The following is a 115,343-nucleotide window of genomic DNA, read 5'->3' on the forward strand; positions in this document are numbered from 1 at the left end:
GAGGCGAGCAAGTGACAGACGACCGCGTGACAGACGCCCGAGTGACCGACCGCGCCGCCCTCGTGGAGCTCGACGACGTCAGCAAGTACTACGGCAACATCCGCGCCCTCGAAGGGGTCTCCCTCGAAGTGCACGCGGGCGAGATCAGCTGTGTGCTCGGCGACAACGGCGCCGGCAAGTCCACCCTCATCAAGATCATCGCGGGGCTGCACCAGCACGACGCGGGCGCGTTCTCCATCGAGGGCGAGCAGGTCAGGCTCGCCTCCCCGCGCGAGGCCCTGGACCGCGGCATCGCCACCGTCTACCAGGACCTCGCCGTCGTCCCGCTCATGCCGGTCTGGCGGAACTTCTTCCTCGGCTCCGAGCCGACCAGGGGCAGCGGCCCCTTCAAGCGGCTCGACGTCCGGCTGATGCGCGAGACCACCCGTCGGGAGCTGCTGCGCATGGGCATCGACCTGCGCGATGTCGACCAGCCCATCGGCACGCTCTCCGGCGGCGAGCGGCAGTGCGTGGCCATCGCCCGCGCCGTCCACTTCGGCGCCAAGGTGCTGGTCCTGGACGAGCCCACGGCGGCGCTCGGCGTCAAGCAGTCCGGCGTCGTCCTGAAGTATGTGGCCGCCGCACGTGATGCGGGCCTCGGCGTTGTACTGATCACCCACAACCCCCATCACGCCTATCTCGTCGGCGACCGCTTCGTGCTGCTGAAGCGCGGCGCCATGGTGGGCAGCCACAGCAAGCAGGAGATCAGCCTGGACGAGCTCACCCGCCAGATGGCCGGCGGCAGCGAGCTCGACGACCTGCGCCACGAACTGGAACGGGCACCTGTCCCCGGGCACATCGGGGGCAAGGACACCGAGGCCGAGGGCGCCGCCTAGAAGCCTGACCCGGTCCCGGTCCCGGTCCCGGGTCAGGGCCTGGGTCCGTCAGGTCCGAGGGGCGGCCGGGACCCGGGGCGGTGCCACGGTTCGGCGCCGCGCTCGTGCGTGCCCAGCCGGCGGGCCAGCCACGGTTCCTGCGCGAGGACGGCCCCTGCGGTGAGGCCGACGGCGATCGCGACGCAGATCACGATCAGCCAGGACAGCAGGGTGAAGACCGGCCCGACGGACCCGTACTCGGCCAGGCTCCGGTCCAGCGCCCGGGGCATGTAGTAGCGGCTGCCGATCGCCAGCGCGGTGGTGGCGCCGGCGGTGAGCACGGCTCCGGGCAGCAGCGGACGCCACCCGATGTGCCCGCCGAGCAGCAGATGCTGCGACCACCACCACAGCAGCGCCTGGGACACCAGGGTGACCGGGACCGCCAGCCACAACCCGACGCCGAAACCCTCCCGCAGCGGTCCCTGCGCGATAAGGGTGCTGAGCCACACCAGGATCCAGACCAGCCAGCGCCATGGGGCGATCCGTACGCCCGACCGGGGCATCAGCCAGGCCCGCTTGCACAGCCGCTGCATCGCCCGGCTGCACGCGGTGGCGGAGAGCAGGACCATCAGGGCACCGACCACGCCGGTGACCTTGCGGAGATTCTCGTCGGTGGACTTGTACACGTGCTCCAACTGGTCGGCGGAGGAGTCGGTGAGCCCGAACACCACCCGCACCGAGCTGATCAGCTGCTGCTGTACGCCCTCGGGGGCGAAGGCCCCGACGACGAAGAGCAGCGGCACGGCGGTCAGGAAGCACTGTGCGGCCAGCCGGGTCGCCGAGTCGAAGATGTTCACCGAGACCATACGGGCCGTCAGATGGGTGACGACGGGGAAGCGCGCCTCGGTGCGCGCGGCCATGGACCGTGCGGCGGCCGCCCAGGTGCCGAACCGTGCGCTCCACCAGGACGGCCGAAGGAAGGGAGCGCGGCGCGGCATGGTCATCGCGTAGCTCCTTCCCTGCGTTCAGGGTGGAGGAAGCGGGCGGCACCGGCACCCCGGGCGCGCGGTGCTCTGTTTGTGCCCCGCGGTGGCGAGGACCACGATGGAGGGGTGCCGCGGGCGCGGACGAATCCCTGCAGAAGGGGAGCCACATGGTCCTTGAGCTGCTGCTCATCGGCGTCGGCATCACTCTCGACCCGCTGCCCATCATGGCCTTCGTGCTGCTGCTGGCGTCGCAGAGGGGCGTGTGGAAGGGCCTGGTCTTCATCCTCGCGTGGCTGGCGTGCCTCGTCACGGTGATCGCCCTCGTGCTGCTCTTCACCGGCGGAACCCCACCGCCGCCGAGGTCACCGCCGTCCACGGGTGCTCTCGCCGCCAAGCTGGCCATCGGCATCGGCCTGGTCGCGTACGGGATGCACAGGCGCCGCCGCCGCGGCGCGGCGCACGAGCAGCCCTCGACGGCGGGCACGAAGACCGCGGGCACGACGGCCGCGGGCACGACGGCGGCTGGCCCGGCGGCGGCTGGCCCGGCGGCCGCGGGCTCCGCAGCCACGGACTCCTCGCCCGAGGCCGAGGTCTCCAAGATGGACCGGATGTCCCTCTGGTCCGCGGCGGGGCTTGCCGTCTTCCTTCAGCCGTGGGGCGTGGTCGCCGCGGGCGCCACCGTCGTCGTGAAGGCCGACCTGTCCCATTTCGCCACGTACCTGGCGCTGTTCGGGTTCTGCATTCTCGCCACCGCCAGTCTGCTGGCTGCCGAGCTGTACACGGTGCTCGCTCCGAAGGCGGCGGGGGAGCGCCTGAAGCGGCTGCGTGCCTGGCTGGAGGCGCACGAGGAACCGGCCATCATCATCGGCAGCCTGGTGCTCGGCCTGTGGCTGACCGGCAACAGCATCTACCAGCTCACGAGTTGACGGGGGCGCCCGCCCCTGCCCGCTCCGTCCCGGCACCCCGCCCCGCCCCGGCGCCCCTCCGCGCCGAAGGTGCGCGTCACCCCCGCGGGTGCTGCAATGGCATACGGGACGCCGCGTGCCCGAGGGCGCGCCGAGCCGTCGGCCGGCGAGCCGCCCGGACCGCTGATGCGCTCGCGAGGAGTGGTCATGAGCGATGACTTCGAAGACATGGGACCCGTCGACTACCTGGTCGTGGAGTTCCCCGGCAATCGGATGACGGGCGAGGGCTTTCCTCTTCTGGTCGACCTGGTCGACCGGGGAATCATCCGCATTCTCGATCTGATCTTCGTCCGCAAGGACACCGACGGCTCCGTCATGGCGCTGGAGCTGGCCGAGGTGGACGCCGACGGAACCCTCGACCTGACCGTGTTCGAGGGCGTGTCCTCCGGCCTGCTCGGCCAGGACGACATCGAAGAGGCCGGCGCGGCCGTGGAACCCGGCAGCTCCGCCGCGGTCCTCGTGTACGAGAACACCTGGGCCGCTCCGCTCGCCCGGGCCATGCGGCGCAGTGGCGCGCAACTGGTCGCCGGAGGACGGATCCCCGTACAGGCGCTGCTCGCCTCGCTGGACGAGGTCGAGGGGACGCCGGGCGGGACGCGTTCGGCCGCCTGATCAAGCCACCCACAGGGAGACGAACATGCCAGGTCTTCTCCGCCGTGTCACCCGTACCGCCGTCATCGCCGGAACCGCCACCGCCGTGTCCGGCCGTGTGTCGCGGCGGCAGTCGGGCCGATGGGCACAGCAGGACCAGCAACAGCAAGAACAGCAGCAGGCGCAGGCGCAGGCCTCGCCGGCCGCCGCGCCGAGCCCTCCGCAGGCCATGCCGCCGCCCATGCCGCCCGACGACGAGATGGGCAACAAGATCGACGAGCTCAAGAAGCTGGGTGAGCTGAAGGCTCAGGGAATCCTCACCGAGGAGGAGTTCGCGGCCGAGAAGCAGAAGATCCTCGGCTGAGGGCGCCTCCCCGATGACACAGCCGCAGCCGCGGGCCGGCCCGGAGCAGCCGGGGGCACCCGCGCCCGGCGGCGGCCGGACCCAGCCGGGGGAGGCGGACCTGCTGCGCGGGCTGCTGCACAGCCCCGCCTACCTCAGGTCGCTGGTGCACTCCGCCCTGATCGGCGTGCCCGTCTCGCTCGTGGCGTTCTGGTTCCTCGTCGCCCTGCACCAGCTGGAGCACCTCATGTGGGTGCATCTGCCGCAGGCGATGGGCCGCTCGATCCCGCCGTGGTGGTGGCCCCTGGTGCTGCTGCCGCTCGCCGGCGCGGTCGTCGCCTTTGTCGTGACCCGGCTGCCCGGCGCGGGCGGTCATGTCCCCGCGTACGGACTCCAGCCCGGCGGAGCCTCCGCCAGAGCGCTGCCCGGCGTGGTCATCGCTGCCGTGGCGAGCCTGCCGCTCGGCGCTGCGCTGGGCCCGGAAGCGCCCCTGATCGCCCTCGGCGGCGGTCTCGCCCTGCTGTTCAGGGACCTCGCGCGGGGGCCCGAGACCCCGCAGAGCACCGCCCTCATGGCCGCGGCCGGCGCCGCGGCCGCCATGTCGGTGATCCTCGGCAACCCGCTCGTCGGTGCCGTGCTGCTGATGGAGGTGGTCGGGGTGGGCGGGCCGCAGCTGTTCGCGGTCATGCTGCCGGCCCTGCTGTCCAGCGGCATCGGCTCCCTCGTGTTCACGGGCTTCGGCCGGTGGACCGGTCTGGAGACCGGCAGCCTCAGCCTGCCGCTGTCCGGGCCGTTCCCGCGGCTCGACGCCGGGGATGTGGGCTGGACCGTGGTCATCGCCGTCGTCATCGGCGTCCTGGTGCACCTGATCATGGCCGGGGGCCGGCGGGCGGCCGCCCTCGTGCGGGCGCGACCCGTCGCTGCGACAATGCTGTGCGCGACGGGCGCAGGCGTCTGCGCGACCCTCTACACCCTGCTCACCGGCCGTACGTCTGCGGACGTGGCCTCGTCCGGTCAGGCGGCGATGGCCCAGCTGGCGGCCGACCCGCGCTCCTGGGGCGTGGGCGCGCTCATCGCCGTAATCGCGTTCAAGAGCGTCGCGTACTCCCTGTGCCTGGCCGGCCTGCGGGGCGGGCCCATCTTCCCGGCGCTGTTCCTGGGCGCCGCGCTGGGCGTGCTGCTCTCCCCCCTGCCCGGGTTCGGCGTGATTCCCGGCTTGGCCGCGGGCATGGCGGCCTCGGCCGCCGCGGCCTTCCGGCTCCCGGTCAGCAGTGTGGTGCTCGTCGCGCTGCTGCTCGGCAGCATCGCCATGACACCCGTCGTGATGCTGGCGGCGGTGATCGCGTTCTGCACCACGCAGCTGCTGCCCGCGTTCCGTGACCAGCAGCCCGCGGAGGAGGGGGAGCTGCCCAGCGGCGCCGGGGCGCCCCGGGAGCGGGAGCCGTCGTGACCGCACCGATGACCCAGGACGCCTTCCGGGCCCTCTACGAGCAGCTGCGCAAGGGGGCAGGCCACGGACCCGACGACCGGCGCGGCACCCTCGGCCACCTCACACCCGCGCGGGTGGTGGCGGCGACCCGCGAGGTCGTGACCGGTCGTACGGTCTCGCTCTCCGCGCTCGTCGAGACCGAGGCGGGGCCGGACAACCCGGACCCCGCGGACCACCGGATGACCGGCCCCCACCAGCGGGACATCGGCGCGCCGGGACTGTACTTCGCCCGGGACCGCTTCGCCATGAACGTGCACGGAGACGCGGACAGCCACCTCGACGCCCTGTGCCACGTCCTGTACGACGGCGCGCTCTACAACGGCGTACCCGCGGGCAGTGTCACCGCCGACGGCGCCACCGCGCTCACCGTCGACCTCGTCCGGGACGGCATCGTGGGCCGCGGGGTGCTCCTGGACATCCCACGGCTGCGGGGAGTGCCCTGGCTGGAGCCGGGCGAGCACGTCACCGCGGACGACCTGGCCGCCGCCGAGGCCGCGCAGGGTGTACGGGTCGGTGCGGGCGACCTGCTCCTCGTCCGCGTGGGCCACCGGCGCCGCCGCCGGGAGGCCGGGGCGTGGAACGCGGCGGACGCGCGCGCAGGACTGCATCCGCAGGCGGTGGAGTTCCTCGCCGAACGGCGCGTCGCGGTCCTCGGCAGCGACGGCAACAACGACACCGCCCCGAGCGCGGTGGAAGGAGTCGCCTACCCCATCCATGTACTCACCATCCACGCCATGGGCATGCACTTGATGGACTATCTCCAGTTCGAGGAGCTGGCACCGGTCTGCGCGCAGGAGGGCCGATGGAGCTTTCTCTGCGTGGTCGCGCCGCTGCGTCTCCCGGCCGCCACGGGCTCGCCGGTCAACCCGATCGCCGTCCTGTGACATCTGCGGCATCCGTATTCCACCGATATGTTCGACTGACAGTGCCGCTTGCCGGCCAGAGCCGTGAGGACGGTGCCCCGCCATGACCGAATCCCCTCACTACGACGTCATCATCATCGGCACCGGCGCGGGCGGCGGAACCCTCGCCCACCGCCTCGCCCCGTCGGGCACGCGCGTACTCCTCCTCGAACGCGGCGACTACCTCCCCCGGGAGCGCGACAACTGGGACTCCACCGCCGTGTTCGTCAAGGGCAAGTACCGCGCCCCCGAGTTCTGGTTCGACAAGAACGGCAACAGCTTCCCGCCCGAGGTCAACTACTACGTCGGCGGCAACACCAAGTTCTACGGCGCCGCCCTCTTCCGGCTGCGCCCCGAGGACTTCGGCGAACTGCGCCACCACGGGGGCGTCTCGCCCGCCTGGCCGCTGCGCTACGAGGACCTGGAGCCGTACTACACCCAGGCCGAGCACCTCTACCTCGTCCACGGCCGGCACGGGGAGGACCCCTGGGAGGGCCCGGCGAGCGCGCCGTACGCGTACCCGCCCGTCCAGCACGAGCCGCGCATCCAGCAGTTGAGCGACGACCTGGAGAAACGGGGACTGCACCCCTTCCACCTGCCCATCGGGGTCAACCTGACCCAGGACGGCGGCGGCCGGGCGGTCCACTCCAGCGTCTGCATCCGCTGCAACCGGGTCGACGGCTTCCCCTGCCTGGTGCGCGGCAAGTCCGACGCCCAGGTGATCTGCGTCGAGCCCGCCCTGGAGCACCCCAACGTCGAGCTGATCACCAACGCCCATGTGGTCCGCCTGGAGACCGACGCCACAGGCCGCAGCGTCACCGGCGTCGTCACCCGGCTCGGCGACGGCACCGAGACCCGCTTCTCCGCCGACGTCGTCGTCGTCTCCTGCGGCGCCGTCAACTCCGCGGTCCTGCTGCTGGCATCGGCGAACGACCTGCATCCGGGCGGTCTTGCCAACAGCTCGGACGTGGTCGGCCGGCACTACATGCGGCACAACAACCTGGCTCTGATGGCGGTGTCCAAAGAGCCCAACGACACCCAGTTCCAGAAGACCCTCGCCCTCCACGACTGGTACCTGGGCGCCGACGACTGGGACTATCCGCTGGGCGGCATCCAGATGCTCGGCAAGTCCGACGCCGAGCAGATCCACGGCGAAGCCCCGCGCTGGGCCGGGGCCGTGACCCCGAACATGCCCTTCGAGGTGCTGGCCCACCACGCCGTCGACTTCTGGCTGTGCGGCGAGGACCTCCCCGACCCCGGCAACCGCGTCACCCTGGACCGGGACGGCGGCATCCACCTCGCCCTCGACGAGAAGAACAACATCGAAGGGCTCGACCGGTTGCGCCACAAGCTCCAGGGCATGCTGGGCCACCTCGGCATGCACGAGCACCATCTGCTGTCCCACAGCATCTACCTGCACAAGGGCATGCCCATCGGCGCGACCGCCCACCAGGCCGGCACCGTCCGCTTCGGCACCGACCCGGCCTCCTCCGCCCTGGACACCAACTGCAAGGCCCACGACCTGGACAACCTGTACGTCGTGGACACGAGCTTCTTCCCGAGCATCGGCGCGGTCAACCCGTCGCTGACGGCCATCGCCAACGCCCTGCGCGTCGGGGACCACCTCCTGGAGCGGCTGCGCGGCTGAGCCGACCGGGGGAACATTGCCCGCCCAACGGCCCAACGGCGCGTGCGCTGCCCCGGCCGCCGCCGTCCGGGGGTGGTTGCGTGTCGCGCGGGCCCGCGGTGACCTCGTCGCGGCCCGCGGGACCCGAGGCACGTACTCAGGAGGCGTCGTGAATTCCCAGGCCGATGCGGCACCGTACCCGATCCCGCCCCTGCTGAAGGGACAGAAAGCACTGGTCACCGGCGCCAACTCGGGGATCGGCAGGGCGACCGCGATCGCGCTGGGCCGAGCGGGCGCCGATGTGGTCGTGAACTACGTGGCGGGCTCCGAGGCCGCCGACGAGGTCGTCGAGGAGATCACCGCCGCCGGGGTGCGCGCCGCCGCCTACGAGGCCGATGTGTCCCAGGAGGACCAGGTCGTCGCCATGGTCGACCGGATGGTCCGGGAGTTCGGCACCATCGACATCATGGTCGCCAACGCCGGCCTCCAGCGGGACGCCCCCGTCACCGAGATGACGCTCGCCCAGTGGCAGAAGGTCATCGACGTCAACCTCACCGGCCAGTTCCTGTGCGCCCGCGAGGCGACCAAGGAGTTCCTGCGCCGCGGTGTCGTTCCCGAGGTGTCACGCTCCGCCGGGAAGATCATCTGCATGAGCTCGGTCCACCAGATCATCCCCTGGGCCGGCCACGTCAACTACGCCTCCTCCAAGGGCGGCGTGCAGATGATGATGGAGACCCTGGCCCAGGAGCTGGCGCCGAAGAAGATCCGCGTGAACGCGGTCGCGCCCGGAGCCATCAAGACCCCCATCAACACCAGTGCCTGGGACACCCCCCAGGCCGAGAAGGACCTGCTGACCCTGATCCCGTACGGCCGCGTCGGCGACCCCGAGGACATCGCCCGCGCCGCCGTCGCACTCACCTCGGACCTCATGGACTACGTGGTCGGAGTGACGCTGTACGTGGACGGAGGGATGACCCTCTTCCCCGGATTCGCCACCGGCGGCTGACGCCCGTCCGCACCGCAGGGCTCCCGACCACCGAAGGCACACATGCACAGTTCGGTCCAGCTGCTGGCGGACGCTCCGGCCCAGCTTCTCCCCGCCAGGGAACTCATGGCGTTCACCCTGGCCTCGCACATCATCCTGGTGCCGATGGGGGTGGCGCTGCCGCTGATCACCCTGATCATGCACTACCGGGGAATGCGCCGGGACGACCCCGTCGCCCTGCTGCTCGCACGGCGCTGGTCGGCCGTGATGGCCGTCCAGTTCGCGGTCGGGGTGGTGACCGGTACGGTCCTCTCCTTCGAGTTCGGGCTGCTCTGGCCCGGGCTGATGGGCAGATGGGGAGATGTCTTCGGGATCGGATTCGGCATCGAGGCATGGGCGTTCTTCCTCGAAGCCGTCCTCATCGCCATCTATCTGTACGGCTGGCGGCGGCTGAAGCCGCGGACGCACTTCCTGCTGGGACTCCCGCTGCCCGCGGTCGCGCTGCTCGGCGCGTTCGGCATCATCGCGGCCAACTCATGGATGAACACGCCGCAGGGCTTCACCCTCGACGCCGAGGGCAAACCGGTCGACGTCGATGTCTGGAAGGCCCTCTTCACCCCGATGTTCGGGCCGCAGTACTGGCACTTCGTCGTGGCGATGTTCGTGACCGCCGGATACGTCGTCGCGGGCGTCTACGCCGTGGGCTGGCTGCGCGGCCGCAGGGACCGCTACCACCGGCTCGGCTTCACCGTCCCCTTCACGCTCGCCGCCGTGTTCACCCCGGTGCAGTTCGTCCTCGGCGACTCCATCGCCCGCTCGGTCTTCCACAAGCAGCCCGTGAAGTTCGCCGCGATGGAGATCGTCTGGAAGACCGACACCCACGTCCCGGAGTACATCTTCGGCAGGCTCCACCCCGACGGGACCGTCTCCGGCGGCATCAGGATCCCCCAACTCGACTCCATGCTCGCCGGGTTCAAACCCAGCACCCAGGTCACCGGGCTCACCTCCGTCCCGGCCGCCGACCGGCCGAACGCCACCCAGGCCACCATCGCCCACTGGGCCTTCGACCTCATGGTCGTGATCGGCTCGCTCCTGCTGCTGCTCGCGCTCTGGTACGGCCTCGTCATGTGGCGGCGGCGCAAGGAGCCAGAACCGCGCCGGCTGCCCCAGTCCCGCTGGTTCTGGCGCAGCGCGGCCTGCGCCGGGGTCGCCTCGGTCGTCGCGGTCGAGTGCGGCTGGATCACGACCGAGGTGGGACGGCAGCCCTGGATCGTCTACCAGAACATGCGCGTCGCCGAGGCGGTGACCGCGACCCGGTCGACCACCCTGTGGATCATGTTCGGCCTGGTGATCGTCGTCTACGTCTTCATCTTCGGCTCCTTCCTCGCCCTGCTGCTCAGGATGCGGACCCGATGGCGGCTCGCCGACGCGGGACAGCTCGACGGCCTCGGCGCCGAAGGACCCGAGACCGACCTCCCGTACGGTCCCCGGCACGCCACGCGGACGGACGGTACGCCGGCCGCCCGCGGCTCGGGGGGCAGGCCGGGAGAGGGCGGGGAGTCATGACACTCGCCGGGCTCATCGCCGTCGTGCTGCTGCTCGCGGTGGCCGCCTACGCATGCGCCGGCGGCACGGACTACGGGGCCGGATTCTGGGACCTGGTCGCCGGCGGCGCGGAGCGCGGCAAGCGGCCGCGTTCGCTGATCGACCATGCGATGGCACCCGTGTGGGAGGTCAACAACGTCTGGCTGGTGTTCATCCTGGTCATCATGTGGACCGGCTTCCCCGTCCTGTTCCAGACCGTCTTCTCCGCCATGTGGCTGCCGCTGGCGCTCGCCGCCGTCGGAATGGTCCTGCGCGGCGCCGGGTTCGCGCTCCGCAAGCCCATGCGGCGGCTCTTCCCGCGGCGGCTGTACGGCGCGGTGTTCGCCATCGCCTCGCTGCTGGCCCCGTTCTTCCTCGGCGCGGCGGTCGGCGGCGTCGCCTCCGGCCGGGCCGCGCCGGGCACCGTGGCCTCGGCGGAGGCATGGGCCAACCCCACCTCCGTCTTCTTCGGGTTGCTCACCATCGCCGCGACGGCCTTCCTGGGCGCGGTCTTCCTCTCCTCGGACGCCGCCCGCTTCGACGCGCCCGATCTCGTCGGCTACTTCCGCCGCAGGGCCCTCGGCAGCCTCGCCGTCGTGGTGCTGCTCGGCCTCGCCGCCTTCCTCGTCGTCCGCGGCGACGCCCCGCACCTCTGGCACGGACTCACCCACGGCGTGGGGCTCGTCTTCGTCGTCGTCGCCGTGGTCTGCGCCGTCGCCACGGGCTGGCTGCTGCTGCGCGGCCCGGGCAAGTGGTCCCGTACCACCGCCACCGGACTGGTCGCCGCGGCCGTCCTCGCCTGGGGCTTCGCCCAGCGGCCGTACCTCATCCCGACGTCCCTGACCGTGGCGGAGGCCGCCGGCGACCCCACGACGCTGACGTGGCTGGCCTTCGTCACGCTCGTCGCGCTGATCCTGGTCGGCCCCGCCGTCTTCCTGCTCTACTGGCTGGACACCCACGGTGAGCTGGAGTCCCTCACCGAGGCCGATCTGCGGCGGACAGGGCCCGGGAACACGGCCGAGGGCGAGTGACGGGGACGGGCGTGCTCACCCCCGACCAGTTCCTCCTCGGCGTCGGCCTCACCGTGCTCCTCGCCGTCGGCTCCCAGATCCTGGCGCACCGGCTGCGCATCCCCGCGCTGATCCTGCTGCTCCCGGCCGGCTTCACCGCGGGCGCCCTGACCGATGTCGTCCACCCGGACAAGCTGGCGCCCGCGAACTTCTCCTCCATCGTCTCGCTGTGCGTGGCGGTGATCCTCTACGACGCCGGCCTCGGCCTCGAACTGCGCCATCTCCGGGAGGCCACCCGCTCCGTGGTCCTCCGGCTCCTGGTGCTGGGACTGCTGATCACCTGGGCGAGCGTCATGGGCCTCGGCCCCGCGCTCTTCGGGATCCCGCTCTCCGCGGCCGTGATGCTCGGCGCCATCCTCGTCGTCTCGGGACCCACGGTGGTGGGGCCGCTGCTGGAGCACGTACGGCCGTCGGAGCGGCTGCGGCGGATCCTGGTCTGGGAAGGCACGCTGATCGATCCGGTCGGGGCCATCCTCGGGGCGCTGGTCTTCCACTCGCTCGTGGCCGGCGAGTTCCAGGTCGGCCACGGCTTCCGGTTCGGTGAGTTCCTCCTCAGCGGGGCCGTCGGGCTGGCCGGCGGCGCGGTGGGGGCGGGGCTGCTCTGGCTCTGCCTGCACACGCTCCGGCTCGGCGAGACGCTCGGGACCCTCGCCCAACTGGCCACCGTGATCGTGGTGTCGGCGGGCTGTGACATCCTGCGTGAGGACACGGGGCTGATCGCCGCGGTCGTCGCCGGACTTGCGGTGGCCAACCTGCCCGGGCTCGACATGCCCGCCCGGCTGCCGTTCTTCGAGATCCTGGTGCAGCTCATCATCGGCCTGCTGTTCGTCTCCATCTCCGCCGGCGTCGCCCCCTCCTCCGTCAGTCCCGTGCTGCTGCCCTCGCTCCTCCTCATCGCGGTACTCGTCCTGGTGGTCCGGCCGCTCGTCGCGTGGCTGTCCACCGGCGGGTCCGGACTCTCCACCGGGGAACGGGCGTTCCTCGGGTGGATGGCACCGCGCGGGATCGTCGCCGCGTCCACGGCGTCGGCCTTCTCCGCCACCCTGGCCGAGAAGGGACTGGCCGGGGCGTCCAAGATCCTCCCGGTCACGTTCCTCGTCATCGTCGGCACGGTGGCCCTGTACGGGCTGACGGCCGCGCCCGTCGCCGGACGCCTGGGAGTCACCCGCCCGGCGCGCGCCCGACCGCTGGTGGTGGGCGGGGAGCCCTGGGCCGCCGACCTCGGCCGGTGCCTGCGGTCCGCCGGGGTCGACGTGGTCCTGTGGAGGGGCCCCGACGAGCAGTGGGAGCGGTTCGAAGGCGTCACCTCGGTGCTGCTGCTCACCGGCGACGACGACTTCGACGCCCTGGTCTCGGTCCTCCTGCGGGACCGGGTCGACGGCCCCGTCCAGCGGATCGCCCACGATCTGGCCGACCGCTGGGAGCGCGGCGAGCGCTTCCTGCTGAACGCGCCGGGCACACCGGTCCCGGCCGGGTACGACGTCCAGCTCGTCGTACGGGCCGACGGGCGGCTCGACGCCGTCATCCCGTCGCGCACCGTGGAGCGGGGCGCCGGGGACGCGGCCGTCCTGCTCGGCCCGGCGGCGGGGCGGTGACCGCTCAGAGGAAGGTCTCGGTGGCGGCCCGGGCCACCGTGGTCCGCTTTCCCCGGGCCCGGTTCAGCGCCGCGTCCAGGGTGAGGGCCGTGTCGATGAAGGCAAGATGGGTGAATGCCTGGGGGAAATTGCCGAGTTGACGCCCGGTCAGGTCGATCTCCTCGGAGTACAGGCCCAGATGGTTGGCGTACGTCAGCATCTTCTCCAGGACGAGCCGCGCGTCGTTCAGCCTGCCGGCCCGCGCGAGCGCGTCGACGTAGATGAACGTGCACAGCGAGAAGGTGCCCTCGGAGCCGTGCAGGCCGTCGGGTGACGCCTCGGGGTTGTAGCGGTAGACCAGGCTGTCGTTGACCAGCTCGCGGTCCATGGCCGCCAGGGTGGAGGCCCACATGGGATCGTCCGGGGTGATGAAGCCCACGGTGGACATCCGCAGCAGCGACGAGTCGAGCACCCGGCTGCCGTAGTGCTGGATGAACGACCCCTGTCCGGGGTCCCAGCCGCGCGACATGACCTGCTCGTAGATCTTGTCGCGCTCATTGCTCCAGCGCGCGAGCGTGCCGGGGCGGCCGCTCGCGGCGGCCAGCCGCAGCGCCCGGTCGAAGGCGACCCAGGACATCACGCGGCCGTAGGTGAAGTCCTGGCGCCCGCCCCTGGTCTCCCACAGCCCCTCCTCGGGCTGGTCCCAGTGGTCGCTGAGCCAGTCCAGGAGCGTGCGCAGCGAGTTCCAGCCGCCGTGGTCCAGCTGGATGCCGCGCTGGTGGGCGAAGAAGATGCTGTCCAGCGCCTCGCCGTAGATGTCGAGCTGGAGCTGGGTGGCGGCCCCGTTGCCGATGCGCACCGGGCGCGAACCGGCGTAGCCCTCCCAGTGGTCGAGAACCTCCTCGACCAGGTCGGACGAGCCGTCGACCCGGTACATGATGTTCAGCGGCCCTGCGTCGCCGTCGCAGCCCGCCTTCTCGTGGACCCGGTCGCGCAGCCAGCCGATGAACGCCGCCGCCTCCTCGGTGAAGCCGAGGCCCAGCAGGGCGTAGATGGAGAAGGAGGCGTCGCGGATCCAGGTGAACCGGTAGTCCCAGTTCCGTTCGCCGCCCAACTGTTCGGGCAGTCCGGCGGTCGGCGCGGCGACCAGGGCGCCGCTCGGCGCGTAGGTCATCAGCTTCAGCGTCACCGCCGAACGTTCGACCGCCTCGCGCCAGCGTCCGGAGTAGCGCGACTGGCCCAGCCAGTCGCGCCAGAACTGCACGGTCTCGTCGAAGAGCTGCATGAACTCGGCGTGGTGGACGTGGCGCGGAGGCCCGTCGGCGAACGTCTCCATGACCACCCCGCGCTCCTGGCCGGCCTGGAGGGTCAGCGTGAGGTGGACGTCGTTCTCGTTTCCGACGGTCTGCGGGACGAGGCGTACGTCCTCGGGCTCGCGGACCGCGTGGACCGTCAGTTCCAGGTCGTCCGTGGCGAACACCATCCCCTGCTCCGTGACGTGGACCTTGTGCGGGGTGCGTCCGTAGTTGAACCGCGGAACGATGTCCACCTGGAAGGTGAGGCTGCCGCGTACGCAGCGGAGCATACGGACGAGGCGGTGGCGGGGCGTGGCCGTCGTGCCCGTCACCGGCATGAAGTCGACGACCTCGCCGGCGCCCGCCTCGGTCATGAAGCGGGTGACGAGCACCGCGGTGTCCGGGAGGTACAACTGCTTGGTGGCGTAGGTCTTGTCCACCGGTGCGACCTTGAAGTAGCCGCCGTTCTCGCTGTCCAGGAGGGAGCCGAAGATGCTCGGGGAGTCGAAGCGCGGGGAGCAGTACCAGTCGATGGTTCCGTGGGTGGTGACCAGCGCCGCGGTCTGGAGGTCGCCGATCAGTCCGTGGTCCTCGATGAGTGGGTAGTCGCCCATGCCGAGCCCCTTTCACCCTGGGTCCGCGGGCAGATGCCCCCATCAGCTTAGACACTCGGTGCATTTCGGGCCTTTTGGGCTATATGGAGCTATGGGGAGCTTCCTGGACGACTCGTGGGCTGCGAGGAACGGCATTACGGTGGTGGCAGACATGCACACCAGGTGAGAACCCGGGGGCGCACACGATGGTGTCCTGGGCGACGCTCTTCCGGCTGCGGCAGTACACCAAGGCCAGCCTGTGGATCCTCCCGCTGTTCGGCCTCGTGCTCGGCACGCTCCTCGCGGACGTCGCCGTGTGGGCGGACCGGCAGCTGGACAGCAGCGTGCGGGTGCCGGCGGGCTGGCAGTACTCGGCAACGACCGCGAGCGGTGTCCTCAGCTCGATCGTCGGATCGATGGTCGCGCTCCTCGGCTTCGTCGTCACCATCGGCGTCCTCGTCGTCCAGCAGGCCACAGGGACGCTCTCACCGCGCTACATGCGCCTCTGGTACCGGGACCGCCTGCAGAAGGCCGTGCTCGCGACGTTCACCGGAACCTTCGCCTTCTCCTTCTCCCTGCTGCGCCGCATCGAGACGGACTTCGTGCCCGACCTCGGCGTCACCCTGGCAGGACTGGCCGTCGCCGTGAGCCTGCTGCTCCTGCTGATCTACCTCAACCGCTTCATCCACAACCTCCGGCCCGTGGCCATCGCCGCCCTGGTGTCCCGGGAGGGGCGGCGGCTGCTCGGCAGGGGAGCGGTGCTCGCCGAGGCGGAGGGCGGCGCGCGCCGGGTGGGGGAGCGGATCGCACAACCGGCAGACGGGCCGGTGACCGTGATCCGCACCGAGCAGGGCGGCGCGATCCAGGGCGTCCATGTGGCACGGCTGAGGGCCGCCGCCGAGCGGCACGACTGCCTGCTGGTGCTCACCCACCGCGTGGGCGACTCCCTGCCGCCCGGCGCCACGCTCATCGAGGTGTACGGCACGACGCCGCCCCGGGCCGGGAAGCTGACCGGGCTCGTCGCGCTCGGTGTCGAGCGCACGATCGAGCAGGATCCCGCCTTCGCCCTGCGCATCCTCGTCGACGTCGCGATCAGGGCGCTCTCACCGGCCGTGAACGATCCCACGACGGCCGTCCAGGTCCTCAACCACATCGAGGCCCTGCTGCACAGCGTCGGCAGGATGGAGCTCAGCCACCAGTACGTCCTCCGCGACCGCCGCGGACTGCCCCGCCTCGTGGTCCCCGGACGGTCCTGGGAGGACTACCTCCAGCTGGCCGTCGTGGAGATCCGCGAGTACGGCTCGACCTCCGTGCAGATCTGCCGGCGGCTGCGCGCCCTGCTGGAGGGACTCCTCGCCGTCGTGCCCGAGCGCCACCGGGCCCCGGTCCGCACGGAGCTGCGGCTGCTGGACGAGGCCGTGGAGCGCGCCTTCCCCGACCCGGCGCGGCGGGCGAGGGCCCTCACGCCCGACAGCCAGGGCATCGGCGGCGGGCAGGACGACGCCGTGGCGTGAGAGGGCGGGCGCTCACGGGCTCCGGGGTGCTCCGAGGGGGGGCGACGTGCGGTCCCCCGAGTCCCCCGGCGGCCCGGATGGCACAATCGGGCAGGGCGGACCCGCCCGTCCGCCCCGCAGTACCGGACCGCCATCCACCACGCGCAGGGACACCGTGAGCACGTACCGTGACTTCGCCCACCGGGGTGCCGCCCGGGCCACCGTCCTGCGGACCGTCGGCACCCGGGAGAGGCGCTCCCACCTCACCGCGCCCCGCGTCCCGACCGTCGGCATCGACATCGGCGGTACGAAGGTGATGGCCGGGGTCGTCGACGCCGACGGCATCATCCTGGAGAGGCTCCGCACCGAGACCCCCGACAAGTCCAAGAGCCCCAAGGTCGTCGAGGACACCATCGTCGAGCTGGTCCTCGACCTCTCCGACCGCCACGACGTCCACGCCGTCGGCATCGGCGCGGCAGGCTGGGTCGACGCCGACCGCTCCAAGGTGCTCTTCGCGCCGCACCTCGCCTGGCGCAACGAACCGCTGCGGGACTCCCTGCAGAAGCGGCTCGCCGTCCCCGTCATGGTCGACAACGACGCCAACACCGCCGCCTGGGCCGAGTGGCGCTTCGGCGCGGGCCGCGGCGAGGACCATCTCGTCATGATCACCCTCGGCACCGGCATCGGCGGGGCGATCCTGGAGGGCGGCCAGGTCAAGCGGGGCAAGTACGGCGTCGCCGGTGAGTTCGGCCATATGCAGGTCGTACCCGGCGGGCACCGCTGCCCCTGCGGCAACCGCGGCTGCTGGGAGCAGTACAGCTCCGGCAACGCCCTGGTCCGCGAGGCCCGCGAGCTGGCCGCGGCGGACTCCCCGGTCGCGTACAACATCATCGAGCGCGTCAAGGGCCACATCCCGGACATCACCGGACCGCTCATCACCGAGCTGGCCCGCGAGGGCGACGCCATGTGCGTCGAGCTCCTGGAGGACATCGGCCGGTGGCTCGGCGTCGGCATCGCCAACCTCGCCGCGGCACTCGACCCGTCCTGCTTCGTCATCGGCGGCGGCGTCAGCGCCGCCGACGATCTGCTGATCGGCCCCGCCAGGGACGCCTTCCGCCGCCACCTGACCGGGCGCGGCTACCGGCCCGAAGCCCGAATCGCCAAGGCCGAGCTCGGCCCCGAGGCAGGTATGGTCGGTGCGGCCGACCTCGCCAGGCTGGTCGCCCGCCGCTTCCGGCGCGCCAACCGGCGCCGCGTCGAGCGGTACGAGAGATACGAGCGGTACGCCCAGGCATTCCGCAATCCGGTCGCCACCGCAGGCAGCGGCCATGACAGCCACGACCACGACAGTCACGACGGCGGCGACGGCGACAATGGGAACACCGCCGGCTCCGCCCGTACCACCCCACAGGAACCCTCGTCATGACCCTGCCCCGACAGACCGCCCCCCGACCGGACGAGTCACTGCCCACCGTGCAGACCGTGCGGCCCGTACGGCTGCCCGAGGACCGGCGCCACATGATCCGGCGGCGCTGGGTGACCGCGATCGTCATCGTGCTGCTCATCGGCATCCCGGCCGGCTACCTGGTGATCTCCGCGGAGCAGAGCCGCCGCAGCGGCCGCGACAAGGAGCAGGAGTCCTCGGCCACCGGGCTGCGCGAGCACTGGCCGTCCAAGATGAAGCGCCGCGTCTTCGAGGTCCCCATCCCCGCGAAGTCGACCGAGGTCGCCTACTACGAGACCTCCAACTGGAAGTCCAGCCGGCTCTACGTCACCTTCCGCACCACCGCCGCCGGGCTTGACACCTTCCTCACCAAGGTCGGCACCAGCCGCTCCGAGCTCAGGACCGGCGCGGTGAGCATCGGGCACCGCGACGCCGCCACCGCAGGCTGGACGTTCGGGCCGGAATCCGCCTGGTCGGGCACCACGCACCAGGAGAAGGCCCCCCGGCCGACCCAGGACATCACCGCCGATCTGTCCGATCCGTCCTCGCCCAAGGTCTTCGTCGTCTCGACCGCGACCCCCTGACCGGGGACCCGGCGAGGTCCCGGGAACGGGTCGCTGGGACGGGCCGCCGGGACGAGTCGCCGGGACGAGTCGCCGGGACGGGCCGCCGCACGCCGGGGCCCAGGTGTGGAGAGCGCGGCGCCGGGGAACCCGTAACCGGTCGCGATCTCCAGGGGCCGGCCCTTCGCGGCCGCGCCCCCGAACCGGACGGAGGCTCACCCCCGATGGCACCACCCATCACCGCAGGGGCGGACGGATCACCGGAAAGCCTGGCCGCCGTGGCCTGGGCCGCCCGCGAGGCCGTGCTCCGCGGCCTCCCTCTCCGTATCGTGCACGCCTGGCTGTGGCAGCCGCTGGACGTGCCGATCGTCCAGGACAAGGAGACGCAGGCCCGGTCGGCCGAACGCCTGGTGCGCGAGGCGGGGGCGGCGGTGTCCGCCCGGTACCCCGACCTACCGGTCACCACCGAGGTGGTCCCGGACACGCCGGTCGCCGCCCTGCTGGGCGAGGCCGAGCGGTCCCGGATGCTGGTGCTCGGCTCGCGGGGGCACGGCGCAATCGTGGGGTTCCTGGTCGGCTCGTACGGCCAGCAGGTGATCGCCTCCGCCGGGTGCCCCGTCGTCTCGGTCCGGGCCCCCGCCGCAGATGCCGAGGCCCCAAAGGAACCCCAGCCGCGGGACGGCGATGAGATCGTCGTGGGCCAGCAGGGCTCGGCGGAGGACAGCGCCGCGGTGCTCGGCTTCGCCTTCGAGACCGCGGCCGCACACGGCGCGCCCGTGCGCGCGGTACGGGCATGGAGCCTGCCGCCCTTCTTCGCCTACAGTCCCGGAACGCTGCAACTGGTCGACGAGGCCGGGGGCCTGGAGCCGTACGAGAAGCAGGCGCTGGCCGAGGCACTCGCCCCGTGGCGGGAGCGCTTCCCCGACGTGGCGGTGACCGAGCACGTCGAGATCGGCAGCGCGGGGCAGGTGCTGCTGTCGGCGGTCTCCCGCGCCCAGTTGCTCGTGGTCGGCCGCCGGGCGCGCCGCTCCGCCATCGGCAAGCGCATCGGGTCTGTCGCCCATGCCTCGCTGCACCATGCGCCCTGCCCCGTGGTGGTCGTACCCCACACCTGAGCGAGGTGCTCGCGGCAGACCCGTACCGCCGTGAGCCCGCAGGCGGCAGACCCGTACCGCCGTGAGCCCGCAGGCGGCAGACCCGTACCGCCGTGACCGCAGGCGGCAGACCCGTACCGCCGTGAGCCCGCAGGCGGCAGACCCGTACCGCCGTGAGCCCGCAGCGGGACCACCGTCAGGACGGATGCCAGGCTCCGGAGGTGCTCCCAGGTCATGTCCTTCCACCACTTCGTCTCCCAGTCGTGGCTGTGGAAGCGGAAGAGAGAGAGCGTGTCGGCGGTGAACCGCGGTGGCGGTGCCGGGGCCAGGACGTCCAGGAACGCGCTGATCTCGTCCGCCAGGTCCGGGCGCAGGGCGAGCTCGTGCGAGGCCACGGACAGGTGGGCCCGGAACCGGTCCATCGAGAAGGGCCGGGTCAGGTGGTCCTCGTGCGGGAGGGACAGCGGCGCCGGCGCCTTGTGTACGGCGGCGACCAGGTCGGTCATCCCGGTGTTCGGCGTGCCGTCGGGGAGGTGGTGGATGTCGAAGACCAGGGCGCTGCCGAGCCGGACGATCCCGGAGTTGTACACCGTGAAGGAAGCCGCATCGGCGAGGAGCCGGTCCAGCACCTCGACCAGTTCGGCTTCGGTGACACCGCAGTGGATGTTCCCGGCGAGGGTGGCGTGGGGCGGAAAGGCGGCGCTGGAGACCAGCCCGAACTGCTGCTTCATCGTCAGGTGCAGCTGGGCCAGCATCGTGCAGGTGTGCGGGTCGGGGCGGAGGAAGACTCCATAGCGGTGGGGGCTGCGGGCGGTCACCGGCCCACCTGCTCCCGGTACTGCCGGATGTCGCGGTTGGCGGCGGCCTCGGCATCCTGGAGGGGCCGGTCGAGGGGGGCTGCGACACGGTGCACCGCATGCGGGAACGTTCCCATCGATGTGCAGGGAGACGGGCGTGACGCTCGGCGGGAAACCCCTTGCGGATGCGGCGGGACCGGCAGGGCGCAGCCCCTTCTGGCCTCGTGATGCAATGCCGCTCATGGCAACTCTCATTGATAAGGCGCAGGTGTTCCGTTCCCTGCATGTGCCGGGCACACCGGTGGTCCTGCCCAACGCATGGGACGTGGCGTCCGCGCGAGTGGTCGCGGACGCCGGCGCCCTCGCCGTTGCGACCACCAGCGCCGGGGTCGCCTGGTCGCTCGGTCGCGGTGACGGCGACCACCTCACCCGAGACCAGGCGCTCGGAGCGATCGCCCGGATCACGGCCGCCGTCGAGGCGCCGGTCACCGCCGACATCGAACGCGGCTACGCGTCCGACCCGGCCGGTGTGGCCGAGACCGTACGAGGTGTCCTCGCGGCCGGAGCGGTGGGCATCAACCTGGAGGACACTCTGCGTCCCGTCGCCGAGCAGGCCGAACGGCTCACAGCCGCCCGCAGGGCCGCGGACGACGCCGGTGTCCCGCTGTTCATCAACGCCCGTATCGACACGCACCGCCTGCCACCCGGTGACCGCACCGCCTGGCTCGACGAAACGCTCGCCCGTGCCCGCGCCTACGCGGCGGCCGGCGCGGACGGCATCTTCGTCCTCGGCACACCGGACGCCGAAACGGTCCGGACGCTCGTGTCCTCCCAACCCCTGCCGGTGAACGTCCTGGCAGGCCCCGGCTCCCTGCCCGTGTCCGAGCTGGCCGAGGCGGGCGCTGCCCGTATCAGCGCGGGTTCCTCCATCGCCGAGGCCGCGTACGGGTTGGTCCGGCGAGCGGCCTGCGAACTGCTGGAGAAGGGCACGACGACCACAGCGGAGGGCGGGTTCGACTACGCCACCCTCAACGCGCTGCTCCTCGCCGGACCGGAGCACTGAGCCGTGGTCAAGCACGCAGCCGCCGTCGGATCGCCCTCGGGGTGACCGTGCCGTGGTGCAGCGGGCCGGGCCGAGTGCGTCGGTCGCGGCCCGCTGCCGGCGGTCTGGCCAGGACCGTGGTGAGGCCAGGTCTGGCCAGGTCGCGGTGAGGTCAGGCCGGGCCAGGTCAGGGCCGCGGTGCGGCTAGGGCGGCGGCCAGGGCGGTGGTCAGGCCGGCGCGGCGGCGACCTTGCGGGCGGTCTTCACGATGTCGCCGGTCGGCCGTGTCGGGTACTCGGGGTGGTCGTGCAGCCAACCGTCCTCCTGCGGGAGGGAGCCGCCCACCTGCGCGCCGCGTGGGCCGCTCATCCCGAGGACCAGGCGTTGGTCGACCTCATCACCGAATGCACCACTCATGACGAGGAATTCTCGCGCCTGTGGGCCGAGCGAGAGGTCAAGGTCAACGGCCGCGGACGCAAGGCGATACGGCATCCTGACGTCGGCGCGATCGCCGTGCATTTCGAAGTACTCATGCCGCTTCAGGATACGGACCAGCGGTTGATGATCTGCCACGCCGCGGACGATGAGAGCCGGGCGGCACTGGACCGGCTGCGCACACGGTGATAAGGAACCGGACCCGTTCCCGAATGCGCTTCCGGTGCGACGCGAACGGACTGCTCCCGCGGGTCGGCTCAGCGGCGGACCAGCTCCCAGAGCGCGAGGCCCGCGAACAGACAGCCGACCGCGAGGCACGGAACGATCCTGCTCAAGCTTTTCCAGACGAGCCCCTGCCGGACCCCGCCGTCTCGCATGTCGATCCGCGCGGTCCCCGGGGTGCCGGGAAGGTAGATCACCGGGGCCGAAGCCTGCAGGCCCAGGCCCCGCCCTGTTTCCTGGTCCCGGAACTGGCGCATGTGGCCCTGGTCGTCGACGAATTCGACCACCGCGTGTCGGGTGGGGCCATTCCCTCCTGTGCCGGAACTCGACTTGTAGCGGGTCACCAGGCCCCTGGCGCGGATCCCGTGGTGCCGCAAGCGGTAGAGGAGCGCGGCCTCATGGACGCCGTACCCCGTGAGGGCCAGACCGAGCACCACGAACACCACGTAACCCATCGGCGCCTCTCCTTCGGAGTCCCTTCGTGCTCTGCGGGCATCTCATGCTCCTGACAGGGACGCTCCGCTGCACAGCGGCGGTTCCTTGTGCACATGCGGGGTGCGGCCATGAACCCCCGCGGAGGCCATGCCACCGGACGCGGTCAGGATTCGCGGGGCGAGAGGGATGAGCTCGCTCGGGGGCGTCCGCCACGACTCGGCCAACAGCGCGGGTTCCGAGCCGGGAACCAGCCAAATACCAAGCACAGCAGGTGAGTCATGCTCACCCCGCCCATCCTCGCCTGCGTATCGTCCTTGCATGGACCATCTGAGCTTGGACGATCCGCGTGCGATTGGGCCCTATCGACTTCTCGGGGTGCTGGGAGAAGGGGGTATGGGCCGGGTGTACCTCGCACGGTCCGCAGGGGGGCGGACCGTCGCCGTGAAGGTGGTGCGGGCCGAGTTCGCCAGGCAGGACGACTTCCAGCAGCGGTTCGCGCGGGAGGTCGACGCCGCGCGGCGCGTGAGCGGTCACTGGACCGCGCCGGTCCTGGACTTCGACACGAGCGCCGCGACGCCCTGGGTCGCCACCGGCTACGTACCGGGTCCCGACCTCCGGACCGTCGTCGCCGACGACTACGGCCCGCTGCCCGAGCATTCGCTGCGCAGCCTCGCGAACCGGCTCGCGCTCGCCCTGGAGGCCATCCACGACGCCGGTCTCGTGCACCGGGACCTGAAGCCGTCCAATGTCCTGGTCACCGTCGATGGTCCCCGCGTCATCGACTTCGGCATCGCCCGCGCCCTGCACGCCGTTTCCGGCAACGACTTCCGTACCCGCACCGGCGTTGTCGTCGGCTCGCCTGCCTTCATGTCGCCCGAGCAGGCGCGAGGGCTCGAAGTCGGCCCGCAGAGCGACGTGTTCAGCCTCGGTTCCGTCCTCGCCTACGCGGCGACCGGGCGGCTACCGTTCGGCAGCCACTCCATCGGGCTGCACGCGCAGTTGCTCCGCGTGATCGAGGAGGAGCCGGACTTGGAGGGCGTGCCGGAGGACCTGCTCGGGCTCGTACGCCAGTGCCTGGAGAAGGAGCCCGAGGGTCGTCCCACGCCTACGGAGCTTGTGGCCCGCACCGCCGCCGGGGAGGTGCGGCCATGGCTGCCGGGAGAGGTGCTCGAGCAGCTGGGAAGGCATGCGGCGTGGTTGCTGGATCTGGATCCGCAGGCACGTACGCCGGGTGTGCCTGTGGCTACGCAGCCGGACGTGCCGGTGGAGGCTCCGACCGATGCGCGGCCGGACACGCGGCCGGACACCCAGCCGAACACTCCGGTGGATGCGTACAAGGAGGTACAGCCCGACGTGTCGGTGGTTGCTTCGGTGGGCACCTCGACGTCCGACGGCCGCCCGCCACAGCCGAGTGCCCCGCCCGCGCAGTCACGGTTCAAACGGGCCCGATTCCTCGTCGCTGCCGTCGGGGTGCTGGTCCTCTCCGTCGGCGTGGCGATCGCGGCGAACTCCTGGGAAGGCAACGGCACGGACCCCGGTGGAAGCGGCGGTACGGACGGCAGCGGGGAGGCCACCCCGGAGGCGGTGGCCGTGCCTGAGACTTTCCTCGGGGCGTGGGAGGGCGTGCCGTTGAGCGACACGCGCGTACGTGTCGAGTTCAAGAAGGACGAGCAGCACCGCACGGTCGCCAGGTCCTTCTTCCTGACCGGCACCTCGCTCTGCGTCGTGAACAAGGAACCGAAGAATGCGTCCGAGGGCTCGGTTTCCCTGGGGGACGCCCGTAGCGAGAACGCCTTCGGCAGCGGCACGTGCACATTCCTGCCGTCGTACACCCTGAAGACCCGCAAGGACGGCAACCTCGACTTCGCCACCGACAACGGGCACTACAAGGCCGTCCTCTTCAAGGCCAGGACCGGCGAGGCGCCCGTGCCCGAGAAGTACTTGGGGCAGTGGGTGCCCAAGGGCAAGGAGAAGGACCCGACGGCCCAGGTCACCATCGAGCAGGCGAAGACCGGGGATATCTTCGTCAAGGGCTGGGACAACTCCGGTCAGAAACGCTGCACGTGGAAGGAGACCCTGGTGTTCGTGAACGACACCGGACTCATCTCCAGGCCGGTCTACCGACGCGGGTCGGCGGATCCCTGCGGCATGGCGCCCACCGGCGCCCGTGGGTACGCCCTCGCCCGCTCCGGCATCCTGTCCATGGGCCATGCGGCGCAGAAGCTGGAGTTCGTCCGCAGGGCCGGCGCGTAACGCATACGTACGGGGGCGTCGTAGGCGCACGACGTTTCCGCGCGTCAGAGCGCACCGAGGCGGAGGCCGCAGTCGGCACCATCGGCGGCGCGGTGACCGCCCTCGGTGGCCTGCTGAACCTCCGCGACGCCCGCCGGTGGCTTCTGGCAGCCGCCAGGGTCTGCCGTCACGACCCGCGCCCGGAAACGGTCCGGCAGAGCACTCGCCGCTGTCCGCGCGCCGACCGAGCACGGCTGCGCCCCCCTGAAGAGCCGGCGGGCCGAGCGACCTGTCGAGAGTGGGACGAGGCCCGCTAGATTCACCCCGGCGATGTGACATCTCGTGGCAGATGAGAGGGTCGGGCGGGTGAGCGAGACACCACCGAAAACGCTGCAATACCGCTGTGACGGGCCAGAGGACGCCCCGGTCCTGATCCTGGGTCCCTCACTGGGTACCACCTGGCACATGTGGGACCGCCAGGTTCCGGAGCTGTCGCAGCAGTGGCGCGTGCTCCGCTTCGACCTGCCGGGCCACGGCGGCGCCCCCGCCCACGCCGCCACCTCCGTGACCGAGCTCGCCGGCCGGCTCGTCGCGACCCTCGACGAGCTCGGCGTCCAGCGCTTCGGCTACGCGGGCTGCTCCATCGGCGGCGCGGTCGGCATGGACCTGGCGCTGAGGCTGCCGCACCGGGTGGCCTCGCTGGCGCTGATCGCCACCTCGCCGCGGTTCGGGACCGCCGACGAGTTCCGGCAGCGCGGGGTGATCGTGCGCACCAACGGCCTCGACCCCATGGCCCGTACCGCGCCCGAGAACTGGTTCACGCCCGGTTTCGCCGCCGCCCAGCCCGCGATCGTCGAGTGGGCGGTGCAGATGGTGCGCACCACCGACCCCGGCTGCTACATCGGTGCCTGCGAGGCGCTCGCCGCCTTCGACGTACGCGCCGAGCTGGGGCGGGTCGGCGTGCCGACCCTCGTCCTCGTCGGCGCCGACGACCAGCTCACCGGGCCCGCCGAGGCCCGCACCCTGGTCGCCGGCATACCCGACGCCCGGCTCGCCCTGGTCCCCGGCGCCTCGCACCTCGCGCCCGTGGAGCAGCCCGGTGCGGTGAGCGACCTGCTCGTACGCCACTTCTCCTCGGCCTGGCAGGACACGCTCGCCGCGATCCCGGCCCCGCCCGTCGCCCCCGCGATCTCCGCGCCCGTCACGCCCGTCGCCGAGCTCGGCCCGGCGCCTGAGCAGCCGAGGGCCGCCGGGGCGCTGCGCCCCGATCCGTACGAGGCCGGGATGCGGGTCCGCCGCGAGGTGCTGGGGGACGGGCACGTGGACCGGGCGACGGCCGCGGCCGACGGGTTCACGGCCGACTTCCAGGAGCTGATCACGCGGTACGCGTGGGGCGAGGTCTGGAATCGGGACGGCCTGGACCGCCGCATGCGCAGCGCGGTCACGCTCACGGCGCTGGTGGCCGGGGGCCACCTGGAGGAGCTGGCGTTCCACACGCGTGCGGCGCTGCGCAACGGGCTGACCCCGGCGGAGATCCGTGAGGTGCTGATGCAGACGGCGGTGTACTGCGGCGTCCCGGCCGCGAACTCCGCGTTCCGCGTCGCGCAGCAGGTCATCCGCGAGGAAACGACCCCGCGGGCCTAGGTTGTACTGCCCAGCCAGGTTGGTCGAGTTTGTGTGACGACACGGTCTGAATCTGTGAGATGGGGAAGGCCTCCGGTTGTGGAGTGGAGCTGTCGAGGAACCGCTCCGCCAACCAGGAGGCCTTCGTGTCTCACGCTAACGCTGCTTTGACTCCCCGTGCCCGTCTTCGGCTGGCGCGTCTGATTGTCGATGACGGCTGGCCGGTCGCCCGTGCGGCCGAACGCTACGACGTGTCCTGGCCGACCGCCAAGCGGTGGGCCGACCGTTACGCCGAGTCCGGGCCGGCGGCGATGGCTGACCGGTCCTCCCGGCCGCACCGCAGTCCTGCCCGAACACCGCAGCCGCTGGTCCGCAAGATCGTGCACCTGCGCTGGAAGCAACGTCTGGGCCCGGTCCAGATCGCCGGACGGCTGGGCATGCCCGCCTCCACCGTCCACGCAGTCCTGACCCGCTGCCGGATCAACCGCCTGTCCCACATCGACCGCGCCACCGGCGAGCCGGTCCGCCGCTACGAGCACGATCATCCCGGCGCAATGCTCCACATCGACGTCAAGAAGCTCGGGAACGTGCCCGACGGCGGCGGCTGGCGCTACGTCGGACGCGTCCAGGGCCGCAAGAACCGTGCCGCAACACCCGACAAGCCCCGCAACAAGTACCGAGGACCACTACTGGGAACCGCGTTCGTCCACACCGTCATCGACGACCATTCCCGCGTCGCCTACGCCGAGATCCGCGACGACGAGATGGCCGCCACCGCGGTCGACGTCCTGCGGCGCGCGGTAGCCTGGTTCGCCGCCCGAGGGGTGACCATCGAGCGGGTCCTCACCGACAACGGCTCGGCCTACCGCTCCCGGCACTGGACACAAGCCTGCACCGAGCTCGGCATCACACCGAAGAAGACCCGCCCCTACCGGCCACAGACCAACGGCAAGGTCGAACGCTTCCACCGCACCCTCGCCGACGGCTGGGCCCTCGGCCGCTTCTACCCCAGCGAATCAGCCCGCCGTAAAGCCCTGCCAGCCTGGCTCCATCACTACAATCACCACCGCCCCCACACCGCGACCGGCGGCAAACCACCCATCACCAGGTTGACCAACGTCCCCAGGCAATACACCTAGGGAGTGTTTTCACAGTGGCGTCGTCCGCCCGCAGGGCGGGCCCGGCGGCGTCTGGTGCGGGCGATCGCAAGGCGGAGGAGGGGGGAGTCCATGCGGTGGGGACACCTCCCGTGCCCGAAGGGCCACGCGGGTGGGGGCACCTCCCAGGCGCGAGCTCTGGGGGAGCGGGCCAGGCGTCGCCGGCAGACGGGACTGTGAAGACACGACCTAGGTGTATTGACCTGGAGCTCCGTCCCGGGCGCGGTCAAGGCCGTGCCGGGGGCCTTGGGGGCCTGCCCCCAGTTCGGGAAGGGGTGGGGTGGGGAAAAAGACCACCAATGAGGCCCGTGGTACCTGAGGGGCTGAGAGGGAGGTCGCTTCGGTGAAGCTCACAAAGAAGTCGCACGCGTGCGTCCGGCTGGAGAAGGACGGCCGCACCCTCGTCATCGATCCCGGCGCCTTCAGCGAGGAGGACGCCGCGGCCGGCGCCGACGCCGTGCTCGTCACGCACGAGCACCCCGACCACTTCAGCGAGCCACGGCTCCGGGTCGCGATGGATGCGAATCCGGCCGCCGAGATCTGGACGCTGCGCAGCGTCGCCGAGCAGCTCTCGGCCGCGTATCCCGGGCGCGTCCACCCCGTCGGCGAGGGTGACACGTTCACGGCCGCCGGCTTCGACGTGCAGGTGCACGGGCAGCTGCACGCCGTGATCCACCCGGATCTGCCGAGGATCACCAATGTCGGCTTCCTGGTGGACGGATCGGTCTTCCACCCCGGCGACGCGCTCACCGTGCCCGGCCGGCCGGTCGAGACGCTGATGCTTCCGGTGATGGCGCCGTGGAGCAAGGTCTCCGAGGTCATCGATTACGTGCGCGAGGTCGGGCCGCGCCGGGCGATCGACATCCACGACGCCCTGCTGACCGAGCTCGCGCGGCCCATCTACGACACGCACATCGGCAATCTGGGCGGCGCCGAGCACAGCAGGCTCTCCTCGGGTGAATCGACGGAGCTCTGACTGTCACACCCCGCGGTTAGGCTTGCGGCATGCGCATTGCCACGTTCAACGTCAATTCGATCACCGCCCGGCTGCCCCGGCTGCTCGCCTGGCTGGAGAGCAGCGGCACCGACGTGCTGTGCATCCAGGAGACCAAGTGCACCGCCGAGCAGTTCCCGGCCGACGCCCTGAAGGAGCTGGGCTACGAGTCCGCGGTCAACGCCGACGGCCGGTGGAACGGGGTGGCGGTGGTCTCCCGGGTCGGCCTGGAGGACGTCGTGAAGGGGCTGCCGGGCGCGCCGGCGTACGGCGGTGTGCAGGAGCCGCGGGCGCTCGGCGCCACCTGCGGCCCGGTCCGCGTCTGGTCGGTGTATGTGCCCAACGGGCGCGAGGTGGCCCACGAGCACTATGTGTACAAGCTGGCGTGGCTGGAGGCGCTCAAGGCCGCCGTCGCCGATGACGCCGAGGGCGACCGCCCGTTCGCGGTGCTCGGTGACTACAACATCGCGCCGACCGACGCCGATGTGTGGGATCGGTCCTTCTTCGAGGGTATGACCCATGTGACCGAGCCGGAGCGGGCAGCGCTTGAGGGGCTGCGCGGCACCGGCCTCGCCGACGTCGTGCCCCGCCCGCTCAAGTACGACCACCCGTTCACGTACTGGGACTACCGTCAGCTGTGCTTCCCCAAGAACCGGGGCATGCGCATCGACCTGGTGTACGGGAACGAGCCGTTCACCCGGGCCGTCAGGGACAGCTATGTCGACCGCGAGGAGCGCAAGGGCAAGGGTGCATCGGACCACGCCCCCGTCGTGGTCGACGTCGAGTTCTGACGCCGGGCCCGGGAGACCTCGGGGGGTACCGGCTCTGCGCGCCGTGTGGTGCGCCTGTCCATGGGAATGCGAGGCTGATCGGTATGAACATCCCTTTCTTGGACAACTGGCGCAGACGGCACAGTGCGGAGAGGGGTGGCCAGGCGCTGGCTCCCCCCGCCGGGGAGGACCCGGACGGCGTGGGCGAGCTGCTGGCCGAGTGCGAGCTGCTCAGGGTCCGGGCGGGGCAGCAGGGGCTCGATCTGGATGACACCCCGGAGTCGCTGGAGGCGCTCGACCAGCTGCCGCCGCGCTGGCGGGACGACCCCGAGGAGCTGCCCTGGCTGGGCAACGACGCGGGGCTCTATCTCGGCACCGTGATCGTCCGCACGGTCCGGGGTGCCTCCTGGCACGTCTGGCCGGGCGGCCACCCGGTGGTCCGGCTCGCCTCGGGGCGCGAGGTCAATGTGGTGGAGGCGGGGCTGGACTGGGCGGTGAACGGATCGCCCGAGCTCTCCCAGGTGTACGCGGAGGCGGCCGAAGCCTGAGATCGACGTGAGGCTTATACGGCTTTTACCCCGATGTCCCAATCGTGCGTGTTGGGGGAGAAGTGCCTTTGCGCCGCTGGGTAGTTTGCGTGATCTCGACACCCGCTGAGAAATGGGGCAGGGCAGCGTATGTCCGTCGTTCCTTTGATCGAGTTGTGTGACGTCAACCAGTGCTACGGGCAGGAGTCCCCCCACGCCCCCGGGGGCGTGGGGGGAGGGCCGGGGTAGTCCGGAGAGCCCGCCCCGGCCCAGTGGCAGCCGGAGATCACTCCTCGCGCAGCGGCACCGACACGTAGGACGGGTCGGCCGCGGGCGAGGAGAAGGTCAGCTGCGCGCCGGACGGGTTGTGCTCGATGTAGAGCGGGTCGACGGTGTCGACGACCAGGGCGAGCCGGTGGCCGGCCGGTACGTCGTAGGCGGTGGAGAACAGCTCCAGGTCCACGGTGAACGGCCTGCCCGGTGTCTGCCCGTGGAAGGTGTGCGGCGCGTTGCTCACCAGCTTGCCGAGGCCGAGCGGGCCCACGTCGTAGAGGTACGCGACGAGGGTGCCGCTCTCCTTGGTGCCGGTGACCGTGGTGTGCAGTTTCACCGTTCCCCGGATCCGCTGCGCCGCCGCGCCGCGCTCCGTCTGCCAGACGGCGGTGTACGACCGTGGCAGCAGCGGGATCGAGGCGACCGGGGGCAGTCCGAGGAACTGGTCAAGGGCGTTCGACAGCATCAGGATCCCGCCATTGGCCCCTGAGTCGACGTTCGCCCGGATCGTCCTGGTGCCGCCCAGGGCGACCTTGCGGGCGTCCGCGCCGACCGACTTCCAGTCGGGGTAGGTCTCGTAGCCGCCGGAGGAGCGGGACTTGACGCGGACGGGCTGCTCGCGGTCGACGCCGTTGGCGGTGCCCTTCAGATGGTGGTCGAACCAGCGGTGCGCGCTGGTCCAGGTGTCGTTGGGCAGTCCCAGCAGACCCGTCGCCTCGGCGGTGGCGTGGTCGCCGGGGCGGAACTCCAGCCGCTTGGGGCCGGTGAGCCGCTCGTAGAACTCGGCGTACTGGTTGGGCGGGAAGATGGTGTCGCCCCAGGCGTTGCCGAGCATGATCGCGGCGCCGTTGTCGTTGATCCGGTCGAGGTAGGTGGCGGGGGAGCGCTTGCGCCCCCAGGCGATCATCTCGTCCTCCTTGGCCAGGTTCGAGCCGAGGAAGTCCTTGAGGACCTGCTGGAGTTCGGGGCTCGGACGGCCCGTCAGGAAGCCCGCGCCGCCGAGGAGCGCGGCGGCCTGGAGGTGCTGTGTGCGGCCGCTGTATATGGAGGCGATCAGATCGCCCCAGCCGCTCAGCGCCGCGACGGCCCGGACGCGCTTGTCGTGGGCGGCGGCGAGCAGGCTGATCCCGGCGCCGTACGACACTCCGGCCATGCCGACCCGGGACGGGTCGGCCGGGGTGTGCGCGAGCGCCCAGTCGATGACCCGGGAGGCGTCGGCGATGTCCGGCGGGCCCGCCACCTCGATCTGTCCGCCGGACTGCCAGAAGCCGCGCGCGTTGTAACTGACCACCACATAGCCGGATTCGGCGAGCTCGACGGCCTGGGCGAGGTACTCGACCTGGGGTGTGGCCCAGCTGGTGGGCAGCACGATCACGGGGTACGTGCGCGAGCCGCCGGCACCGGCCGGGGTGACGACATTGGCCTTGAGCACGGTGCCGCCGTCGCCCCGGATGTCGACGAACCGTATACCGGCGGTGTCCCGGGTCCCGGCCGCCACCGCCGGAGCGGCCGGGACCAGCCCGAAGGCGGCCCCGGCCACGAGGGCGGCCGAGACGGTCGCGGTCGTCGAGGTGCGCAGGGCCTTGTGGGGGTGGACCATGGCTCACTCCTGACTCGTGCCAGTCCGAAAGTGACCCGACGGTAACCGGCCACCCCTACCTTGGGTAACTGGTCGGTAAGTTACGCCACCGTAACGATTGTTGGACCTGATGTCAGCGCAGCGCGCTCTTCGCCTGCCACTGCGACCAGTCCAGATTCCACGCCCCGTAGCCGTTGTTGAGCGCGACCGTGCCCTTGGAGTCGTCGCCGGTGATCTCGAACGGATCGCCCACCTGGACCGCTTCGTAGATCGCCGCCGCATCCGAGTCGCTCATCCCGATGCAGCCCGAGCTCTTGTTGGCGGAGCCCAGGAACGCGCTGTTCCACGGGGCGGCGTGGGCGTACATCCCCGACCAGGTCAGCCGCATCGAGTAGTCGACCATCTTGTCGTACGCGTCGCCGAGGCCGACCGTCTCGGAGCGCATGTTGATCGTGCCCTCCTTGGACATCAGCACGGCCGTGCCGCCCCACGACGCCTTCTCGCCGCCCGGCGTCCCCGCGGACATGGGCGCGTCCCTGACCAGTGCCCCGTCCCGGAACAGCTTCAGCCGGTGGTCGTCGAGGTCGACCTTCACCACCTGCTGCTTGCCGATGGTGAAGCTCATGGGGTAGTCGCGGACGAACCAGCCGCCGCCCTCGCCCGAATCGACGCCGCTCAGCTCGGCGTTGAGCGTGACCTTGGTGCCCGGCTTCCAGTACTCCTTCGGCCTCCAGTCCACCCGGGACCTGCCGGACCAGTCCTCCATCCAGCCCCAGGACCCCTCCGTGTTGTTCGAGGTGGTCACCTTCAGATGCTTCTCGACCTCCGCCCTGTTCTTCACCGGGTGGTCGAAGACGATCGACAGCGGCTGGGCGACGCCGACCGTGCGGTTGCCGCCGGGTGCCAGCGTCACCTTGTTGACCAGCTCCGGCGCCGCGGTGGTGAACTCCGCTGTGGCCGTCCCGCCCTGGTCGTCCTGGGCCCGCACCGAGTACGCCGTGCCGGGCGCGGCGCTCCGGGCGGAGGTCCAGCCGCGGCCGTCGGCGGAGACCGTGCCTGCCAGCCGGCCCCCCTTGGAGTCGGTGACCGTGACCTCCGTCAGCTTGCCCTCGGCGAGCGTGACCTTCACCGGCACGCCGGCCTTGGCCCGAGTGCCCTGCAGATTCACCGAGATGGCGGTCCGCGGCTTGCCGTCCGCGCCGCCCTTGGCGTCTGTTCCGGCGTCCGACGCGGCAGCGCCGGCGCAACCGGAGAGTGCGAGGACGAGGGCCACGGCACCGGCGGCCGAGCCGGTGCGGGCGGTCGAGCCGGTGGAACGGGCGGCCGTGCGGCCGGTGGAACGGGTGGCCGTACGCGGACCCATCGGGGCACGGCTGTGACTGCGGATGCGGCGGCTGCGGCTCAACTCAATACCTCCGTTGCGATCTCTTCCGTGGAGAGAGAGCGCGGTGGTGCGGACGGGGTTGCGTGGAAGGCTGGTGTTTCCGCCGCTCCTGATGTGACATGTCCGACAGTGCGCCCCTTCCGCACCCTGGCGGTTCCGTGAACCGCGGGCCACGGTGGTGGCGTACGCACCACACGTCCGCACGAGCCCGCGAACGGAAGACGGAGAAGACGTGACCCCATTCGTGCTCCCGCACACGCTCCTCGGCGAGGGACCGCACCATGTCGTCGCCGTACACGGCTGGTTCGCCGACCGCGACGCCTACGCGGCCGTGCGCCCCGACCTGGATCTGTCCTCGTTCACCTACGCCTTCGTGGATCTGCGCGGATACGGAGAGGCGATGGGCACACCCGGCGCCTACACCACGGGCGAGGGCGCCGCCGACGTGCTCGCGCTCGCCGAACGGCTCGGCTGGGACCGCTTCTCGCTCATCGGCCACTCCATGGGCGGCTCGGTCGTCCAGCGGGTGGCGGCGCAGGCGCCCCACCGCGTGCGCCGGCTGGTCGGTGTCTCCCCGGTGCCCGCCAGCGGACTGCCGATGCCGCCCGACCAGTGGGGGCTCTTCGCCGACGCCGCCGACCGCCCGGCCAACCGCCGCGCCATCATCGACATCACGACCGGCTCGGTGCGGCCCGCCGCCTGGCTCGACCGCATGGTGCGGCGGTCGCTGCGCCGCAGCGACCCCAAGGCCTTCCGGGCCTGGCTCGACTCCTGGGCCGTCGAGGACTTCCACGCCGACGTCGAGGGCTCCACCGTCCCCGCGCTCGCCGTCGTCGGCGCCCTCGACCCCGCGCTCGGCGCCCCGCTGACACGGGACACCTGGCTGCGCTGGTACGCACGCGGCGAGCTCACCGAACTGCCCGCCGCCGGGCACTACGCCATGGACGAGACCCCGCTGCAGCTCATCCGCACCGTCGAGGACTTCCTTCGGGCCGACGGATGACCACCGCCGTTCCGGACGTGTTCGACCCGCGGGTCTACGCCGGCGGGCTGCCGCACGAGGCCTTCCGCACCCTGCGCGAGCAACGGCCCGTCGCCTGGCAGGACGAGTACGAGGTGCTCGGCTGGCCCGCCGGACCCGGGTTCTGGGCGGTCACCCGCCACGCCGACGTCGTGCGGGTGCTCAAGGACGCGGAGTGCTTCTCGTCCTGGCTCGGCGCGACGCAGATCCGCGACCCCGACCCCGCGGACCTGCCGTTCGTCCGCCGCATGATGCTCAACCAGGACCCGCCCCACCACGGCCGGCTGCGGCGGCTGGTCAGCCGTGCCTTCACCCCCAAGCGGATCGACCGCTTCACCGCGGCGGCGCGGGACCGCGCCCGGGAACTGCTGACCGCCGCCCGCGAGTACGGACCCGTCGTCGACCTGGTCGCCACCGTCACCGACGACTACGCCCTGCTCAACCTCGCCGATCTGCTCGGCGTACCGGAGAGCGACCGGGGGCTGCTGCTCGGCTGGACCGAGCGCGTCATCGCCTACCAGGACCCGGACGAGCCACCGGTCCTCGGCGCCGACGGGCGACCGGTCAACCCGCGCTCACCCGCCATGCTGCGGGAGATGTTCGCCTATGCGCAGGAACTCGCCGCGTACAAACGGCGCAGGCCCGCCGACGACCTCATGACCGCGCTCGCCGCGCCCGGACTCTCCGACGCCGAACTGGAGATGTTCTTCTTCCTGCTCACCGTCGCCGGCAACGACACCGTCCGCAGCGCCGCGCCCGGCGGCCTCCTGGCGCTCGCCGAACACCCCGACGAGCAGCGGCGGCTGCGGGCGGGGGAGGCGGACGTCGGCACGGCCGTCGACGAACTGCTGCGCTGGCACCCGCCGGTGCTCTCGTTCCGCCGCACGGCGGTCCGCGACACGGCCATCGGCGGGCACCGGGTGCGCGCGGGCGACAAGGTCGTCGTCTTCCACGCCTCCGCCAACTACGACGAACGCGCCTTCGCCGACCCGTACCGGCTCGATCTGTCCCGCTCGCCGAACCCGCACGTCTCGTTCGGCGACGGCCCGCACGTCTGCCTCGGCGCGCACTTCGCGCGCCTCCAGCTCCGTGTGCTGCACGAGGAGGTGCGGGCGACGCTGCCGCCCCTCGCCGTGGCCGGGGCGCCGAAGCGGCTCGTGTCCAACTTCATCAACGGGATCAAGGCACTGCCGATCGGCCTCGACCGGCCGCGGCGGGGGTCCTAGGTCGTGTCTTCGAAGTCCCGTCTGCCCGGTGACGCCTGGCACGCTCCCCCAGAGCTCGCGCCTGGGAGGTGCCCCCCACCCCCGTAGCCCTTCGGGCACGGGAGGTGCCCCCACGCCGCGTTGTCGTCGGTCGCCCATGTCCCCCGTAGCCCATCGGGCACGGGAGGTGCCCCCACCGCATGGACTCCCTCCTCCGCCCTGCGATCGCACGCACCAGACACCGCCGGGCCCGCCCTCCGGGCGCACGACGCCACGGTGAAGACACTCCCTAGCTCGCCGCGCGGTGCGACTTCCGCGTGGCGGGCGCGGGCGCAGGCGTGGGGGCCGGGGTCTGCGCCGCGCGTGTGACGTCCGCGACGAGCTCGACGACATCCGGCCCGTACGCCTGGGTGTTGACCACTTTCAGCAGCAGGACGAAGGGGTTCGCGCCGTGCTTGCGGGCCAGCTTCACATGGTGGCGCGCAAGATAGCGGGTCGCGGCCTGATTGGTGATCGCCCGCTGCCCGCAGAAGAGGAAGACCGGTCTGCCGCCCTCGCCCGCCGTGAGCCGCGCGAGCAGCACGTACTCGGTGGTGCCCGCGTCCAGGCGGTAGCGCTCGGAGCCTATCTGGAAGGCGCCGCGGTCCGGGCCCGGCTCCACATCCGTGTTGATCTTCACGCCGGGCAGCAGCGACGACAGATGGGCGGCCATCCGGCGGTTCGAGTACGGCCCCCCGACGCAGAACTCCGTACGCTCGCCGAAGCCCTGCTGGGAGACGTCATGGTGAATGATCTGGGCGTGCGCCCCGCAGTCCTTGACGAGCGCGGAGAGTTCGAGCAGCGCGAACACGTCGAAACGGTGGACCGCTCCCTCGCTGCCCGCCTCGCGGTTGACGACGAGCAGGCACTCGGAATTCCGCGGCAGACCGAAGAAGGCCTGCTTGCGGCGGAGCGCCCGGCGCCAGAGGTAGTTGCGGGCGAACCAGCCGAGCGAGGCGCTGATACCGGCGGCCACGACACCGAGCACGATGTTGCGCAGGTCTTCATTCATGGGCGCGCATGGTAGCGGCACCGGTGGAACAATGTTCGATGCGGTCCTGACGGGAGGACCGAGGCGAAGTTACGCTGCGCGGACGTTCGTTGACCGGAGGTGCGCATGCGACGTAGTGCCGCTCGGATTGTCACGATTCCTGCCGTCGCGCTGGCGGTGCTGTCGGCGGGCGCCGCCGCCCCGCCGGGGGACCGGTCCCCGGCCGCGCCGGGCGGCTCGCCGGTGAAGACACCCGTGGCCGTCGGCTACGGAGGGGCGGTCGCGAGCGTCGACGCGGACGCGTCGGCGGCCGGTATCGAGGTCCTGCGCAGGGGCGGGAACGCCGTGGACGCGGCGGTGGCGACGGCCGCGGCGCTGGGCGTCACCGAGCCGTACTCGGCGGGCATCGGCGGGGGCGGCTTCTTCGTCCACTACGACGCGAAGTCCCGCCAGGTCCGCACCATCGACGGGCGGGAGACGGCCCCTCGCTCCGCGGACGCGTCCCTGTTCGTCGAGAACGGCAAGCCCGTACCCTTCGAGGAGGGCGTGACCAGCGGTCTCGGCGTCGGCACCCCGGGCACCCCGGCGACCTGGGACGCGGCGCTCGCGGCATGGGGGAGCCGCCCGCTGCGGGAGCTGCTGAAGCCGGCGGAACGCCTGGCGGAGGACGGCTTCACCGTGGACGCGACGTTCCGCTCCCAGACCCAGGCGAACGAGGCCCGCTTCCGGGACTTCCCCGCCACCTCCGAGCTGTTCCTGCCCGGCGGCGGGCTGCCGGTGGTCGGGTCGGTCTTCAAGAACCCCGACCTCGCACGCACGTACGAGGAGCTCGGGCGCAAGGGGACGGGGGCGCTGTACCGGGGTGCCATCGCCCGGGACATCGTGAACACCGTGCGCGAGCCCGGTGTCCGCGAGGGCGCGACACGGGTCGTGCGGCCCGGCGACCTGACGCTCCAGGACCTCGCGGCGTACGAGACGCAGCGCAGGCTGCCGACGAGGGTGTCGTACCGCGGGCTCGACGTGTACGGGATGGGCCCCTCGTCGTCGGGCGGCACGAGCGTGGGCGAAGCGCTGAACATCCTGGAGCGGACCGACCTCTCCGGCGTCTCCGAGGCGAAGTACCTGCACCGGTTCATCGAGGCGAGCCGCATCGCCTTCGCCGACCGCGGACGCTGGGTCGGCGACCCGGCCTTCGAGGACGTGCCGGTGCGGGAGCTGCTCTCGCAGCGGTACGCCGACTCGCGCGAGTGCCTCATCCGCGACGACGCCGTGCTGACCAGCCCGCTCGCACCGGGGGACCCGCGCAACCCCGCGGCCTGCGGCGGCGGGGGGACGGCGGCGCCGACGACGTACGAGGGCGAGAACACGACGCATCTGACGGTCGCCGACAAGTGGGGCAACGTCGTCGCGTACACGCTGACGATCGAGTCGACCGGCGGCAGCGGGATCACCGTGCCCGGACGGGGCTTCCTGCTCAACAACGAGCTGACCGACTTCTCCTTCGTCCCGGCGAACCCGGCCGTGCACGACCCGAACCTGCCGGGGCCGGGCAAGCGGCCACGCTCCTCGATCTCCCCGACCATCGTGCTGGACGACCACGGCCGGCCGGTGCTGGCGCTCGGCTCGCCGGGCGGCGCGACGATCATCACGACGGCGCTGCAGACGCTGACGGGTGTCGTGGACCGCGGTCTGCCCCTGGTCGACGCGATCGCGGCGCCGCGGGCGAGCCAGCGCAACCAGGCGACGACGGAGCTGGAGCCGGGGCTGTGGGACAGCCCGCTGCGGGCGGAGCTGGAGGCGCTGGGCCACGCGTTCCGGGCGAACCCGGAGATCGGGGCGGCGACCGGGGTGCAGCGGCTGCCGGACGGCCGCTGGCTGGCGGCGGCGGAGAAGGTCCGCAGGGGCGGCGGCGCGGCGATGGTGGTCCGCCCCGCGGGATGACCCACCGGGGCGGCGCGAGGGGACCGGCACTCTCGCGCCTCCCGTGTCCGCGCGGTCGATTCGGGGGCGCGCCGTCACCCTCACGCGCCGTCCCGCTGGCGTCCGTGCGCGCTCGGCGGCTTGCTGGAGGTGAGAAGAAAGCGAGCCGTCCATGGAGCCGAAGAGCGACCGGCTGAGGACCCCCCGCGCCGCCGGGCTGGCCGGAATCGTGTTCGCGGTGCTGCTGGGAGCCGCGATCGTGCTGGTCCGGCTGGGGCTGCCACCGGGCGGCGTCGACGCCGCCGACGGGAGCAACCCCCACCGCACGCGTGCCGTGCGGGTGGCGCTTGAGCTCGTGCCGTTCGCCGGGATCTTCTTCCTGTGGTTCATGGGGGCCCTGCGCGCCCGGGTCGGCGACGCGGAGGACAGGTTCGTCGCCACGGTCTTCATGGGCAGCGGACTCGTCTTCGTCGCCTCCCTCTTCGGCGCCGCCGCGGCGGCCGGCAGCGCCCTGAACCACCCGGAGACCGGGGAGTTCGGTCGCAATTTCGCGCTGACGCTCCTGACGACGTACGCGATGCGCATGGCAGCCGTCTTCATCTTCGCGAGCTCGACCATCGGGCACCGCCTCAGAGTCTTCCCGCGCTGGCTCGGCGTGCTCGGCTACCTCTCGGGGCTGGTCCTGCTCTTCGCGGGGCCGGCGTTCCCGTGGTCGGAACTGATCTTCCCGTTCTGGTCCCTGGTCGTCAGCGTGCACATCCTCAGGGTCGGCCTGCACGCCCGGCCCCGGGCGGCCACGGAGACCGGCGTCTCCGGCACGGCCTGAGTGCCGCGCGGTCACCCGGCCGGCCCGCTCCGGCGAGCCGTCCCCGGCCCGGCCGCGCATGCTGGACGAGGGGGATGACCGGGCCACGGGAAGGGCTGATCCTCGGTGAGGCTTGTCGTCGATCTCAACCGCTGCCAGGGGTACGCGCAGTGCGCGTTCCTGGCCCCCGACGTCTTCGCCATGCACGGCGACGAGTCGCTGCTGTACAACCCGGACGCCGACGAGGCACAGCGCGAGTACGTCGAGCGCGCCGTCGCCGCCTGCCCGGTCCAGGCCATCCTGGTGGACCAGGTGGAGACCCCGGCCGGAGCCGCAGCCGGAGCCGCAACATCCGCCCAGGAGGCACCCCGTGAGCGTTGACGGATTCCTCCAGCGGCTCAGGAGCGAGGGCCGGATCGTCGTCGTGGGTGCGTCACTGGCCGGCCTCAGGGCCGCCGAGACCCTGCGCGCCGAGGGCTTCACCGGCACCCTCACGCTCATCGGCGACGAACCGTACGAGCCGTACGACCGGCCCCCGCTGTCCAAGCAGGTGCTCCTCGGCAGGGCGAGCGCGGAGCACACCGCCCTGCCGAGGCGCCGTGCCATCGACGCGGAGTGGCGTCTCGGCGTGCCGGCCACCGGCCTCGACATGGCAGCCAAGCGGGTGCGGCTGGCCGACGGCGACGAGGTCCCGTACGACCGGCTGCTGATCGCGACCGGCGTGCGCGCCCGGCCGTGGCCGAACGAGGCGGAGGCCGGCCTCGACGGGGTCTTCGTGCTGCGCACCCGCGACGACGCGGTGGCGCTCCAGCGCCGGCTCGCGGAGGAGCCCCGCCGGGTCTTCGTCATCGGCGCCGGTTTCACCGGCTCGGAGATCGCCTCCGCCTGCCATGAGCGCGGACTGCCCGTCACCGTTGCCGAACGGGGCGACGCGCCCCTGGTCGGCGCGCTCGGCGGGGTCGTCGGCCGGGTCGCCGCGGAGCTCCAGCGCGAGCACGGCGTCGACCTGCGCACCGGTGTCATGGTCACCAGGCTGGAGGGGGACTCGGCCGGCCGGGTCCGCGCCGCCCATCTCTCCGACGGCAGCGAGGTCGAGGCCGATGTCGTCGTGGTGTCCCTCGGCGCGACCCGCAACACCGAATGGCTCGCCGGTTCCGGGCTCGGCGCGGGCCCCCGCGGCATCGCCTGCGACGCCGGCTGCCGGGCCTTCGACATCCGCGGCATCGTCACCGACGACATCTTCGTGGCCGGCGACGTGGCACGCTCCCCGCACCCGCTCTTCGGGTACCAGTTCCTGTCACTGGAGCACTGGGGCAACGCGGTCAGCCAGGCCGAGATCGCCGCGCACAACATGCTCAGCGACAGCGTCGACCGCCGCCCCCACATGTGGGTCCCGGCGTTCTGGTCCTCGCAGTTCGGGGTGAGCATCAAGTCCGTCGGCGTGCCGTCCATGGGTACGGAGATCCTCATCGCCCAAGGCGCCCTCGCCGAGCGCCGGTTCACCGGCGTGTACGGCTACCAGGGCCGCGTCATCGGCGCCGTCACCTTCGACCAGACCCGCTGGCTGGAGTTCTACCAGCACCTCATCGAGACGACCGCGCCGTTCCCGCCGCCGTTCCCCACCGTCGACCGGCGCTCCGACGGACAGCGCCCCCTCCCGGCCGACTTCCCGGACCCGTCGGTGCCCACGCACGGGCCCACCGTCACCCTCAGCGGGTACTCGCCGGCCGACCGGCGCATCACCTTCACCCCCGGCCGTCACTGACCCGCAAGGACTCGTAAGGACCCGCCATGACGCAAGCCTCGCTCCTGCGGCAGATCATCGACTACTCCAACCGCCCGAACCCGTATCCGCTGTACGCGGAGCTCCGCAATACGCCGGTGGTGCGCGAGCCGGACGGCGCCTATGTCGTCAGCACGTACTGGGAGATCGAGAGTCTGCTCCACGATCCGCGGGTCAGCTCCGACGCCCGCAACCTGTCCGTACCGCCCACCGACGACCTCTCGGAGCCGGAGGCGCAGTCGGCGCTGCCGCCGAGCTTCATCCGCCTCGACCCCCCGGAGCACGACCGGCTGCGCCGGATGGCGAACCGCTCCTTCGGGCCGCCGCACTCCCCGCGCCGCATCAACGACATGCGCGGCGAGCTCGCCGAGATCGTCACCGGACTGATCGACGGCATCGGGGACACGAGCCGGTTCGACCTCGTCGACCAGTTCTCGTACCCCTTTCCCGTGACCGTGATCTGCCGGCTGCTCGGCGTGCCGCGTGAGGACGAGCCGCGCTTCCGCACCTGGGTGGACACGCTGGTCACCGGTCTCGACCCGCGCAGGGGCGACGACGAGGCCGAACGGAACCGGGTCTCGAACGAGGCCAGGACGCAGCTGGGCATGTATCTGGCCGGACTGGTCGAGGAGCGCCGCAAGAAGCCCGGCGACGACATGCTGTCCCAGCTGACGACCGGCACCCACGGTGCGGACGGCTCCATGACGACGATCGAGGTCATCACCACCTCGGTCCTGCTGCTGATCGCCGGCCACGAGACGACGGTCAACCTGATCACCAACGGGATGCTCACCCTGCTGCGCCACCCGGAGGTGCTCCAGCGGCTGCGCGAGGATCCGGCCTACTCCGTGCCCATCGTCGAGGAACTGCTGCGCTACGAGCCCCCGGTGCAGCTGCTGCCGAACCGCACGGTCCTCACGGACGTCGACATCTGCGGTGTCACGATCCCCAAGGGCGCCTCGCTCTGGCTCGTCGTGGCCTCCGGCAACCGGGACCCGAAGCGCTTCAGCGACCCCGAGACCTTCGATCCGGACCGCGGGGACATCCAGCACCTCGGCTTCGGCAGCGGCATCCACAGCTGCTTCGGGGCGCCGCTCGCCCGGCTGGAGGCGCAGCTCGCACTGAGCGAGCTGGCCCGCAGGCTGGACAACCCCCGGCTGCTGGAGGATCCGCCGGAGTACCGGCAGAGCGCGGTGCTCCGAGGCCCCCGCCATCTGGCCCTGGCCTGCGACGGCATCCGCCCCTGACCACCCCGCGGCCCGTGAGCCGCCGTCCGGTGACGGCTCACGGACTGCCGCCGCTGCGGCTGCGGTTGTGCCTGCGGTCGTGACTGCACCCGCGGTCACCGCAGGGCCGCGGCCTCGTCGGCGGGAGGCGGCTACGGCGCGGTGAGGATCCGGGGCCCCTCGTCCGTGATCGCCACCGTGTGCTCGGCGTGGGCCGCGCGGGAACCGTCGGTCGTCCGCAGCGTCCACCCGTCGCGATCGGTCCAGTAGCCGTCGCCGCCGCCCCCGATCAGCATCGGCTCGATCGCGAGCACCATCCCGTGGCGCAGCGGCATGCCGCGGCCGGGGCGGCCCTCGTTGGGGACGCCCGGGTCCTCGTGCATCGTCCGGCCCACGCCGTGCCCGCCGAAGCCGGACAGGATGCCGTATCCGGCGGCCCGGCAGACCCGGCCGATCGCATGGGAGATGTCGCCGATGCGATTGCCGACGACCGCGGCGGCGATGCCCGCGTCCAGCGCCTCGTACGCCGTGTCGACGAGTCGGACGTCCGCCGGGCGGGGCCGGCCGACGGTGAAACTGATCGCCGAGTCGCCGACCCAGCCGTCCAGGACCGCGCCGCAGTCGATGCTCACGAGGTCGCCGTCGCGCAGCCGGTAGCCGTCCGGGACGCCGTGCACGATCGCGTCGTTGACGGACGCGCAGACGACGGCGGGGAACGGTGTGGGGGCCCAGTCCGGCCGGTAGTGCAGGAACGGCGAGCCGGCGCCCGCCTCGCGCAGCACGGCTCGCGCGCTCTCGTCCAGGTCCCGCAGTGTGACGCCCGTGGCGGCGCGGTCCCGTACGGCGGCGAGCGCCTCGGCGACGACCCGCCCGGCGGCCCGCATGGCGTCCAGTGACGCATCTGTCTTGATCTCCACCATGCCAATTACTATACCGGTCGGGGCGGTATTACCATGACGGCATGGTGCGCACCCCTCTCACCCCCGAAGAGCGTGAACGCGGCGAGCGGCTCGGCCGGTTGCTCCGCGAGGCGCGCGGCTCCCGCAGCATGGTGGAGGTCGCGGCCGCCGCCGGAGTCTCCGCCGAGACCCTGCGCAAGATCGAGACGGGCCGTGCGCCGACGCCCGCCTTCTTCACCGTCGCGGCACTGGCGGGGGCACTGGGCCTGTCCATGGACGAGCTCATGGCGCGCTGTGCCCTCGTGCCCGTGTGACACGAGGCCGTAGGGTCGCGCCATGGACCTCCAGGAGCTCGCCCGCGCCAAGTACGTCAGCCTCACCACCTTCCGCAAGGACGGCACGGGCGTCGCCACGCCCGTCTGGTTCGCCGTCGACGCCGGTGTGCTGTACGTCTGGACCCGCTCCGACTCGTGGAAGGTCAAACGGCTGCGCCGGGACGACCGCGTGACCCTCACCGCGTGCGATGTGCGCGGCCGGATCGCGCCGGGCGCGGAGCAGGCGGAGGGTACGGCGCGACTGCTGGACGGCGATCAGCTGAAGCGGGTCCGCGGTCTCCTCGCCCGCAAGTACACCTGGCAGTTCTGGCTCGTCGACCGGCCGGCCGCCCTGGTGCGCCTCGGCAAGCGCCCGCACACGGGTATCGCGGTGACGCCGCGGACACGTTGAGCGATCCGCACCGCCGCTGAAAACTGCGCGTAGCGGTCCCGTAACACGGCTGGGGTCGAATGCCTGCGAACCCGAGGCGGAAGAGGCGGGCCCACGATGGCGGTCTATCAACTCCCCGTGGAAGTGAGGGCGTTCGCTCAGTACCTGAGGGAGCTGACGGAGCGCCTCGACCGGGACGGCGGCTGGTACGGCGTCTTCCGGCAGCGAGACCCTGACGGGCTCCTCGCGTGCCTGAAGGGCGCGGAGGTCCCGCCCTGGGACGTGGTGGAGTCGCTGCTCGACGACCTCGCGGCGGCGGGCGGCGGCGAGGACGTGCACCGGCGCAGGACGGCGCAGGGCCGGGCCCTGCACGCGGCGGCCGCCGCCGCCCACGACCGCCGCCCCGGCGGCCGCGAGGCCCTCCGGCAGCGCCTGGAGCTGATGCGCCGCGCGCAGGCGCACGCGATGGAGCGCGGCGACACGCTGCTGCGGCAACTGGCCGCCGTGGCCGAGGACAGCCCGGAGTACCAGCGCCTCGCGAACGAACTGTCGTGGACCAACGACGACCACACCCGCGCGACCGCGCGGGTCGCCGAACTGGCCGCCCGTATCGCGGCGCTGCCCGCGGACACGTTGAGCGATCCGCACCCGCAGCCGGGTTGGGGCCGGCCACGGCCCGGCTCCGGGCAGCCGGCCGCCGCGGAGGCCGCCCCCGGGGAGGGGGCCGGGCTCCGGGCCGCCCCGGCCTCCGGCCTGCCGGGGGTGCCGGCTTCCGGGGTCTCCGCCGAGGCGCGGACGCCGGAGCCCGGCCCGGCCGGCGACCCCTACGTGCCGTCCCCGGCCGGGTTCCCCGACGCGTGGTTCCGTGACGGCGAAACCGGCGGGGGAAGCCCGGCCGAGGGGCAGGCGGAGGCCGGCGGGCCCGCACAGGCGCCCAGGCGGCGCGGTGGTGCCGGGAAGCGGCGGCCGCGCGGGGCGCGGTACGCCTGGCTGGACGTGGAGGACGACGACGGCGAGCAGGCAGGCGGCGGCGAGGCCGTCGCCGTGCCCGTACTGCCCGTGGCCGACGTACGGCCGCGCGGGGCGCGGTTCGGCGGGGGAGAACGCGAGCAGGACACCGGGACGGACACCGGGACGGCGGAACCGGCGGCCGCATCCGCCGCTTCCGCGGACGCGCACCGCGCCGCCACCGAGACCGTCGCCGCGCTCCTGCGGCTGCGCGCCGGCGGCCGCAGCGGCGAGGCGCACGCCCTGCTCTGCGAGGCCGCCGTGCGTCCGTCCGGCTGGCTGCCGGTGCTCGCGGCCGAGCTGAACCGCGCCGGACTCGGCGCCGACTGGGCGACCCTGCTCTGGGAGGCCGCGTCGCTGCCGCCCGAGCGGCTCGCCGAGGCCGCGGGCGCGCTCGCCGCGGCGGGCAGGCCGGAGGACTGCGGGCAACTGCTGCGCCAGGGCGTCGCCCGCCCGGCAGCCGAGATCGCCCACGCCGTGCTCGCCCTCACCGACGCCGGCGGGCGCAGCGAGGCCGACGCCCTCCTCGCCGCGTTCGTCCGGGCCCGTACCCCCGAGGACGCCGCCCAGCTCGCCGCCACCGATCCGCGCAGGCTCGTCCCGCACCTGCTCTCCGCGGCCCGTGCGGTCTCCGGTGACCGGGAGCGCGATCTCGCCCACGCGCTGCGTGTCGCAGGATTCGTAAGCGCCTGAAAACGTACGGTATACGCTGTTTGTCGACCGCTCGGGTGCGAAACATGATCGACACTGGTGGTTGACGACGATGGTCTTGCCCCAGTGTGTGACGGGGCTTACGTTCTCCTCCTACGCACCGTGTCTACGTGCGTAGAAGCTCTCTGACGTCCTGTCGAAGGAGCAGCTCATGACCAACGTCGTACGCGCCGCACTGGTCCAGGCGACCTGGACCGGCGACACCGAATCGATGATCGCCAAGCACGAGGAGCACGCCCGTGAGGCGGCCCGGCAGGGTGCCAAGGTCATCGGCTTCCAGGAGGTCTTCAACGCGCCGTACTTCTGCCAGGTGCAGGAGGCGGAGCACTACCGCTGGGCCGAGCCCGTCCCGGACGGCCCCACGGTGCTGCGCATGCGCGACCTCGCCCGGGAGACCGGCATGGTGATCGTCGTCCCCGTCTTCGAGATCGAGGGCTCCGGCTTCTACTACAACACCGCGGCGGTGATCGACGCCGACGGCACCTACCTCGGCAAGTACCGCAAGCACCACATCCCTCAGGTCAAGGGCTTCTGGGAGAAGTACTACTTCAAGCCGGGCAACGCCGGCTGGCCCGTCTTCGACACCGCCGTCGGCAGAGTCGGCGTGTACATCTGCTACGACCGCCACTTCCCCGAGGGCTGGCGCCAGCTCGGCCTCAACGGCGCCCAGTTGGTGTACAACCCGTCCGCGACCTCCCGCGGCCTGTCCGGCTACCTGTGGCAGCTGGAGCAGCCCGCGGCCGCCGTCGCCAACGAGTACTTCATCGCCGCGATCAACCGCGTCGGCCAGGAGGAGTACGGCGACAACGACTTCTACGGCACCAGCTACTTCGTCGACCCGCGCGGCCAGTTCGTCGGCGACGTGGCGAGCGACAAGGAGGAGGAACTGCTCGTCAGGGACCTCGACTTCGGACTGATCGAGCACGTGCGGCAGCAGTGGGCGTTCTACCGCGACCGCAGGCCCGACGCCTACGACGGGCTGGTGCGGCCGTGAACGACCTGTACGACCGGCACCGGGCCGTCATCCCCGACTGGGTCGCCCTCTACTACCGGCAGCCCATCGAACTCACCCACGGCGAGGGGCGGTACGTCTGGGACGCCTCCGGCAACCGCTACCTCGACTTCTTCGGCGGCATCCTCACCACCATGACCGCCCACGCGCTCCCCGAGGTCACCAAGGCGGTGAGCGAGCAGGCCGGACGGATCATCCACTCCTCCACGCTCTACCTCAACCGCCCCATGGTCGAGCTCGCCGAGCGCGTCGCCGCGCTCTCCGGCATCCCCGACGCCCGCGTCTTCTTCACCACCTCCGGCACCGAGGCGAACGACACCGCCCTGCTGCTGGCCACCGCGTACCGCGGTTCGAGCCAGATCCTCGCGATGCGCAACAGCTACCACGGCCGCTCCTTCTCGGCGGTCTCCGTCACCGGCAACCGCTCCTGGTCCCCGACCGGGCTCTCCCCCGTGCAGACGCTGTACGTGCACGGCGGCGTCCGCACCCGCGGGCCCTACGCCCACCTCTCCGACGCACAGTTCACCGAAGCCTGCGTCGCCGACCTGGAGGACCTGCTCGGCCACACCCACGACGTCGCCGCGCTGATCGCCGAACCGGTCCAGGGCGTCGGCGGCTTCACCTCCCCGCCCGACGGGCTGTACGCCGCGTTCCGCGAGGTGCTGGAGCGCCGCGGCATCCTGTGGATCTCCGACGAGGTGCAGACCGGCTGGGGCCGGACCGGCGACCACTTCTGGGGCTGGCAGGCGCACGCCGAGAACGGCCCGCCGGACATGCTCACCTTCGCCAAGGGCATCGGCAACGGCATGTCCATCGGCGGCGTCGTCGCCCGCGCCGAGATCATGAACTGCCTCGACGCCAACTCCATCTCCACCTTCGGCGGCTCACCCGTCACCATGGCGGCGGGCCTGGCGAACCTCACGTACACGCTGGAGCACGATCTCCAGGGCAACGCCCGCCGCGTCGGCGGACTCCTCATCGAGCGGCTGCGCGCCATCGGCGCCGCCGTCCCCGCCGTCCGCGAGGTCCGCGGCCGCGGGCTGATGATCGGCGTCGAACTGGTGCGGCCCGGCACGGACGAGGCGGACCCGGAGGCGGCAGCCGCCGTACTCGAAGCCGCCCGCGAAGGCGGCCTGCTCATCGGCAAGGGCGGCGCCCACAACACCAGCGTGCTGCGCGTCGCGCCCCCGCTGTCGCTGACCGTCGCCGAGGCCGAGGAAGGCGCCGCGATCCTCGAACGGGCCCTGCGCGGCATCTAGTTCCACAAGGGAGACCAGGAACCATGAGCAACCGCACCCTGATCCGCGGCGGACTGGTCATCACCGCCGCCGACGAGACCCATGCCGACGTCCTCGTCGAGGACGGCCGCATCGCCGCACTCGCCGCGCACGGCTCCACCGCCGCCGAGAGCTGGGCCGAGGCCGCCGACCGCACCCTCGACGCCACCGGGAAGTACGTCATCCCGGGCGGTGTGGACGCCCACACCCACATGGAGCTGCCCTTCGGCGGCACCTTCGCCTCCGACACCTTCGAGACCGGCACCCGGGCCGCCGCCTGGGGCGGCACCACCACCATCGTGGACTTCGCCGTCCAGTCGGTCGGGCAGAGCCTGCGCGAGGGACTCGACGCCTGGTACGCGAAGGCCGACGGCAACTGCGCCGTCGACTACGCCTTCCACATGATCATGGCCGACGTCAATGAGTCCTCGCTCAAGGAGATGGACCTCCTCGTCGAGGAGGGAGTCACCTCCTTCAAGCTCTTCATGGCCTACCCCGGCGTCTTCTACAGCGACGACGGACAGATCCTGCGCGCCATGCAGCGCGGCTCCGCCAACGGCGGGCTGATCATGATGCACGCCGAGAACGGCATCGCCATCGACGTCCTCGTCGAACAGGCCCTGGCCCGCGGCGAGACCGACCCGCGCTACCACGGCGAAGTACGCAAGGTGCTGCTGGAGGCGGAGGCCACCCACCGCGCCATCCAGCTCGCCCGGGTCGCGGGAGCACCCGTCTACGTCGTCCACGTCTCGGCCGAGGAGGCCGTCGCGGAGCTCGTCACCGCGCGCGACAAGGGGCTGAACGTCTTCGGCGAGACCTGCCCGCAGTACCTGTTCCTGTCCACCGACAACCTCGCCGAGCCGGACTTCGAAGGCGCCAAGTACGTGTGCAGCACACCGCTGCGACCCAGGGAGCACCAGGCGGCGCTCTGGCGCGGGCTGCGCACCAACGACCTCCAGGTGGTCTCCACCGACCACTGCCCCTTCTGCTTCTCCGGCCAGAAGGAGCTCGGCCGGGGCGACTTCTCCAAGATCCCCAACGGTCTGCCGGGCGTGGAGAACCGCATGGACCTGCTCCACCAGGCCGTGCTCGACGGGCACATCTCCCGGCGGCGGTGGATCGAGATCGCCTGCGCGAGCCCCGCCCGGATGTTCGGGCTCTACCCGAAGAAGGGCACCATCGCGCCCGGCGCCGACGCCGACATCGTCATCTACGACCCGGGCGCCTCACAGGTCCTGTCGGCCGAGACGCACCACATGAACGTCGACTACTCGGCGTACGAGGGCAAGCGGATCACCGGCCAGGTGGAGACCGTCCTCTCGCGCGGCGAGACCGTCATCGACCGGCGGGAGTTCACCGGCCGCGCCGGCCACGGCGTGTACACCCCGCGCTCCACGTGCCAGTACCTGAACTAGGAGGTCCCCGTGGACTTCGGACTCGTCCTCCAGACCGATCCACCCGCCTCGGAAGTCGTGGGCCTGATGCGGCGCGCCGAGCGCAACGGCTTCCGCTACGGCTGGACCTTCGACTCCGCGGTGCTGTGGCAGGAGCCGTTCGTCATCTACAGCCAGATCCTGGAGCACACGCGGAAGCTGCACGTCGGCCCGATGGTGACCAACCCCGGGACCAGGACCTGGGAGGTCACCGCGTCGACCTTCGCCACGCTCAACGACATGTACGGCAACCGGACGGTGTGCGGCATCGGCCGCGGCGACTCCGCCATGCGCGTCGCCGGCCGCAAGCCCAACACCCTGGCCAGGCTCGGTGAGGCGATCCCCGTCATCCGCGACCTCGCCGAGGGCCGCGAGGCCGTCGTCGACGGCCGGCCCGTGCGGATCCCCTGGGTGCGCGACGGCAAGCTGCCGGTGTGGATGGCGGCGTACGGGCCGAAGGCGCTGGAGCTCGCCGGGCAGAAGGCCGACGGCTTCATCCTCCAGCTCGCCGACCCCTACCTCACCGAGTGGATGGTGAAGGCCGTGCGCGAGGCGGCGGCGCAGGCGGGCCGCGACCCGGACGCGGTCACGATCTGCGTCGCGGCACCGGCGTACGTCGGCGACGACCTGGCCCACGCACGCGACCAGTGCCGCTGGTTCGGCGGCATGGTCGGCAACCATGTCGCGGACCTGGTCACCCGGTACGGCGAGCACTCCGACATGGTGCCGGAGGCCCTGACCGCGTACATCAAGGAGCGCCAGGGCTACGACTACAGCCACCACGGGCGCGCCGGGAACCCGTCGACGGACTTCGTGCCGGACGAGATCGTCGACCGCTTCTGCCTCCTCGGGCCCGTCTCCGCGCACATCGAGAAGCTGGAGGCGCTGCGGGGTCTCGGCGTGGACCAGTTCGCGGTGTACGCGATGCACGACGCGCGCGAGGCCGTGATCGACGCGTACGGGGAGCACGTCATCCCGGCCGTCGGCTGACCGGCGCGACGGCCGCGGGGTGCGCCGCGGCGCACCGGCGCCACCGCCGCAGGCCGCCCGCCGCGGCGCACCCACGCAACCCCCACCGAAAGGTCCGCGCCATGACCGACACCGCCGCCATACCGCCGACCCCCGCCGCCCAGCTCACCCATGCCGACGGCCGCGTCGAGCTCGCCCCGGGCACCCGCCCCGCCGACGGGCCCTTCGTCAACGACGACCTCCTGCCCGTCCCCATCGCCCGGCGCCGCTGGACGACGTACAACTTCACCGCGCTCTGGGTCGGCATGGCCCACAACATCCCGTCCTGGCTGCTGGCCTCCGGGCTCGTCGCGCTCGGCATGGACTGGAAGCAGGCCGTCTTCACGATCGCGCTGGCCAATGTGATCGTGCTGCTGCCGATGCTGCTCACGGGCCACGCCGGCCCCAAGTACGGCATCCCCTTCCCGGTCCTGGCCCGCGCCTCCTTCGGGCTGCGCGGGGCGAACCTGCCGGCGCTGATCAGGGCAGCGGTGGCCTGCGCCTGGTTCGGCATCCAGACCTGGATCGGCGGCCAGGGCATCTTCGTCCTGCTCGGCGCGATCTTCGGCGGCTGGGCGGAGACGGCCGAGATCGCCGGCCAGCCGTGGACCCTGTGGCTGTGCTTCGCCGTCTTCTGGGTGGTCGAACTGGCCATCATCTACCGGGGCATGGAGACCCTGCGCCGCTTCGAGAACTGGGCGGCGCCCTTCGTGATCGTCGGCGCGCTCGTGCTGCTGGTGTGGATCGCGGTGAAGGCGGGCGGCTTCGGCCCGCTGCTCGACCAGCCGTCGAAGCTCGGCTGGGGCGAGGACTTCTGGCCGGTCTTCTTCCCGTCCCTGATGGGAATGATCGCCTTCTGGTCCACCCTGTCGCTGAACATCCCGGACTTCACCCGCTTCGGCGCCGGCCAGCGCGCCCAGGTGTGGGGGCAGTCCCTGGGCCTGCCCACGACCATGACGCTGTTCGCGCTCCTTTCGGTGTTCGTCACCTCCGGATCGCAGGCCGTGTACGGGGCCCCGATCTGGGACCCGGTCCAGCTGGCCGCCAAGACCGACAACGTCTTCGGGCTCCTCTTCGCCCTGGTGACCGTCCTGATCGCGACGATCTCCGTGAACATCGCGGCGAACGTCGTCTCACCCGCGTACGACCTCGCGAACCTCGCCCCGCGCTTCATCAACTTCCGCACGGGAGCGCTGATCACGGGCGTCGTCGGCGTGCTCATCATGCCGTGGAAGCTGACCGAGACCCCCGAGCTCTACATCTTCACCTGGCTGGGCCTGGTCGGCGGCCTCCTCGGTACGGTCGCCGGCATCCTCATCGCCGACTACTGGATCATCCGCCGCACCCGCCTCGCGCTGGCGGAGCTCTACACACCGGGCTCCCGCTACTGGTACACGGCCGGCTGGAACTGGCGCGCGGTGGCCGCCTTCACCGTCGGCGGCGTCCTGGCGGTGGGCGGCTCCCACTCCGCCCCGGGCAAGGGCCCCTTCCCCGCGGACGGTCTGATCCCCTTCCTGAAACCGCTCGCGGACTACGGCTGGGCGGTGGGCCTGGCGGCGTCGCTGCTCCTGTACACGCTGCTGATGCTGCCGCGGCGGGGGAGGGAGCGCTGAACTCGTCCGGACCCGGCGGACAGGCTTCCGATGGCGTCACTCGCGCCGGGGCGCAGCCACAAGCCGGACGTACTTGCCCTCATCCGTCCTCACCCAGACCACTGGCCAAGGAGACCGAACTCCGCTCCGTGCAAGGGAGGCGGCAGACAGCGGGGCCATGAAGCGTTCGCTCCCGAAGGAAGGCGTCGACGGACGTCAGGATCTGTGTCCTTGGAGTCACCTCCCCGGCACGCGTGTAGTTGATGTCGGGGCCGGTGCTCCCCTGGCCGTCCACCCGCTTTTCGGGCGGCGGCCGAACGTGTCGGACTCGTTGCTGCGGATCCGGCGTGAGGGATTCGGCAAACGACTTGATGAGCTTCTACGAGACGCAGTGATGCAGAGTCTGTTGGACTCCCGGGTGAGGCCGACAACTCCCTGTGAGGCAGTCTGCTGATGTCTCTCCGTCAGCCTGGCGCCTTCTGCCGCGTCGGGGGCGTCGAGGGCCTGGCTCATCACTGCCTTCGCGGCGTCCATGTCCTTGGCGGGCACGCGACTCGCGCTGGCCCGGCGGCAACGCGCTTTCAAGTGCCGCCGCCCCTGCCGTTTCATCGCTCCGGGTCAGAGCACCGGCGGCCGTTCAGCACAGGCGTCGGGCCCCTGCGAGCCGAAGGCAGTCGTTGTACTCCCCAGGCCCCCAGGCGGGAGGAATTTGCCAGCTGGACGAGGAACGGAAGCATCTGCTGGCCGACCCACGCGTACGAGACGAAGCTGGACATGGACGTCACCCAGGTAAGCGAGCAGGAGCCGGCTCTCTCCGGCTTCGGCACAGCGCCCTGACGGGTCGCTCCTCTCACAGCGGACTTCTCCACGCTACGAGGGAAGGGGCAGATGGCTTCTCATGAGGAGGTCGCCTCCTACCCCGCCTCCTTCACAGCGGCGATGATCGCGGCGTGCGGTACATGGAGATATGGCTGGAAGAAGGCCGCGTCGGGCTCTGGCTCCTCGGACAGCCGGTGCGCTCGCCACTCCAGAGCCGTGAACCCGGCCTCGGCCAGGGCTCTCTCCAGCGTCGGAGCACTCCAGTAGCGAGCGGTGACATGCACGTCGTATTCGTTGAACCGCAGATTGAGGTCAAGTGCAGCGCCGTCCACCCGGGCGCCGTCCATCTGCAGCCGGAAGCCGTAGCGGGTGTAGTAATCCGGATCCGTGGGGAGTTCGGGGTTTGCGACCAAGGTGAGGAACCGGCCTCCGGGGCGCAAGGCGCGGGCAGCCGTGTCACACAGCCCGACAAGGTCGCTGTAGCGAGTGGCGTAGGGCAACACATAGGCCCCCAGGACCAGATCGAACGTCCCATTCACTTCCGATGGCAGCGATCCGGCCAGGTATTGGATGCCGAGCCCCTCCTGCTCCTCACGACGGACGGCGTAGTCGATCATCCCTGTGGAATCGTCAAGTCCGATGACCGATGCCGCGCCATGCTTCGCGAGCCAGCGGCTGTAGACACCACTGCCGCATCCGAAGTCAAGGATGCGCAGCCCATCAGGTGGACCGATCAGCGCACGGACGCTCGGAAACTCAAGGTGGCGTCGGATTGGAAGCTCGGACAAGTCCTCGAACAACTGGGCCAGATTGTCGTACTGACTGGGAGCCACGGAACACCTCCACTGTTCGGGTTGCGGAACCCAACTAAGGCTCCGAGCGGCCGATCATCTCGACCGGGTTCCAGTAATCCGTCACCCTCTGGATCGTGCCGTTCTCGTTGAACTTCAGAATGCTGACGCCGCGCACCTCGTACCTGCTGCCGATAACGGCACCCTCCAACGGCTCCGGCATCCTCTTGGCAACCGTCCCAGTGTTGACCCATTGCACAGCCGCATCCAAGCCTGAAACAATAATGGTCATGAATGCAATATGCGTGTCCGGGGTAACGGAAAACCATTCCCTGCATGCGTGTTCGACCACTTCGGATCCGCTGCAAGTCATCCCGCGTGCGACATCATCCAAATAGCAGTCTGCTGCCATGAAACTTGCATACGCCCTAGCGTCGTGCCGGTTGAACGACTCAACCCATTCCTGTGTGAGTGCCCTGAGATCGGGCCTGCTTGTTTGCTGAGCTGTCATCAGTTTCCCCTCTGTCGACGGCTTCTATTGCTGTTTGTCGATGGAAAGCTAGACAAGAACGCCTTCGCAGGTAACCGGAACGCCGTCAAGGGAAACGGTGCAGTTGCGCATGGGGAGATCAAGATGGTACGGCGTCCACCGGTTCTCGACGAGGTGCGGACCAGTGGAGATCAGGAAGTTTCCTGCTGCAGCTCGTGCGTCCATGCCGACTACCGATCCCTTGTCGTACATGCCTAGTGAAAGCCAGTCGGCACTGGTCATCAGGCCCCAACCGATATGGGAGATCATGCGTGCCGCATCGTCGCCGGCATGGTCGAAGAAGGTGCGCAACATAACCGCCTCCAAGCCCCCACCGATATCGGTAATCCGGCCTGCCTCGATGACAAGGGACACGGGGCTTGAAACGTATTCTTTGAGTGGAAAAATCACATCCCCTACATCGAAGACGAGCGTTCCTTGGACACCGGAGGTTCGCGGCCAGCACAACACCATGGTTGCCGGCCAGTGATCCCAGCGTCCGGGCTCGTCTGCGAATCCGCACTGGAACATCGGGTGGCTGTCCTCAAGGGAGACGCGAAGGTCTGTTCCCGCTTGCGAGACGACATGCATGCTCTTGGCCCTCCCAAGTCGTTCAGCGGCCTTCTGAGCCGTCTCCTTGTCCTGTGGTTTGGGAAGGCTCCTGGAAAGCACGTCGGGAGGTTCACACACGTATAGCATTCGTGTGCCAGCGTGGAGTATGTCGCCCAGGAAGGGAGTATGCGCCATTCCCTCCAATGTCAGATCCACGACGAAGTCCACCGCCTTCAGCAAGTCCTGAGCGGCTTGGTTGTGTTCCAACGAGAGCAGTCCGTAGCTTGTCCCGGTCCGCGCGCTGGGCAGCGGGGCGGGGGAGCCTCCGGGCAGGGTCAGAAGTGCCACATCCGCTCCGAGACCACGCGCCGCAGCGAAAGCCGCGGCGGCGTAGTCACCGCGGCTGGACGGCTCAGTGAGTACGACGAGGCTTTCCCTCTTGCGGACCGCACACAATTCCAGTTCAGCCGTAAACAAGGACGTCAGGTCTGCACCAGTGAGGTCAATCATGGGTACCTTCCCTATCGGCAACGAGGAGGGCTTTTCGTGTCACCACGCAACCGGCAGGACAGTAGGGCGAGTGAACAGAATGTCGTCGTCCCACGGTACTTCGTCCGCAGCAACAGCCAGGGTCAGGGTGGGGAAGCGGCCGAACAGTTCTTGCATAGCGATGTGAAGATAGAGCCGGGCCAGGCTCGCGCCGAGACAGTAGTGCGGGCCATGGCCGAAAGTCAGCCCATCATTCTCACGGGAGGCGTCGACCTTTTCCGGATGAGAGTAATAGGACGGATCCCAGCAGGCGGCCAGGAACGGCGTCACCACAGCATCACCCTTCCTGATCCGTACCCCATGCAATTCGACATCCTCTGTCGCTACACGAGGGTTGGACAGGTAACCATTATGGTGATAGCGCAAGAGTTCATCGACTACCGGCGGCCAGCCATCGGGATGTGCGATCATCCGATCCGCGTAACCTGGAAGTCGCAGCAATGTGGCGGTGAACGTCCCGGTTGGGGAGATCAGCGGGTCCACGCCCGTCACCATCAGGTAATCGACTGTGCCAATCAATTCTTCGTGGGACAGAACCCCGCGGTGGTAGGCGTGGATCAACGCGCCGATAGGCCCATCGGTGGAACTGGCGCCTTCCTTCGCGGCGATTACCTCTCGGGCCATGGCGCTGATTTGTTCCGTAGCGTCCGCTACTGATTCCTGCTCGCCAGTTTGATTCGTCTGCACCCGGAAGAACTCGTGGTACTTTTGCCGCAGCCGGGGCGAGATGCCGAGCATCTGACAGTTGAAGCGCAAGGCCAGAGGTTCAGCATAAGACGTCATCAAGTCGGTGGGATTGATCCCGTCTGTCATGGCCTGGAGTAGATCGCGTGCGTGATGACGGATCACATCTGCATATCCGGCCACAGAAGTGCGCGTATAAAAGGGTGCCAGGACCGACCGGATCCGGGTGTGATCGGGCGGATCGAGATTGAAAATCCCTCCCTTTACACTATTGAAATCTTCCCCTGAGATCCGGGGAGCATGCGGATAGGTGAGATTGCGGGTGAACCGCCTGTGATCGGCAGCGACCGCACGAATATCCTCTCGCCGCGTCAGCAGCCACATTACCGAACCTGACGGCATTCGCACGGGACACACTGGGTGCTGCGCCCGCAACTCGGCATAAAGCGGCGGTGGGGTTCCGTGTTCTCCTGGAGGGAAGGGCCACGTCAGTACATCTTCGGAAGCGGTCACGGGACTTTCTCCTCGATGCGGGGTGAAATGCTCACCTTTACGAAGCCATGCCGGTCTGCTGGCATAAGTTCTGGGATCTCACCGTTCAGCAATGCTTCCTGCAGGGGCCACGAGTGGGGATAGGCGAACACCGCGCTCGGGGCATCAACCACCCCGGCGGCATCCATGAGATATGGCAATTCCGCCAGCACGTAACAGCGATTCAGCGCAACTTGGCCCGGTGTGGGAGTCGTGTCGAGTACTTGCCGCAAGTGCTCGGAGGTCGTGCGATCACACCACTGCCGCACCCGTTCTGAGCTCTCGTAGGCTGCCGCAACCTGTTGACTGAGATCCCTGTAGCGAGGATGTCCAGCCTTTTTCGTCCACGTATGTGTCGCGGGTGCGAGTCCAGCCTGTTCCAACGCATTACGCGCCGGCGACCGAAGATTCTTCACGGCATGCTTGACTTTCCGGACGGCGGCCAATGGAGGGCTACCGGCGGCGATCGCCGCAAAACTGGCTTCGTAGCCGGGAAGGAGTACCTCAACACGGTCGAAGTGATCTGCACCCCAACGAATCAGCGTGCGGACTGTTCCGGGTGTGAAGAATGAGTTGAATGCCGAAAGTCCGAAAACTATGCACTTACCCTCGTTCATTACATCCTGGCAGTGGTCGCGAAACGTACTCGCCTGGATTTGCACCGGTGTGTCCTTTGCTTCGATTTGCGGTCGATCGGAAGCCAGCGAAGGTAGAGGTCAATGGCGATCGGTGAGCCTCTGTCACCTGTCCGAGGAGGATGAAGTTCCTCGGAGCGCCGCAGTGAACGCCAGGCCCTGGATGATCTCGTGGTGGGGTCTCTGGCGAATCTGAGCCATGCCCCTCTGCCCCCCCCTTGCGCGTTGAAGCGGGCGATCCAGCAGGCTGCGGTGATGTGCCAGTGCTACGGCCCTGGAGCCCGTCGGGCAGGTCGTCCATCGGCCAGTGAGGACCTGGTCGGCGCGGGCCCTTGTGCGCACGTACAGCGTCAGCGCAGTGCAGTGTCACCTCGCCGCACGTCGCGGGTCGTGTCCCGCACATCCTGCGCGTACGACTGAAGGGACTGCTCGCCACGGTGCCCCTGCGCCAGGACGTCCGCGATGTTGGCCCCGGCCGTGTCGTCCACTCGGTCCCGGATGGTCGGTCACGGTCCCTCGCCACTCATGACCTGAGTGTTCCTCGTTAACCGCTGTACCGATGTTCCCCAGGGCCGGTGGGGGGCGGCGGCGCCAGGTCCAAGGTCCTCTTCGGTGGCCGCCATTCGCTGTGCTTCTGGCTATCGCATTGACTGCGATGGCCGTGTTCCGCGACACATGCCTGGCCGAGGGAGCTCTTGCCGGCTCCTTCCTCCGTCGACGCAGTGCAGATCATGGGCATTTCGTTGAATTACAGGTAATTCAACGAGCTGTAATTTCTCCACAAAGCGCCAATATCTGATCAAAGAGTGACATCTTAGTGAAAGGCTGTCAAGATGGTTCTTCTCTTGTGGTGCGGGTAACTCGAACTGGGCGGCTGCATGTTGGCGACGAGAGAGTCGGATGGGTAGTGCCTCGTCAAGCCCGGACTGCTTGAGGTGTGCCTCGGCGTCGCCGACGCGCCCCTCGGTCGTGGCCGAGTGGAGGCAAGCGGTTGTCGCTCAGATGCCGAGCTGCGGCCATGGAGGGCCCGGAATGGGGCAGCGGGCTTGGAGGGCTAGGTGTATTGCCCTGTGACACCAGGCCGGAAGGCCCTCACCCATTTCAAGATCCCTCAGCCGAGACCTGCATCACCGTCCACAACCTCCGGGGACAGAACACCTAGGCCTTGGTCGGGTGAATTCTGTGCGGTGCAGGGCTTGTTGGGGTGGTTGATCGGTGGTCTGTCTGTAGTTACCCTCCAGTTCTGTTCGTTCGAACGAACGATAAGGAGCCGAGGGTGACCATGTCCACCGCTGATTTCACCGGACTCGCCGAACAGGCAAGGATGCTGAGGGAGGGCCAGGTCACCGCGCGGGAGCTCGTCGCCGCGTCCCTCAAGCGCATCGAGGCGAGCCAGCCCGTGCTCAACGCCTTCCGGCATGTGCGCACCGAGGACGCGCTCGCCGAGGCCGACGCGGCCGACCGGCGGCTCGCGGCGGGGGAGAGGCTGCCGCTGCTCGGCGTCCCGGTCGCAGTCAAGGACGACACCGATGTGGCCGGGCTCCCCACCCTCTTCGGCTGCCGCGGCGAGATCGCCCCCGCCACCGCCGACGGCGAGCCGGTACGGCGGCTGCGGGCCGCCGGGGCCGTCGTCGTCGGCAAGACCAACGCCTGCGAACTGGGCCAGTGGCCCTTCACCGAGGGCCCCGCCTTCGGCGCCACCCGCAACCCCTGGTCGCCCGCGCACACCCCGGGCGGCTCGTCCGGCGGCTCCGCGGCCGCCGTCGCCGCCGGACTCGTGGCCGGGGCCCTCGGTTCCGACGGCGCGGGCTCCATCCGCATCCCCTCGGCCTGGACCCATCTCGTCGGCATCAAGCCACAGCGCGGCCGGGTCTCGCTCCATCCGCACACCGACGCCTTCCAGGGCCTCGCCGTCAACGGCCCGCTCGCCCGCACCGTGGCCGACGCCGCCCTCCTCCTCGACGTCGTCCAGGGCCCGCACCCCGAGGACCGCCACCGGCCCGGCGCCGTCGACGCGTCCGCCGCAGCCCGCCGCGACCCCGGCCGGCTGCGCATCGCCCTCGCCTGGCGGCCCCCGCTGACGCTGACGGGCGCCGCACCCCATCCCGACGTCCGCCGCGCAGTGACGGCACTCGCCGAGACCCTCGCCCGGCTCGGCCACCACGTGGAGGAGGCCCGGCCCCGCTACGGCCTCATCGGCCTCGGCTTCGTCCCCCGCGGCACCGTCGGCGTCGCCGAGGCCGCCGCCCTGCACCCCGAACCCGCCCTGCTCGACCCGCGCACCCGCACCGCCCTGCGCAACGGCCGCTTCCTCGCCGGCCGGATCGTCCGCGCGGCCCGCGCCCGCGAAGCCCGCCAGCACCGCAGGATCGGCGCCGTCTTCGCCACGTACGACGTCGTCCTCACCCCGACCACCGCCGCGCCCCCGCCGGCCATCGGCACCTTCGACGGACTCGGTGCCTGGCGCACCAACGCGGCGATGGCCGCGGCCTGCCCCTACGCCTGGCCGTGGAACGTGCTCGGCTGGCCGGCGATGAACGTCCCCGCCGGGTTCACCGGCGACGGACTGCCCGTCGGCGCCCAGTTGCTCGGCCCCGCGGGCGGCGAGGAGCGGCTCGTCTCGCTCGCCGCGCAGCTGGAGGCCGACCGGCGCTGGCACGAGCGGTACCCTCCGGCCCCCTGATCAGGTGTGACGCGCCGGTGGAACAATGACCCGCATGTCCAGCGAGTCCGTCACGCCCGCCACGGCGCCGATACCCCCGACGCGGCAGCGCATCATCGGTGCCGTCCTGCGCATCATCGGCCAGGACGGCGTCGCCGCGGTCACCAACCGGCGGATCGCCAAGGAGGCGGAGGTCTCGCTCGGTTCGGTCACCTACCACTTCACCAGCCAGCACGAGCTGCTGCGCGAATCGCTGCTGCACTTCGTCCGCGAGGAGACCCTGCGCCTCACCGAACTCGCCGACGCCGGCGAGGCGCAGGGCGTCGACATCGACGGAGCCGCCTCGCTGGCCGCGCAGGTCGCGGACGGCACGGCCTTCGACAGCGCGCACATCGCCCCCTTCGAGCTCTACATCCAGGCCGGGCGGGACGAACGGCTGCGCCCCGCGGCCGCGGAGTGCTTCGCCGCGTACGACCGCCTGGCCGTGCAGATCCTCACGGCCCTCGGCGTGCCCGACGCCCAGCGCCTCGCGGCGACGACCGTCGCCCTGGTCACCGGCCTCCAGCTGCGGCGCCTGGCCACGGGCTCACCGGCGGAGGACCTCACGGACGCGCTGCTGCTGCTCGTACGCGGCTCCGGCTGACGGGGCGGGCCGGCCGGACCTGCTGAGCGGCCGGGCCGGCGAGCACGGAACCCGCCGCCTGTTCCTCGCATCCTCCCGGTCGGAAGCCGACCAGGGTGAGGGCAGGGGGCAGGGCATGAACGGGACGGCCACGGGCGAGGGATCGGCCACCACGAGGGCCGGTGGGCTCACCCGGCGCGGGCTGCTGGGCGCGGGCATGGGCGCGGCGGCCGCCGGCCTCCTCGCGGCCGGGGCGCCCGCGGCCATGGCGGGCCGGGCCCCCCGTGCCCCGCGCGCCGGTGACTGGGCGGCGCTCGCCCGCGGTCTCGACGGCACACTCGTCCGGCCGGGCGGCCGCGACTACGACACCGCGCGCACGCTCTTCAACCCCCGCTTCGACGGGCTCAGGCCGGCCGGGATCGCGTACTGCGCACGGACCGAAGACGTCTGCAGCTGCCTGGAGTTCGCCCGTCGGCACCGGGTCCCCGTCGCGGTACGCAGCGGCGGCCACTCGTACGCCGGCTGGTCGTCAGGGCCCGGACTCGTCGTCGACGTGCAGAAGATGGCGTCCGTCGCGCTCTCCGGGACGACGGCGACGATCGGCGCCGGGGCCAAACTGATCGACGTCTACGCCCGGTTGACGGCACACGGGCGGACCGTGCCCGCCGGGTCCTGCCCCACCGTGGGCATCTCCGGGCTGGCGCTCGGCGGCGGCATCGGTGTTGTCAGCCGCGCCTACGGCCTGACGAGCGACAGCGTCACCGGCGCCCGCATCGTCACGGCCGACGGCCGGATCCGGTTCGTGGACGCCCGGCACGAGCCCGACCTGTTCTGGGCGCTGCGGGGCGGCGGCAACGCCCAGTTCGGCGTCGTCACCGAGCTGCGGCTGCGCACCCACGCGGCGCCGCGGTGCACCACGTTCTTCCTGAGCTGGCCCTGGTCGCAGGCCGCGGCCGTCGTACGCGAGTGGCAGCGCTGGGCCCCCACCGCCCCCGACGAGATCTGGGCCAATCTGCATCTGTCCGCACCCGCCGGGGGACGGCCGGGCTCGGTCCGGGTCGGGGGCCTGTCCCTCGGCGCCCGCGGTGACCTGGAGAACCGTCTGGACCGCCTGGCCGACGCGATCGGCAGGCCCGCGCGGTCGGTGTCGGTGCGCACCCGCCCGTTCATGGACGCGATGAAGGTGATGGGCGGGGTCTCCGGCTTCACCGTCGCACAGGCCCATCAGCGCGGCAGCCTGCCCGGCCGCACCCCGCAGGGGCGCGTGGCGCGCGAATCGTACGCGGCTCGCTCCGACTTCTACACCCGGCGCATTCCCTCCGACGGTGTGCGGGCGCTGCTCGCCCGGGTGGAGCGGCTGGCGGCGCTCACCGGGGGCGGCGCCGGAAGCGTGGCCCTCGACGCCCTGGGCGGCGCGGTGGGGCGGGTACGGGCGGCGGACACGGCGTTCGTCCACCGCACCGCGCTGTTCCTGGCCCAGTACATCGTGTCCTGGCCGGAGAGCGCCTCCGCGACGACCGTGGCCGGGCACCAGGCATGGCTCGACGGCACCCACGCGGCGATGCGGCCCTGGGCGAGCGGTGCGGCGTACCAGAACTACACGGATCCCAAACTGCGGGACTGGCGCCGGGCGTACTACGGCGCGAACGCCGACCGGCTCGCGCACGTGAAGGCGGCGTACGACCCGGGGCGGTTCTTCCGCCACCCGCAGGCGTTCTGACGGCCGGCCTCCCCGGCCGACCCCGACCAACCCCCGTCGTCCTACGGCACCCGCGCGGTCCACTCGGGCGTCGCGAACTTCGTCCGCGCCAACTCCTGTGCCCGCGCCATCTCCTCGTCCGTCACCCCGCCCTCCGTCAGCCCGTACCGGCCGCGGAAGGAGTCGATCATCCGCTCGATGACCGCCTCGCGCGGCAGACCGGTCTGGCGGCGCAGCGGATCGACCCGCTTCTGCGCGCTCTTCGTGCCCTTGTCGGAGAGCTTCTCCCGGCCGATCCGCAGGACGTCGACCATCTTGGCGGCGTCGATGTCGTACGCCATCGTCACGTGGTGGAGGACCGCCCCGCCGTCCGCCACCCGCTTCTGCGCGGCGCCCGCGATCTTGCCCGCCTCGGTGGTGATGTCGTTGAGCGGCTGGTACCAGGCCCTGATGCCCATGTCGCCCAGCGCGCCGAGGACCCAGTCGTCGAGGTAGGCGTAACTGTCCGTGAAGGAGAGGCCGGAGACGAGCGAGCCGGGCACGGAAAGCGAGTACGTGATGGTGTTTCCCGGCTCGATGAACATCGCCCCGCCGCCGGAGATGCGCCGCACCACCGTGATGCCGTGGCGTTCGGCGGCGGCCGGGTCGACCTCGTTGCGCAGCGACTGGAAGCTCCCGATGACCACGGCGGGGGCACCCCACTCCCACACCCGCAGCGTGGGCGGCCGCCGCCCGGCCGCGACCTCGGCGGTCAGGACCTCGTCGAGCGCCATGTGCAGCGCGGGCGGCTGGGGACCGTCGTGGACGAGCTGCCAGTCGTGGTCGGTCCAGTCGGTGGCCTGCGCGAGCGCGCGGCGCACGGTGACGCCGATGCCCTCCGTGGTCAGCCCGTACATCTCGGTGCCGGGCGGCAGCGCCGCCTCGATGCGCTGTGCCAGCGCGGCGGTGTCGAGGTCGGCGGGCGCGCCCTCCAGGGCGCGGTCGATGGCCGGGAGGGCCTCGTCTGGCTCCAGGAAGAAGTCACCGGCCACCCGGACGTCCCTCAGACGGCCGTCCTCGACATCGAGGTCGACGATGACGAGCTTGCCGCCCGGGACCTTGTACTCACCGTGCACCGCTGCCTCCCACGTGCTCACCGCGGTAACGACAACGCCGCCCTTGACCTCGCCATTCCCGGGCGCCGCGCGGCGGGGTGCGGTTGGGTGTGCACTGCACCTTTTGCCGGGCGGGGTTACCCGATCTTCATCAAAAGCAGGCGGGCTTCCGCCTCCCGACCTCTTGTCGTGCGGACTGTATGCGAAATACGGTCTGCGGTATTCCTTGATCACCTCTGGCGGGAGGAAGTTCCCTCGTGCGCCGAACAGCCGTTGCCCCCGCGGCAGTTGCCCTGATGGCCCTCATGTCGGGCTGCACGTCCCTCCAGACCTCGGCCACCGAGGTCGGCGGAGTACGGATGACCGACGGGCGCCCCGTACGCGACGGTGGCACCCTCACCATCGCCCTCAACTCCGACCCCGACAAGCTCGATCCGACGCTCGCCCAGACCCTGGTCGGACGGACCGTCTTCTCGTCCCTGTGCGAGAAGCTGTACGACATCGACCAGCACGGCACCGTCGTGCCGCAGCTCGCCGCCGCCCTGCCCGTGACCTCCGCCGACGGCCGCACCGTCACCATCGCCGTACGCAAGGGCCTCACCTTCAGCGACGGCACCGCGCTCGACGCACCCGCCGTCGTCACCTCGCTCCTGCGCCACCGCGACCTGCCCGGCTCGGCGCGCGGCACCGAACTCGCCCCGCTGCGCACCGCCGAGGCGACCGGCCCGTACACGGTCGAGCTGACCCTGAAGCAGCCGTACGTACCCCTCACCGGAGTCCTCGCCGACCGCTCCGGCATGGTGATGTCCCCGGCCGCGCTGAAGAAGTACGGCAAGAACTTCACCAACCACCCTTCCTGCGTCGGCCCGTTCCGCTTCGTCGAACGCGTCGGCGGCGACCGGATCGTCCTCGCCAAGGACCCCCACTACTACGACGCCGACCGCGTCCACCTCGACCAGGTCGTCTACAAACCCATCCCCGACGGCAACGTCCGCCTCGCCAACCTGCGCTCCGGCGACATCCAGATCGGCGACCAGATGGGCCCCGTGGACGTCCGCAGCGCCCTCACCGAGCCCGAGCTCCAGCTCTTCACCTCGCCCTCGCTCGGCTACCAGGGCATCGGCCTCAACGTCGGCAACGTCAAGGGCCTCGGCGCCGAGCCCGGCCGCATCGACACCCCCCTCGCCCGTGACGTCCGCGTCCGCGAGGCGTTCGAGCTCTCCCTCGACCGCGAACTCATCAACAAGGTCGTCTACCAGGGCATGTACGAACCGGCCTGCGGCCCCGTCTCGCCCCAGTCCGCCATCGCCCCCGGCATACCGCCGGCCCGGTGCCCCGGCCGCGATGTCGAGCGGGCCCAGCGGCTGCTGCGCGAGGCCGGCGTGGCCATCCCCGTACGGATGGAGCTGAAGGTCTCCACCACCCCGGAGTCCAGCCGGTTCGGCCAGGTCGTCCAGGCCATGGCGAAGGAGGCCGGGTTCGAGGTGACCCTGCGGCCCACCGAGTACGCCACGCTCCTCGAGGAGACCGACGCCGGGAACTACTCCGCCTTCACCAGCGGCTGGTCGGGCCGGCTCGACCCCGACGGCAACATCGCCAGCTTCCTCAGGACCCGGGGAGCCATGAACGCCTACGGACTCTCCGACCCGGACATCGACCGGCTCGTCGAACGCGGCCGCACCGAGGCCGACCCCGCCGAACGCGCCCGTATCTACACCGAACTGACCCGCCGGGTGCGGGCCGAGCACACCCTCATCTACCTCTACCGGCAGAAGAACTACGTCGTCGCCACCACCTCCGTCGCGGGCGTCCGCGTCTACGGCGACGGCCTCGTCCGGATCAAGTCCGCGGGGTACACACGATGACCACCTATCTGCTCACCCGGCTGCGCCAGTCCCTCCTCACCCTCTTCCTCGTCAGCATCGTCGTCTTCGCCGGCATCCGGGCCCTGCCCGGCGACCCGGCGCTCGCCCTCGCAGGCGAGGAACGCAGCCCCGAGGCGCTCGCCGCGATCCGCGCGAGCTACGGCCTGGACGACAACGTCCTCATCCAGTACGGCCGGTTCATCGGCCACGCCGTCACCGGCGACCTCGGCACCTCGTCGCGCACCGGACTGCCCGTCGCCGACGCCATCACCGCAGCCCTGCCCGTGACCCTCGAACTGGCCGCGCTCTCCCTGCTGCTGGCCGTCGTCGTCGGCATCGGCGCCGGCGTCGTGGCCGCCGTACGACGCGGGCGGCCCGAGGAGTGGCTGGCCAACGCGATCGCCCTGTTCGGCCTCTCCGTGCCCACCTTCTGGCTCGGCATCGTGCTCGTCCTCACCTTCGCCATCGCCGTACCGGTCTTCGCCGCCTCCGGATACGTGCCCTTCGGCACCGACCCGCTCGACAACCTGCGCCGCATGGTGCTCCCGTCGATCGTCCTCGGATCGGGGCTCGCCGCCGTCGTGATGCGCCAGACCCGGGCCGCCATGCTCGACTCGCTCTCCGCCGACTACATCCGCACGGCCAGGTCCAAAGGGCTCTCACGACGGGCCGTCATCGGCCGGCACGCCCTGCGGAACTCCCTCGTCACCGTCGTCACCGTGCTCGGCCTGCAACTCGGGCACCTGATCTCCGGCGCCGTCGTCACCGAGCAGATCTTCGTCCTCCCCGGCTTCGGCAAGCTCACCATCGACGCCGTCTTCACCCGTGACTACGCGACGCTGCAGGGCGTGGTGCTCTGCACCTCCGCCGCGTACATCCTCATCAACCTGCTGGTCGACGTCTTGTATTCGGTGATCGACCCGCGCATCAGGCTCGGAGGTGCCCGGTGACCACGACCGTACTCAGCGCCCTGCGGCCGAGGCTCCGGGCCGCGGCGCACGGCGGCGGCAGACTGCGGGCACTGCGCCGCAACCGCCTCGCCCTCACCGGCGGAGTCATCGCGGCCGTCTTCGTCCTCGCCGCCCTCCTCGCACCGCTGATCGCGCCCTACGACCCGGCGCGGCCCGACTTCGGCAACGTCCTCGCCGAACCCAGCTGGTCGCACTGGCTCGGCACCGACGACCTCGGCCGCGACCAGCTCTCCCGCATCGTCCACGGCGCCCGCGCCTCGATGCAGGTCGGGCTGCTCGCCGTGGTGCTCGCCTTCCTCGTCGGCGTACCGCTCGGGCTGCTCGCCGGCTACTACGGCCGGATCGCCGACAGCACGGTCTCCCGGATCACCGACACCATGCTGGCCTTCCCGTTCCTGGTCCTGGCCGTCGGACTCGCCGCCGTGCTCGGTCCCTCACTCTCCAACGCGACCATCGCCATCGGCATCTCCCAGATCCCGGCCGTCATCCGCATCACCCGCGCCGAGACACTCCGGCTCAAGCACACCGACTACGTGGCCGCGGCTATCGCCAACGGCGGCGGCGACGCCACCGTGCTCGGCCGCCACATCCTGCCCAACGCCACCTCCGCGCTGATCGTCCAGGCGACCGTCGGCATCCCCGCCGCGATCATCGGCGAGGCGCTTCTGAGCTTCCTCGGCCTCGGGGTGCAGCCGCCCGATCCGTCGCTCGGCGTGATGCTCTCCGGCGCACAGCCGTTCCTCGCCCCCGCGCCCTGGCTGGCCGTCTTCCCCGGGCTCGCGATCGTCGCGGCGACGCTCGCCTTCAACCTGCTCGGCGACGGGCTCCGTGACGTCCTCGACCCCCGTGGAGCGACCCGATGACCTCATCCGTGACGCCCGTGCTGAGCGTGCGCGACCTGTCGGTGTCCTTCCGTACGGACAGCCGGACCGTCCACGCCGTCGACTCCGTCTCCTACGACCTCGCCGCGGGCGAAGTGCTCGCGGTGGTCGGCGAGTCGGGCTGCGGCAAGTCCGTCACCTCGATGGCGGTGATGGGACTGCTGCCGCCCACGGCCCGGGTCCAGGGCTCCATCCGGCTGGCCGGCCGCGAACTCGCCGGCGCCGACGACCGGACACTCGGCAGGGTCCGCGGCAAGGACATCGCGATGATCTTCCAGGAGCCGATGACATCGCTCAACCCCGTCCTCACCGTCGGCCGGCAGATCACCGAGGTGCTCCGGCGCCACCAGGGCCTCGGCCGCAGGGCGGCGGCCGAGCGGGCCGTGGAACTCCTCGGACTGGTCGGCATCCCCGCGCCCCGCCGCCGTGCCGCCGAGTACCCGCACCAGCTCAGCGGCGGTACGCGGCAGCGCGTGATGATCGCCGTCGCGGTCGCCTGCGATCCCTCGGTGCTCATCGCCGACGAGCCGACCACCGCACTCGACGTCACCGTCCAGGCGGGCATCCTGGAGGTCCTCCGGTCACTGCGCGAGCGCCTCGGCACCGCGATCGTCCTCATCACCCACGACCTCGGCGTCGTCGCCGACCTCGCCGACCGGGTGCTCGTCATGTACGCGGGCCGGACCGTCGAACAGGCCCCGGTGGACGAGCTGTTCGCCTCGCCCCGGCACCCGTACACGAGCGGTCTGCTCGGCGCCGTGCTCCGCCCCGGCGGCGAGGGCAAGCGGCGGCTCCCCGAGATCCCCGGTCTCGTCCCGAGCCTCGACGCCCAGCCCGACGCCTGCACCTTCGCCCCGCGCTGCGCCTACGCCGACGACGCCTGCACCGCCGCGCGGCCGGCCTTCGCGACGCTCGCCGCCGCCCACGAGACGGCCTGCCGGCACCCGCTCCCGACCACCTCGGAGGTCACGCCGTGACCAGCAAGCCACCCGTCCTCGAACTGCACGGCCTCACCCGCCACTTCGCCTCGGGCAAGGGCACCGTCCGGGCCGTCGACGACGTCAGCCTCACCGTCGGCCGCGGCGAAGTCGTCGGCCTCGTGGGCGAGTCGGGAAGCGGCAAGTCGACCGTCGGCCGCTGCGCCGTGCGCCTCGACGCGCCGACCGCCGGCACCGTCCGGATCAACGGCACCGACGTCACCCGGCTCTCCCGGCGCGCCCTGCGGCCCCTGCGCAAGGACTTCCACCTCGTCTTCCAGGACCCCTCGTCCTCCCTCGACCCGCGGATGACGGTCGGCGGCATCATCGCCGAACCGATACGGCTGCACCGGCTTGCCGCCCGCGGCGAGGCCGTACGCGCCCGGGTCGGCGAACTCCTCGCGCAGGTCGGACTGCGGCCCGAGTACGCCGACCGGCATCCGCACGAGCTCTCCGGCGGCCAGCGCCAGCGCATCTCGCTCGCCCGGGCCCTGGCCGTCGACCCGGACCTGCTGATCGCCGACGAGCCGACATCGGCGCTCGACGTCTCCGTCCAGGCGTCCGTGCTCAATCTCCTCGCCGACCTCCAGCGCGAGCGGGGTTTCGGCTGCCTGTTCATCACCCACGATCTCGCGGCCGTCGAGTTCCTCGCCGACCGGATCGCCGTGATGTATCTCGGCCAGGTCGTGGAACAGGCCCCGACCGCTGACCTGTTCGCCGCCCCCAAGCACCCGTACACCCAGGCGCTGCTCTCCGCCGCGCCCGTGCCCGACCCGGCCGCCCAGCGCTCCCGCGAGCGGATCGTCCTGAGCGGCGAGCTGCCCAGCCCGCTGGCGCCGCCGCCGGGCTGCCGCTTCCACACCCGCTGCCCGGTGGCCGTCGCTCGCTGCCGGACCGGGATCCCGGAGCTGCGTACGCTGCCGGGTACGGCCCGGCAGGTCGCCTGCCACCTGGTGGCCGACGACGGCACGGCACCCGACGCGGCCGCGGCTTCCGCCACAGCCCCGGCCCCAACTCCCTGAGCCCCGCTGCCGATCCCCCGCAGCCTCGCCCCCGTACACCGAATCCCGTACCTCGGATCCCGTACACCGAATCCCGCACACCCATGGAGCCACCGCACATGTTCACCACCCGGCCGACTCTTCAGGGCACCTTCGGCATGGTGTCCTCCACCCACTGGCTGGCCTCGCAGTCCGCGATGGCCGTGCTGGAGGACGGCGGGAACGCCTTCGACGCCGCCGTCGCCGCCGGCTTCGTCCTCCACGTCGTCGAGCCGCATCTCAACGGCCCCGCGGGCGAGGTCCCGATCATCCTCGCCCCCGCGGGCGGCGAGGTGCGGGTGCTATGCGGGCAGGGTCCCGCGCCCGCAGGGGCCACCATCGAGCACTACCGGGGCCTCGGCCTCGACCTGGTCCCCGGCACCGGTCCGCTCGCCGCCGCCGTGCCCGGCGCGTTCGACGCCTGGATGGTGCTCCTGCGGGACCACGGGACCAGGACGCTCGCCGAGGTGCTCACGTACGCCATCGGGTACGCCGAGGACGGCCACCCGCCGGTCGGGCGGGTGGGCGAGACCGTGGAGACCGTACGCGGACTCTTCGAGACCGAGTGGACCTCCTCCGCCGAGGTCTACCTGCCGGGCGGCAGGGCCCCGCGTCCCGGCGAACCGTTCCGCAACCCGGCCCTTGCCGCCACCTGGCGGCGCCTGGTCGCGGAAGCGGGGGAGGGGGAGCGGACCGAGCAGATCGAGCGGGCGCGGGCGGTCTGGCGCGAGGGCTTCATCGCCGAGGCGCTCGTACGGCAGTCCGCGCGGCCCACGATGGACACCAGCGGCACCCGCCACACCGGCACGCTCGCCGCGGCCGATCTGGCGGGCTGGTCGGCCGCGTACGAGGCTCCGGCGACGTACGACTGGCGGGGCTGGACGGTGTGCAAGGCGGGCGGCTGGAGCCAGGGTCCGGCGTTCCTCCAGCAGTTGGCGCTGCTGCCGCCGGAGCTGCCGGAGTACGGCTCCGCCGCATACGTCCATCTGCTCGTCGAGGGCTGCAAGCTCGCCATGGCCGACCGGGAGGCGTGGTACGGCGACGCCGCCGACGTGCCGGTCGACGCGCTCCTGTCGGAGCCGTACAACGCGCAGCGGCGGGCGCTGATCGGCGAGAAGGCGTCGTACGAGCTGCGGCCCGGGAGCCCCGCGGGACGGGCACCCGTGCTCAGCGCGCACGCCCTGCGTGTCGCGGCGGGGGAGCCGGGCTTCGACGCCATGGGCATCGCGGGTGCGGGCGCGGGCGAGCCGACCGTCGCCAAGGACGGCGGCACCCGGGGCGACACCTGCCACCTGGACATCGTCGACCGCTGGGGCAACATGATCGCGGCCACCCCCAGCGGCGGCTGGCTCCAGTCCAATCCGGTCGTGCCCGAACTGGGCTTTCCGCTCGGCACCCGCCTCCAGATGGCGTGGCTGGACCCGGGCCTGCCGAACTCCCTCACGCCCGGCCGCCGCCCACGGACCACCCTGACGCCGTCGCTCGCGCTGCGGGACGGAGTGCCGGTGATGGCCTTCGGCACACCCGGCGGCGACCAGCAGGACCAGTGGCAGGTGCACTTCTTCCTCGCCGTGGCGCTGCGGGGCACGGTGCGGGGCGGCCTGGACCTGCAAGGCGCCATCGACGCCCCGAACTGGCACAACGACAGCTTCCCCGGCTCCTTCTACCCGCGCGGGATGCGGCCGGGGTCCGTCACCGTGGAGTCCCGCACGGACCCGGAGGTCGTCGCGGAGCTACGGCGCCGTGGGCATGACGTCACGGTGGGCGACGCCTGGTCGGAGGGCAGGCTGTGCGCGGTCGCACGCGACCCGGAGACGGGCGTGCTCTCGGCCGCGGCGAACCCGCGGGGCATGCAGGGTTATGCGGTAGGCCGCTGACCGGACATCTGGCGTTCATGCGGAAGGTGCCGTGAATCGGTGTAGCGGCCACCGTTCATTCACCGGGAGTCGGCGGGAATGTCAGTCGTGCGTGCTTTCCTGGACGCATGACCGAAGAGTTTCTGTCCGGGACGACAGGGAATCCCTGGGAGTCCGGCACCCTTGCCCTGGTCGAGGAGGCGGTCCGCAAGGCGGCCGCCGCCGAGATCATGCCGCGTTTCCGGCAGCTCGCCGCACACGAGATCGTCGAGAAGAACGGCCCGCACGACCTGGTGACGGTCGCCGACCGCAGCGCCGAGGAGCACCTCACGGCGTCGCTGACGGCGCTGCTGCCGGGCTCGGTGGTGGTGGGCGAGGAGGCGGTCCACGCCGACCCGTCGGTGTACGGGGCGCTGCGCGGCGACGCGCCGGTGTGGATCGTCGACCCCGTCGACGGCACGCGCCAGTTCGTCCACGGCGACCCCGGTTTCTGCACGCTCGTCGCCCTCGCCCGCCACGGCGAGCTGCTCGCCTCGTGGACGTACGCCCCGGCGCTGGACGAGATGGCGATCGCGGTCCGCGGACACGGCGCGCGCCTGGACGGGGTGCCGGTGCGCGCGGGCTCGCCCGCCCCCGGAGCGGTGCTCGAAGTGGCCATGTCCCACCCGGACTTCACCAGCGACGGGGAGAAGCAGGCCCTTCGCCCCCTTCAGCACGCCGACCGCGTCCACGCCCGCCCGTGCGGCTCCGCCGGCCTGGAGTACCTCGACGTCGCCCGCGGCGCCCTGGACGCGGTCGCCTTCTCCTGGGAGAACGCCTGGGACCACGCGGCGGGCCTCCTCCTCGTCTCCGAGGCGGGCGGCACCGACCTGACCCTCACCGGCGAGCGCTTCCGCATCACGGGCGGCAGCGCGCTGCCCTTCACGGCAGCCCGGGACGCGGCGACGGCGGCGTACGTCCACGGCCTGCTGGCGGGAGCCTCCCGGTAGCCCGGTAGTCCAGCCCTAGCGTCCCCGGCGTTCGAGGACGGGTCCGGGGGCGGAGCCACGGGGGTCGGCCGGGGCGGCGAAGCCCCGGTCACACCAGCCGCCCCCGCACCTCCCGTACCAGTGCTCCCGCCGCGGCCACGGCGCTCGCGTCCAGTCCCCGCAGCGCCCCCGCCACCCGCGCCGCGAAGTCGGGCGGCGCGGCCGGGAGGGCCGCCGCTCCCGTCAGGGCGCCCTTCTCGTTCAGCAGCCACATCCGCTGGTGCGCATGGAGCGACTGGGCCAGGATCCCGAAGGCCCTCGACAGACACAGCGAAACGTGCAGCGGATCCCCGGCGCCCGCCCGCGCCCCCGCCGACTTCGCCGCGACCGCCACCGAGAACTCCGCCTCCCATGCCGCGTCGACCAGTGCCTTCCGCAGCGGCTCCGGGTACGTTCCCGTCTGCGTCCGCAGGGCCACCAGCTCACCCGCCGGATCGGCCAGGACACGGCACAGGGCCACCTCGCCCGCGTACGCGGGGGACCAGAAGCCCAGCGGGTGCCCCGCCTGGACGCCCACCTCGTAGCGGCCCTCGCGGCAGTCCGCCCACACGGACTCCACCCGGTCGAGATCGCGCAGGATCCAGTCGATCCGGACCCCGTCCACCGTGAGCCACGCACCGCCGTTCACCCAGGGACCCCAGCCGCCCGGACCGGCCACCTCCACCGCCGCGCCCGTCAGCTCCTCGGCCAGCGCGGCCAGGCCCGCCACGTCCACGCCGCCCCGGTAGTAGACGCCGAGATCCCAGTCGGAGTCGGTCCGGTGCGCCCCGCGCGCCCTGCTTCCGCCGAGGGCGACCGCACGCACCCCGCGCACGCCCGAGAGCCCCGCGGCCATCGCTTCGATCAGCTCGTGCGTCCGGTCGTGCGTCGGGTCGTACGTCCTGTGGCTCGTCCGATCGTTCGTCCGGTCGCTCATCTGGTCGTTCATCGCGCTGGACGCTACCGCCGACGGCGGTGTCGGCGCCGCGCAATATGCTGGGTTCCTTGGCCATCGGCAGACAAAGGAGTCGAAGGTGCCGTCGATGCTCGATGCCGTCGTCGTGGGGGCGGGACCCAACGGGCTCACCGCGGCTGCCGAGTTGGCCCGCCGCGGCTTCTCGGTGGCCGTGTTCGAGGCCCTGGACACCGTGGGCGGCGGCGCCAGGACCGAGGAGCTCACCCTCCCCGGCTTCCGCCACGACCCCTGCTCCGCCGTGCACCCGCTCGGCGCGGGCTCGCCGGCCTTCAACGCGATGCCGCTCGCACGGTACGGGCTGGAGTGGCTCCATGCCCCGCTCCCCATGGCCCACCCCTTCGACGACGGCACCGCCGCCGTGCTGGCGCGCTCGGTCGCGGAGACCGCCGCCTCCTTCGGGTCCCGGGACGCCGGCGCGTACCGCCGCCTGATGGCGCCCTACCACGGCAAGTGGGACACCCTGGCCCGCGACTTCATGTCCCTGCCGCTCACCGCACTGCCCCGCGACCCCCTCACCCTCGCCCGCTTCGGCCTCACCGGACTGCCGCCGTCCACGTGGCTGATGCGCCGCTTCCGGGACGACCGTGCCCGTGCGCTGTTCTCCGGCCTCGTCGCCCATGTGATCGCCCCGCTCCACGGCATCGGCACGGGCGCCGTCGGCCTCGTTTTCGCACTCGCCGCGCACGCCGTCGGCTGGCCGCTGCCGCGCGGCGGCTCGCAGTCCATCTCGGACGCCCTCGCCGCGTACGTACGGGACTGCGGCGGCACGATCCACACCGGCACCGAGATCAAGCGCCTCGACGACCTCCCGCCCGCCCGGGCCTATGTCTTCGACACCTCCCCGACCGCGCTCGCCCGTATCGCGGGCCTCGGCCGTGTGTACGACCACTATCGCTACGGCGCGAGCGTTTTCAAGATCGACTACGCCCTGGACGGCCCGGTCCCCTGGACGGCCGAGGCGCCCCGCCGCGCAGGCACCGTCCAGATCGGACCCAGCAGCCGCGAGATCGGCGCCGCGCTCGCCCAGGCCTCGGGCGGCCGCGCCCCCGGCACGCCGTTCCTGATCTCCGCCCAGCCCAGCCTCGTCGACCCCTCCCGGGCGCCCGAGGGCAAGCACGTCTTCTGGGTGTACGGCCACGTCCCGGCCCGCTGGGAGGGCGACCTCACCGACGCCATCGAGCGCCAGATCGAGCGCTTCGCCCCCGGCTTCCGCGACCACGTGCTCGCCCGTGCCACCGCGGGACCGCCCGCACTCGCCGCGCGCAACGCCAACTACGTGGGCGGCGACATCGCCTGCGGTGCGGCGAGCGGGCTCCAGCTGCTGCTCCGCCCGAAGCTCTCGCTCTTCCCGTACTCGACCCCGCACCCGGCGGTCTTCCTGTGCTCCTCCGCGACCCCGCCCGGACCGGGCGTGCACGGCATGTCGGGCCACAACGCCGCGAAGGCGGTCTGGCGCCACCTCCGCACGCGATGATGGCCGTATGACCACGCACCCCACCCTCACCCTCGTCCACGGAGACATCACCGAGCAGCACGTCGACGCCGTCGTCAACGCCGCGAACTCCTCACTCCTCGGTGGCGGGGGCGTCGACGGGGCGATCCACCGGCGCGGCGGCCCGGAGATCCTCGACGAGTGCCGGCAGCTGCGCGCCTCGCGGTACGGCAAGGGCCTGCCGACCGGCCAGGCCGTCGCGACGACCGCGGGCCGGCTGCCCGCCCGGTGGGTCATCCACACCGTCGGCCCCGTGTGGCAGGCGCACGGCAGCGACCCGGCGCTGCTCGCCTCCTGCTACCGCGAGTCGCTCCGGGTCGCCGACGAACTGGGTGCGCGGACCATCGCCTTCCCGGCCATCTCCACCGGCGCCTACGGCTGGCCGATGAAGGACGCGGCCCGCACCGCCGTGGAGACGGTGCGGGCCGCGGAGACGGCGGTGGAGGAGGTCCGCTTCGTCCTTTTCGACGAGCGGGCGTACGAGGCGTTCACCGAGCAGGTCCGCCGGTCGGGGGACCGTCGCGGAGGCCGCACCGCCTGAGTCCCGCCTGAGTCCTGCCTGACTCCCGCGCGCATCGGCGCGGCGAAGTTCACCGCCGGCGGAGCCGGCCCGCCGCCGCATGGCCGATGAAGAGGTACACCACCGCGGCGAGACCGTAGCCCGCCACGACCCGCGCCCAGCTCTCGTCGAAGGTGAACAGGTCGTACGACCAGCCGGCGAGCCAGCGGGCCGCATCCTGGACGAATGTCACCAGGCCGTTGGCCCGGTTCGCGTCGAGCAGGTACATCAGGATCCATAGGCCGATGATTCCGGCCATGACGTCGGCCACGACGGTGATGACTGTCGCAGCCTGGTTCGTCCCACTGCTACGTCGGAGAGGCATACTCGTCGGCTTGCCGCTTTCCGCCTGACGAAACGCGTGCGGAGCGGCCGGAGCCCGGGAACCGCGGGCCGTAGGCACCGTCAACCACCGTCCGCCCAAGTGTTTCTCATGGCACGTCAGCACTTCCTCGGTCCCTGACGCCGACCGTGCACCTTCCGTTTCGTCTCCTTGCCCGCCCCGTCGCAAGTGCCCCGTTCGCCCGTCTCCCCGCCGGTGCCGTGCGTCCTCTCCTCCGGCCGCGGTCCGCCCCGTCCCGGCCGGCGGCCGCCCAGGGCAGTTGTGGCGTCGTTTCTGCCTCGGACCGCTGCCTGTGTCCCGGCCGTTCACCTCGGCTCCTAGGCTCACGGGCCGATCGTGATCACCGGCACGGACTTCACGAGGAGACATCTGCATGAGCCCTCGACTGCGCGCGGCCCTGAGAGCCGCCTTCGTCGTGTTCGGCACCATCGCACTGACCGCCGCGGGCACACTCGCCCCGGCACACGCGGCCACCGCCGTCGCGGCCTCCACCATCGACGGCTGGGAGGAGACCGGCTCGTCCAATGTGAGCAGCCTGACCGGGGGACAGGGGGTGGCGACGCGGGAGGACGGCACCACCCTGTACCGCGGCGTCGGCTCGATCCCGTCCTCCGTGCGCGACCAGGGGTGGACGCACGTCGGCGACCCCGACATCGCCAACGGATATGTCTTCGACGCGTACGAGGACCAGGACGCGGCCACGGCGAAGATGTTCCGGGTCACGACGCCGCAGGGCGCCGGCTACAACTACGTCCACCAGCTGGAGCCGGGGGAGAAGTACAACAACGCCTTCGCCGCTGTCTCCCCCGACGCGCAGTGGCTGGTCTCCGGCGAGTGGGGCGACACCGACCGCCTCCTCGTCTTCCCGGCGCCCGTGCTCAACCCCTCCACCCCGGCCACCGGCGGGACCCTCGACCGGGCGGCGCAGATCACGCTCGACCACCGGATCCGGGACATCCAGGGCTGCGACTTCGTCACCGCCACCCGGCTGCTCTGCGCGTCCGACGACCACAGCACCGACCTGTGGCCCGACCGACTCCCGCTCCAGCAGATCGACCTGGCACGGCCCCTGGACGGTGCCGAGGTCACCGGGCACGTCACCAGCCTCGGCCCGCTGCCCCAGCGCAGCTTCTGCTCGGGCACCTTCGAGACCGAGGGAATCGACTACCACCCCGCGAGCCGGACCCTGCGCGCCCAGGTCATCCAGCCCGGCATCTGCATCCTCTCCACCACCGTCCACCGCTACCAGCCGGCCGCGCAGGCTCTGCGCACGGCGGCCGAGCCGAGCAAGGCCGCGGCCGCCCGCACCCCCGTGGTCTTCGTGCACGGCTACAACGCCGGCCCCGGCGTCTGGGGTCAGCTCAAGGACGACTTCAAGGCCGCCGGCTACACCGACGCGGAGCTCTTCGCCTGGCCTTACGACACCAGCCAGTCGGTCAACGAGGTGCTCGCCGGGCAGTTCGCGAGTTACGTGGACGGCGTCCGCCGGCAGACGGGTGCCGCGCAGGTCGACGTCGTCACGCACTCCTTCGGCAGCCTGACGGGTCGCTGGTACGTGAAGTTCGGCGGTGGCCAGGACACCGTACGCAGCCTGGTGTCGCTCGGCGGCCCCAACCACGGCACCACCACGGCGTGGCTGTGCGCCGCGTGGGACCAGGCATGCCGGGACATGACCCCCGGTTCGTACGTCCAGAAGCAGCTGGCCTCGGGCGACGAGACGCCGGGCGCGGTCCGGTACGCCACGTTCTGGTCCAACTGCGATGCGGAGATCAACCCCGACGACAGCGTGCCGCTGAACGGGGCGACCAACGTCGCCGCGGGCTGCCTCGACCACAACGACCTGCTCGTCGACGACGGGGTCTCCGCCGGGGTGCGGGGCTTCCTCGCCGGCTGACGGTCCGAGCCGGGCCCGCGCCGCCCCGCAGTGGGGTGGCGCGGGCCCGGCCCACCCTGCGCGACACTCATGTCGTTTTTTCGCCAGCGCTAGCTCCCGGGGTACTCGATGCTGGATCCATGCACACCGACATCGAGCGCTGCGTACGGGCCGTCCGGTCGAAGGACGCCCGCTTCGACGGCTGGTTCTTCACCGCGGTCCTGACCACCCGGATCTACTGCCGGCCCAGCTGCCCCGTCGTGCCGCCCAAGGCCGAGAACATGACGTTCTACCCCAGCGCGGCAGCCTGCCAGCAGGCCGGCTTCCGCGCCTGCAAGCGGTGCAGGCCCGACACCAGCCCCGGCTCCCCCGAGTGGAACGCCCGCGCCGACGCCGTCGCCCGCGCCATGCGGCTCATCCAGGACGGCGTCGTCGACCGCGAAGGCGTCCCCGGCCTCGCGTCCCGGCTCGGCTACTCCACCCGGCAGATCGAACGCCAGCTGCTCGCCGAGGTCGGCGCGGGGCCGCTCGCCCTGGCCCGCGCGCAGCGCGCCCAGACCGCCCGGCTGCTCGTCGAGACCACGGCCCTGCCCATGGCCGAGGTCGCCTTCGCCGCCGGCTTCTCCTCGATCCGCACCTTCAACGACACGGTCCGCGAGGTCTTCGCGCTCTCCCCGAGCGAGCTGCGCACCCGCGCCGCGTCCGCCCCCCGGGGAGGCCGGCCTCCCACGATCCCCGGCGTGCTCGCGCTGCGCCTGCCGTACCGCGCCCCGCTCAACCCCGACAACCTCTTCGGGCACCTCGTCGCGACCGCCGTACCCGGCGTGGAGGAATGGCGCGACGGCGCGTACCGCCGCACGCTCGCGCTGGCGCACGGTCACGGCATCGTGTCGCTGGCCCCCCGCCCCGACCACGTGGCCTGCCGGCTCTCGCTCGCCGACCCGCGCGACCTCACCCTCGCCATCAGCCTCTGCCGCCGGATGCTCGACCTCGACGCCGACCCTGTCGCCGTCGACGACCAGCTGCGCGCCGACCCGCTGCTCGCGCCGCTCGTCGACAAGGCGCCGGGCAGGCGCGTGCCGAGAACGGCGGACGCGGCGGAGTTCGCGGTACGGGCCGTACTCGGCCAGCAGATCTCCACCGCCGCCGCCCGCACCCACGCGGCCCGGCTGGTCACCGCCCACGGCATCCCGGTCGACGACCCCGAGGGCGGCCTCACCCACCTCTTCCCCGCCCCGCAGGCACTGGCCGGACTCGACCCGGACAGCCTCGCCTTCCCGAAGGCCCGCCGCACGACCCTCACCACGCTCATCGCCGCGCTCGCCGACGGCACGCTGCGCCTCGGGGCCGACAGCGACTGGGACGAGGCCCGCGCCCGCCTCGGCGAGCTGCCCGGCCTCGGCCCCTGGACCGTCGAGTCCATCGCGATGCGCGCGCTCGGCGACCCGGACGCGTTCCTCCCGACCGACCTCGGCGTCCGCCGTGCCGCCGCCGGCCTCGGCCTGCCGTCGACCCCCGCCGCGCTCACCGCGCGCGCGGCGGCCTGGCGCCCCTGGCGCGCTTACGCCGTCCAGTACCTGTGGGCGACGGGCGACCATCCCATCAACCACCTGCCCGTCTGAGGAGTTCACATGACCAGGACCCACACCGTCCTCGACAGCCCGTACGGGCCGCTCACCCTCGTCGCCACGGACTCCGTGCTGAGCGGCCTCTATATGACCCAGCAGCGCCACCGCCCCGCCGAGGAGACCTTCGGAACGCCCGACCCGCGCCCGTTCGGCGAAGCGATCAGCCAGCTCGACGCCTACTTCGCGGGCGAGCTGAAGGACTTCGACGTACCGCTGCGCCTTGAGGGGACGCCGTTCCAGCGGAGCGTCTGGGAGCAGCTGTGCCTGATCCCGTACGGCGAGACCCGGACGTACGGCGACCTCGCCGAGGCGCTCGGCAAGCGGGGCGCGTCACGGGCTGTGGGGCTCGCGAACGGGAAGAACCCGGTCGGGATCATCGTCCCGTGCCACCGGGTGATCGGCTCGACGGGCAGCCTCACGGGGTACGGGGGCGGTCTCGACCGGAAGCAGCGGCTGCTGGCCTTCGAGAGCGGCGCCGCCACCCCGGACGCGCTCTTCTAGGGAGTGTCTTCACAGTGGCGTCGTCCGCCCGGAGGGCGGGCCTGGAGGCGTCTGGTGCGTGCGATCGCAAGGCGGAGGAGGGAGTCCATGCGGTGGGGGCACCTCCCGTGCCCGAAGGGCCACGGGGGACATAGGCGACCGACGACAACGCGGCGAGCGTGGGTGCCAGGCGTCGCCGGGCAGACGGGACTTTGAAGACACGATCTAGCCCCTTCGGGGCCGTGCGGAGCCCCGGCCCGGAGAGGCGGGGAGCCGGGGAGGAGGCGGCGAGGTCACCCCTCGGCGAGTTCCCGCAGCAGCGTCGGCAGGGCCGTGCCGATCGGTTCGCGGATGATCTGCGCGGCACGGTCGTCGTACGGCGTGGGCTCGGCGTTCACGATGACGAGCCGGGCCCCGTTGTCGGCGGCGAGGCCCGCCAGGGAGGCCGCGGGCTGGACCTGGAGGCTGGAGCCGACCGCGATGAAGACCTCGCACGCCTTCGCGATCCCCATCGCCTCACCCAGCACAACCGGATCGAGCCGCTGCCCGAACATCACCGTCGCCGACTTGAGGATGCCACCACACACGCGGCACGGCGGATCCTCCTCGCCCCCGGTGAGGCGGGCGAGCTCCTCCTGCATGGGGGAGCGCGCGTGGCAGCGCGTGCACTCCGCCTGGCGCGCAGTGCCGTGGAGTTCGAGGACCTTGCGGGCGGGCATGCCGGCCAGCTGGTGCAGACCGTCGACGTTCTGCGTGATCACCCGCACCGCGACACCGTTGCGCGCCCGCTCCAGCTCGGCCACCGCCCGGTGCGCGACGTTCGGCTCGGCCCGCAGGGCCGGGCCGTCCCTGCGCATCCGCCACGACCGCCGCCGGATCTCCGGGTCGGCCATGTAGTGGTCGTAGGTGACGAGCTTCTCGGCCTCGGGTTCCCGCCGCCACAGGCCGTTCGGACCGCGGTAGTCGGGAATGCCGGAGTCCGTGGAGATCCCGGCGCCGCTGAGGATCGCGACGAGAGTCATGCCGCGAGCGTACGCAGCGGCGGTCCGCGACGGCGAACGGATCAGCCGGCCGGCCGCCCGTCCACCAGCTCGGCGGGGCCCGTGCCCGCCGCGAGCGCGTCCAGGGCGGCCAGGACGCGATGGCCGAGGGCGCCGAGGAGATAGGTGGGGAGCTCCTCGCGGGCCACGAGCTTCCAGGAGACCAACTCCTCCTCCTGCAGCCGGATCGCCCGGAACCGCTCACCGTCCAGCACGCCGCCGTCGTACACGTAGGCCACGACCGGCGGCCGGCCGGCGCCCCGCACCCAGGGCCTGTCGTTCGGATCTTGCCGGCCTCGCGGGGTCTGGCACGCGCATCTGCTGCGTTGTCATCGGTCGTCGACTTCCCCGTAGCCCTCCGGGCACGGGAGGTGCCCCCCACCGCGTCGATTTCCTCCTCCGCCTTGCATCTGCACGCACCGCTGTGACATCAGCCGCTCCGCGGCGGGCCGCTCGCTGATCCAGCCTGATCCGAACGACAGGCCCGGGTCCACCGCGAGCAGCCGGCCGGGGGCGACGTCCAGGCCGATCTCCTCCAGCTCCTCCAGCGTCTCGCGGCGGGCGGCCTCGCGCGGCGTCTCACCGGCGTCGGACTCGATCGTTCCGCCCGGGAGGGTCCAGCCCTCGCGGTAGTTGGGCTCGACGAGCAGGACGCGCCCCTCGGCGTCCCCGGAAGAGCGTGGCGGCGCCGGCAGCAGCCACGCCGCAGCCTCTAGGGGGCGCCGCCCGGGGCGGCGGCCGCCGCCAACCGTGCGGTGCGGTCGGCCAGTTCCCCGATCCTCGCCCCGTCGAAGCCGAACACGGCGCTGCGCACCCGGTCCTCCAGTGGCTGTGTCCACTGGGGCGGGATGCCGGAGGCCCCGCACAGCACCCCGGCGACCGAGCCCGCCGTCGCGCCGTTGGAGTCCGTGTCGAGGCCGCCGCGGACGGTCAGGGCGATGGTCGTGGTGAAGTCCCCGCCGCCGTACAGGAGTCCGGCCGTGATGACCGCCGCGTTGGGGACGGTGTGGATCCAGCCGAGCCGGCCCGTCTCCTCCTCCATCGCCGTGAGCGTGGCGGCCCAGGGCAGGCCGCTGTCGTACAGGGCCGTCGTACGGCGGACCGTGCGGGCGAGCCGGCTGCTCGCCGGGACGGTGTCGAGGGCCGTGTCGAGGGCCTCGCGCGTGTCGGCGGCGGTGAACGCGGCGGCGGTCGTCGCGGCCGCCCACATCGCCCCGTAGACGCCGTTGCCGGTGTGGGAGAGGACCGCGTCCCGGCGGGCGAGGGACGCGGCGCGGCGCGGGTCGCCGGGGCAGGTCCAGCCGAAGACGTCCGCGCGGATGAGGGCCCCGATCCATTCCTGGTACGGGTTGTCGTAGGTGGCCGTCAGCGGCGGCTTCAGACCGGCGGTCAGGTTGCGGTAGGCGACCCGCTCCGCGGTGAACGTCTGGAGGTACGGGAGCCGGAGCAGCCACAACTCGCCCACCTGCTCCGTGGTGAAGCCGAAGCCATGCGTCTCCAGCAGATGCAGCGCGAGGATCGAGTAGTCGATGTCGTCGTCGCGGCAGCTGCCGTGGATCCGGCCGCGGACGCACTGGCGCCACTCCGGGCGCAGCTCGAACTCGGCGGTCCGCGCAGCGTCCGGGTGCGGCTCTGGCAGGTAGTCGGTGAGCGGAAGCGCGCCGGTGAGGCGCAGATAGCGGTCGATGCGCTCGCGCGTCCAGTAGTCGCCGCGCTCGACGGGTTTGCCGAGCATGTTTCCCGCGATCCTGCCCAGCCAGCCGCCGAGGATCTGGTCGGCGGTCCGCGGGGTCTTCGTGGGCTCCGTTGGCTCTGTCGGCTCCGTGGGCATGCCTGAGGGCGTCATGGTCCGCGTGTACCCCGTCCGGGCCCGGCATCGGCCCCCGGCCCGGCACCGGACGCGGGCCCCTGTCCGGCCTTCGTGGTCATCGCCTCGCCCACCATCGCCCCCACCGCGTCCCGTACGCCGTGCACCGCGTGATGGCGGGCCGGGCCGGCCCCCGGGTCCTCGCGGAGCTCCCTCACCAGCGCCCAGCACAACCCGAGCATCACCACCGCGAAAGGCAGCGCGACCAGGATCGTCGCCGTCTGCAGCGAGCTCAGCCCGCCCGCGACGAGCAGCACCGCGGCGACCGCCGCCATCAGCACGCCCCAGGCCACCACCAGCCACGTCGGCGGATCCAGTGAGCCCCCGCTGGTCAGCGAGCCCATCACCAGCGAGGCGGAGTCCGCGCTGGTCACGAAGTACGTCATCACCAGCACCATCGCGATGAACGAGGTGACCGTGCCGATCGGCAGCGCGTCCAGCATCCCGAAGAGCGAGGCCTCCGCCCCGGTCTTCACGGTGGCGGCCAGATCGGCCCGGCCCGTCTGGTCGAGCCGGATCGCGGTGCCGCCCATCACGCAGAACCAGACGACCGTGGCGCCGCTCGGCACCAGCAGCACCCCGATCAGGAACTCCCGGACGGTGCGGCCGTGCGAGATCCGGGCGATGAACGTGCCGACGAACGGCGCCCAGGACAGCCACCACGCCCAGTAGAAGATCGTCCAGGTGCCCAGCCACGCGCGGTCCGTGAACGCGCCCGTACGCGTCGCCATGGGCAGCAGCTCCTGCAGATAGCCGCCGACCGAGGCCGGGACCGTGTCCAGGATGAAGACCGTCGGTCCGAGGAGGAAGACGAACGCCGCGAGGAAGGCCGCCAGCACGATGTTGAGCGTACTCAGCCATTTCACGCCCCGGTGCAGACCGGAGAAGGCCGAGGCGACGAAGGCGGCACCGAGCGCCACGATGATCACCAGCTGGGTGGACCGGGACGCCTCGACGCCGGTCGTGATGTCCAGGCCCTCGGCGACCTGGAGCGCGCCGAGGCCGAGGCTTGTCGCCGTACCGAAGACCGTGGCGAGCACCGCGAGCAGATCGATCACCCTGCCCTGCCAGGACGCCGCCCGGCGGGCGCCGATCAGCGGGACGAACGCCGAGCTGAGCCGGTTGCCGCGGGCCTTGCGGAAGCCGGCGTACGCGAGCGCCAGGCCAGCGATGCCGTAGATCGCCCAGGGCGTGAGCGTCCAGTGGAAGAACGAGTACTCCATCGCGAGCTGGGCCGCCGCGCCCGACCGGGGCGGGACGCCGCTCGCCGGAGGCGGGGAGGCGTAGTGCTGGAGCGGCTCCCCGACACCGTAGAACATCAGGCCGATCCCCATGCCGGCGCTGAACATCATCGCGATCCACGCGAGGTTCGAGAACTCGGGCTCCGAGTCGTCGGTGCCGAGCCGGATCCGTCCGAAGCGGCTGAAGGCGATCACCACGCACAGGACGAGGAAGACATCGGCGGCGATCACGAACAGCCAGGCGAAGTTGGACAGGACCCAGGCCAGTGAGGCGGAGGAGACGCCGGCGAACGAGCCCCCGGCGAGTGCGGCCCACGCCACCACCCCGGCCACCGCGGCCATCCCGATGCCGATGACCACACGGTCGGGCGACGGAGCGGGATGCGGCAGCTCGTCGACCGGTCCCGTACGTTCCGTACTCATGTGGCCCCACTATGGTGGGACATACCGCCATAACAGGGGGTGGCACGCCGTCCGAGGGTGCGGATAGGGTCGGGGCGGCGCGACTGCCTGTTCGAAAGCAAGGGATAGCAAGGTGGCGGACGGAGCAGTTACTGCCGCGCGAGTGCTCGTGGCGGCGGACAAGTTCAAGGGCTCGCTCACGGCCGTGCAGGTGGCCGAGCGGGTGACGGCCGGGCTGCGGCGGGTCGTTCCGGGACTTCCCGTGGAGACCCTGCCCGTCGCGGACGGCGGCGACGGCACGGTCGCGGCGGCGGTGGCGGCGGGGTTCGAGCGCCGCGAGGCGCTGGTGACCGGACCGCTCGGCGAGCCGCTGACCGCGGCGTACGCGCTGAAGGACACCACGGCCGTGGTGGAGATGGCCGAGGCATCCGGACTCCAGCACCTGCCCGACGGCGTTTTCGCGCCACTCACGGCCACGACGTACGGCTCAGGGGAGCTGCTGCGCGCCGCGCTCGACGCGGGGGCGCGCACGATCGTGTTCGGGGTGGGGGGCAGCGCCACGACCGACGGCGGGGCGGGGATGCTGGCCGCGCTGGGCGCTCGCTTCCTGGACGCGGACGGCAAGCCCGTCGGGCCCGGCGGCGGCGCGCTCGTCGATGTCGCGACCACGGACCTGTCGGGGCTGGACGCCCGCTTCAAGGACGTCGATCTGATCCTCGCCAGCGACGTGGACAACCCGCTGACCGGGCCGAAGGGCGCCCCGGCCGTCTTCGGCCCGCAGAAGGGAGCGTCGCCGCAGGACGTGACCGCGCTCGACACCGCGCTCGCCCACTACGCGTCGCTCCTCGGGCCCGAGCAGGCCGCGCTGCCCGGCGCGGGCGCGGCGGGCGGCATCGGCTACGGCGCGCTGGTCGCGCTGGGCGCGAGGTTCCGTCCCGGGATCGAGGTCATGCTCGACATCCTCGGCTTCGCCCCCGCACTCGCCCGAGCGACCCTGGTCGTCACCGGTGAGGGCTCCCTCGACGAGCAGACCCTCCACGGCAAGGCCCCGGCCGGCGTCGCCGCGGCCGCCCGCGCGCAGGGTGTCGAGGTCGTCGCCGTCTGCGGCCGCCTGGCGCTGCCCCCGGAGGCCCTCGGTGCGGCGGGTATCAGCCGCGCCTACGCGCTGCTGGAGCTGGAGCCGGACCCCGCGGTCTGCATGGCGCAGGCGGGGCCGCTGCTGGAGCGGGCCGCGGAGTCGATCGCCCGGGACTTCCTGGTCTGACAGCGGTGCCCGGGAATCACTCCCGGGCCGGGGCCGGGGCCGGGCCGGGCCTCGGTCGGTCCGGCCCCCCCCCGGCTTCCCCGCTCCCCGGCTTCCCCGCTCCCCCGCTCCCCGGCTCCCCGGAGCCCCCGGTTCTCGCCACCGGGGGCTCCTGTGGCGTGTGTGCCACGTGCCCTCCATGTGGCCTTCCGAGCCGCCGCGCTCCGGTCAACTTCCTTCTACGAATGGCCGAAAGCATGCCCTTCGATCGGTGTACCGGTCCAAGCGCCTGTACCGCCTCCCCGGTGCTCCCTAGCATGTGCGTCCTACCCGACTGGATTCCCCGTTGACGTGAATGAGGACTGGATGCAGAGCGAGTCGTGGAGCCCGGACGCCATCGACACCAAGATCCCCAGCGTGGCGCGCATGTACGACTTCTTCCTGGGGGGCGACGACAACTACCAGTCCGACCGTGACGCCTGCGAGCAGTTGTTGCAGCAGGTGCCCAGCACCAAGGTGCTGGCGATCAACAACCGCCGCTTCCTGCAGCGTGTGGTGGGGACGCTGGCCGTCGACTACGGAATCCGCCAGTTCATCGACCACGGGTCCGGTCTGCCGACACAGGACAACGTCCACCAGGTCGCCCAGGCCGTGGACCCGGCCTCGCGTGTGGTGTACGTCGACAACGACCCCATCGTGCTGGCCCACGGCCGGGCGCTGCTGGAGGAGAACGACCGCACCGCGGTCATCCAGGCCGATATGCGGGACACCGAAGGCATCTTCACCCATGAGGAGACGACGCGGCTGATCGACTTCAGCCGGCCGGTCGCCGCGCTGTTCGTCTCCGTCATGCACTGCATTCCGGACGAGGACGACCCGGCCGGTCTCGTGCGCCGCGTCGCCGAACGCCTGGCGCCGGGCAGCTTCCTGGTGGTCTGCCAGCTCGTCAGCGACCGGGCCGAGATCCGCAAGTTCGTCACGGACTTCATGGCGGAGGCCACGGGCGGCCACTGGGGCCGGGTCCGTGAGGAGCACGAGGTCACCGAGTACTTCAACGGCCTGGAGATCCTGGAGCCGGGACTGGTGGAGGTGTCCACCTGGCGGCCGGACAACGACCTCGCCCCGGTCCAGCAGACCGACGAGTGGATCGAGTGGGGCGGTGTCGCCCGTCTCGGGTGACCGGCCCGCAGCATGACGCGCCGCGGCCCCGGGCGGGAGACGCCCGGGGCCGCGGCCTTGTCTGTGTCCGGTCCTTGTTCCCGGTCCGTTCCGGCTTCCGGCTTCCGGCTTCCGGCTTCCGGTTCCGCGCTCCGCTGCGTGCTCAGAGGTGGGCCAGACGCTCCTGCACCAGCGCCAGGGACTGCCTGGGGGTGAGGGCACAGGCGCCGAGCCGGTCGAGCATGTCGCGGTACTGCTCGACGACCTGAGGCTTCTGGCTGAAGGTGCTGTCCGTCAGATGCTCGATGTAGACGGCGTCCTTGAGGTCGCCCAGCGCGAAGCGCAGATACGTCACCCCGGTGCCGACGCCGACCGAGGCCGTCACGTCCAGGGGAGCGATCTGCAGCGTGATCCGGGGCTGCTGCATCATCGCGGCGAGATGTTCCAACTGCCCGCGCATCACCTGCGGACCGCCGACCGTGCGCAGCAGCACGGACTCGTCGATCAGCGCCCACAGCCGCGGACCGTCCTTCTGGTCGAGCTGGCGCTGGCGCTCCTGCCGGAGGTCGACGCGGCGCTGCACATCGTGGCTGTAGAGCCGTGCGGGCCCGGACTGGATCACCGCGCGAGCGTAGGCGGAGGTCTGCAACAGGCCGGGCACATAGAACGGTTCGTACGTACGGATCGTCGCCGCCGCGCCCTCCAGGGCGACCAGCGGGGCGAAGAAGTCCGACAGGACGTCGCTGAAGCTGCGCCACCAGTCGCTCCTGCGGGACTGCTCCACGAGCCGCACGAACTCCGTGACGCGCTCGTCGCCCTCCACCCCGTACAGATCCAGCAGGGCGAGGGCGTCGGCGGGCTTGCAGCCGTGCCGGCCCAGTTCGATCCGGCTCGTCTTGGAGCGGGAGAAGCCGAGCCGCACGTCGACGGCGGAGGGGTCGAGCCCGGCGGCCACGCGAAGCTCGCGCAACTTGCCGCCAAGGATCACCTTCAGGGCGGTCGGGTTGGTCTCGACCGCTCCCAAGGGCCCGGTGAACAACGACGGGCTCGGTTCGACTGCAGCCATCGCGCGCTCCTGCGGACTATTGAGAAGACGACGACACTATCCCGTACTTCCCTGGATGAGCCATGGGGAACTGGTCGGTGAACTGATGACTTTCAGCCAATCACGGTGTCGAAATCGCCGCCGCGGGCACCCGCGACGAACGCCTCCACCTCGTCGCGGGTGTAGACGAGCGCCGGCCCCTGCGGGTCACGGGAGTTGCGCACGGCCACCTGACCGTCCGGAAGCGCTGCCAACTCCACGCAGTTGCCCGTGGCGTTGCTGTGGCTGCTCTTGATCCATGTGACCGAGCTCAGCGCGTCCGCCCGCATGCCGTTGGGGAACTCCATGCCCACCAACCCCTCTGTGTTCGCACGTTCGTTCGTTCCGGATCTGGTCACTGCAATCTCAGATGCAATTGCATTTCCGGTGCCGGCTCGACAATACTCGTTTCCCACCGGCTGTCGCAGCGTCGAACACCCCAGCCCGCAGGGGGACATGAGCAGTGACGATTCACCTGTCAACGATTTCGAGCACGCAGGCCGGGCACGGCAGCCGGCCTGCGTCCGCGCAAGTCGGCCCGAAACCGTCGCCCGAGACCCCACGTGAGACGTGGCAGGGGCATGCCCTGGGCGACGGGCTTCCCGCTCTCGGCGGCTTCGCCGCCTGCGGCCTCGACGGCACTCCGCGGAACGCCTGCCAGGCGCGGCGGTTCGTCACGCTCACCCTGAACGGCTGGGAGCTGGAGCCGCTCGTCCCCGACATGGCGCTGATCGTCAGCGAGCTCGTCACCAACGCGGTGCGGCACGGGCTCACGACCGAGGCCCCGGAAGCCGCCACGGAGTACCCCCTGTGGCTGGGTCTCGTCCGGCAGCCCGACCACATCGTCTGCTCCGTCGCCGACCCGAGCCCCGAGCCGCCGCGCCCGCGCAACGCCGACGACACGGCCTTCGACGGCCGCGGCCTCGCCCTGATCGGCGCCCTCAGCGACACCTGGTCCTGGTCGCCGATGGAGCCCCGCGGCAAGACGGTCTGGGCCAGCCTCGCCCTCCCCTCCCCGGCCCTCCTCACGCCCCGGGACTGAGCCTGAGCCGGGCCCGGCCGCCAAGCGCCCCGGCCCTCGGGCCCGGCAGTCCCCGGCCCTGGGAGCGGCCGTCCCCGGCCCTGCCGGGGGCGTGGATGCGGGCGGGCAGCGGGCCCGGGCGGCACGGGGCCCGGGCGGCGGCTTCGGACCCCGCACGACAGGCGCGTACGACGAAGGGCCCGGGTGCCGAAGCACCCGGGCCCTTCGAGGCCGTGAGGAACCGCCGTGACGCTACGGAAGCTGGGCCGAAGCCCGCGCCTCGCGCCGGTTGTCGCGGAAGGTGTTCACCCGCCGCGCCGTCGCGAACAGCGGGATCGTCGCCGCCAGCACGATCTGCAGCGCGCAGCCGGTCTGGAGCAGCATCTGGCCGCCCGGCGCGTCGAACGCCCACGCCGCGAGCAGACCCATCGCCGCCACGATCCAGCTGAGCATCGCCACCGCGAGGACGCCCCGCGGCTTCGGGTACTCGACCCGGCTCACCATCAGCCAGGCCGCGCCGATGATCGCCATCAGCGTCGGGATGAACGGCAGCTCCAGCAGGATGATCGAGACGACCGTCAGCGCGCCGAACGGGCTCGGCATGCCCTGGAACATGCCGTCCTTCAGCGTCACGCACGAGAATCTGGCCAGTCGCAGCACGACCGCGAGCAGCACGACGATCGCGGCCACCGCCGAGACCTTCTGATGGGCGTCGTCGGCGACCATTCCGTACACGAGGACGAAGTACGCCGGGGCGAGCCCGAAGCTGATCAGGTCGGACAGGTTGTCCAGCTCCGCGCCCATCGGCGAGCTGCGCAGCTTGCGCGCCACGAGCCCGTCGAAGAGGTCGAAGACGGCCGCGCAGAGCATGAGGATCACGGCGGTCGCGGCGGAGTGCCGCGCCATGCCGCTCTCGGGGCTGCCGACGAGATGGGGGATGAGGATTCCGGTGGTGGTGAAGTACACCGCCATGAATCCGCACGTGGCGTTACCGAGCGTGAGGGTGTCCGCTATTGAGAGCCGCAGGGAGAGGGGCATCTCCTCGGCGTCGTCGGCGGCCTCGGAGGCGGACGCGGACTCGGCGCCCTCGGCGTCCCGGACCCACCCGGCCTCCGTCTCGGGATCAATCACGGTCAATGCGAGTCACCCCCGCGGTCGTGGCCTGGCCCACCTCGACGGCGACCTCGACACCGGCCGGAAGGTAGATGTCGACGCGCGAACCGAAGCGGATCAGGCCGATGCGCTCACCCTGCTCGACCTTGGTGCCCTGGGGGATGTAGGGCACGATGCGCCGGGCGACGGCGCCCGCGATCTGGACCATCTCGATGTCGCCGAGCTCGGTGTCGAAGTGCCAGACGACCCGCTCGTTGTTCTCGCTCTCCTTGTTGAACGCCGGAACGAATCCACCGGGCACGTGCTCGACGGACGTCACCGTGCCGGCCAGCGGCGCGCGGTTGACGTGGACATTCAGAGGGCTCATGAAGATGGCGACGCGGGTGCGCCCGTCCTTCCACGGCATGATGCTCTGCACCACACCGTCGGCCGGGGAGATCACCCGGCCCTGGGCGATCTCGCGCTCGGGGTCGCGGAAGAACCACAGCATGCCCGCCGCGAGCGCGGTGGTGGGCACGGCGATGGCCGCGGCGCGCTTCGACCGGCGCGCACGCGCCAGGCTCAGGGCCGCGGTCGCGACGGTCGGCAGGAGCCACGGCGATGCTCCGCGCGCGAGGCGTACGCCGAGCAGGCTGTCGCGAGGTGCAGAGGTTTGGCTGTGGGGCATGGATGACCTTCGTAGCGGATGATGCCGCGCTGGCAACAGGGGGACGGCGGCTTTCCGGCGATGCTATCGGTTGCTGACCGCAACTGGGCAAGCCAGAGGCCGAGTCGGCCGGCCGGAAGCCCCCGGCGCAAGCAGCCCGGGTGTGATCTTCTTCGCGGCCGAACCGACCCAAAAGCGACGTTCACCCCTGGAATCGGTACTCCTCGAGGAGCCGACGACCAATGATCATTTTCTGGATCTCGGCGGTACCTTCGCCGATAAGCAGCATCGGAGCCTCGCGGTAGAGGCGCTCGATCTCGTACTCCTTGGAGAAGCCGTAACCGCCGTGGATGCGGAAGGCGTCCTCGACGACTTCCTTGCAGTATTCGGACGCGAGGTACTTCGCCATCCCTGCCTCCAGGTCGTTTCGCTCCCCGGAGTCCTTTTTGCGCGCTGCGTTGACCATCATCGCATGGGCCGCCTCGACCTTGGTAGCCATCTCGGCGAGCTTGAACTGAATGGCCTGGTGCTGCGCGATCGGCTTTCCGAAAGTATGACGCTGCTGGGCATAGGAGACACCCAGTTCGAAGGCACGTTGAGCGACGCCGCAGCCACGCGCCGCCACGTTCACGCGGCCGACCTCCACGCCGTCCATCATTTGGTAAAACCCTCGGCCGGTGGTGCCGCCGAGTACCCGATCGGCCGGAATGCGAAGTCCGTCCATGATGAGCTCGGTCGTGTCGACGCCCTTGTAGCCCATCTTGTCGATCTTCCCGGGAATGGTGAGGCCGGGGCGGACCTCTCCGAAACCGGGCTCCTTCTCGACCAGGAAGGTCGTCATCGACTTGTGCGGGGCCGTCCCCTCGGGGTGTCCTTCGTCACTTCTGACGAGTACGGCCACCAGGGTCGACGTGCCGCCGTTCGTCAGCCACATCTTCTGGCCGTTCAGGACGTACTCGTCGCCGTCCTTCACCGCCTTCGACGTGATCGCCGACACGTCCGAGCCGAGCCCCGGCTCGGACATCGAGAAGGCGCCGCGCACCTCGCCGGCCGCCATCCGGGGCAGGAAGTGATCCTTCTGCTCCTGGGTGCCGTGCTGCTTGAGCATGTACGCCACGATGAAGTGCGTGTTGATGATCCCCGAGACGGACATCCAGCCGCGGGCGATCTCCTCGACGCAGAGGGCGTACGTCAGCAGGGACTCGCCCAGGCCCCCGTACTCCTCGGGGATCATCAGGCCGAAGAGTCCGAGCTCCTTGAGGCCGTCCACGATCTGCTGCGGATACTCGTCGCGGTGCTCCAGCTCGGTCGCGACCGGGATGATCTCTTTGTCGACAAAGTCCCGGACGGTCTTCAGGATCTCCTGCTGGACATCGGTCAGACCGGCGGTCTGGGCGAGTCGGGCCATGGCTACTTCTCCGCCTTCTTCGGGGGCTCGATCAGCTCCGGGCGGCCCGGCTGCTCGCCGCCGCGCTCCTTGATGTACGTCTCGGTGGGGACCATCACCTTGCGGCGGAACACGCACACCAGCGTGCCGTCCTGCTTGTAGCCCTTGGTCTCGACGTGGACGATGCCGCGGTCGCTCTTCGACTTCGACGGCGTCTTGCCGAGGACGGTCGTCTCACCGTAGATCGTGTCGCCGTGGAAGGTCGGCGCGACATGGCGGAGCGACTCGATCTCCAGATTGGCGATCGCCTTTCCCGACACGTCCGGCACCGACATGCCGAGCAGCAGCGAATAGATGTAATTGCCCACGACGACGTTCTTCCCGAAGTCCGTCGTCCTCTCCGCATAGTTCGTGTCCATGTGGAGCGGGTGGTGGTTCATCGTCAGCAGACAGAACAGGTGGTCGTCGTACTCGGTGACCGTCTTTCCCGGCCAGTGCTTGTAGACCGCGCCGACCTCGAACTCTTCGAAGGTGCGTCCGAACTGCATGGTGCTCACGCCTCCGGGGCTTCGAACTTCGAGGTACGGGTCATACCGGCGGCGCGGCCCTTGCCCGAGATGACCAGCGCCATCTTGCGGCTGGCCTCGTCGATCATCTCGTCGCCGAGCATCGCGGAGCCCTTCTTGCCGCCCGCCTCGGACGTGCAGTACTCGTACGCGTCCAGGATCAGCTCGGCGTGGTCGAAGTCCTCCTGGGAGGGCGAGAAGATCTCGTTGGCCGCGGCGACCTGGTCCGGGTGGAGCACCCACTTGCCGTCGAAGCCGAGAGCGGCGGCGCGCCGGGCGACGGCGCGGTAGCCCTCCTGGTTGCGGATCTGGAGGTAGGGGCCGTCGATCGCCTGGAGGTTGTGCGTACGGGCCGCCATCAGGATGCGCATGAGGATGTAGTGGTACGCGTCCGCCGGGTAGCCGGGCGGCTGCTCGCCCACGACCAGCGACTTCATGTTGATGGAGGCCATGAAGTCGGCCGGGCCGAAGATGATCGTCTCCACGCGCGACGAGGCGGCGGCGATCGCGTCGACGTTCACCAGGCCCTTGGCGTTCTCGATCTGCGCCTCGATGCCGATCTTGCCGACCTCGAAGCCCATCGTCTTCTCGATCTGGGTGAGGAGGAGGTCGAGGGCGACGATCTGCTCGGCGTCCTGGACCTTCGGCAGCATGATGCAGTCGAGGTTCTGGCCGGCGCCCTCGACGACCGTCACGACGTCCCGGTACGTCCAGTGGGTGGTCCAGTCGTTGACCCGCACGACGCGCGTCTTGCCCGTCCAGTCGCCCTCGTTGAGGAACTTGACGATGGTGTGCCGCGCCTCGGGTTTGGCGAGCGGCGCGCAGGCGTCCTCCAGGTCCAGGAAGACCTGGTCGGCCGGCAGGCCCTGGGCCTTCTCCAGGAAACGCGGGTTGCTGCCCGGGACCGCCAGGCAGGAACGACGCGGGCGCAGCCGGTTGACGGGGCTTGTCATGCGGGGACCTCCAGGGGGTCGAGCTTGTTCGCTTTCCGGATCTCGTCGACGATACGTCCGATGATCTCGGTGATACCGAAGTCCTTCGGGGTGAAGACGGCGGCGACACCCGCGCGCTTCAGATCCTCGGCGTCACCGTTCGGGATGATCCCGCCCACGATCACCGGGATGTCGTATGCGCCCGCCTCACGCAGGCGTGTCAGCACGTCCGGCACCAGCTCGGCGTGCGAGCCGGACAGGATCGACAGGCCCACGCAGTGCACGTCCTCGGACAGCGCCGCGCTGACGATCTGCTCGGGCGTCAGCCGGATGCCCTGGTAGACCACCTCGAAGCCCGCGTCGCGCGCCCTTACGGCGATCTGCTCGGCGCCGTTGGAGTGCCCGTCAAGGCCGGGCTTGCCGACCAGCAGTCGCAGCCGGCCGGAAGCCAGCTCTTCGGCGGTGCGGGCCACCTTCTCGCGGACGAGCGCCAGCGGCGTGCCCTCCTCGGCGGTGACCGCGACCGGGGCCGACGAGACGCCCGTCGGGGCGCGGAACTCGCCGAAGACGTCCCGCAGCGCCCAGGCCCACTCGCCGGTGGTGACACCCGCACGGGCGCACTCGACGGTGGCTGCCATCAGGTTGCCCTCTCCCGCCGCCGTGGCCTTGAGCGCCGCGAGGGCCTCCTGGGCGCGGCCCTCGTCGCGGTTGTCGCGCCATTCGTGGAGCCCGGCCACGACCCGGGCCTCGTTCGCCGGGTCGACCGTCATGATCGCGGTGTCGAGGTCCGCGGTCAGCGGGTTGGGCTCGGTGGTCTCGAAGACGTTGACGCCGACGATCTTCTCCTCGCCGGCCTCGATCCGGGCCCGCCGCTCGGCGTGCGAGGACACCAGCTGCGACTTGAGGTAGCCGGACTCGACGGCCGCCATCGCGCCGCCCATCTGCTGGATCCGGTCGATCTCCGCGAGTGACTCGGCGACCAGGGCGTCCACCTTGGCCTCGATGACGTGCGAGCCCGCGAAGATGTCCTCGTACTCCAGCAGGTCGGACTCGTGCGCGAGGACCTGCTGGATGCGCAGCGACCACTGCTGGTCCCAGGGCCGGGGCAGGCCGAGCGCCTCGTTCCACGCCGGGAGCTGCACGGCGCGGGCGCGGGCGTCCTTCGAGAGCGTCACGGCCAGCATTTCCAGGACGATGCGCTGGACGTTGTTCTCCGGCTGCGCCTCGGTCAGACCGAGCGAGTTGACCTGGACTCCGTAGCGGAAGCGGCGCTGCTTCGGGTCCTCGATGCCGTAGCGCTCGCGTGTGATCCGGTCCCAGATGCGGCCGAAGGCGCGCATCTTGCACATCTCCTCGATGAAGCGGACGCCCGCGTTGACGAAGAAGGAGATACGGGCGACGACATCGCCGAACTTCTCCTGCGGCACCTGCCCGGAGTCGCGTACCGCGTCCAGGACGGCGATCGCGGTGGACATCGCGTAGGCGATCTCCTGGACCGGCGTGGCACCGGCCTCCTGCAGGTGGTAGCTGCAGATGTTGATGGGGTTCCACTTGGGGATGCGGGCGACCGTGTAGGTGATCATGTCGGTCGTCAGCCGCAGCGAGGGGCCCGGCGGGAAGACGTGCGTCCCGCGCGACAGGTACTCCTTGACGATGTCGTTCTGTGTCGTCCCCTGGAGCCTGGTGATGTCCGCTCCCTGCTCCTCGGCGACCACCTGGTAGAGCGCCAGCAGCCACATGGCGGTGGCGTTGATGGTCATCGAGGTGTTCATCTGCTCCAGGGGGATGTCCTGGAACAGCCGCCGCATGTCACCGAGGTGCGAGACCGGGACCCCGACCCGGCCGACCTCGCCGCGGGCGAGGACGTGGTCGGGGTCGTAGCCGGTCTGCGTCGGCAGGTCGAACGCGACCGACAGGCCGGTCTGGCCCTTGGCGAGGTTGCGCCGGTACAGCTCGTTGGACGCCTCCGCCGTGGAGTGGCCGGCGTAGGTGCGCATGAGCCACGGCCGGTCCTTCTCTTTCCGCGTGTTCGCCTCCGGGCGCGCGTACCCGGCGCTCTTCGGCTCACTCGCGGTCTGACGCTCGCTCATGTGGGACCTCAGATGTCGCGGAAGCGGTTGATGGCGTCGATGTGCTCGGCGCGCCGCTGCTCGTCGCGCACCCCCATGCCCTCCTGCGGGGCGAGGCAGAGCACGCCGACCTTGCCCTGGTGCAGATTGCGGTGCACGTCGTACGCGGCCTGGCCGGTCTCCTCCAGGGAGTAGACCTTCGACAGGGTGGGGTGGATCCTGCCCTTGGCGATGAGGCGGTTGGCCTCCCACGCCTCGCGGTAGTTGGCGAAGTGGGAGCCGATGATCCGCTTCAGCGACATCCACAGGTAGCGGTTGTCGTACTCGTGGTTGTAGCCGGAGGTCGAGGCGCAGGTGACGATGGTGCCGCCCTTGCGGGTGACGTAGACCGAGGCGCCGAAGGTCTCCCGTCCCGGGTGCTCGAAGACGATGTCGACGTCCTCGCCGTCGGTGAGTTCGCGGATGCGCTTGCCGAAGCGCTTCCACTCCTTGGGGTCCTGGTTGTGCTCGTCCTTCCAGAACTTGTAGTCCTCGGCGTTGCGGTCGATGATCGCCTCGGCGCCCATCGCCCGGCAGATGTCGGCCTTCTGCTCGCTGGAGACCACGCAGATCGGGTTGGCGCCGCCGGCGAGCGCGAACTGCGTGGCGTACGAGCCGAGTCCGCCGCTCGCGCCCCAGATCAGGACGTTGTCGCCCTGCTTCATCCCGGCGCCGTTGCGGGAGACCAGCTGGCGGTACGCGGTGGAGTTGACCAGGCCGGGCGCCGCCGCCTCCTCCCAGCTCAGGTGCTTCGGCTTGGGCATCAGCTGGTTCGACTTGACCAGGGCTATCTCGGCGAGGCCGCCGAAGTTGGTCTCGAAGCCCCAGATCCGCTGCTCGGGGTCGAGCATCGTGTCGTTGTGGCCGTCCGAGGACTCCAGTTCGACGGAGAGGCAGTGGGCGACGACCTCGTCGCCGGGGTGCCAGGCGTTGACGCCGGGGCCGGTGCGCAGGACGACGCCCGCGAGGTCGGAGCCGATGATGTGGTACGGCAGGTCGTGGCGCTTGGTGAGCTCGGAGAGCTTTCCGTAGCGCTCCAGGAACCCGAAGGTCGAGAGCGGCTCGAAGATCGAGGTCCAGACGGAGTTGTAGTTGACCGAGCTGGCCATGACCGCGACGAGCGCCTCGCCGGGGCCGAGCTCCGGGACCGGCACGTTGTCGAGGTGGAGCGACTTGCGGGGGTCCTTCTCCCGCGTGGTGAGACCGGCGAACATCTCGGTCTCGTCCTTGTGCACGGTCATCGCACGGTACGACTCGGGCAGCGGCAGTGCGGCGAAGTCCGCGGACGTGGAGTCCGGTGACTGAATCGCGTCCAGGATTTCCTTCACGGTGTTGCCTCCGGCGATTGGGGTTCCCCGGTCCGGCGGAGCCGAGCGAGGGGAGGCGTCCCGCCTCGCGGGCGGGACGCTGAGGGGAACGTCGGGGAAGTGCTGCGGTGGAGGTGCCGTCGGTTCGGCGGCGGAGGTGGTGCTGTGGCAGCGCTTTTGTGGGCGCGGGAGGTTGCCTGTGACGCAGGCGTCCGGGCGCGCGAGCCGGGAGGCTGGCGGGGACAGCCGGCGTACGAAGGTGCTCTGCACGCCGGCCGCCCGGACACCTTCAACGTATGGCACCCCGTGCCAGGCCGCAAGACACTGGGTGCCACAATTTCACTCAGATGCAATCTGGGTGTCACAGATGAGCGATGATCGATCGACGGCAGCCCGCAATGAAGCCCCGCCGGTGTGTGGGACACGGGATGCGGGGGGCGAGGGGATGCAGAGGGCGAAACCCTCACAAATGGGTTGAGGGAGCCCACAAGGAAACAGAGTCCGGGGCTCTTGCCCCGGACCGGAGCGTCAGCCCTTCCTGAGCGCCTGCTCGATGGTGCGCATCACTTCCGGGAGCGGTGCGTCCGTGCGGGCCACCGCCACCAGGACCTCGCCTGCGGGCCGCACCGTCGCGGCGGGGCGGCTCTGGTCCGGTGCGGTGCGGCGACCCGCGCCGATGCCCGTGCCGAAGGTGTCGCGGACGATCGCGAAGGCGTGGTCGAGCTGGGCCTCCACATCGCCCTGGCCGCCCGCCCGCAGCCAGCGGCGCAGCACGTGGTTGTGGGCGGTGACCACCGCCGACGCGGCCACCTCGGCGAGCAGCGGGTCGTCGTTGCCGTCGTGGTGGTCGCGCTCGTCGAAGTGGCCCAGCAGATAGCGGGTGAACAGACGCTCGTAGCGGGCCACCGAGGCGATCTCGCGCTCCCTCAGCGTGGGTACCTCGCGGGTGAGGCGGTAGCGCTCCACGGAGACCGCGGGCGAGGAGGCGTACATCTTCATGACCTCCTTGATGCCCCGGCAGACGGTGTCGAGCGGATGCTCATGCGCCGGTGCGGCGTTCAGCACCGCCTCGGCGCGTACGAGCGTGTCGTCGTGGTCCGGGAAGATCGCCTCTTCCTTCGAGCGGAAGTGGCGGAAGAACGTCCTGCGGGCGACCCCGGCCGCCGCGGCGATCTCGTCGACGGTCGTCGCCTCGTACCCCTTGGTCGCGAAGAGCTCCATCGCCGCCGCGGCCAGTTCCCGCCGCATCTTGAGCCGTTGGGCCGCTGCGCGGCTGCCCGCCGCGCTCTCGGGGGCGTCGGCTGCGGAGGCGGCGCGGGAGGTGGCACGGGGTGACCTGGCGGGCTGGGGCATGACCTGAACGTACTGCATCTGTGCAGGAGAGCGCGCCTGTGGGGCAGGGCTGCCCGACGATCCGAGCAGCCCTCCCCACGGCCCCTGCGGCTCAGCGGCGGGCATATTCCCGGAAGCCGCGCCCCGTCTTGCGGCCGAGGCAGCCCGCGGCCACCAGGTGTTCGAGCAGGGGCGCGGGGGCCAGGCCCGGGTCGCGGAACTCGCGGTGGAGCACCTTCTCGATGGCGAGCGAGACATCGAGCCCGACGACGTCGAGGAGTTCGAAGGGCCCCATCGGATAGCCGCCGCCCAGCTTCATCGCGGCGTCGATGTCGTCGAGCGAGGCGTAGTGCTCCTCCACCATCTTGATCGCGTTGTTGAGGTACGGGAACAGCAGCGCGTTGACGATGAAGCCGGCGCGGTCGCCGCAGTCCACCGGGTGCTTCCTGATCCTCGTGGTGACCCCGCGGACCGTCGCGTGGACGTCGTCCGAGGTCAGGACCGTGCGGACGACCTCGACCAGCTTCATCGCCGGGGCCGGGTTGAAGAAGTGCATCCCGATGACGTCCTGCGGCCGCGAGGTGGCGCGGGCGCAGGCGACGACCGGCAGCGAGGAGGTCGTGGTGGCGAGCACCGCGCCCGGCTTGCAGATCTTGTCGAGCGTGGCGAACAGCTGCTGCTTGACCTCCAGGTCCTCGGCGACCGCCTCCACCGCCAGATCGACGTCGGAGAGGCTGTCCAGCGTGCCGGCCGGGGTGATCCGGGCCAGCGCCTCCGCCATCGCCTCGGCGGTCAGCCGGCCTTTGTCGACAGAGCGCGAAAGCGACTTGGCGATACGGGACTTGGCCGTCTCGGCCTTCTCCTGGCTGCGGGCGGCGAGGACGACGTCGTAGCCGGCCTTCGCGAAGACCTCCGCGATACCGCTCGCCATCGTGCCGGACCCGGCGACGCCGACCGCGCTCACCGGACGTCCGCCGGTGCTCTGCGCGGCCTCCAGCGGCGTCAGCGCGTCGCGCACCACCGCGCCGCTGTCCGGCGCCTCGTACGTGTAGAAGCCGCGGCCCGACTTGCGGCCGGTCAGACCCGCCTCGCTGAGCTGCTTCAGGATCGGCGCGGGCGCGTGCAGCCGGTCCCGGGACTCGGCGTACATGGCGTCGAGGACGGTACGGGCCGTGTCGATGCCGATCAGGTCGAGCAGCGCCAGCGGGCCCATGGGCAGCCCGCAGCCGAGCTTCATCGCGGCGTCGATGTCCTCGCGGGACGCGTATTTCGCCTCGTACATCGCGGCGGCCTGGTTGAGGTAGCCGAAGAGCAGCCCGTCCGCGACGAAGCCGGGCCGGTCGCCGACCGCGACGGGCTCCTTGCCCAGGTCGCGGGCGAGCGCGGTGACGGCCTGCACCGCCTGCGGGGCGGTCAGCACGGACGAGACGACCTCGACCAGCTTCATCGCCGGGGCCGGGTTGAAGAAGTGCAGGCCGAGCACGCGCTCGGGGTGCGCCGAGTCGGCCGCGAGGCGGGTCACGGAGAGGGCGTTGGTGCCGGTCGCGAGGATCGCGTCCGGCCGGACGACGGCGTCGAGCTCGCGGATGACCTGCTGCTTCGTCTCGTACGACTCGGGCACGACCTCGATCACGAGGTCGGCGTCGGCGGCCGCCTGGAGATCCGAGAAGGTGCGGAAGCGGGCGAGAACGTTCCGGCGCTCCTCCTCGGTGATGCGCTCACGCTCGACGGCGCGCGCCGTGGCGGCTTCGAGGGTGGTGACGGCGTGCCGGGCGGCCGCCTCGCTGATGTCGATGCCGATGACCTCGCGGCCGGCGCGGGCGAGCACCTCGGCGATACCGGTGCCCATCGTGCCGAGGCCGACGACGGCGATGGTGGAGAGAGGGATGTCCATCACGGGACTCCAGGAATGAGTGACGACTGAGGGAGGGCGCACGTCGCAAGGGGCGCGGAGACGCGCGGCAGAGCGCGGGATTGCGCGTGATGCGGCGGAGGTACGTGTCGCGGTGAGGCGCGCGGCGGTGCGCGCCCTGGGGGCGACGGACTCTGTCCCGGAGTCGCGTCGTACAGAAGTGCCGAACCGACTGGCCGTCCCATGGCCATGCGGCATGGGCGCTGCCCCCGGGCGGCTGCGTCACCAGGCCGCCGAGAGCTGTGCGGGTGTGGCCCGCTCACATGAGGTTAACCGGTGAGTAATGAGCGCGCCAGCCCTGCGCGGATGTGATCTGCGCCGCGCACGGCTCCTCTACGCTGCTCGGCATGGACCTCGGCATGGACGCGGATCTGCTCGACCTCGCCCGGCGCACCGCAGCGGAGCTGACCGGTCCCGCCGACGAGGAACTGCACCGCCGGCTCACCGCCACCGCGGACCCCGACACACTGGCCGCCGTGCTCACCGAGTCCGAACGCCCCTTATGGGCACGGGAGATCGCCGCCTTCCGGCTCGGCTGCGCCGGGGACCGGCGCGCCTTCGAACCGCTCGTGCTGCTGCTCAACCACCGCGACCCCGAGCGCTGCGTCTCCGCCTCGTACGCCCTGAGGCGCCTCGGCGACCCGCGCACCCCGCGGGCCGCCGCCGCGCTCGCCACCAATGAGCTGCGCGTCGCCTACGCACTGCTTCCGGTGCGGCTCCTCACCGCCCTGCGCGCCCCCGAATCGGCTCCGGCGCTGATCACCACCCTGGAGCGGCGGCTGGCACCGGGCGATCCCCACTGGCGCCTCGCCCTCGCCTGCGTCGAGGGTCTCGGCTCGCTCGCCGACGACCGCGCCCGCCCGGTCCTGGAGGCGGCCCGGTCCCACCCCCGCCTGTCCGCCGCCGCATCCGCCGCCCTGAGCCGCCTCTCCCGCGTTCCGTGACCCCTCAGGGCCGTCCGTTCCGGTGGCCGAGCACCGTGTGCAGCGCCGCCCCGGCACGCTCCTGGTCCCTCAGGGCGGCGCGGGCCGCGGCCTTGAGGGGCTTCGGCTCGGGGGACGCCGCGCAGGCCGCGTCCGCCTCGCCGCCGCCCGCCGCCCGCGGGACCCTGCCGGTGGCCAGATAGTCCGTCAGATAGCGGTCCAGGCAGGCGTTCCCGGCGAGGGTGACCGCATGGTTCGCGCCGCCCTGCTCCACGACGAGACTGGAGCCGTGCAGCTTGTGGTGGACGGCGACGGCCCCCGCGTACGGGGTGGCCGCGTCGTCCGTCGCCTGGAGGACGAGGACCGGGGGCAGCGCGACGTTGGTGACGTCCACCGGGGCGAGCGGCGCCACCGGCCAGGTGGCGCAGGGGGCGTTGTACCAGGCGTTGTTCCACGTGGAGAAGGGCGCCTTGGCGTGCATCGTCCAGTTGTCCCTGCGCCAGACGCCCCAGTCGCGGGGCCACGCGGCGTCCCGGCACTGCACCGCGGTGTAGACGGAGTAGCTGTTGTCGCCTGCCGCGTCGACCGCACCGAAGTTCTCGTGCGCCTCCACCAGCGGGGCGCTGTCCTTGCGGTTGACGTACGCGGCGAACGCCTCGGCCAGATACGGCCAGAAGCCGTTGTAGTAGCCGCCCGGCATGAAGGTGTTCTCCAGCTCGCCGGGGCCGACCTTGCCGCCCGCCGGCTCCCGGCGCAGCGCCTCGCGCATCACGTACCAGGCGGCCTCGACCCGCGCCGGGTCGCTGCCCAGCCGGTACGTCGCGTCGTGCCGGGCCACCCATGCGGCGAACGCCTTGTGGCGGGCGTCGAACCCCAGGTCCTGGTCGAGGTTGTCGCCGTACCAGACGCCGCGCGGATCCACGACGGAATCGAGCACCGCGCGCCGCACCCGGTGCGGGAAGAGCTTGGCGTACACGGCCCCCAGATAGGTGCCGTACGAATATCCGAGGTAGCTGATCTGCTCCGCGCCGAGGGACTGCCGGATCAGGTCCATGTCCTTCGCCGTGCTCGGGGTGTTGATGTGGGGGAGCACATCGGCGTGCCTGGCCTTGCAGCCCCGGGTGAACGCCGAGGCCCGCGCCAGGTTCGCGGCCTCCTCCGCCCTGCCGTGCGGCACCGAGTCGGGGCGTACGGGCGCGAAATGGCCCGGCTTGCAGTTGAGCGCGGGCTTCGAGGCGCCCACACCGCGCGGGTCGAAGCCGACGATGTCGTACTGTGCGGCGACCTTCGCGGGCAGCGAGGCCGCCACGAACCCGGCGAGCTTCCGTCCGCTTGCGCCCGGACCGCCCGGGTTGACCAGCAGCGGACCCTGGAACGTCTTCGCGGTGTGCCGCACCCGGGACAGCGCGAGCGTGATCCGCCGGCCGCCGGGGTTCGCGTGGTCCAGCGGCACCGTCAGCTCGGAGCACTCCAGCCGCGGGTACTCCTCCGTGGCACAGCGGGTCCACTTCGGCGCGCCCGCCCCGGCTCCTGCGCCGGAGCCCGCCTCGGTCCCCGCGGTCGCCGTGGAGGGCGCGCCGGCGACCAGCCCGGTCACCGCCGCTCCGACGGCGAGCAGCGCTCCTGTGCGTCTGTACATGCATGGCCTCCCGTGATGGCGGGGCGCGGCCCGGGCGGCGCAGCCCCGGGGCAGCGTTCCCGGAATCCCCACCGGAGGGACACCTTTGATCCAGACTTGACCCGTTTGCTGACGGCGCAGTGCGCGCGGAGCACGGTGAAGCGGGTGCGGGGCAGTGGTCGCGGCTCAGAGCAGGGTGAGCTGGGTGGCGCCGGGCTCCGCGAGCACTGGCTCCGCGAGTACCGGGTCCGCGAGCACCTGCTCCTCGCGTGCCGGGATCCGCCGTGGGGTGCCGCGCTGCGCCGGGCCGATCCCGAACTCCGTGGCGAGCTCGTGCACATAGCGTGTGATGCGGCGCTGGTACCACTTCGGCGCGTACGCCCCCTCCGCGTACAACCGCTCGTACCGGCGCACCAGATGCGGATGCTCCCGGCCGAGCCAGGCCATGAACCATTCGCGCGCCCCGGGCCGCAGATGCAGTACGAGCGGTGTCACGGAGGTCGCCCCGGCCGCCGCGATGGCCCGTACGGTCGCTCGCAGCTGGTCCGGGTGGTCGCCGAGGAAGGGGATGACCGGCGCCATCAGCACCCCGCAGCCGATGCCGTGGTCCGTCAGGGTCCGTACGACGTCGAGGCGCCGCTCGGGCGACGGAGTGCCCGGCTCCACCGTGCGCCACAGCTCCCGGTCCGTGAAGCCGACCGAGACGGATATGCCGACGTCCGTGACCGCCGCCGCCTGCCGCAGCAGCTCCAGGTCGCGCAGGATCAGCGTGCCCTTGGTGAGGATCGAGAACGGGTTCGCGTGGTCGCGCAGCGCCCCGATGATCCCCGGCATCAGCCCGTAGCGGCCCTCGGCGCGCTGGTAGCAGTCGACGTTCGTGCCCATCGCGACGTGTGCGCCCTGCCAGCGGCGGGAGGCCAGCTGGCGGCGGAGCAGCTCGGGGGCGTTGATCTTGACGACGATCTGGGTGTCGAAGCCGATCCCGGTGTCGAGGTCCAGATAGCCGTGGGTCTTGCGGGCGAAGCAGTACACGCAGGCGTGGGTGCAGCCTCGGTAGGGGTTGACCGTCCATTCGAACGGCATCCGCGAGGCCCCTGGCACGCGGTTCAGGATCGAACGGGCACGGACCTCATGGAAGGTGATGCCCCGGAACTCCGGGGTGTCGAACGTCCGGGTGGTCACCGCGTCCGTGCCGAAGAGCGCGATGTCCCCGGGTACGGCCGGGCTCTCGGTGGCCGTGGCGTTCCTGCCGTTCTCGGCGAGATTGTCCCAGCGCATGGGCGCCTCCTCGGTAGCACTGAACCAGAGAATAGAACACTTGTTCCCTTGATCGCTGCAACTTCGAATTTGGGGCGGCCGTGCGGGAGGTGATTGGCTTGGGCCACCGCAGGAACCGAGTGCTGAAGGAGAAGCAATGGCGCAGGTCGAGTCCACGACGGAGCGGATCATCGCGGCGGACGCGGAGACCGTGTTCGACGCGCTGGCCGATTACAAGGACACCCGCGCGAAGCTTCTGCCCGGGCAGTTCAGCGAGTACCAGGTGCGCGAGGGCGGCGACGGCGAGGGCACCCTCGTCCACTGGAAGCTCCAGGCCACCAGCAAGCGCGTCCGTGACTGCCTCCTGGAGGTGACCGAGCCGACCGACGGGCAGCTCGTCGAGAAGGACCGCAACTCCTCCATGGTCACCACCTGGACCGTCACGCCCGCCGGGGAGGGCCGCTCCAAGGCCGTCGTCACCTCCGTCTGGAACGGCGCCGGCGGCATCGGCGGCTTCTTCGAGCGGACCTTCGCCCCCAAGGGCCTCGCCCGGATCTACGACGAGGTGCTCGCCGGGCTCGCCGCCGAGGTCGAGAAGTAGCCCCGGCGCACGATCCCCGGCGCGTCATCGGCGACGCGTAGACCCCGGCGCACACCCCGGCGCAACCTGGGACGCCCCGGCGCACTCCGGGGCGTCCCGGTGGTGCCCCCCGTGGATCGCTGCAAGGGTCACCGATTCGAGTGGTTTTCCCCACGGCTCTCCGGTGTGCCCCGGCCCGCCCGGAGCGCCGGAGAGCCGCGGGAAAGCTCCTGATGAGCGCCCGGAGTGCGCCCCCGTGAGCCGCCTCCGCCCGCCCGTCGCACACCGCTTCCCCAGTAACGTCCCGCTTGCTCCGTCTTGGCGCGCAATGCGAAGAATGACGCCGCGTAGCCGCGACGAAGGGGAGCAGTACGTGGGTGGGATCACGCTGGTGGAGGACGGACAGGCCGACGGGGCGGCGGCCGGAGTCCGGGACCACGGACCTGCCCCGGCGGCCGGAGCCGGCCGCCCGCCGTCGGGCGGCAAGGGCACGGGTACCGGCACCGGCATCGGCGCCGATGGCGCACCGGAGCTGAGCCCCCGTCAGGTGCGCCTCGTCTTCTTCGGACTGATGCTCGCGCTGCTGCTCGCCGCGCTGGAGCAGATGATCGTCGCCACCGCCCTGCCGAAGATCGTCGGCGAACTCCAGGGTCTGGACCGGATGTCCTGGGCGATCACCGCCTATCTCCTCACCGCCACCATCGGGCTGCCCGTCTACGGAAAGCTCGGCGATCTCTACGGCCGCAAGGGCGTCTTCCAGTTCGCCATCGTCGTCTTCGTCATCGGCTCCGCGCTCGCGGGCTGGTCCCGCACGATGGACCAGCTCATCGCCTTCCGCGCGATCCAGGGCATCGGCGCGGGCGGCCTCATGATCGGCGTACAGGCCATCATCGCGGACATCGTCCCGGCCAGGGAACGCGGCCGTTTCATGGGGCTCATCGGCGCCGCCTTCGGCCTCGCGTCGGTCGCCGGACCGCTGCTGGGCGGCTTCTTCACCGACCATGTCTCCTGGCGCTGGTGCTTCTACTTCAACGTGCCGTTCGGCCTCGTCACGCTCGCGGTCGTCGCGGCCGTCCTCAAACTTCCCAAGCCGGTCACCCGCGCCCGCTTCGACGTGCTCGGCGCGCTCCTGCTCACCGCTGCGTCCACCTGCCTGGTGCTGCTGACCAGCTGGGGCGGCACCGAGTACGCCTGGGGCTCACGCGTCATCCTCGGGCTCGCCGCCGGCGCCGCCGGAACGGCCCTGCTCTTCCTGGTCGTCGAGCACTACGCGCCCGAACCGGTCATCCCCCTGCGGCTCTTCCGCGACCCGGTCTTCACCATCACGGGCCTCGTCGGCGCCGTCGTCGGAGTCGCGCTCTTCGGCGCGGCCAGCTATCTGCCCACTTTCCTTCAGATGGTCGACGGAGCCAGCGCCACCGAGTCGGGCCTGCTGATGCTCCCCATGATGGGCGGCATCGTCGTGGCCTCCATCGTCTCGGGACAGCTCATCAGCCGCACCGGCCACTACAAGGTCTATCCGGTGCTCGGCAGCGCGGTCTCGGCCGCCGGCATGTGGCTGCTGTCCGGGCTGGAGACCGACACCTCCCGGTTCGAGTACTCGGTCTGGCAGGCGATCCTCGGTATCGGCATCGGCCTCGTCATGCCGGTCCTCATCCTCGCGGTGCAGAACTCCGTGCCGCCCACCGACCTCGGCACCGCCACCAGTGCCAACAACTACTTCCGGCAGATCGGCGGCAGCGTCGGCGCCGCCGTCTTCGGCACCCTCTTCGCCGACCGGCTCGCCGACGCCCTCGCCGACCGCCTCCCGGCCGCCTCCGGAGCCGCGTCCGGAGCCGCGTCGGGAGGCGCGTCCGGCAGCCTGCCCGAAGGTCTGCCCGATCCGGAATCCATCACCCCGCAGCTCGTCCACGCCCTGCCGCCCGCCCTGCGCGACGGCTACATCCAGGCGTACGCCGACGCGATGCCGCGGATCTTCCTCTACCTCGTGCCGGTGCTCGTCCTCGGCCTCGTCCTCGCCTTCTTCCTCAAGGAGAAACCGCTGGTGTCCATGAACGCCCCCGCCTCCGCCGAGCCCACGTCCGTACCGAACGCCCGCACCGCGACCCCGGCCTTCGGGTCGGGGTCGGGGTCCGGGGCCGGTCCCGCGCACGTCGCCGGTGTACCCGTCTGCGGCACCGTCCAGCACCCCGACGGCAGCCGTGTGCCGCGCGCCGCGCTCACCCTCATCGACGTCCACGGCCGGCAGGTCGGGCGGGGCGCCAGTGGCGAGGACGGCCGGTACGCGCTGAGCGTGCCCGGTTCCGGTTCGTACGTCCTCATCGCCGCCGCGGGCGGTCATCAGCCGCAGGCGGTCTCGGTGACCGTCGGCGAGCGGCCCGTCGATCTCGACGTCGTGCTCGGCGGTGCCGGACGGCTCGCCGGGAGCGTCACCACCGCCGACGGCAGCCCGGTGCGGGACGCCGCCGTGACCCTGACCGACGTACGCGGCGAAGTCGTCGCCGGCACGCGCAGCGGACGGGAGGGCGGGTACGTCATCGGCGAGCTGGTGGCGGGGGAGTACACCCTCGCCGCGAGCGCCCCCGCCTTCCGCCCCGCCGCGCTCCCCGTGAGCGTCCAGTCGTCCCGCGAGACCCGGCAGGACATCGAACTCGCGGGCGGCGCCGTGCTGCGCGGCACCGTACGGGCCGGGGGCGGACGGCCCGTCGAGGACGCGCGCGTGACCCTGCTCGACGCGGCGGGCAATGTCGTCGACACCCTCACCACCGGTCCCGACGGGACCTTCCGCTTCGTCGACTTGTCGTCGGGCGAGTACACGGTGATCGCCGCGGGTTACCCGCCGGTCGCCACGGTGTTGCAGGTCGCGGGCGGCGGACGCACGGAACGCGATCTCCAACTGGGCCACGAGGACTGATCCTTCACCGTCCGGGGGCGGTCGCGTGCGAGCCCGCGCCACCATGTGGGCCCTGGGGTGGACCCCGCTTCACACCGGTCCGAACGGGACTGCGCGGCTACGTACGCAGCCACGAAAGCCGAGGCCGAAGCAGGGTCCGTGCAGCCAGGCCGGCTGTCAGCGGCCCTTGGGGCACCGAAGTAGGCCCGCCACGCGCCCAGGCCCGCGTCAAGCCTCATCAGACGTGAGCCTTCTGAGAATGCGGCAGCGGTGCTGAGGCTGACAACCGGCTGAGCCCTGCTGAGGTCCCTCCTCCGCTGTGCCGTTCCGTCGCGGAGCATGGCAAAGAGGACTTCGGCTCGGCGTCTGGCGGCAGAGGAGGGCTTGGGTGCGGCGCTTGCCCTGGGTGATCTTCTTGTCGCAGTAGGTGTGGGATGCCGGGTCGGCCATGGCGGTGAACGCGGAGAGGGAGAAGGCTCGTTTGAGCTGCTTGTTTCCGTGCCGAGAGGGTTGTTCGCGACGGATTGAGGAGCCCGAGCTCCAGGTTGTCGGGGCAAGGCTTGCGTAGGCAGCGAGGTGTGCGGCGGGGGGAAGGCTGCTGCCGTCACCGACGTCCATGAGGATCCTCGCTCCGGTCCTGACTCCGATCCCTGGGATGGCTGTCGGACCTTGGAAAGAGGGTGCGACTCCAGCAGTTCCTCGATCCTGGCGGCGAGGAGCTTGCGCCGGCCGAGGGCGGCCGTCAGCGAGCCGGCGAGGCTCGGGACGATCAGTGCGGCCGCATCTGTGCCGGGGACGACGACGGTCTGTGCGTTGAGCGGTGAGGATGTTCTCGACCAGTCGCTCGGCCATTCCCCGGCGCCTTCGGCGTGTCGGCGCTGGAGCAGAACGTCGCCTCGTTCCGTCACGAGAAGCGCTGGAGCGGTGGGGAAATCATCGAGACGGGCCGGCGGTCCGAGCACTGCCTGCCCTGGACGGCGCCGTGTGAAGCACGCCATCCTCGCCGCCGCGCACGGTGATGGCGACGATTGAGATCAGTACGAGCGGTTCGCGGCCCCCTACGGCCGTCGGACTCGCAGACAACCGGCATCGCGGTCTCACAACCGGCCACCACATCCCTGATCGTGCCTGCACCGACTCACTTCCGACGCCCGGCCGAGCCATTGGATCCGGCCCGGCTCCCAGGTCGAGGCGTCGTTTACCTTCAATCCTGAGTACGAGTTCCGGCTGCCCCGGGCTGCCCACTACCGTCGACTGCGTCCGTGACGGCAGGCGGCCGGCCCCTGTCCCACTGCCTGACTGTTGCCGCCGGCCAGCGGCCGGACCGCGGCACGCATTGACCCGCGCTAGAAGTCCCTCGAGTTGGAGGATGCTTCTGGAGTGTGTGCCGGCCACGAAGACGTCCGACTCGGCTTCCAACCTTGGTCTTGTTTGCGTCATGCCAGGGGTGATCTCTTGTGGGGCCCTTGCTCGGTGAGATGGGAGGAATGGGGCTTGTTGACACATATCGATCGTCGTGTCACGCTTCGGCTCAATGGTGGCTTCTCACGTCGCACAAGCCGTGACAGTCGAGTCAGGATGCTCGGCGCCTCACCGAGAGCGGCCCGACAACAAGCGGCATTCTGAGCTCTTCTCATCACGGCGCTGGTGGTCGGCGACGAACTGGAGGGGTTCACCAGAGCGTCTCCCTGGCGAAATATTCAATCGCCCGGCGCAGGACCGCAGTGGCGGGTTCCGCCTCCACCGAGTTCGGGGCTTCGGCCCGCGGTGCCCGACCGTGCGGGAACCCAGGTGCTGGCCGTACGCCCCCTGTCCGGGTCCGCAGCACGCCCGCATTCGCTGTTTCCGTGCGACCGGCGATTGCTTCCATCGTCATTTCGCGCCCTTCTTCCATCGCGGATATCCCATCACTGTCGCCATCACCCTCGGTGCGACACCGCCCTTGACTCGGCACGGGCCGTCCCTAGCACAGGAACACAATTGCCGCGGCCTCCACAGCCAACTTGGATCACCGTGTCCTCCCATCTGCTTGGACCCGGGTAGGAAGCCACGGCGAGGCCTCCGGTTCCATCCGGATCCTCATGCATCCCGTGGAGAAGAATTCCATACATCCCCAACAGACCGCACCTACACCCCCTCCGGCCGCCGGCCGCTTCATCACCGATAACACCGAACACCTGGGCATGCCCGCTCATGGCGAATGTGATACTCGGCGTGGGAATGGCACAGCCCCACACATAGACAGAGGTTGGTGTGAAGAAGATGCCTGCTCAACACCTCCGACTCAAGCAGCCCGCTCACCACCCTTACAGCCCGAGAGCAGATCGAAAGACTCGTCAGCTCGACGCTCACGAGAAAGATCTACGACAACAGATATACGAAGCAATGCGGCGAAAAAATACAGCCTTTGAGTTGCCGTTGCCGACCATGAACAAGGAAACAGACGCATACATCGCAACTTCTGCCGACGAATCGACCGTGTTGACAGGCTGGCTCCGCGAGCACGGCCTTCCAAATGATCCCTCCCAGGTACGCCCTGGTGGGACGCTATGGATCATCGGACACGACTACGAGATCCGCGACGGCACCCTTGCGATCCGCCTGATCCGTCAACGGGGATTCAATCCACAAAACACGGCCCGCGTGGTGCTCATCGTCTGCAGCAGCGCGGCAGTAGGCATCTACGGAAAAGGCAGCACTGCGCAGAACATCGCCACCGGCCTCGGTGTTCCCGTCTACGGCTCCAGCATTCCGGTGTCGATGTTTTCCGACCATCCCATGATGGTCGATGACGAAGACGAATCCACCTCCTGGAGCCGGGCCGGGGCTATGTCCCGTGCACTGAGTCTCCACGGGACGTTTCATCTCTTCCCGCCGAACCCACCCCGCCTCCCCGTACTCGGCAACTGAATCCGACCCCCCGATCGTGAGAAGCCCAGAGCCACCCCGGCCCACTCGAAGGCCACGGGGATCGGACTCACAGCCACCGTCGGCCTCGTGACCGGCGCCATCGTTCTGGTCATGGCGGAAGTACGGCCGCCTCAGTGCCGACCTGAATGACTCTCCCTGCTCCGACTCCGGCCCAAGCTGCTCCCTTGCCACTGCTGCCCAGGTACGTCCGCAGAGTGCCCGGACTGCGTTGAGCACTGCCACGAGAGTCAAAAGCCCGAAGCGGACGGGGCGTGAGCGGTGGTCAGGTGCAGGTCGGGATCTGTGATGATGCTTGTGACCACTGATGTGCAGAATACGGCGGACTATCCCGCGGCGGGATAGCGCTGTGGCCGGCAGGAAAAAAATACCGCTGAGCTGACCACCTCATGGGGTTCGTGCTGGTAAATGCCGCGAGCCGAACCGGCGGTAGAGAAGGGGCGGTCACTGCGCCATCGGCTGTGAGGGACCTGCACCGAGCATGAGCCCATTGAGCACTGCCGGACCGGCCAGAGTGTCTGGCCGAACGGGCTGGCGGCCATGCCACTGGGTGGGCCAGGGCAGACGCACGAGCCCTATCGCGATTCCGGCACGAGCAACACTCCTGGCCAAGGATGTGGCCAGATGCATCGGCCGCCTTTACACCATCAGTTGGATGATGCATGCCCGGACGATCATGCAGTGCACAGAGTCGCGATCGCGTCTGGAACGTCAGCCCATCACAAACAGGCATCAACAGGTCCCTGACACCGCGGCCGCAGATCTCGGTGACTCTTCACGGCCAGTACTCGGCTCCCTTTCGCAAAACGTCCGCGTAGGCAGAGGTGGTCGAGTAGACCGGGACTGCCATGCGGACCCGTATGCCGAACGGTGTCGCCAGGCAGGGCTACGCCCACCGGTCCTACATCGGTACTCACAGCCCTGGACCACCTGCCATGGTGAGAGTCGGCCGTCATCCTCACCACCAGAGCCATGTACCTCACAGCGGAAATGACCGATGCTCTGCACTCAAGCGTGAAACCCAGTCCCTCGCTTCGCCGGCCGTCCGGCTTCCACAATGACTTGGCCTCCGACTCGAATGCAGCAGCAGCCATTCGATGTCACTCGAAGAGCCAAATGCAGCGTTTGCTGTACACACTTCGTCCAGGGCGGACTGCAGAGACGCGCGTAGTGACAGGACACCAGGGACCCGGACGGGGGTAAACCGCTCAACTGCGAAGACCCGAAACCGGCACGTCCAGACCGACGAGTAAAAGGCAAAGGTCCGTCCATGAAAGAGATATCGAAGAAACATTCGCCGAATTCGTCGCAGGCTCATGCGAGAGGCAGTGACGTACAGTCACAGCGGGCAGGTAATTCGGAAGATCAGTTCAATAGGGAGACGTTGGCGGCCGTATGGGCAGCGGAATGGGAACTCCGCGACGGGGAAGCAGCGCTGCCCTGGCGGAGTGCGGGGAGCGGGTTTCCTCCGCAGGGCCCGGAGTTTCCCGAGACGTACAGCAAAATGAATGTGCCGTTGGAACGCAACACAGAGGAGATGGAGGACGCCAGAATTCTGGCCGAGGAGGAAGCGGCTTGGCGCAACAGGGTGGACAGGGAGGATTCTGCGGTTTCGGGGGCTGGAGTCGGGACGAAGGTGACGCTGAATTTTGGTGTAGGGCCTGATGGAAAGCCAAGTTTGCTGGAAGTGGTGAACCTCGGAGGTGGGATATGTTGCACGGGGGTGGATGTACTGGACGTCCTGCGTGTGGCAGGGATCGATCCGGAGGGAGGGGGGTGGGGAATCCAGGAGTACGCCCGGAGTGAGAAGCAACGGACGGCGGCCCGGACGGACCAGCGGGCGAAGCAGAGTGCGGACCGCGGAAATTTTCCGAGTTATGTTGCGGGACTCTTGAAGCTGCTTACGACACAGCCTTTGGGTGAGAAGGGGTGGGGCGCATCATTCGACTCAGGTTCGGCCTTGGTCAGTTCGGTGGAGAAGCTTGTGCCTATTCCGCACGGGTGGACGCCGGGGAAGCAGTGGGAGCATAGTCGGGATAAGCAAACTAGACGTAATCTGCAGGTGCTGGAGAAGGTCGATCCGTCGTCACCGCACGGGGTGAGCGACAGTGGGTTGAGGATCATTATCGCCAATGCAGGCAGGAACGCATCGCGGGCTGACGTATTCCCTGGCGCTGCCGCGGAAGCCAAGAATGGTTCGGGCACTTGGGTCGTACTGTCGACGCCGGAGGGGGTGATTGAGGAACGAGAAAAGAAGCTTCAGCGCCCGGACGTCATGCTCGGCTATCAGTTGGCCATCGCTACGCACGTGCTCAGCGGCAGCTGGGCACCCGATAGGCACGAGCTGAAGATTGTGAACTCCTTGAAGGATATATTCTCTTTCGAGACGGATCAGGCTTCCCTCACCGAGTGGGCGGCTCTCGGCAACGATACGGCTGTGCGGGACTATCTCAAGATGGCAGGTCTTGATGCCGAGCGTCCCCTTCCTCATGTGCAGCGCGCGGTGATGAAGGCCGATCAGGTTGCAGAGAGCGTTCAGGGCGCAATCGCGGCGGGCGAGGATGAGGAGACGTGGAGGCCGGTCCTCGATTCTCTGTGGACACTGGGGGATGCCCGTGCAACGGCTGCCTCGATCACATTAGGCAAACTGGCGAAGGAAAGGGATCTTCCTGCTCTCAAGTCCCCTTCGGGAGGCGGAGCTAAGAATAGCCTGTGGACGCAGTACGAATTGAATGTTGATCCGCGCGAGATTACGAGCGCGATGGCGAACAACCCTCGTCAGACTGCGAGAGAATCTGTCGTTCATAATCTTCTCTCTTCGAAGAAGCCTTCTCCGATTTCACAGAAGAAATATCTCTGGGAAGGAATGGAGGCGGGATCAGCGCTTCTCGGTGCACTGAATAATTCGGGTGAAGTTGCCGATTCCATCCTTAAGGGCAGAGGTACTGGTGTAGCTGAGCGCGTCGCCGCTCGTCTAGCGGTGGAGGCTCTCACTGGAACCGTTAAGTTGGTTGTGAAGGGACTGACGGTAACTTACCGTATCGGCGGATATATAGGGAGTCGGATTGAGGCAGGGGAGAGGAATTTGGAGACCGCGCGGAAGAATATTCAGCACGGTCTCGCGCACCCCTTGGTGATAGTGGAGGGAGTCAGCGGTGCCGTTGCTGAGTCCATAAGGGAGGTCGTCGCTCCCGTGGCCAAAGAGGTCGCCAGCCAGTTCATACCAGGGTCGGAAAAGATTGTCGAAATCGTTGTGGACGTATCCCACAAAGCAGCAAGCGCCGCAGTTGCCGCACTTGATACTTCCGCTCTGCGGGCGGCGGCTGAAGCGAGCAATCTAAAGAAGGGGCTGGAAGTCCTGGACCAGTTGGAAGAGGTAGGGAGCCAGGTGAGCCGGTTCCGCAGCTACCATCGTGGAGCCAGGGGAACCTCCGAACCCGCTGCTCTCTATCGTGGTGGCAGCTTCGAGACCTGGGAAACAGGGAAGAAAAGACTTCCTCTCAGTAGATGGGAGGGTATCGAGGATTTTTCGGACGAGACCGAGAAATCCGAAGGTGCCGAAGAGGAGCGCGTGGCCACTCCCGCCAGAGACGAATTGGATGCTGTGCACAAGGAGAACTGGAGTCAATGCGTGGGCGACTGGATGTCGCTCAATAAGGAGAAACAGAATGCCGCCACTATTGTGATTGAATCGGTGAGGGCGATGGGCGGCACCGTATCGATGGAGGCGACGGGAGGGGAGGGGACTTTATTGCTCTATGATCCGGCGTTCAGCGAGCAGCGTGGGCGTGTGGCCCTGGCGGTCGGAGACATGTCCACGGCAGAATACGTCGCGATCCTGGTCCCGGGCATGGGCAGTTCGCTGAGAACCCTTCCCGAACTCGCCCGCCACGCACGTGATCTCCGCGATGAGTGTCTGCGGACCCGTCCCGGTGCCAGAGTCGCCATCGTGGCCTGGATGGGCTACAAGGCTCCCAGAAATTTCTGGCAGGGTGGCTGGAGGGTATTCACGGAGAAATCGGCCAAGGCAGGTGCTGAACTCCTCAGGGACGACGTGGATAAGTGGCGTCTGCAATGGCGGCAAAGCGCTGCCCGACGCAGCCAGAATCTGCCCGCCGAGCCGCGATTGACTATCTGTGGCATGAGCTATGGAAGTGTCGTAACAGGTCACGCTGCTGCGGGCGGAGCCGAGTCCGATAACCTTGTCCTTCTCGGTAGCCCCGGTACCGGTGCCGAGCATTCCAGGAACTTCAACACCAACAACATCTTCACTGCTGCTACCAGCTTGGATTTCGTCGGCCATTCCGGATGGTTCGGTAGAGATACGACGGACGTAGACTACGGTGATGCCACCGTCATGAAATCCGACTACAAGTGGAAATGGGGAAAGCATTTCAAAAACCTCGAAAAAGCACACACGACCTACTATGACCCTGGAACGGAATCCCTGGCCAACATTTCCCGCGTGGTAGTCGGAAAACCCGAGGAAGTGACAAAAGGTATCCCTAGGGCAACGGCCGAGATTCCTCTCGCCGATCCTCCCGAAAAATCCCTCGTGAAGACCAGGAGAAAGCGAGGTATAGCAGACCCCGTATTGACGGAGCTCTTTACTGGCAGAAAGATCACTATTAGTAGGGTCCCTCCCGAGTACACATCAGGAAAGTGGCGCCGTGATGACCGGCCTCCAGGGGAACTCGAAAACCTACAAGGTGCAGAAGATCTCCTTGACGTAATAGCCTCCGGACTGGGTGCCCCTGTGCCGAACCCGGTCAATAAGGAGGACAGGGGATTGACGGCGGATGAAGCAATCGCTCACCTAATGACCGAATCAGGCTACCCGGATTTCGATGACATAGGGGATTTCATCAAGAAAAAGGGGAGCGCGATTCGAGACCTGTTCAAGAACACTACGGACTTGAAGAGCCTCACGGCTGGTATGGCGAAAGCTCTAGAGGTAAAACCAACCACAGCAGCGTACTTGATAGCATATTACTTGGCTCATGCCCCCACCAGTCATTCGCAAATGCTGGAGAAGCATGGCGTGACAGCGGAATGGCTTCGGCATCGAGAAAATTTTGATAAATCATACAGCGACCTAGAGAAAGAAGGGCTACTTGAAGGGGTTAAGTTAAATAAATTCCAGGAACTACTCAAAGACGTTCCTGGAGTCCCGATGGCGGTACACCACGCAAGCATAGGCCTCGGATGGTTCAATAGACGGCTCCAAATGCAACAAACCGAGCTGAGCCTGAAGCTCCTGGGCTTGACGGGCTCGTCCGACAAGGAACGAACTGCTCGCATCATGCAGAAGTATGCGTTTGTTTCCACTGCGGTGAAAATGAATTATGCACTCAATTCGGCCTCCGAGGAATTCAAAACCATTTCGAAGATTGAGAGTGGAATCGAAAGAGAGGACACAAAAGATCGGGATGACTGGCAACAGGGCCACCTGGATAGAGTGAAGGATGACGGAACAAACCCCAGCAGATGGCTTGCCTATGGCGCCCTATCCGCTATCTATTGGGCGCACAATACTCTTGATAAGAGGTTCTCAGGTGCGGCATGGAGGCGCGATTTCTCACTTTCTCAAGAAGAAGGGGCTACGGTTGAGAACCTTGTCAGGGAAAGCTTCGCACATGAGGAAGCGGGCCAGTACATCACCCAAATGAAGAAGGCATTCCATCTTGAAAACCGGGACATTGCGAACGTCGTTCTCCCATTCGATGTCGCTCGACTTTACCAGGAGGAGGACAACGGCGAGTCGCTGCACACAAAGTGTAGATTGCTTTTTGATCGCATCAGGGCTGGAGTGCGAGCGAAACGGCAGCATGGTGCATCCGCTGTAAAGCCGGGCCGACTCAATATCTTTGCCGCAGGCCTCAAGGGGGAAGCCTTGGCGGACTACTACACTGAACTAGTATGGGCCAACGTGAATCAGGGCAGCGAAAAGACTGCTGATGGTCACCGGAGTTCAGAAACAGTCGATACTTCCACGGAATCTGGCCCCTCGGAGAAAGTGCCACCCGTGTCGGGTGTCGGCGAGAAGGCCGCACCAGCCGGACACCGGACGGTGGAAGTCGACATCACCAGGCTACGAAAGGGCCAATCGCACA

The 115,343-nt window shown here is 70.5% G+C and carries 96 protein-coding genes and 3 pseudogenes (3 of these 99 running past the window's edge); 62 read left to right on the plus strand and 37 right to left on the minus strand.

The genetic code is table 11. The features are described from left to right. Positions 1-15: the 3' portion of an ABC transporter permease gene (locus KK483_RS30350; RefSeq protein ID WP_262008410.1), read on the plus strand. 1,053 nt of this gene lie to the left of the window's left edge; 15 of the gene's 1,068 nt are visible here — the last part of the coding sequence; its start codon lies off the left edge, out of view; it ends in the stop codon at positions 13-15. Then, positions 1-875 carry the 3' portion of an ATP-binding cassette domain-containing protein gene (locus KK483_RS30355; RefSeq protein ID WP_262008411.1) on the plus strand. It extends 19 nt beyond the left edge of the window, so only the last 875 of its 894 coding nucleotides appear in the window; its start codon lies off the left edge, out of view; the stop codon is at positions 873-875. The genes KK483_RS30350 and KK483_RS30355 overlap by 34 nt, the downstream gene beginning before the upstream one ends. A gap of 32 nt (positions 876-907) precedes the next feature. On the opposite strand, the gene KK483_RS30360 is transcribed toward KK483_RS30355, so the two are convergent. Then, positions 908-1,858 (minus strand): YhjD/YihY/BrkB family envelope integrity protein, encoded by a 951-nt coding sequence (locus tag KK483_RS30360; protein ID WP_262008412.1) that lies wholly within the window; start codon positions 1,856-1,858, stop codon positions 908-910. Between the two features lie 149 nt (positions 1,859-2,007). Here KK483_RS30360 and KK483_RS30365 point away from each other — a divergent pair, with 149 nt between their 5' ends. The 10 genes from KK483_RS30365 (at position 2,008) to KK483_RS30410 (ending at position 12,991) form a co-directional block, all read left to right on the plus strand. After that, positions 2,008-2,766, plus strand: a complete 759-nt coding sequence (locus KK483_RS30365; protein WP_262008413.1) for a GAP family protein — start codon at positions 2,008-2,010, stop codon at positions 2,764-2,766. 186 nt (positions 2,767-2,952) lie between these two features. Continuing rightward, positions 2,953-3,417, plus strand: coding sequence for a DUF6325 family protein (locus tag KK483_RS30370; RefSeq protein WP_262008414.1), 465 nt, complete (start codon positions 2,953-2,955; stop codon positions 3,415-3,417). Positions 3,418-3,442: 25 nt separating this feature from the next. Next, on the plus strand, positions 3,443-3,760 hold the full coding sequence (locus KK483_RS30375) for an SHOCT domain-containing protein (protein ID WP_262008415.1): 318 nt from the start codon (positions 3,443-3,445) through the stop codon (positions 3,758-3,760). A 13-nt stretch (positions 3,761-3,773) separates the two neighbouring features. Beyond that, positions 3,774-5,189: a chloride channel protein gene (locus KK483_RS30380; protein WP_262008416.1), complete on the plus strand. Its 1,416-nt coding sequence runs from the start codon at positions 3,774-3,776 to the stop codon at positions 5,187-5,189. Between the two features lie 8 nt (positions 5,190-5,197). Further along, complete coding sequence (locus KK483_RS30385) at positions 5,198-6,112, plus strand: cyclase family protein (protein ID WP_262009746.1); 915 nt, start codon at positions 5,198-5,200, stop codon at positions 6,110-6,112. Between the two features lie 82 nt (positions 6,113-6,194). Next, on the plus strand, positions 6,195-7,778 hold the full coding sequence (locus tag KK483_RS30390) for a GMC oxidoreductase (RefSeq protein WP_262008417.1): 1,584 nt from the start codon (positions 6,195-6,197) through the stop codon (positions 7,776-7,778). Between the two features lie 190 nt (positions 7,779-7,968). Beyond that, complete coding sequence (locus KK483_RS30395; RefSeq protein WP_399016223.1) at positions 7,969-8,763, plus strand: SDR family oxidoreductase; 795 nt, start codon at positions 7,969-7,971, stop codon at positions 8,761-8,763. Between the two features lie 42 nt (positions 8,764-8,805). Further along, positions 8,806-10,308, plus strand: coding sequence for a cytochrome ubiquinol oxidase subunit I (locus tag KK483_RS30400; protein ID WP_262008419.1), 1,503 nt, complete (start codon positions 8,806-8,808; stop codon positions 10,306-10,308). Beyond that, entirely contained in the window at positions 10,305-11,357 is a 1,053-nt protein-coding gene (locus tag KK483_RS30405; protein WP_262008420.1) for a cytochrome d ubiquinol oxidase subunit II, read from the plus strand. Before KK483_RS30400 ends, KK483_RS30405 begins: the two co-directional genes overlap by 4 nt. An 11-nt stretch (positions 11,358-11,368) precedes the next feature. Further along, positions 11,369-12,991 (plus strand): cation:proton antiporter, encoded by a 1,623-nt coding sequence (locus tag KK483_RS30410; RefSeq protein ID WP_262008421.1) that lies wholly within the window; start codon positions 11,369-11,371, stop codon positions 12,989-12,991. Positions 12,992-12,995: 4 nt separating this feature from the next. Here the strand turns inward: KK483_RS30410 and KK483_RS30415 are convergent, their stop codons facing one another. Beyond that, the gene (locus KK483_RS30415; RefSeq protein ID WP_262008422.1) at positions 12,996-14,879 is read right to left on the minus strand and encodes a glycoside hydrolase family 15 protein; all 1,884 of its coding nucleotides are present in this window, start codon (positions 14,877-14,879) and stop codon (positions 12,996-12,998) included. Positions 14,880-15,064: 185 nt separating this feature from the next. On the opposite strand from KK483_RS30415, the gene KK483_RS30420 reads away from it, so the two are divergent. From KK483_RS30420 to KK483_RS30440, 5 genes are all read left to right on the plus strand, one after another. Next, positions 15,065-16,372, plus strand: a complete 1,308-nt coding sequence (locus KK483_RS30420; protein ID WP_262008423.1) for a DUF2254 domain-containing protein — start codon at positions 15,065-15,067, stop codon at positions 16,370-16,372. A 154-nt stretch (positions 16,373-16,526) separates the two neighbouring features. Continuing rightward, on the plus strand, positions 16,527-17,777 hold the full coding sequence (locus KK483_RS30425; RefSeq protein WP_262008424.1) for an ROK family glucokinase: 1,251 nt from the start codon (positions 16,527-16,529) through the stop codon (positions 17,775-17,777). Beyond that, positions 17,774-18,379: a hypothetical protein gene (locus KK483_RS30430; RefSeq protein ID WP_399015384.1), complete on the plus strand. Its 606-nt coding sequence runs from the start codon at positions 17,774-17,776 to the stop codon at positions 18,377-18,379. Before KK483_RS30425 ends, KK483_RS30430 begins: the two co-directional genes overlap by 4 nt. Positions 18,380-18,582: 203 nt before the next feature. Further along, entirely contained in the window at positions 18,583-19,473 is an 891-nt protein-coding gene (locus KK483_RS30435) for a universal stress protein (protein ID WP_262008425.1), read from the plus strand. Positions 19,474-20,490: 1,017 nt separating this feature from the next. Beyond that, on the plus strand, positions 20,491-21,312 hold the full coding sequence (locus KK483_RS30440) for an isocitrate lyase/phosphoenolpyruvate mutase family protein (RefSeq protein WP_262008426.1): 822 nt from the start codon (positions 20,491-20,493) through the stop codon (positions 21,310-21,312). A gap of 207 nt (positions 21,313-21,519) precedes the next feature. On the opposite strand, the gene KK483_RS30445 is transcribed toward KK483_RS30440, so the two are convergent. Then, complete coding sequence (locus tag KK483_RS30445) at positions 21,520-21,660, minus strand: hypothetical protein (protein WP_262008427.1); 141 nt, start codon at positions 21,658-21,660, stop codon at positions 21,520-21,522. Between KK483_RS30445 and KK483_RS30450 the strand changes: the two genes are divergently transcribed. Next, a complete protein-coding gene (locus tag KK483_RS30450; RefSeq protein ID WP_399016225.1) occupies positions 21,598-21,915 on the plus strand; it encodes a hypothetical protein in 318 nt (105 codons plus the stop codon). The genes KK483_RS30445 and KK483_RS30450 overlap by 63 nt on opposite strands. Before the next feature lie 68 nt (positions 21,916-21,983). On the opposite strand, the gene KK483_RS30455 is transcribed toward KK483_RS30450, so the two are convergent. Beyond that, positions 21,984-22,403, minus strand: coding sequence for a DUF3592 domain-containing protein (locus tag KK483_RS30455; protein ID WP_262008429.1), 420 nt, complete (start codon positions 22,401-22,403; stop codon positions 21,984-21,986). 298 nt (positions 22,404-22,701) lie between these two features. On the opposite strand from KK483_RS30455, the gene KK483_RS30460 reads away from it, so the two are divergent. Continuing rightward, positions 22,702-24,636 carry a serine/threonine-protein kinase gene (locus KK483_RS30460; protein WP_262008430.1) on the plus strand — a complete coding sequence of 645 codons (1,935 nt, stop codon included), beginning with the start codon at positions 22,702-22,704 and terminating at the stop codon, positions 24,634-24,636. Between the two features lie 44 nt (positions 24,637-24,680). Here the strand turns inward: KK483_RS30460 and KK483_RS30465 are convergent, their stop codons facing one another. Continuing rightward, entirely contained in the window at positions 24,681-24,806 is a 126-nt protein-coding gene (locus KK483_RS30465; RefSeq protein WP_262008431.1) for a hypothetical protein, read from the minus strand. Positions 24,807-24,981: 175 nt separating this feature from the next. Between KK483_RS30465 and pcaC the strand changes: the two genes are divergently transcribed. From pcaC to KK483_RS30490, 5 genes are all read left to right on the plus strand, one after another. Further along, on the plus strand, positions 24,982-26,259 hold the full coding sequence (pcaC, locus tag KK483_RS30470; protein ID WP_262008432.1) for a 4-carboxymuconolactone decarboxylase: 1,278 nt from the start codon (positions 24,982-24,984) through the stop codon (positions 26,257-26,259). Positions 26,260-26,384: 125 nt separating this feature from the next. Beyond that, on the plus strand, positions 26,385-27,377 hold the full coding sequence (locus tag KK483_RS30475) for an IS481 family transposase (protein ID WP_262008433.1): 993 nt from the start codon (positions 26,385-26,387) through the stop codon (positions 27,375-27,377). 361 nt (positions 27,378-27,738) lie between these two features. Beyond that, on the plus strand, positions 27,739-28,371 hold the full coding sequence (locus tag KK483_RS30480; protein WP_262008434.1) for an MBL fold metallo-hydrolase: 633 nt from the start codon (positions 27,739-27,741) through the stop codon (positions 28,369-28,371). A gap of 29 nt (positions 28,372-28,400) precedes the next feature. Further along, a complete protein-coding gene (locus tag KK483_RS30485) occupies positions 28,401-29,180 on the plus strand; it encodes an exodeoxyribonuclease III (protein ID WP_262008435.1) in 780 nt (259 codons plus the stop codon). 83 nt (positions 29,181-29,263) lie between these two features. Continuing rightward, a complete protein-coding gene (locus tag KK483_RS30490; protein WP_262008436.1) occupies positions 29,264-29,707 on the plus strand; it encodes a DUF6278 family protein in 444 nt (147 codons plus the stop codon). A 265-nt stretch (positions 29,708-29,972) separates the two neighbouring features. Here the strand turns inward: KK483_RS30490 and KK483_RS30495 are convergent, their stop codons facing one another. Together KK483_RS30495 and KK483_RS30500 are read right to left on the minus strand one after the other, a co-directional pair. After that, positions 29,973-31,559, minus strand: a complete 1,587-nt coding sequence (locus KK483_RS30495; protein WP_262008437.1) for a CocE/NonD family hydrolase — start codon at positions 31,557-31,559, stop codon at positions 29,973-29,975. Between the two features lie 112 nt (positions 31,560-31,671). Beyond that, positions 31,672-32,901: an Ig-like domain-containing protein gene (locus tag KK483_RS30500; protein ID WP_399016228.1), complete on the minus strand. Its 1,230-nt coding sequence runs from the start codon at positions 32,899-32,901 to the stop codon at positions 31,672-31,674. 253 nt (positions 32,902-33,154) lie between these two features. Between KK483_RS30500 and KK483_RS30505 the strand changes: the two genes are divergently transcribed. After that, complete coding sequence (locus tag KK483_RS30505) at positions 33,155-33,925, plus strand: alpha/beta fold hydrolase (protein WP_262008439.1); 771 nt, start codon at positions 33,155-33,157, stop codon at positions 33,923-33,925. Next, positions 33,922-35,169: a cytochrome P450 gene (locus KK483_RS30510; RefSeq protein WP_262008441.1), complete on the plus strand. Its 1,248-nt coding sequence runs from the start codon at positions 33,922-33,924 to the stop codon at positions 35,167-35,169. Before KK483_RS30505 ends, KK483_RS30510 begins: the two co-directional genes overlap by 4 nt. Before the next feature lie 268 nt (positions 35,170-35,437). Here the strand turns inward: KK483_RS30510 and KK483_RS30515 are convergent, their stop codons facing one another. Further along, a complete protein-coding gene (locus KK483_RS30515; RefSeq protein WP_262008442.1) occupies positions 35,438-36,199 on the minus strand; it encodes a hypothetical protein in 762 nt (253 codons plus the stop codon). Between the two features lie 105 nt (positions 36,200-36,304). On the opposite strand from KK483_RS30515, the gene ggt reads away from it, so the two are divergent. The 5 genes from ggt (at position 36,305) to KK483_RS30540 (ending at position 41,933) form a co-directional block, all read left to right on the plus strand. Then, positions 36,305-38,119 (plus strand): gamma-glutamyltransferase, encoded by a 1,815-nt coding sequence (ggt, locus tag KK483_RS30520; protein WP_262008443.1) that lies wholly within the window; start codon positions 36,305-36,307, stop codon positions 38,117-38,119. A 151-nt stretch (positions 38,120-38,270) separates the two neighbouring features. After that, on the plus strand, positions 38,271-38,924 hold the full coding sequence (locus KK483_RS30525) for a hypothetical protein (RefSeq protein WP_262008444.1): 654 nt from the start codon (positions 38,271-38,273) through the stop codon (positions 38,922-38,924). Between the two features lie 105 nt (positions 38,925-39,029). Beyond that, positions 39,030-39,284, plus strand: a complete 255-nt coding sequence (locus tag KK483_RS30530) for a ferredoxin (protein ID WP_262008445.1) — start codon at positions 39,030-39,032, stop codon at positions 39,282-39,284. Beyond that, positions 39,274-40,668: an NAD(P)/FAD-dependent oxidoreductase gene (locus KK483_RS30535; RefSeq protein WP_262008446.1), complete on the plus strand. Its 1,395-nt coding sequence runs from the start codon at positions 39,274-39,276 to the stop codon at positions 40,666-40,668. The genes KK483_RS30530 and KK483_RS30535 overlap by 11 nt, the downstream gene beginning before the upstream one ends. A gap of 26 nt (positions 40,669-40,694) precedes the next feature. Next, positions 40,695-41,933, plus strand: coding sequence for a cytochrome P450 (locus KK483_RS30540; protein WP_262008447.1), 1,239 nt, complete (start codon positions 40,695-40,697; stop codon positions 41,931-41,933). 131 nt (positions 41,934-42,064) lie between these two features. Here the strand turns inward: KK483_RS30540 and map are convergent, their stop codons facing one another. Further along, positions 42,065-42,832 (minus strand): type I methionyl aminopeptidase, encoded by a 768-nt coding sequence (map, locus tag KK483_RS30545; protein WP_262008448.1) that lies wholly within the window; start codon positions 42,830-42,832, stop codon positions 42,065-42,067. A 41-nt stretch (positions 42,833-42,873) separates the two neighbouring features. On the opposite strand from map, the gene KK483_RS30550 reads away from it, so the two are divergent. From KK483_RS30550 to KK483_RS30585, 8 genes are all read left to right on the plus strand, one after another. After that, positions 42,874-43,125 carry a helix-turn-helix domain-containing protein gene (locus KK483_RS30550; RefSeq protein ID WP_262008449.1) on the plus strand — a complete coding sequence of 84 codons (252 nt, stop codon included), beginning with the start codon at positions 42,874-42,876 and terminating at the stop codon, positions 43,123-43,125. A gap of 22 nt (positions 43,126-43,147) precedes the next feature. Beyond that, the gene (locus KK483_RS30555; RefSeq protein ID WP_262008450.1) at positions 43,148-43,537 is read left to right on the plus strand and encodes a PPOX class F420-dependent oxidoreductase; all 390 of its coding nucleotides are present in this window, start codon (positions 43,148-43,150) and stop codon (positions 43,535-43,537) included. A 96-nt stretch (positions 43,538-43,633) separates the two neighbouring features. Further along, a complete protein-coding gene (locus KK483_RS30560; protein ID WP_262008451.1) occupies positions 43,634-45,217 on the plus strand; it encodes a UL36 very large tegument protein in 1,584 nt (527 codons plus the stop codon). Positions 45,218-45,386: 169 nt separating this feature from the next. Next, positions 45,387-46,229: a nitrilase-related carbon-nitrogen hydrolase gene (locus KK483_RS30565; RefSeq protein WP_262008452.1), complete on the plus strand. Its 843-nt coding sequence runs from the start codon at positions 45,387-45,389 to the stop codon at positions 46,227-46,229. Beyond that, positions 46,226-47,506, plus strand: a complete 1,281-nt coding sequence (locus tag KK483_RS30570) for an aspartate aminotransferase family protein (RefSeq protein WP_262008453.1) — start codon at positions 46,226-46,228, stop codon at positions 47,504-47,506. The genes KK483_RS30565 and KK483_RS30570 overlap by 4 nt, the downstream gene beginning before the upstream one ends. Before the next feature lie 23 nt (positions 47,507-47,529). Beyond that, positions 47,530-48,939: a dihydropyrimidinase gene (gene hydA / locus KK483_RS30575; RefSeq protein ID WP_262008454.1), complete on the plus strand. Its 1,410-nt coding sequence runs from the start codon at positions 47,530-47,532 to the stop codon at positions 48,937-48,939. Positions 48,940-48,948: 9 nt separating this feature from the next. Beyond that, positions 48,949-49,947: a TIGR03842 family LLM class F420-dependent oxidoreductase gene (locus KK483_RS30580; RefSeq protein WP_262008455.1), complete on the plus strand. Its 999-nt coding sequence runs from the start codon at positions 48,949-48,951 to the stop codon at positions 49,945-49,947. Between the two features lie 101 nt (positions 49,948-50,048). Next, positions 50,049-51,578 carry an NCS1 family nucleobase:cation symporter-1 gene (locus tag KK483_RS30585; protein ID WP_262008456.1) on the plus strand — a complete coding sequence of 510 codons (1,530 nt, stop codon included), beginning with the start codon at positions 50,049-50,051 and terminating at the stop codon, positions 51,576-51,578. Between the two features lie 893 nt (positions 51,579-52,471). On the opposite strand, the gene KK483_RS30590 is transcribed toward KK483_RS30585, so the two are convergent. From KK483_RS30590 to KK483_RS30615, 6 genes are all read right to left on the minus strand, one after another. Continuing rightward, the gene (locus tag KK483_RS30590; RefSeq protein ID WP_262008457.1) at positions 52,472-53,209 is read right to left on the minus strand and encodes a class I SAM-dependent methyltransferase; all 738 of its coding nucleotides are present in this window, start codon (positions 53,207-53,209) and stop codon (positions 52,472-52,474) included. A 34-nt stretch (positions 53,210-53,243) separates the two neighbouring features. Next, positions 53,244-53,678, minus strand: a complete 435-nt coding sequence (locus KK483_RS30595; protein WP_262008458.1) for a nuclear transport factor 2 family protein — start codon at positions 53,676-53,678, stop codon at positions 53,244-53,246. 48 nt (positions 53,679-53,726) lie between these two features. Next, positions 53,727-54,758, minus strand: coding sequence for a hypothetical protein (locus KK483_RS30600; protein WP_262008459.1), 1,032 nt, complete (start codon positions 54,756-54,758; stop codon positions 53,727-53,729). A gap of 39 nt (positions 54,759-54,797) precedes the next feature. Continuing rightward, positions 54,798-55,994, minus strand: coding sequence for a cytochrome P450 (locus KK483_RS30605; protein ID WP_262008460.1), 1,197 nt, complete (start codon positions 55,992-55,994; stop codon positions 54,798-54,800). Beyond that, entirely contained in the window at positions 55,991-56,674 is a 684-nt protein-coding gene (locus KK483_RS30610) for a tRNA-dependent cyclodipeptide synthase (protein WP_262008461.1), read from the minus strand. The genes KK483_RS30605 and KK483_RS30610 overlap by 4 nt, the downstream gene beginning before the upstream one ends. 323 nt (positions 56,675-56,997) lie before the next feature. Further along, positions 56,998-57,135: a hypothetical protein gene (locus tag KK483_RS30615; protein WP_262008462.1), complete on the minus strand. Its 138-nt coding sequence runs from the start codon at positions 57,133-57,135 to the stop codon at positions 56,998-57,000. Positions 57,136-57,929: 794 nt separating this feature from the next. On the opposite strand from KK483_RS30615, the gene KK483_RS30620 reads away from it, so the two are divergent. The 3 genes from KK483_RS30620 to KK483_RS30630 all read left to right on the plus strand — a co-directional run bounded on the left by KK483_RS30620 (position 57,930) and on the right by KK483_RS30630 (position 61,651). Further along, the gene (locus tag KK483_RS30620) at positions 57,930-59,330 is read left to right on the plus strand and encodes an amidase (RefSeq protein WP_262008463.1); all 1,401 of its coding nucleotides are present in this window, start codon (positions 57,930-57,932) and stop codon (positions 59,328-59,330) included. Between the two features lie 25 nt (positions 59,331-59,355). Continuing rightward, positions 59,356-59,952 carry a TetR/AcrR family transcriptional regulator gene (locus KK483_RS30625; protein ID WP_262008464.1) on the plus strand — a complete coding sequence of 199 codons (597 nt, stop codon included), beginning with the start codon at positions 59,356-59,358 and terminating at the stop codon, positions 59,950-59,952. A gap of 115 nt (positions 59,953-60,067) precedes the next feature. Continuing rightward, complete coding sequence (locus tag KK483_RS30630; protein ID WP_262008465.1) at positions 60,068-61,651, plus strand: FAD-binding oxidoreductase; 1,584 nt, start codon at positions 60,068-60,070, stop codon at positions 61,649-61,651. Between the two features lie 41 nt (positions 61,652-61,692). Here the strand turns inward: KK483_RS30630 and KK483_RS30635 are convergent, their stop codons facing one another. Continuing rightward, the gene (locus KK483_RS30635; RefSeq protein WP_262009748.1) at positions 61,693-62,745 is read right to left on the minus strand and encodes a lipoyl protein ligase domain-containing protein; all 1,053 of its coding nucleotides are present in this window, start codon (positions 62,743-62,745) and stop codon (positions 61,693-61,695) included. A 275-nt stretch (positions 62,746-63,020) separates the two neighbouring features. Between KK483_RS30635 and KK483_RS30640 the strand changes: the two genes are divergently transcribed. From KK483_RS30640 to KK483_RS30670, 7 genes are all read left to right on the plus strand, one after another. Further along, positions 63,021-64,589, plus strand: coding sequence for an ABC transporter substrate-binding protein (locus KK483_RS30640; RefSeq protein ID WP_262008466.1), 1,569 nt, complete (start codon positions 63,021-63,023; stop codon positions 64,587-64,589). Further along, entirely contained in the window at positions 64,586-65,539 is a 954-nt protein-coding gene (locus KK483_RS30645; RefSeq protein WP_262008467.1) for an ABC transporter permease, read from the plus strand. The genes KK483_RS30640 and KK483_RS30645 overlap by 4 nt, the downstream gene beginning before the upstream one ends. Next, positions 65,536-66,423 carry an ABC transporter permease gene (locus tag KK483_RS30650; protein WP_399015409.1) on the plus strand — a complete coding sequence of 296 codons (888 nt, stop codon included), beginning with the start codon at positions 65,536-65,538 and terminating at the stop codon, positions 66,421-66,423. The genes KK483_RS30645 and KK483_RS30650 overlap by 4 nt, the downstream gene beginning before the upstream one ends. Then, complete coding sequence (locus KK483_RS30655) at positions 66,420-67,418, plus strand: ABC transporter ATP-binding protein (RefSeq protein WP_262008468.1); 999 nt, start codon at positions 66,420-66,422, stop codon at positions 67,416-67,418. Before KK483_RS30650 ends, KK483_RS30655 begins: the two co-directional genes overlap by 4 nt. Next, a complete protein-coding gene (locus KK483_RS30660; protein ID WP_262008469.1) occupies positions 67,415-68,440 on the plus strand; it encodes an ABC transporter ATP-binding protein in 1,026 nt (341 codons plus the stop codon). The genes KK483_RS30655 and KK483_RS30660 overlap by 4 nt, the downstream gene beginning before the upstream one ends. A gap of 98 nt (positions 68,441-68,538) precedes the next feature. Further along, positions 68,539-70,335 carry a gamma-glutamyltransferase family protein gene (locus KK483_RS30665; protein ID WP_262008470.1) on the plus strand — a complete coding sequence of 599 codons (1,797 nt, stop codon included), beginning with the start codon at positions 68,539-68,541 and terminating at the stop codon, positions 70,333-70,335. A gap of 107 nt (positions 70,336-70,442) precedes the next feature. After that, complete coding sequence (locus KK483_RS30670; RefSeq protein ID WP_262008471.1) at positions 70,443-71,303, plus strand: inositol monophosphatase; 861 nt, start codon at positions 70,443-70,445, stop codon at positions 71,301-71,303. An 88-nt stretch (positions 71,304-71,391) separates the two neighbouring features. Here the strand turns inward: KK483_RS30670 and KK483_RS30675 are convergent, their stop codons facing one another. Then, entirely contained in the window at positions 71,392-72,177 is a 786-nt protein-coding gene (locus KK483_RS30675) for a nucleotidyltransferase family protein (protein WP_262009750.1), read from the minus strand. A gap of 178 nt (positions 72,178-72,355) precedes the next feature. Between KK483_RS30675 and KK483_RS30680 the strand changes: the two genes are divergently transcribed. Both KK483_RS30680 and KK483_RS30685 read left to right on the plus strand, forming a co-directional pair. Continuing rightward, entirely contained in the window at positions 72,356-73,771 is a 1,416-nt protein-coding gene (locus KK483_RS30680) for an NAD(P)/FAD-dependent oxidoreductase (RefSeq protein ID WP_262008472.1), read from the plus strand. A gap of 7 nt (positions 73,772-73,778) precedes the next feature. Beyond that, entirely contained in the window at positions 73,779-74,330 is a 552-nt protein-coding gene (locus KK483_RS30685) for an O-acetyl-ADP-ribose deacetylase (RefSeq protein ID WP_262008473.1), read from the plus strand. A gap of 49 nt (positions 74,331-74,379) precedes the next feature. Here KK483_RS30685 and KK483_RS30690 read toward each other — a convergent pair whose 3' ends face one another. Further along, positions 74,380-74,673, minus strand: coding sequence for a hypothetical protein (locus KK483_RS30690; RefSeq protein WP_262008474.1), 294 nt, complete (start codon positions 74,671-74,673; stop codon positions 74,380-74,382). A 391-nt stretch (positions 74,674-75,064) separates the two neighbouring features. Between KK483_RS30690 and KK483_RS35560 the strand changes: the two genes are divergently transcribed. The 3 genes from KK483_RS35560 to KK483_RS30710 all read left to right on the plus strand — a co-directional run bounded on the left by KK483_RS35560 (position 75,065) and on the right by KK483_RS30710 (position 78,693). Next, positions 75,065-76,585, plus strand: a complete 1,521-nt coding sequence (locus tag KK483_RS35560; protein ID WP_399015415.1) for an esterase/lipase family protein — start codon at positions 75,065-75,067, stop codon at positions 76,583-76,585. Positions 76,586-76,704: 119 nt separating this feature from the next. Then, complete coding sequence (locus tag KK483_RS30705) at positions 76,705-78,186, plus strand: AlkA N-terminal domain-containing protein (RefSeq protein ID WP_262008475.1); 1,482 nt, start codon at positions 76,705-76,707, stop codon at positions 78,184-78,186. 9 nt (positions 78,187-78,195) lie between these two features. After that, positions 78,196-78,693, plus strand: coding sequence for a methylated-DNA--[protein]-cysteine S-methyltransferase (locus KK483_RS30710; RefSeq protein WP_262008476.1), 498 nt, complete (start codon positions 78,196-78,198; stop codon positions 78,691-78,693). Positions 78,694-78,965: 272 nt separating this feature from the next. Here the strand turns inward: KK483_RS30710 and KK483_RS30715 are convergent, their stop codons facing one another. The 5 genes and pseudogenes from KK483_RS30715 to KK483_RS30735 form a co-directional block, all read right to left on the minus strand. After that, complete coding sequence (locus KK483_RS30715) at positions 78,966-79,694, minus strand: Sir2 family NAD-dependent protein deacetylase (RefSeq protein ID WP_262008477.1); 729 nt, start codon at positions 79,692-79,694, stop codon at positions 78,966-78,968. 41 nt (positions 79,695-79,735) lie between these two features. After that, positions 79,736-79,981, minus strand: a pseudogene (locus tag KK483_RS30720) (NUDIX hydrolase); the annotation flags it as partial. A gap of 219 nt (positions 79,982-80,200) precedes the next feature. Beyond that, positions 80,201-80,414, minus strand: a pseudogene (locus KK483_RS30725) (NUDIX domain-containing protein); the annotation flags it as partial. Positions 80,415-80,424: 10 nt separating this feature from the next. Continuing rightward, positions 80,425-81,558 (minus strand): ADP-ribosylglycohydrolase family protein, encoded by a 1,134-nt coding sequence (locus KK483_RS30730; protein ID WP_399015419.1) that lies wholly within the window; start codon positions 81,556-81,558, stop codon positions 80,425-80,427. Next, positions 81,555-83,243, minus strand: coding sequence for a BCCT family transporter (locus KK483_RS30735; RefSeq protein ID WP_399015421.1), 1,689 nt, complete (start codon positions 83,241-83,243; stop codon positions 81,555-81,557). The genes KK483_RS30730 and KK483_RS30735 overlap by 4 nt, the downstream gene beginning before the upstream one ends. 112 nt (positions 83,244-83,355) lie before the next feature. Between KK483_RS30735 and KK483_RS30740 the strand changes: the two genes are divergently transcribed. Then, positions 83,356-84,486, plus strand: a complete 1,131-nt coding sequence (locus tag KK483_RS30740) for a glycerate kinase (protein WP_262008478.1) — start codon at positions 83,356-83,358, stop codon at positions 84,484-84,486. 345 nt (positions 84,487-84,831) lie between these two features. Next, positions 84,832-85,644: an SAM-dependent methyltransferase gene (locus KK483_RS30745; RefSeq protein ID WP_262008479.1), complete on the plus strand. Its 813-nt coding sequence runs from the start codon at positions 84,832-84,834 to the stop codon at positions 85,642-85,644. Between the two features lie 142 nt (positions 85,645-85,786). Here the strand turns inward: KK483_RS30745 and KK483_RS30750 are convergent, their stop codons facing one another. Beyond that, positions 85,787-86,689, minus strand: coding sequence for a helix-turn-helix transcriptional regulator (locus KK483_RS30750; RefSeq protein WP_262008480.1), 903 nt, complete (start codon positions 86,687-86,689; stop codon positions 85,787-85,789). Between the two features lie 92 nt (positions 86,690-86,781). Then, on the minus strand, positions 86,782-87,015 hold the full coding sequence (locus KK483_RS30755; protein WP_262008481.1) for a DUF397 domain-containing protein: 234 nt from the start codon (positions 87,013-87,015) through the stop codon (positions 86,782-86,784). Positions 87,016-87,170: 155 nt separating this feature from the next. Here KK483_RS30755 and KK483_RS30760 point away from each other — a divergent pair, with 155 nt between their 5' ends. Beyond that, positions 87,171-87,749 carry an ATP-binding protein gene (locus tag KK483_RS30760; RefSeq protein ID WP_262008482.1) on the plus strand — a complete coding sequence of 193 codons (579 nt, stop codon included), beginning with the start codon at positions 87,171-87,173 and terminating at the stop codon, positions 87,747-87,749. 231 nt (positions 87,750-87,980) lie between these two features. On the opposite strand, the gene pssA is transcribed toward KK483_RS30760, so the two are convergent. From pssA to KK483_RS30805, 9 genes are all read right to left on the minus strand, one after another. Continuing rightward, a complete protein-coding gene (pssA, locus tag KK483_RS30765; protein WP_399015425.1) occupies positions 87,981-88,865 on the minus strand; it encodes a CDP-diacylglycerol--serine O-phosphatidyltransferase in 885 nt (294 codons plus the stop codon). Continuing rightward, complete coding sequence (locus KK483_RS30770; protein ID WP_262008483.1) at positions 88,852-89,508, minus strand: phosphatidylserine decarboxylase; 657 nt, start codon at positions 89,506-89,508, stop codon at positions 88,852-88,854. The genes pssA and KK483_RS30770 overlap by 14 nt, the downstream gene beginning before the upstream one ends. A gap of 181 nt (positions 89,509-89,689) precedes the next feature. Beyond that, a complete protein-coding gene (locus KK483_RS30775; RefSeq protein ID WP_262008484.1) occupies positions 89,690-90,895 on the minus strand; it encodes an acyl-CoA dehydrogenase family protein in 1,206 nt (401 codons plus the stop codon). A gap of 2 nt (positions 90,896-90,897) precedes the next feature. After that, the gene (locus KK483_RS30780; protein WP_262009755.1) at positions 90,898-91,422 is read right to left on the minus strand and encodes a MaoC family dehydratase; all 525 of its coding nucleotides are present in this window, start codon (positions 91,420-91,422) and stop codon (positions 90,898-90,900) included. A gap of 5 nt (positions 91,423-91,427) precedes the next feature. Further along, a complete protein-coding gene (locus KK483_RS30785) occupies positions 91,428-92,393 on the minus strand; it encodes a CoA ester lyase (protein WP_262008485.1) in 966 nt (321 codons plus the stop codon). Beyond that, entirely contained in the window at positions 92,390-94,462 is a 2,073-nt protein-coding gene (locus KK483_RS30790; protein WP_262008486.1) for a protein meaA, read from the minus strand. Before KK483_RS30790 ends, KK483_RS30785 begins: the two co-directional genes overlap by 4 nt. An 8-nt stretch (positions 94,463-94,470) precedes the next feature. Next, the gene (gene ccrA / locus KK483_RS30795; RefSeq protein ID WP_262008487.1) at positions 94,471-95,808 is read right to left on the minus strand and encodes a crotonyl-CoA carboxylase/reductase; all 1,338 of its coding nucleotides are present in this window, start codon (positions 95,806-95,808) and stop codon (positions 94,471-94,473) included. 507 nt (positions 95,809-96,315) lie between these two features. Beyond that, a complete protein-coding gene (locus KK483_RS30800; RefSeq protein WP_262008488.1) occupies positions 96,316-97,158 on the minus strand; it encodes a TetR family transcriptional regulator in 843 nt (280 codons plus the stop codon). 73 nt (positions 97,159-97,231) lie between these two features. After that, positions 97,232-99,013, minus strand: a complete 1,782-nt coding sequence (locus KK483_RS30805) for a 3-hydroxyacyl-CoA dehydrogenase family protein (RefSeq protein ID WP_262008490.1) — start codon at positions 99,011-99,013, stop codon at positions 97,232-97,234. 377 nt (positions 99,014-99,390) lie between these two features. On the opposite strand from KK483_RS30805, the gene KK483_RS30810 reads away from it, so the two are divergent. Beyond that, positions 99,391-99,975, plus strand: coding sequence for a HEAT repeat domain-containing protein (locus KK483_RS30810; protein WP_262009756.1), 585 nt, complete (start codon positions 99,391-99,393; stop codon positions 99,973-99,975). A gap of 4 nt (positions 99,976-99,979) precedes the next feature. Here the strand turns inward: KK483_RS30810 and KK483_RS30815 are convergent, their stop codons facing one another. Both KK483_RS30815 and KK483_RS30820 read right to left on the minus strand, forming a co-directional pair. Continuing rightward, positions 99,980-101,593: an alpha/beta hydrolase gene (locus KK483_RS30815; protein ID WP_262008491.1), complete on the minus strand. Its 1,614-nt coding sequence runs from the start codon at positions 101,591-101,593 to the stop codon at positions 99,980-99,982. Between the two features lie 165 nt (positions 101,594-101,758). Further along, the gene (locus KK483_RS30820) at positions 101,759-102,850 is read right to left on the minus strand and encodes an Rv2578c family radical SAM protein (RefSeq protein ID WP_262008492.1); all 1,092 of its coding nucleotides are present in this window, start codon (positions 102,848-102,850) and stop codon (positions 101,759-101,761) included. 136 nt (positions 102,851-102,986) lie between these two features. Between KK483_RS30820 and KK483_RS30825 the strand changes: the two genes are divergently transcribed. Then, the gene (locus KK483_RS30825) at positions 102,987-103,430 is read left to right on the plus strand and encodes an SRPBCC family protein (protein ID WP_262008493.1); all 444 of its coding nucleotides are present in this window, start codon (positions 102,987-102,989) and stop codon (positions 103,428-103,430) included. Positions 103,431-103,782: 352 nt separating this feature from the next. After that, the gene (locus tag KK483_RS30830) at positions 103,783-106,323 is read left to right on the plus strand and encodes an MFS transporter (protein WP_262009757.1); all 2,541 of its coding nucleotides are present in this window, start codon (positions 103,783-103,785) and stop codon (positions 106,321-106,323) included. A gap of 302 nt (positions 106,324-106,625) precedes the next feature. Here the strand turns inward: KK483_RS30830 and KK483_RS30835 are convergent. Further along, positions 106,626-107,157, minus strand: a pseudogene (locus tag KK483_RS30835) (transposase); the annotation flags it as partial. Positions 107,158-108,555: 1,398 nt separating this feature from the next. On the opposite strand from KK483_RS30835, the gene KK483_RS30840 reads away from it, so the two are divergent. Together KK483_RS30840 and KK483_RS30845 are read left to right on the plus strand one after the other, a co-directional pair. After that, positions 108,556-109,212, plus strand: coding sequence for a hypothetical protein (locus tag KK483_RS30840; RefSeq protein ID WP_262008494.1), 657 nt, complete (start codon positions 108,556-108,558; stop codon positions 109,210-109,212). Between the two features lie 1,288 nt (positions 109,213-110,500). Then, on the plus strand, positions 110,501-115,343 hold the 5' portion of the coding sequence (locus KK483_RS30845; RefSeq protein WP_262008495.1) for an alpha/beta hydrolase family protein. The gene runs 293 nt beyond the window's last position; 4,843 of the gene's 5,136 nt are visible here — the first part of the coding sequence; the start codon lies at positions 110,501-110,503; its stop codon lies off the right edge, out of view.

The sequence above is a fragment of the Streptomyces sp. FIT100 genome, assembly GCF_024584805.1.
In the GTDB taxonomy this organism is placed as follows: Bacteria; Actinomycetota; Actinomycetes; order Streptomycetales; family Streptomycetaceae; genus Streptomyces.

Coding starts and splice junctions, on each gene's coding strand:
- KK483_RS30360 (WP_262008412.1), bottom strand. CDS start 1,858: ATGACCATGCCGCGCCGCGCTCCCTTCCTTCGGCCGTCCTGGTGGAGC.
- KK483_RS30365 (WP_262008413.1), top strand. CDS start 2,008: ATGGTCCTTGAGCTGCTGCTCATCGGCGTCGGCATCACTCTCGACCCG.
- KK483_RS30370 (WP_262008414.1), top strand. CDS start 2,953: ATGAGCGATGACTTCGAAGACATGGGACCCGTCGACTACCTGGTCGTG.
- KK483_RS30375 (WP_262008415.1), top strand. CDS start 3,443: ATGCCAGGTCTTCTCCGCCGTGTCACCCGTACCGCCGTCATCGCCGGA.
- KK483_RS30380 (WP_262008416.1), top strand. CDS start 3,774: ATGACACAGCCGCAGCCGCGGGCCGGCCCGGAGCAGCCGGGGGCACCC.
- KK483_RS30385 (WP_262009746.1), top strand. CDS start 5,198: ATGACCCAGGACGCCTTCCGGGCCCTCTACGAGCAGCTGCGCAAGGGG.
- KK483_RS30390 (WP_262008417.1), top strand. CDS start 6,195: ATGACCGAATCCCCTCACTACGACGTCATCATCATCGGCACCGGCGCG.
- KK483_RS30400 (WP_262008419.1), top strand. CDS start 8,806: ATGCACAGTTCGGTCCAGCTGCTGGCGGACGCTCCGGCCCAGCTTCTC.
- KK483_RS30405 (WP_262008420.1), top strand. CDS start 10,305: ATGACACTCGCCGGGCTCATCGCCGTCGTGCTGCTGCTCGCGGTGGCC.
- KK483_RS30415 (WP_262008422.1), bottom strand. CDS start 14,879: ATGGGCGACTACCCACTCATCGAGGACCACGGACTGATCGGCGACCTC.
- KK483_RS30420 (WP_262008423.1), top strand. CDS start 15,065: ATGGTGTCCTGGGCGACGCTCTTCCGGCTGCGGCAGTACACCAAGGCC.
- KK483_RS30430 (WP_399015384.1), top strand. CDS start 17,774: ATGACCCTGCCCCGACAGACCGCCCCCCGACCGGACGAGTCACTGCCC.
- KK483_RS30435 (WP_262008425.1), top strand. CDS start 18,583: ATGGCACCACCCATCACCGCAGGGGCGGACGGATCACCGGAAAGCCTG.
- KK483_RS30440 (WP_262008426.1), top strand. CDS start 20,491: ATGGCAACTCTCATTGATAAGGCGCAGGTGTTCCGTTCCCTGCATGTG.
- KK483_RS30445 (WP_262008427.1), bottom strand. CDS start 21,660: ATGAGCGGCCCACGCGGCGCGCAGGTGGGCGGCTCCCTCCCGCAGGAG.
- KK483_RS30455 (WP_262008429.1), bottom strand. CDS start 22,403: ATGGGTTACGTGGTGTTCGTGGTGCTCGGTCTGGCCCTCACGGGGTAC.
- KK483_RS30460 (WP_262008430.1), top strand. CDS start 22,702: ATGGACCATCTGAGCTTGGACGATCCGCGTGCGATTGGGCCCTATCGA.
- KK483_RS30485 (WP_262008435.1), top strand. CDS start 28,401: ATGCGCATTGCCACGTTCAACGTCAATTCGATCACCGCCCGGCTGCCC.
- KK483_RS30490 (WP_262008436.1), top strand. CDS start 29,264: ATGAACATCCCTTTCTTGGACAACTGGCGCAGACGGCACAGTGCGGAG.
- KK483_RS30495 (WP_262008437.1), bottom strand. CDS start 31,559: ATGGTCCACCCCCACAAGGCCCTGCGCACCTCGACGACCGCGACCGTC.
- KK483_RS30500 (WP_399016228.1), bottom strand. CDS start 32,901: ATGGGTCCGCGTACGGCCACCCGTTCCACCGGCCGCACGGCCGCCCGT.
- KK483_RS30510 (WP_262008441.1), top strand. CDS start 33,922: ATGACCACCGCCGTTCCGGACGTGTTCGACCCGCGGGTCTACGCCGGC.
- KK483_RS30515 (WP_262008442.1), bottom strand. CDS start 36,199: ATGAATGAAGACCTGCGCAACATCGTGCTCGGTGTCGTGGCCGCCGGT.
- ggt (WP_262008443.1), top strand. CDS start 36,305: ATGCGACGTAGTGCCGCTCGGATTGTCACGATTCCTGCCGTCGCGCTG.
- KK483_RS30525 (WP_262008444.1), top strand. CDS start 38,271: ATGGAGCCGAAGAGCGACCGGCTGAGGACCCCCCGCGCCGCCGGGCTG.
- KK483_RS30540 (WP_262008447.1), top strand. CDS start 40,695: ATGACGCAAGCCTCGCTCCTGCGGCAGATCATCGACTACTCCAACCGC.
- map (WP_262008448.1), bottom strand. CDS start 42,832: ATGGTGGAGATCAAGACAGATGCGTCACTGGACGCCATGCGGGCCGCC.
- KK483_RS30550 (WP_262008449.1), top strand. CDS start 42,874: ATGGTGCGCACCCCTCTCACCCCCGAAGAGCGTGAACGCGGCGAGCGG.
- KK483_RS30555 (WP_262008450.1), top strand. CDS start 43,148: ATGGACCTCCAGGAGCTCGCCCGCGCCAAGTACGTCAGCCTCACCACC.
- KK483_RS30560 (WP_262008451.1), top strand. CDS start 43,634: ATGGCGGTCTATCAACTCCCCGTGGAAGTGAGGGCGTTCGCTCAGTAC.
- KK483_RS30565 (WP_262008452.1), top strand. CDS start 45,387: ATGACCAACGTCGTACGCGCCGCACTGGTCCAGGCGACCTGGACCGGC.
- hydA (WP_262008454.1), top strand. CDS start 47,530: ATGAGCAACCGCACCCTGATCCGCGGCGGACTGGTCATCACCGCCGCC.
- KK483_RS30585 (WP_262008456.1), top strand. CDS start 50,049: ATGACCGACACCGCCGCCATACCGCCGACCCCCGCCGCCCAGCTCACC.
- KK483_RS30595 (WP_262008458.1), bottom strand. CDS start 53,678: ATGACAGCTCAGCAAACAAGCAGGCCCGATCTCAGGGCACTCACACAG.
- KK483_RS30600 (WP_262008459.1), bottom strand. CDS start 54,758: ATGATTGACCTCACTGGTGCAGACCTGACGTCCTTGTTTACGGCTGAA.
- KK483_RS30620 (WP_262008463.1), top strand. CDS start 57,930: ATGTCCACCGCTGATTTCACCGGACTCGCCGAACAGGCAAGGATGCTG.
- KK483_RS30625 (WP_262008464.1), top strand. CDS start 59,356: ATGACCCGCATGTCCAGCGAGTCCGTCACGCCCGCCACGGCGCCGATA.
- KK483_RS30630 (WP_262008465.1), top strand. CDS start 60,068: ATGAACGGGACGGCCACGGGCGAGGGATCGGCCACCACGAGGGCCGGT.
- KK483_RS30640 (WP_262008466.1), top strand. CDS start 63,021: ATGGCCCTCATGTCGGGCTGCACGTCCCTCCAGACCTCGGCCACCGAG.
- KK483_RS30645 (WP_262008467.1), top strand. CDS start 64,586: ATGACCACCTATCTGCTCACCCGGCTGCGCCAGTCCCTCCTCACCCTC.
- KK483_RS30655 (WP_262008468.1), top strand. CDS start 66,420: ATGACCTCATCCGTGACGCCCGTGCTGAGCGTGCGCGACCTGTCGGTG.
- KK483_RS30665 (WP_262008470.1), top strand. CDS start 68,539: ATGTTCACCACCCGGCCGACTCTTCAGGGCACCTTCGGCATGGTGTCC.
- KK483_RS30670 (WP_262008471.1), top strand. CDS start 70,443: ATGACCGAAGAGTTTCTGTCCGGGACGACAGGGAATCCCTGGGAGTCC.
- KK483_RS30675 (WP_262009750.1), bottom strand. CDS start 72,177: ATGGCCGCGGGGCTCTCGGGCGTGCGCGGGGTGCGTGCGGTCGCCCTC.
- KK483_RS30685 (WP_262008473.1), top strand. CDS start 73,779: ATGACCACGCACCCCACCCTCACCCTCGTCCACGGAGACATCACCGAG.
- KK483_RS30690 (WP_262008474.1), bottom strand. CDS start 74,673: ATGCCTCTCCGACGTAGCAGTGGGACGAACCAGGCTGCGACAGTCATC.
- KK483_RS35560 (WP_399015415.1), top strand. CDS start 75,065: ATGAGCCCTCGACTGCGCGCGGCCCTGAGAGCCGCCTTCGTCGTGTTC.
- KK483_RS30705 (WP_262008475.1), top strand. CDS start 76,705: ATGCACACCGACATCGAGCGCTGCGTACGGGCCGTCCGGTCGAAGGAC.
- KK483_RS30710 (WP_262008476.1), top strand. CDS start 78,196: ATGACCAGGACCCACACCGTCCTCGACAGCCCGTACGGGCCGCTCACC.
- KK483_RS30715 (WP_262008477.1), bottom strand. CDS start 79,694: ATGACTCTCGTCGCGATCCTCAGCGGCGCCGGGATCTCCACGGACTCC.
- KK483_RS30730 (WP_399015419.1), bottom strand. CDS start 81,558: ATGACGCCCTCAGGCATGCCCACGGAGCCGACAGAGCCAACGGAGCCC.
- KK483_RS30735 (WP_399015421.1), bottom strand. CDS start 83,243: ATGAGTACGGAACGTACGGGACCGGTCGACGAGCTGCCGCATCCCGCT.
- KK483_RS30745 (WP_262008479.1), top strand. CDS start 84,832: ATGCAGAGCGAGTCGTGGAGCCCGGACGCCATCGACACCAAGATCCCC.
- KK483_RS30750 (WP_262008480.1), bottom strand. CDS start 86,689: ATGGCTGCAGTCGAACCGAGCCCGTCGTTGTTCACCGGGCCCTTGGGA.
- KK483_RS30755 (WP_262008481.1), bottom strand. CDS start 87,015: ATGGAGTTCCCCAACGGCATGCGGGCGGACGCGCTGAGCTCGGTCACA.
- KK483_RS30770 (WP_262008483.1), bottom strand. CDS start 89,508: ATGCCCCACAGCCAAACCTCTGCACCTCGCGACAGCCTGCTCGGCGTA.
- KK483_RS30775 (WP_262008484.1), bottom strand. CDS start 90,895: ATGGCCCGACTCGCCCAGACCGCCGGTCTGACCGATGTCCAGCAGGAG.
- KK483_RS30780 (WP_262009755.1), bottom strand. CDS start 91,422: ATGCAGTTCGGACGCACCTTCGAAGAGTTCGAGGTCGGCGCGGTCTAC.
- KK483_RS30785 (WP_262008485.1), bottom strand. CDS start 92,393: ATGACAAGCCCCGTCAACCGGCTGCGCCCGCGTCGTTCCTGCCTGGCG.
- KK483_RS30790 (WP_262008486.1), bottom strand. CDS start 94,462: ATGAGCGAGCGTCAGACCGCGAGTGAGCCGAAGAGCGCCGGGTACGCG.
- KK483_RS30800 (WP_262008488.1), bottom strand. CDS start 97,158: ATGCAGTACGTTCAGGTCATGCCCCAGCCCGCCAGGTCACCCCGTGCC.
- KK483_RS30805 (WP_262008490.1), bottom strand. CDS start 99,013: ATGGACATCCCTCTCTCCACCATCGCCGTCGTCGGCCTCGGCACGATG.
- KK483_RS30810 (WP_262009756.1), top strand. CDS start 99,391: ATGGACGCGGATCTGCTCGACCTCGCCCGGCGCACCGCAGCGGAGCTG.
- KK483_RS30815 (WP_262008491.1), bottom strand. CDS start 101,593: ATGTACAGACGCACAGGAGCGCTGCTCGCCGTCGGAGCGGCGGTGACC.
- KK483_RS30820 (WP_262008492.1), bottom strand. CDS start 102,850: ATGCGCTGGGACAATCTCGCCGAGAACGGCAGGAACGCCACGGCCACC.
- KK483_RS30825 (WP_262008493.1), top strand. CDS start 102,987: ATGGCGCAGGTCGAGTCCACGACGGAGCGGATCATCGCGGCGGACGCG.